The 111,889-nt window shown below is 70.6% G+C and carries 113 protein-coding genes and 1 pseudogene (2 of these 114 only partly in view); 57 read left to right on the forward strand and 57 right to left on the reverse strand.

Annotation, left to right across the window (positions count from 1 at the left end):
* A protein-coding gene (locus tag H4W80_RS46505) for an MFS transporter (protein WP_192790903.1) crosses the window boundary here: on the reverse strand, window positions 1–1,149 show its 5' portion. Its footprint begins 24 nt before the window's first position; 1,149 of the gene's 1,173 nt are visible here — the first part of the coding sequence; it begins with the start codon at window positions 1,147–1,149; its stop codon lies beyond the left edge, outside the window.
* A gap of 73 nt (window positions 1,150–1,222) precedes the next feature.
* Between H4W80_RS46505 and H4W80_RS46510 the strand changes: the two genes are divergently transcribed.
* Window positions 1,223–2,245 (forward strand): ROK family transcriptional regulator, encoded by a 1,023-nt coding sequence (locus tag H4W80_RS46510; protein ID WP_318787373.1) that lies wholly within the window; start codon window positions 1,223–1,225, stop codon window positions 2,243–2,245.
* A gap of 480 nt (window positions 2,246–2,725) precedes the next feature.
* Here the strand turns inward: H4W80_RS46510 and H4W80_RS46515 are convergent, their stop codons facing one another.
* From H4W80_RS46515 to H4W80_RS46535, 5 genes are all read right to left on the reverse strand, one after another.
* Window positions 2,726–3,859, reverse strand: coding sequence for a M20 family metallopeptidase (locus H4W80_RS46515; RefSeq protein WP_318787374.1), 1,134 nt, complete (start codon window positions 3,857–3,859; stop codon window positions 2,726–2,728).
* 10 nt (window positions 3,860–3,869) lie between these two features.
* Window positions 3,870–4,796: an AbgT family transporter gene (locus H4W80_RS46520; protein ID WP_225964039.1), complete on the reverse strand. Its 927-nt coding sequence runs from the start codon at window positions 4,794–4,796 to the stop codon at window positions 3,870–3,872.
* Window positions 4,797–4,810: 14 nt separating this feature from the next.
* Window positions 4,811–5,698 (reverse strand): AbgT family transporter, encoded by an 888-nt coding sequence (locus tag H4W80_RS46525; protein ID WP_225964040.1) that lies wholly within the window; start codon window positions 5,696–5,698, stop codon window positions 4,811–4,813.
* 70 nt (window positions 5,699–5,768) lie between these two features.
* The gene (locus tag H4W80_RS46530) at window positions 5,769–7,199 is read right to left on the reverse strand and encodes an ATP-binding protein (protein WP_192790905.1); all 1,431 of its coding nucleotides are present in this window, start codon (window positions 7,197–7,199) and stop codon (window positions 5,769–5,771) included.
* The gene (locus H4W80_RS46535; protein WP_192790906.1) at window positions 7,196–8,845 is read right to left on the reverse strand and encodes an NAD(P)/FAD-dependent oxidoreductase; all 1,650 of its coding nucleotides are present in this window, start codon (window positions 8,843–8,845) and stop codon (window positions 7,196–7,198) included. Before H4W80_RS46535 ends, H4W80_RS46530 begins: the two co-directional genes overlap by 4 nt.
* A 78-nt stretch (window positions 8,846–8,923) precedes the next feature.
* Here H4W80_RS46535 and H4W80_RS46540 point away from each other — a divergent pair, with 78 nt between their 5' ends.
* Window positions 8,924–9,496: a TetR/AcrR family transcriptional regulator gene (locus H4W80_RS46540; protein WP_192790907.1), complete on the forward strand. Its 573-nt coding sequence runs from the start codon at window positions 8,924–8,926 to the stop codon at window positions 9,494–9,496.
* Between the two features lie 6 nt (window positions 9,497–9,502).
* On the opposite strand, the gene H4W80_RS46545 is transcribed toward H4W80_RS46540, so the two are convergent.
* Together H4W80_RS46545 and H4W80_RS46550 are read right to left on the reverse strand one after the other, a co-directional pair.
* Window positions 9,503–10,264 carry an SDR family oxidoreductase gene (locus H4W80_RS46545; protein WP_192790908.1) on the reverse strand — a complete coding sequence of 254 codons (762 nt, stop codon included), beginning with the start codon at window positions 10,262–10,264 and terminating at the stop codon, window positions 9,503–9,505.
* A gap of 8 nt (window positions 10,265–10,272) precedes the next feature.
* Window positions 10,273–11,160 (reverse strand): RNA polymerase sigma-70 factor, encoded by an 888-nt coding sequence (locus H4W80_RS46550; RefSeq protein ID WP_225964041.1) that lies wholly within the window; start codon window positions 11,158–11,160, stop codon window positions 10,273–10,275.
* Window positions 11,161–11,245: 85 nt separating this feature from the next.
* On the opposite strand from H4W80_RS46550, the gene H4W80_RS46555 reads away from it, so the two are divergent.
* Entirely contained in the window at window positions 11,246–11,920 is a 675-nt protein-coding gene (locus H4W80_RS46555; protein ID WP_192790909.1) for a ThuA domain-containing protein, read from the forward strand.
* Here H4W80_RS46555 and H4W80_RS46560 read toward each other — a convergent pair.
* Window positions 11,910–12,323 carry a TIGR03668 family PPOX class F420-dependent oxidoreductase gene (locus tag H4W80_RS46560; RefSeq protein ID WP_192790910.1) on the reverse strand — a complete coding sequence of 138 codons (414 nt, stop codon included), beginning with the start codon at window positions 12,321–12,323 and terminating at the stop codon, window positions 11,910–11,912. The genes H4W80_RS46555 and H4W80_RS46560 overlap by 11 nt on opposite strands.
* A 77-nt stretch (window positions 12,324–12,400) precedes the next feature.
* Between H4W80_RS46560 and H4W80_RS46565 the strand changes: the two genes are divergently transcribed.
* Window positions 12,401–13,288: a prenyltransferase/squalene oxidase repeat-containing protein gene (locus tag H4W80_RS46565; RefSeq protein ID WP_192790911.1), complete on the forward strand. Its 888-nt coding sequence runs from the start codon at window positions 12,401–12,403 to the stop codon at window positions 13,286–13,288.
* On the opposite strand, the gene H4W80_RS46570 is transcribed toward H4W80_RS46565, so the two are convergent.
* Both H4W80_RS46570 and H4W80_RS46575 read right to left on the reverse strand, forming a co-directional pair.
* Window positions 13,285–13,905: a MerR family transcriptional regulator gene (locus H4W80_RS46570; protein ID WP_192790912.1), complete on the reverse strand. Its 621-nt coding sequence runs from the start codon at window positions 13,903–13,905 to the stop codon at window positions 13,285–13,287. The two genes, H4W80_RS46565 and H4W80_RS46570, sit on opposite strands and share 4 nt — an antisense overlap.
* Before the next feature lie 15 nt (window positions 13,906–13,920).
* The gene (locus H4W80_RS46575; protein WP_192790913.1) at window positions 13,921–14,769 is read right to left on the reverse strand and encodes a LysR family transcriptional regulator; all 849 of its coding nucleotides are present in this window, start codon (window positions 14,767–14,769) and stop codon (window positions 13,921–13,923) included.
* Between the two features lie 204 nt (window positions 14,770–14,973).
* Here H4W80_RS46575 and H4W80_RS46580 point away from each other — a divergent pair, with 204 nt between their 5' ends.
* A complete protein-coding gene (locus H4W80_RS46580) occupies window positions 14,974–16,044 on the forward strand; it encodes a thiolase C-terminal domain-containing protein (protein WP_192790914.1) in 1,071 nt (356 codons plus the stop codon).
* Here H4W80_RS46580 and H4W80_RS46585 read toward each other — a convergent pair.
* Window positions 16,014–17,120, reverse strand: a complete 1,107-nt coding sequence (locus tag H4W80_RS46585) for an N-acetylglucosamine kinase (protein ID WP_192790915.1) — start codon at window positions 17,118–17,120, stop codon at window positions 16,014–16,016. The two genes, H4W80_RS46580 and H4W80_RS46585, sit on opposite strands and share 31 nt — an antisense overlap.
* A gap of 60 nt (window positions 17,121–17,180) precedes the next feature.
* Between H4W80_RS46585 and H4W80_RS46590 the strand changes: the two genes are divergently transcribed.
* From H4W80_RS46590 to H4W80_RS46615, 6 genes are all read left to right on the forward strand, one after another.
* Window positions 17,181–18,050: a MurR/RpiR family transcriptional regulator gene (locus H4W80_RS46590; protein WP_318787375.1), complete on the forward strand. Its 870-nt coding sequence runs from the start codon at window positions 17,181–17,183 to the stop codon at window positions 18,048–18,050.
* Window positions 18,047–18,796 (forward strand): sugar isomerase domain-containing protein, encoded by a 750-nt coding sequence (locus H4W80_RS46595; RefSeq protein WP_192790916.1) that lies wholly within the window; start codon window positions 18,047–18,049, stop codon window positions 18,794–18,796. Before H4W80_RS46590 ends, H4W80_RS46595 begins: the two co-directional genes overlap by 4 nt.
* A 75-nt stretch (window positions 18,797–18,871) precedes the next feature.
* Window positions 18,872–20,227: a cellulose binding domain-containing protein gene (locus H4W80_RS46600; RefSeq protein ID WP_192790917.1), complete on the forward strand. Its 1,356-nt coding sequence runs from the start codon at window positions 18,872–18,874 to the stop codon at window positions 20,225–20,227.
* An 11-nt stretch (window positions 20,228–20,238) separates the two neighbouring features.
* Entirely contained in the window at window positions 20,239–21,486 is a 1,248-nt protein-coding gene (locus H4W80_RS46605) for an extracellular solute-binding protein (protein ID WP_192790918.1), read from the forward strand.
* Window positions 21,487–22,368 carry a carbohydrate ABC transporter permease gene (locus tag H4W80_RS46610; RefSeq protein ID WP_192790919.1) on the forward strand — a complete coding sequence of 294 codons (882 nt, stop codon included), beginning with the start codon at window positions 21,487–21,489 and terminating at the stop codon, window positions 22,366–22,368.
* The gene (locus H4W80_RS46615; protein WP_318787376.1) at window positions 22,365–23,183 is read left to right on the forward strand and encodes a carbohydrate ABC transporter permease; all 819 of its coding nucleotides are present in this window, start codon (window positions 22,365–22,367) and stop codon (window positions 23,181–23,183) included. Before H4W80_RS46610 ends, H4W80_RS46615 begins: the two co-directional genes overlap by 4 nt.
* On the opposite strand, the gene H4W80_RS46620 is transcribed toward H4W80_RS46615, so the two are convergent.
* Window positions 23,173–24,147: an N-acetylglucosamine kinase gene (locus H4W80_RS46620; RefSeq protein WP_192790920.1), complete on the reverse strand. Its 975-nt coding sequence runs from the start codon at window positions 24,145–24,147 to the stop codon at window positions 23,173–23,175. The genes H4W80_RS46615 and H4W80_RS46620 overlap by 11 nt on opposite strands.
* Before the next feature lie 79 nt (window positions 24,148–24,226).
* Here H4W80_RS46620 and H4W80_RS46625 point away from each other — a divergent pair, with 79 nt between their 5' ends.
* From H4W80_RS46625 to H4W80_RS46655, 7 genes are all read left to right on the forward strand, one after another.
* Window positions 24,227–25,096 carry a MurR/RpiR family transcriptional regulator gene (locus H4W80_RS46625; RefSeq protein ID WP_192790921.1) on the forward strand — a complete coding sequence of 290 codons (870 nt, stop codon included), beginning with the start codon at window positions 24,227–24,229 and terminating at the stop codon, window positions 25,094–25,096.
* Complete coding sequence (locus tag H4W80_RS46630; protein WP_192790922.1) at window positions 25,097–25,831, forward strand: sugar isomerase domain-containing protein; 735 nt, start codon at window positions 25,097–25,099, stop codon at window positions 25,829–25,831.
* A 20-nt stretch (window positions 25,832–25,851) separates the two neighbouring features.
* Window positions 25,852–27,264: an N-acetylglucosamine/diacetylchitobiose ABC transporter substrate-binding protein gene (ngcE, locus tag H4W80_RS46635; protein ID WP_192790923.1), complete on the forward strand. Its 1,413-nt coding sequence runs from the start codon at window positions 25,852–25,854 to the stop codon at window positions 27,262–27,264.
* Complete coding sequence (locus tag H4W80_RS46640; RefSeq protein WP_192790924.1) at window positions 27,264–28,175, forward strand: carbohydrate ABC transporter permease; 912 nt, start codon at window positions 27,264–27,266, stop codon at window positions 28,173–28,175. Before ngcE ends, H4W80_RS46640 begins: the two co-directional genes overlap by 1 nt.
* On the forward strand, window positions 28,175–29,092 hold the full coding sequence (locus tag H4W80_RS46645; RefSeq protein WP_192790925.1) for a carbohydrate ABC transporter permease: 918 nt from the start codon (window positions 28,175–28,177) through the stop codon (window positions 29,090–29,092). The genes H4W80_RS46640 and H4W80_RS46645 overlap by 1 nt, the downstream gene beginning before the upstream one ends.
* Before the next feature lie 23 nt (window positions 29,093–29,115).
* Window positions 29,116–29,961, forward strand: coding sequence for a phosphotransferase family protein (locus H4W80_RS46650; RefSeq protein ID WP_192790926.1), 846 nt, complete (start codon window positions 29,116–29,118; stop codon window positions 29,959–29,961).
* Window positions 29,962–31,059: 1,098 nt separating this feature from the next.
* Window positions 31,060–31,596, forward strand: coding sequence for a GNAT family N-acetyltransferase (locus tag H4W80_RS46655; protein ID WP_192790927.1), 537 nt, complete (start codon window positions 31,060–31,062; stop codon window positions 31,594–31,596).
* Between the two features lie 345 nt (window positions 31,597–31,941).
* Here the strand turns inward: H4W80_RS46655 and H4W80_RS46660 are convergent, their stop codons facing one another.
* The 3 genes from H4W80_RS46660 to H4W80_RS46670 form a co-directional block, all read right to left on the reverse strand.
* Window positions 31,942–32,778, reverse strand: a complete 837-nt coding sequence (locus H4W80_RS46660) for an alpha/beta fold hydrolase (RefSeq protein WP_192790928.1) — start codon at window positions 32,776–32,778, stop codon at window positions 31,942–31,944.
* A gap of 53 nt (window positions 32,779–32,831) precedes the next feature.
* Window positions 32,832–33,221 (reverse strand): VOC family protein, encoded by a 390-nt coding sequence (locus H4W80_RS46665; RefSeq protein WP_192790929.1) that lies wholly within the window; start codon window positions 33,219–33,221, stop codon window positions 32,832–32,834.
* Window positions 33,222–33,395: 174 nt separating this feature from the next.
* Window positions 33,396–33,767 (reverse strand): hypothetical protein, encoded by a 372-nt coding sequence (locus tag H4W80_RS46670; RefSeq protein WP_192790930.1) that lies wholly within the window; start codon window positions 33,765–33,767, stop codon window positions 33,396–33,398.
* Between the two features lie 250 nt (window positions 33,768–34,017).
* Here H4W80_RS46670 and H4W80_RS46675 point away from each other — a divergent pair, with 250 nt between their 5' ends.
* A complete protein-coding gene (locus H4W80_RS46675) occupies window positions 34,018–34,572 on the forward strand; it encodes a GNAT family N-acetyltransferase (protein ID WP_225964044.1) in 555 nt (184 codons plus the stop codon).
* Between the two features lie 15 nt (window positions 34,573–34,587).
* Here H4W80_RS46675 and metE read toward each other — a convergent pair whose 3' ends face one another.
* Window positions 34,588–36,738 (reverse strand): 5-methyltetrahydropteroyltriglutamate--homocysteine S-methyltransferase, encoded by a 2,151-nt coding sequence (metE, locus tag H4W80_RS46680; RefSeq protein ID WP_192790931.1) that lies wholly within the window; start codon window positions 36,736–36,738, stop codon window positions 34,588–34,590.
* Window positions 36,739–36,823: 85 nt separating this feature from the next.
* Here metE and H4W80_RS46685 point away from each other — a divergent pair, with 85 nt between their 5' ends.
* Window positions 36,824–37,663 (forward strand): LysR family transcriptional regulator, encoded by an 840-nt coding sequence (locus H4W80_RS46685; protein WP_225966007.1) that lies wholly within the window; start codon window positions 36,824–36,826, stop codon window positions 37,661–37,663.
* Here H4W80_RS46685 and H4W80_RS46690 read toward each other — a convergent pair.
* Together H4W80_RS46690 and H4W80_RS46695 are read right to left on the reverse strand one after the other, a co-directional pair.
* Complete coding sequence (locus H4W80_RS46690; RefSeq protein ID WP_192790933.1) at window positions 37,656–38,336, reverse strand: DNA alkylation repair protein; 681 nt, start codon at window positions 38,334–38,336, stop codon at window positions 37,656–37,658. The genes H4W80_RS46685 and H4W80_RS46690 overlap by 8 nt on opposite strands.
* A complete protein-coding gene (locus H4W80_RS46695; RefSeq protein WP_192790934.1) occupies window positions 38,333–39,001 on the reverse strand; it encodes a TetR/AcrR family transcriptional regulator in 669 nt (222 codons plus the stop codon). Before H4W80_RS46695 ends, H4W80_RS46690 begins: the two co-directional genes overlap by 4 nt.
* 100 nt (window positions 39,002–39,101) lie before the next feature.
* On the opposite strand from H4W80_RS46695, the gene H4W80_RS46700 reads away from it, so the two are divergent.
* The 5 genes from H4W80_RS46700 to H4W80_RS46720 all read left to right on the forward strand — a co-directional run bounded on the left by H4W80_RS46700 (window position 39,102) and on the right by H4W80_RS46720 (window position 43,970).
* Entirely contained in the window at window positions 39,102–40,259 is a 1,158-nt protein-coding gene (locus tag H4W80_RS46700) for an acetyl-CoA C-acetyltransferase (protein WP_192794138.1), read from the forward strand.
* A 65-nt stretch (window positions 40,260–40,324) separates the two neighbouring features.
* Window positions 40,325–41,800, forward strand: coding sequence for a glycoside hydrolase family 3 protein (locus tag H4W80_RS46705; RefSeq protein ID WP_192790935.1), 1,476 nt, complete (start codon window positions 40,325–40,327; stop codon window positions 41,798–41,800).
* A gap of 85 nt (window positions 41,801–41,885) precedes the next feature.
* Window positions 41,886–42,557 carry a pentapeptide repeat-containing protein gene (locus H4W80_RS46710; RefSeq protein WP_192790936.1) on the forward strand — a complete coding sequence of 224 codons (672 nt, stop codon included), beginning with the start codon at window positions 41,886–41,888 and terminating at the stop codon, window positions 42,555–42,557.
* A 67-nt stretch (window positions 42,558–42,624) separates the two neighbouring features.
* Window positions 42,625–42,957 carry a PadR family transcriptional regulator gene (locus H4W80_RS46715; protein WP_225964046.1) on the forward strand — a complete coding sequence of 111 codons (333 nt, stop codon included), beginning with the start codon at window positions 42,625–42,627 and terminating at the stop codon, window positions 42,955–42,957.
* Entirely contained in the window at window positions 42,954–43,970 is a 1,017-nt protein-coding gene (locus H4W80_RS46720) for a hypothetical protein (RefSeq protein ID WP_192790937.1), read from the forward strand. Before H4W80_RS46715 ends, H4W80_RS46720 begins: the two co-directional genes overlap by 4 nt.
* Here H4W80_RS46720 and H4W80_RS46725 read toward each other — a convergent pair.
* From H4W80_RS46725 to H4W80_RS46740, 4 genes are read right to left on the reverse strand one after another with little or no spacing between them, the layout of a single operon-like run.
* The gene (locus tag H4W80_RS46725) at window positions 43,967–45,001 is read right to left on the reverse strand and encodes an NAD(P)H-dependent flavin oxidoreductase (protein WP_192790938.1); all 1,035 of its coding nucleotides are present in this window, start codon (window positions 44,999–45,001) and stop codon (window positions 43,967–43,969) included. The genes H4W80_RS46720 and H4W80_RS46725 overlap by 4 nt on opposite strands.
* Window positions 44,998–45,717, reverse strand: a complete 720-nt coding sequence (locus H4W80_RS46730; protein ID WP_192790939.1) for a CoA-transferase subunit beta — start codon at window positions 45,715–45,717, stop codon at window positions 44,998–45,000. The genes H4W80_RS46725 and H4W80_RS46730 overlap by 4 nt, the downstream gene beginning before the upstream one ends.
* Complete coding sequence (locus H4W80_RS46735; protein ID WP_192794140.1) at window positions 45,701–46,471, reverse strand: CoA transferase subunit A; 771 nt, start codon at window positions 46,469–46,471, stop codon at window positions 45,701–45,703. Before H4W80_RS46735 ends, H4W80_RS46730 begins: the two co-directional genes overlap by 17 nt.
* An 8-nt stretch (window positions 46,472–46,479) precedes the next feature.
* Window positions 46,480–47,208 carry an enoyl-CoA hydratase family protein gene (locus H4W80_RS46740; RefSeq protein ID WP_192790940.1) on the reverse strand — a complete coding sequence of 243 codons (729 nt, stop codon included), beginning with the start codon at window positions 47,206–47,208 and terminating at the stop codon, window positions 46,480–46,482.
* Between the two features lie 46 nt (window positions 47,209–47,254).
* Here H4W80_RS46740 and H4W80_RS46745 point away from each other — a divergent pair, with 46 nt between their 5' ends.
* Together H4W80_RS46745 and H4W80_RS46750 are read left to right on the forward strand one after the other, a co-directional pair.
* Entirely contained in the window at window positions 47,255–47,992 is a 738-nt protein-coding gene (locus tag H4W80_RS46745; RefSeq protein ID WP_192790941.1) for an SDR family oxidoreductase, read from the forward strand.
* Between the two features lie 31 nt (window positions 47,993–48,023).
* A complete protein-coding gene (locus H4W80_RS46750; protein ID WP_192790942.1) occupies window positions 48,024–48,926 on the forward strand; it encodes an SDR family oxidoreductase in 903 nt (300 codons plus the stop codon).
* 10 nt (window positions 48,927–48,936) lie between these two features.
* On the opposite strand, the gene H4W80_RS46755 is transcribed toward H4W80_RS46750, so the two are convergent.
* The gene (locus tag H4W80_RS46755) at window positions 48,937–49,590 is read right to left on the reverse strand and encodes an NIPSNAP family protein (RefSeq protein ID WP_192790943.1); all 654 of its coding nucleotides are present in this window, start codon (window positions 49,588–49,590) and stop codon (window positions 48,937–48,939) included.
* 199 nt (window positions 49,591–49,789) lie between these two features.
* Here H4W80_RS46755 and H4W80_RS46760 point away from each other — a divergent pair, with 199 nt between their 5' ends.
* From H4W80_RS46760 to H4W80_RS46770, 3 genes are all read left to right on the forward strand, one after another.
* Window positions 49,790–50,074, forward strand: coding sequence for a hypothetical protein (locus tag H4W80_RS46760; protein WP_192790944.1), 285 nt, complete (start codon window positions 49,790–49,792; stop codon window positions 50,072–50,074).
* Between the two features lie 44 nt (window positions 50,075–50,118).
* Complete coding sequence (locus tag H4W80_RS46765; RefSeq protein ID WP_192790945.1) at window positions 50,119–50,385, forward strand: hypothetical protein; 267 nt, start codon at window positions 50,119–50,121, stop codon at window positions 50,383–50,385.
* A gap of 62 nt (window positions 50,386–50,447) precedes the next feature.
* The gene (locus H4W80_RS46770) at window positions 50,448–51,263 is read left to right on the forward strand and encodes an ATP-grasp domain-containing protein (protein WP_192790946.1); all 816 of its coding nucleotides are present in this window, start codon (window positions 50,448–50,450) and stop codon (window positions 51,261–51,263) included.
* Here H4W80_RS46770 and H4W80_RS46775 read toward each other — a convergent pair.
* The 5 genes from H4W80_RS46775 to H4W80_RS46795 all read right to left on the reverse strand — a co-directional run bounded on the left by H4W80_RS46775 (window position 51,246) and on the right by H4W80_RS46795 (window position 56,414).
* The gene (locus H4W80_RS46775) at window positions 51,246–52,457 is read right to left on the reverse strand and encodes an ATP-grasp domain-containing protein (RefSeq protein WP_192790947.1); all 1,212 of its coding nucleotides are present in this window, start codon (window positions 52,455–52,457) and stop codon (window positions 51,246–51,248) included. The genes H4W80_RS46770 and H4W80_RS46775 overlap by 18 nt on opposite strands.
* Before the next feature lie 39 nt (window positions 52,458–52,496).
* Entirely contained in the window at window positions 52,497–53,792 is a 1,296-nt protein-coding gene (locus H4W80_RS46780; protein WP_192790948.1) for a DUF2252 domain-containing protein, read from the reverse strand.
* A gap of 87 nt (window positions 53,793–53,879) precedes the next feature.
* Window positions 53,880–54,650 carry an SDR family oxidoreductase gene (locus H4W80_RS46785; RefSeq protein WP_192790949.1) on the reverse strand — a complete coding sequence of 257 codons (771 nt, stop codon included), beginning with the start codon at window positions 54,648–54,650 and terminating at the stop codon, window positions 53,880–53,882.
* Between the two features lie 11 nt (window positions 54,651–54,661).
* Window positions 54,662–55,816 (reverse strand): acyl-CoA dehydrogenase family protein, encoded by a 1,155-nt coding sequence (locus H4W80_RS46790; protein WP_192790950.1) that lies wholly within the window; start codon window positions 55,814–55,816, stop codon window positions 54,662–54,664.
* Entirely contained in the window at window positions 55,803–56,414 is a 612-nt protein-coding gene (locus tag H4W80_RS46795) for a flavin reductase family protein (RefSeq protein ID WP_192790951.1), read from the reverse strand. The genes H4W80_RS46790 and H4W80_RS46795 overlap by 14 nt, the downstream gene beginning before the upstream one ends.
* 158 nt (window positions 56,415–56,572) lie before the next feature.
* Between H4W80_RS46795 and H4W80_RS46800 the strand changes: the two genes are divergently transcribed.
* The 5 genes from H4W80_RS46800 (at window position 56,573) to H4W80_RS46820 (ending at window position 61,821) form a co-directional block, all read left to right on the forward strand.
* On the forward strand, window positions 56,573–57,742 hold the full coding sequence (locus tag H4W80_RS46800) for a thiolase C-terminal domain-containing protein (protein ID WP_318787377.1): 1,170 nt from the start codon (window positions 56,573–56,575) through the stop codon (window positions 57,740–57,742).
* Window positions 57,739–58,185, forward strand: coding sequence for a Zn-ribbon domain-containing OB-fold protein (locus tag H4W80_RS46805; RefSeq protein ID WP_225964047.1), 447 nt, complete (start codon window positions 57,739–57,741; stop codon window positions 58,183–58,185). The genes H4W80_RS46800 and H4W80_RS46805 overlap by 4 nt, the downstream gene beginning before the upstream one ends.
* 1,144 nt (window positions 58,186–59,329) lie before the next feature.
* A complete protein-coding gene (locus H4W80_RS46810; protein ID WP_313044680.1) occupies window positions 59,330–60,067 on the forward strand; it encodes a GntR family transcriptional regulator in 738 nt (245 codons plus the stop codon).
* Between the two features lie 208 nt (window positions 60,068–60,275).
* On the forward strand, window positions 60,276–60,884 hold the full coding sequence (locus tag H4W80_RS46815) for a GNAT family N-acetyltransferase (protein ID WP_192790952.1): 609 nt from the start codon (window positions 60,276–60,278) through the stop codon (window positions 60,882–60,884).
* A gap of 256 nt (window positions 60,885–61,140) precedes the next feature.
* On the forward strand, window positions 61,141–61,821 hold the full coding sequence (locus tag H4W80_RS46820) for a copper homeostasis protein CutC (RefSeq protein ID WP_192790953.1): 681 nt from the start codon (window positions 61,141–61,143) through the stop codon (window positions 61,819–61,821).
* Window positions 61,822–61,826: 5 nt separating this feature from the next.
* Here H4W80_RS46820 and H4W80_RS46825 read toward each other — a convergent pair whose 3' ends face one another.
* The 6 genes from H4W80_RS46825 to H4W80_RS46850 all read right to left on the reverse strand — a co-directional run bounded on the left by H4W80_RS46825 (window position 61,827) and on the right by H4W80_RS46850 (window position 69,237).
* Window positions 61,827–62,972, reverse strand: coding sequence for a DUF6986 family protein (locus H4W80_RS46825; protein WP_192790954.1), 1,146 nt, complete (start codon window positions 62,970–62,972; stop codon window positions 61,827–61,829).
* Window positions 62,956–64,257, reverse strand: a complete 1,302-nt coding sequence (locus H4W80_RS46830) for an FAD-dependent oxidoreductase (RefSeq protein WP_318787378.1) — start codon at window positions 64,255–64,257, stop codon at window positions 62,956–62,958. Before H4W80_RS46830 ends, H4W80_RS46825 begins: the two co-directional genes overlap by 17 nt.
* Before the next feature lie 19 nt (window positions 64,258–64,276).
* A complete protein-coding gene (locus H4W80_RS46835) occupies window positions 64,277–65,422 on the reverse strand; it encodes a class I adenylate-forming enzyme family protein (RefSeq protein ID WP_192790956.1) in 1,146 nt (381 codons plus the stop codon).
* A 120-nt stretch (window positions 65,423–65,542) separates the two neighbouring features.
* Window positions 65,543–67,039, reverse strand: coding sequence for an AMP-binding protein (locus tag H4W80_RS46840; RefSeq protein WP_192794143.1), 1,497 nt, complete (start codon window positions 67,037–67,039; stop codon window positions 65,543–65,545).
* A gap of 43 nt (window positions 67,040–67,082) precedes the next feature.
* Entirely contained in the window at window positions 67,083–68,120 is a 1,038-nt protein-coding gene (locus tag H4W80_RS46845) for a hypothetical protein (RefSeq protein ID WP_192790957.1), read from the reverse strand.
* 49 nt (window positions 68,121–68,169) lie between these two features.
* The gene (locus tag H4W80_RS46850) at window positions 68,170–69,237 is read right to left on the reverse strand and encodes an LLM class flavin-dependent oxidoreductase (protein WP_192790958.1); all 1,068 of its coding nucleotides are present in this window, start codon (window positions 69,235–69,237) and stop codon (window positions 68,170–68,172) included.
* A 91-nt stretch (window positions 69,238–69,328) separates the two neighbouring features.
* On the opposite strand from H4W80_RS46850, the gene H4W80_RS46855 reads away from it, so the two are divergent.
* Entirely contained in the window at window positions 69,329–69,814 is a 486-nt protein-coding gene (locus H4W80_RS46855; protein WP_192790959.1) for a hypothetical protein, read from the forward strand.
* Window positions 69,815–69,865: 51 nt separating this feature from the next.
* On the opposite strand, the gene H4W80_RS46860 is transcribed toward H4W80_RS46855, so the two are convergent.
* A complete protein-coding gene (locus H4W80_RS46860) occupies window positions 69,866–70,801 on the reverse strand; it encodes an acyl-CoA dehydrogenase family protein (RefSeq protein ID WP_192790960.1) in 936 nt (311 codons plus the stop codon).
* Between the two features lie 132 nt (window positions 70,802–70,933).
* Here H4W80_RS46860 and H4W80_RS46865 point away from each other — a divergent pair, with 132 nt between their 5' ends.
* The gene (locus H4W80_RS46865) at window positions 70,934–71,605 is read left to right on the forward strand and encodes a hypothetical protein (protein WP_192790961.1); all 672 of its coding nucleotides are present in this window, start codon (window positions 70,934–70,936) and stop codon (window positions 71,603–71,605) included.
* Window positions 71,606–71,698: 93 nt separating this feature from the next.
* Window positions 71,699–73,441, forward strand: a complete 1,743-nt coding sequence (locus H4W80_RS46870; RefSeq protein ID WP_192790962.1) for a proline--tRNA ligase — start codon at window positions 71,699–71,701, stop codon at window positions 73,439–73,441.
* Window positions 73,442–74,017: 576 nt separating this feature from the next.
* Here H4W80_RS46870 and H4W80_RS46875 read toward each other — a convergent pair.
* Genes H4W80_RS46875 through H4W80_RS46890 form a run of 4 tightly spaced genes read right to left on the reverse strand, consistent with a single transcriptional unit; the run spans window position 74,018 to window position 77,892 of the window.
* Window positions 74,018–75,520 (reverse strand): tripartite tricarboxylate transporter permease, encoded by a 1,503-nt coding sequence (locus H4W80_RS46875; protein WP_192790963.1) that lies wholly within the window; start codon window positions 75,518–75,520, stop codon window positions 74,018–74,020.
* 1 nt (window position 75,521) lies between these two features.
* Window positions 75,522–76,064 (reverse strand): tripartite tricarboxylate transporter TctB family protein, encoded by a 543-nt coding sequence (locus tag H4W80_RS46880; protein WP_192790964.1) that lies wholly within the window; start codon window positions 76,062–76,064, stop codon window positions 75,522–75,524.
* The gene (locus tag H4W80_RS46885) at window positions 76,061–77,047 is read right to left on the reverse strand and encodes a Bug family tripartite tricarboxylate transporter substrate binding protein (RefSeq protein WP_192790965.1); all 987 of its coding nucleotides are present in this window, start codon (window positions 77,045–77,047) and stop codon (window positions 76,061–76,063) included. The genes H4W80_RS46880 and H4W80_RS46885 overlap by 4 nt, the downstream gene beginning before the upstream one ends.
* Window positions 77,044–77,892 (reverse strand): alpha/beta hydrolase family protein, encoded by an 849-nt coding sequence (locus H4W80_RS46890; RefSeq protein WP_192790966.1) that lies wholly within the window; start codon window positions 77,890–77,892, stop codon window positions 77,044–77,046. Before H4W80_RS46890 ends, H4W80_RS46885 begins: the two co-directional genes overlap by 4 nt.
* A gap of 26 nt (window positions 77,893–77,918) precedes the next feature.
* On the opposite strand from H4W80_RS46890, the gene H4W80_RS46895 reads away from it, so the two are divergent.
* On the forward strand, window positions 77,919–79,028 hold the full coding sequence (locus H4W80_RS46895) for an ArsR/SmtB family transcription factor (RefSeq protein ID WP_318787379.1): 1,110 nt from the start codon (window positions 77,919–77,921) through the stop codon (window positions 79,026–79,028).
* Window positions 79,029–79,041: 13 nt separating this feature from the next.
* On the opposite strand, the gene H4W80_RS46900 is transcribed toward H4W80_RS46895, so the two are convergent.
* Both H4W80_RS46900 and H4W80_RS46905 read right to left on the reverse strand, forming a co-directional pair.
* Window positions 79,042–79,515 (reverse strand): ferritin-like domain-containing protein, encoded by a 474-nt coding sequence (locus H4W80_RS46900; protein WP_192790967.1) that lies wholly within the window; start codon window positions 79,513–79,515, stop codon window positions 79,042–79,044.
* Entirely contained in the window at window positions 79,512–79,979 is a 468-nt protein-coding gene (locus H4W80_RS46905; protein WP_192790968.1) for a hypothetical protein, read from the reverse strand. The genes H4W80_RS46900 and H4W80_RS46905 overlap by 4 nt, the downstream gene beginning before the upstream one ends.
* A 298-nt stretch (window positions 79,980–80,277) precedes the next feature.
* On the opposite strand from H4W80_RS46905, the gene rimP reads away from it, so the two are divergent.
* The 8 genes from rimP to truB all read left to right on the forward strand — a co-directional run bounded on the left by rimP (window position 80,278) and on the right by truB (window position 88,148).
* Window positions 80,278–80,763: a ribosome maturation factor RimP gene (gene rimP / locus H4W80_RS46910; RefSeq protein WP_192790969.1), complete on the forward strand. Its 486-nt coding sequence runs from the start codon at window positions 80,278–80,280 to the stop codon at window positions 80,761–80,763.
* A gap of 13 nt (window positions 80,764–80,776) precedes the next feature.
* A complete protein-coding gene (gene nusA, locus H4W80_RS46915) occupies window positions 80,777–81,781 on the forward strand; it encodes a transcription termination factor NusA (RefSeq protein WP_318787380.1) in 1,005 nt (334 codons plus the stop codon).
* Window positions 81,765–82,064, forward strand: coding sequence for a YlxR family protein (locus H4W80_RS46920; protein WP_192790970.1), 300 nt, complete (start codon window positions 81,765–81,767; stop codon window positions 82,062–82,064). The genes nusA and H4W80_RS46920 overlap by 17 nt, the downstream gene beginning before the upstream one ends.
* A 125-nt stretch (window positions 82,065–82,189) precedes the next feature.
* Window positions 82,190–85,330, forward strand: a complete 3,141-nt coding sequence (gene infB / locus H4W80_RS46925) for a translation initiation factor IF-2 (RefSeq protein ID WP_192790971.1) — start codon at window positions 82,190–82,192, stop codon at window positions 85,328–85,330.
* Between the two features lie 120 nt (window positions 85,331–85,450).
* Window positions 85,451–85,747: a DUF503 domain-containing protein gene (locus H4W80_RS46930; protein WP_192790972.1), complete on the forward strand. Its 297-nt coding sequence runs from the start codon at window positions 85,451–85,453 to the stop codon at window positions 85,745–85,747.
* Window positions 85,748–85,786: 39 nt separating this feature from the next.
* Complete coding sequence (gene rbfA / locus H4W80_RS46935) at window positions 85,787–86,242, forward strand: 30S ribosome-binding factor RbfA (RefSeq protein ID WP_192790973.1); 456 nt, start codon at window positions 85,787–85,789, stop codon at window positions 86,240–86,242.
* Entirely contained in the window at window positions 86,239–87,294 is a 1,056-nt protein-coding gene (locus H4W80_RS46940) for a DHH family phosphoesterase (protein WP_192790974.1), read from the forward strand. The genes rbfA and H4W80_RS46940 overlap by 4 nt, the downstream gene beginning before the upstream one ends.
* On the forward strand, window positions 87,276–88,148 hold the full coding sequence (gene truB / locus H4W80_RS46945; RefSeq protein WP_192790975.1) for a tRNA pseudouridine(55) synthase TruB: 873 nt from the start codon (window positions 87,276–87,278) through the stop codon (window positions 88,146–88,148). The genes H4W80_RS46940 and truB overlap by 19 nt, the downstream gene beginning before the upstream one ends.
* A 25-nt stretch (window positions 88,149–88,173) precedes the next feature.
* Here the strand turns inward: truB and H4W80_RS46950 are convergent, their stop codons facing one another.
* Window positions 88,174–89,193, reverse strand: a complete 1,020-nt coding sequence (locus H4W80_RS46950; RefSeq protein WP_192790976.1) for a TRM11 family SAM-dependent methyltransferase — start codon at window positions 89,191–89,193, stop codon at window positions 88,174–88,176.
* Between the two features lie 82 nt (window positions 89,194–89,275).
* Between H4W80_RS46950 and H4W80_RS46955 the strand changes: the two genes are divergently transcribed.
* The 6 genes from H4W80_RS46955 (at window position 89,276) to H4W80_RS46980 (ending at window position 96,141) form a co-directional block, all read left to right on the forward strand.
* Window positions 89,276–90,202: a bifunctional riboflavin kinase/FAD synthetase gene (locus H4W80_RS46955; RefSeq protein ID WP_192790977.1), complete on the forward strand. Its 927-nt coding sequence runs from the start codon at window positions 89,276–89,278 to the stop codon at window positions 90,200–90,202.
* A gap of 200 nt (window positions 90,203–90,402) precedes the next feature.
* The gene (gene rpsO / locus H4W80_RS46960) at window positions 90,403–90,672 is read left to right on the forward strand and encodes a 30S ribosomal protein S15 (RefSeq protein ID WP_185071789.1); all 270 of its coding nucleotides are present in this window, start codon (window positions 90,403–90,405) and stop codon (window positions 90,670–90,672) included.
* A gap of 304 nt (window positions 90,673–90,976) precedes the next feature.
* Window positions 90,977–93,319: a polyribonucleotide nucleotidyltransferase gene (locus H4W80_RS46965; protein ID WP_192790978.1), complete on the forward strand. Its 2,343-nt coding sequence runs from the start codon at window positions 90,977–90,979 to the stop codon at window positions 93,317–93,319.
* A 64-nt stretch (window positions 93,320–93,383) separates the two neighbouring features.
* Window positions 93,384–94,697, forward strand: coding sequence for a M16 family metallopeptidase (locus H4W80_RS46970; protein WP_192790979.1), 1,314 nt, complete (start codon window positions 93,384–93,386; stop codon window positions 94,695–94,697).
* Between the two features lie 70 nt (window positions 94,698–94,767).
* Window positions 94,768–95,505 carry a 4-hydroxy-tetrahydrodipicolinate reductase gene (gene dapB, locus H4W80_RS46975; protein WP_318787381.1) on the forward strand — a complete coding sequence of 246 codons (738 nt, stop codon included), beginning with the start codon at window positions 94,768–94,770 and terminating at the stop codon, window positions 95,503–95,505.
* Between the two features lie 162 nt (window positions 95,506–95,667).
* The gene (locus H4W80_RS46980; RefSeq protein ID WP_192790981.1) at window positions 95,668–96,141 is read left to right on the forward strand and encodes a GNAT family N-acetyltransferase; all 474 of its coding nucleotides are present in this window, start codon (window positions 95,668–95,670) and stop codon (window positions 96,139–96,141) included.
* A gap of 75 nt (window positions 96,142–96,216) precedes the next feature.
* Here H4W80_RS46980 and H4W80_RS46985 read toward each other — a convergent pair whose 3' ends face one another.
* The 5 genes from H4W80_RS46985 to H4W80_RS47005 form a co-directional block, all read right to left on the reverse strand.
* Window positions 96,217–97,008 (reverse strand): AAC(3) family N-acetyltransferase, encoded by a 792-nt coding sequence (locus H4W80_RS46985; protein ID WP_192790982.1) that lies wholly within the window; start codon window positions 97,006–97,008, stop codon window positions 96,217–96,219.
* Window positions 97,009–97,019: 11 nt separating this feature from the next.
* The gene (locus tag H4W80_RS46990) at window positions 97,020–98,027 is read right to left on the reverse strand and encodes an adenosine deaminase (protein ID WP_192790983.1); all 1,008 of its coding nucleotides are present in this window, start codon (window positions 98,025–98,027) and stop codon (window positions 97,020–97,022) included.
* 10 nt (window positions 98,028–98,037) lie between these two features.
* Entirely contained in the window at window positions 98,038–98,913 is an 876-nt protein-coding gene (locus H4W80_RS46995; protein ID WP_192790984.1) for a 1,4-dihydroxy-2-naphthoate polyprenyltransferase, read from the reverse strand.
* Between the two features lie 16 nt (window positions 98,914–98,929).
* Window positions 98,930–99,538 carry a GNAT family N-acetyltransferase gene (locus tag H4W80_RS47000; RefSeq protein ID WP_192790985.1) on the reverse strand — a complete coding sequence of 203 codons (609 nt, stop codon included), beginning with the start codon at window positions 99,536–99,538 and terminating at the stop codon, window positions 98,930–98,932.
* A gap of 118 nt (window positions 99,539–99,656) precedes the next feature.
* Complete coding sequence (locus tag H4W80_RS47005) at window positions 99,657–101,063, reverse strand: aminotransferase-like domain-containing protein (RefSeq protein WP_192790986.1); 1,407 nt, start codon at window positions 101,061–101,063, stop codon at window positions 99,657–99,659.
* Window positions 101,064–101,115: 52 nt separating this feature from the next.
* On the opposite strand from H4W80_RS47005, the gene H4W80_RS47010 reads away from it, so the two are divergent.
* The 3 genes from H4W80_RS47010 to H4W80_RS47020 are packed head-to-tail and all read left to right on the forward strand — an operon-like array spanning window position 101,116 to window position 103,493.
* Window positions 101,116–101,985, forward strand: a complete 870-nt coding sequence (locus H4W80_RS47010; RefSeq protein ID WP_225964048.1) for a DMT family transporter — start codon at window positions 101,116–101,118, stop codon at window positions 101,983–101,985.
* A 46-nt stretch (window positions 101,986–102,031) separates the two neighbouring features.
* Window positions 102,032–103,054 (forward strand): hypothetical protein, encoded by a 1,023-nt coding sequence (locus H4W80_RS47015; RefSeq protein WP_192790988.1) that lies wholly within the window; start codon window positions 102,032–102,034, stop codon window positions 103,052–103,054.
* 10 nt (window positions 103,055–103,064) lie between these two features.
* Window positions 103,065–103,493 carry an ASCH domain-containing protein gene (locus tag H4W80_RS47020; RefSeq protein ID WP_192790989.1) on the forward strand — a complete coding sequence of 143 codons (429 nt, stop codon included), beginning with the start codon at window positions 103,065–103,067 and terminating at the stop codon, window positions 103,491–103,493.
* On the opposite strand, the gene H4W80_RS47025 is transcribed toward H4W80_RS47020, so the two are convergent.
* The 9 genes and pseudogenes from H4W80_RS47025 to H4W80_RS47065 all read right to left on the reverse strand — a co-directional run bounded on the left by H4W80_RS47025 (window position 103,457) and on the right by H4W80_RS47065 (window position 110,283).
* Window positions 103,457–103,927: a GntR family transcriptional regulator gene (locus tag H4W80_RS47025; protein WP_192790990.1), complete on the reverse strand. Its 471-nt coding sequence runs from the start codon at window positions 103,925–103,927 to the stop codon at window positions 103,457–103,459. The two genes, H4W80_RS47020 and H4W80_RS47025, sit on opposite strands and share 37 nt — an antisense overlap.
* 39 nt (window positions 103,928–103,966) lie before the next feature.
* A complete protein-coding gene (locus H4W80_RS64030) occupies window positions 103,967–104,455 on the reverse strand; it encodes a GntR family transcriptional regulator (protein ID WP_318787382.1) in 489 nt (162 codons plus the stop codon).
* 640 nt (window positions 104,456–105,095) lie between these two features.
* Entirely contained in the window at window positions 105,096–105,587 is a 492-nt protein-coding gene (locus H4W80_RS47035) for a GntR family transcriptional regulator (RefSeq protein ID WP_192790991.1), read from the reverse strand.
* A gap of 41 nt (window positions 105,588–105,628) precedes the next feature.
* Window positions 105,629–106,105, reverse strand: coding sequence for a GntR family transcriptional regulator (locus tag H4W80_RS64035; RefSeq protein WP_192790992.1), 477 nt, complete (start codon window positions 106,103–106,105; stop codon window positions 105,629–105,631).
* Window positions 106,106–106,585: 480 nt separating this feature from the next.
* Window positions 106,586–107,065, reverse strand: a complete 480-nt coding sequence (locus H4W80_RS47045; RefSeq protein ID WP_225964049.1) for a site-specific integrase — start codon at window positions 107,063–107,065, stop codon at window positions 106,586–106,588.
* Between the two features lie 40 nt (window positions 107,066–107,105).
* Window positions 107,106–107,303, reverse strand: a pseudogene (locus H4W80_RS64810) (transposase); the annotation flags it as partial.
* Between the two features lie 559 nt (window positions 107,304–107,862).
* Window positions 107,863–108,519, reverse strand: coding sequence for a RadC family protein (gene radC, locus H4W80_RS47055; RefSeq protein WP_192790993.1), 657 nt, complete (start codon window positions 108,517–108,519; stop codon window positions 107,863–107,865).
* A gap of 385 nt (window positions 108,520–108,904) precedes the next feature.
* Window positions 108,905–109,132, reverse strand: coding sequence for a TetR family transcriptional regulator (locus H4W80_RS47060; protein WP_192790994.1), 228 nt, complete (start codon window positions 109,130–109,132; stop codon window positions 108,905–108,907).
* Between the two features lie 434 nt (window positions 109,133–109,566).
* Window positions 109,567–110,283, reverse strand: coding sequence for a GntR family transcriptional regulator (locus tag H4W80_RS47065; protein ID WP_192790995.1), 717 nt, complete (start codon window positions 110,281–110,283; stop codon window positions 109,567–109,569).
* A 1,327-nt stretch (window positions 110,284–111,610) separates the two neighbouring features.
* On the opposite strand from H4W80_RS47065, the gene H4W80_RS47070 reads away from it, so the two are divergent.
* On the forward strand, window positions 111,611–111,889 hold the 5' portion of the coding sequence (locus H4W80_RS47070) for a GNAT family N-acetyltransferase (protein ID WP_192790996.1). 165 nt of this gene lie beyond the right edge of the window; 279 of the gene's 444 nt are visible here — the first part of the coding sequence; it begins with the start codon at window positions 111,611–111,613; the stop codon falls past the right edge of the window.

The following is a 111,889-nucleotide window of genomic DNA, read 5'->3' on the forward strand; positions in this document are numbered from 1 at the left end:
TTGTGAGGGTGAGGTGCGGGAGGGGCGCAGGACCGGGGCGAGCAGCGTCAGCAGCAAGACCACGCACGTGATCAGCGCGAACGCGGCGGGGTAGCTGAGCGCGCCCGCCACCCAGCCCGTCACGGCCGGGGCGATCAGACCTGACAGGTACGTGATCGTCGCGACACCCGCCACGCCCTCGCTCGGAGTCGTGCCCGCGTTGCCCGCCGCCGCGATCACGAGCGGCACGATCACCGCGATCCCCAGTCCGATCAGGGCGAACCCGGCGATGCCGAGCGCGGGCGTGCGGGCCGCGACCACGAGGACGCCGCCGACCGCCGCCACGGCACTGCCCGCCCTGACGGTCGCCGCCGGACCGATCCGGCGGATGACGTGGTCGCCCAGCAGCCGCGTGCTCGCCATGCAGAGCATGAAGACGGTGTATCCGGCGGCGGCCAAGCCGGGGCCGGCGTTGGTGACGGCGGTGAGGTAGACGGCGGACCAGTTCGAGCTGGCGCCCTCCGCGAACGTCGCACAGAACCCGACCAGCCCGATCACCAGGATCCCTCGCGTGGGGAGCGCGAAGCGCCGCGGCGCGGGCGCGTCGCGTACCGAACCCGTCATCCCGCTGTCGGGGAGGAGGCCGCGCCCGGCCGCCGCCCCGAAGCCGAGTAACGCGAGCGACATGGCTCCGAGGTGGATCCGGGCGTCGATGCCCGCGTGGGCGGCCAGGGCGCCGAGTCCGCCGGCGGCCAGGCTGCCGACGGACCACATGCCGTGCAGTCCCGACATGATCGAGCGGCCGAGATGCCGTTCGAGGAGGACGGCGTGCGCGTTCATCGCGACGTCGCACATGCCCGCCGACGCCCCGAACAGCAGGAACGCCCCGAACAGCCACACGGGCGACGGCGAGAGCGCGGGGAGGGCCAGGCCCGCGCACCACAGGGCGAGGAGGACGCGTGTGGCCGCGCGGTTGCCGAAGCGGTAGGCCAGGCGGCCGGCCATCGGCATGCCCACGAAGGCGCCGATCGACGGGCACAGCAGCACGAGGCCGAGGGCGCCGGGGCTGAGGTGCAGGTGCTCCTGGATCCAGGGGATGCGCGTGGACAGGCTGCCGGCGACGGCGCCGTGCGCGACGAAGACGGCCGTGATGGCCCGCTGATGACTCATGGCTTGGAAATTATCAGGCAGGCTTCCTGATGAAAAGAGGTTTTAGGCAGGGTCCCTGATTATTATGAGGACCGTGAAGACCGCCACCCCTGCCCTGGCCCGAGCGATCAACGACCGGCTGGCCCTCGACCTGCTGCTGGAACACGGGCCGCTGACCGCGCCCCAGCTCCGCACGCTGACCGGGTTGTCCAGGCCCACCGTGTCCGACCTGATCGAACGGCTCATGGCGGGCGGCCTCGTCGAGGTCACAGGCGAGAGCGGCGAGGACCGGCGGGGCCCGAACGCGCGCCTGTACGGGCTGGTGGCGAATCGGGCCCACGTGGCCGGGGTGGACGTACGGCGCGACGCCGTCAACGTCACGGTCGCCGACATCACCGGGCGGGTGGTCAGCGAGGCGAGTACGACGATCGGCGCGAGAGCCGACCTGGCGGCCCTCATCGCGAAGGTGGTAGGGGGCGCGGTGGGGCGGCGCGCGCTGGACACGGTCGTGGTCGGGGCGCCGGGGCTGGTCGATCCGCGTGACGGGGAGCTGGTGTCGCCCAACGACGTGCCCGGGTGGCGGCGCGACACGATGGGATCCGTACGCGAGCGCCTGGGCGTGCCCGTGATCCTGGAGAACGAGGTCAACCTGGCCGCCATCGCCGAGCTCCGCACGGGAGCCGCCGCCGGGAGCGAGGACTTCGTGCTCCTCTGGCTGGATGACGGGGTGGGAGCGGCGGTCGTGCTCGAGGGCCGGCTGCGCCGGGGGGCGTCGGGCGGCGCGGGGGAGATCGGGTTCCTGGAGGTCGGGGGTGTGGCGTTCTGCGAGCTGTTGAACGCCGAGATCATACGGAGGTTCGACCGGGACGAGCTCGCCCGGCGGATCGCCCAGGGTGCCTTCGCCTACGCCACCCTCCTTGACCCCGGGCTCGTCGTCCTCGGCGGGACGACGGGGCATGAGGGTGGGGACGAACTGGCCGAGCTGGTGGCCGACCACCTGCGCGCCCTGGCCCCGGCGCCCACGGAGGTCCGGGCCAGCACGGTCACGGGCAACGCGGTGCTGCAGGGCGCCGTGCTGACCGCCCTGGACCTGGCCCGCGACCGCGTCTTCGGCTGACGCCTCTGGCACGTCCTGCCTGGTGGCCGACCGCCGACCCCGGTCTCCCGGTCCCACTCCCGGCTCCGGTCTCCTGGCCCCGGTCTCCCGGCCCTGGTCTCCCGATTCCGACGCTCGACGGTGACCTCCGACGGTGACCTCTGGCGGTGGCCTCTGGCGGTGGCCTCTGGCGGTGGCCTCTGGCGGTGGCCTCTGGCGGTGGCCTCTGGCGGTGGCCTCTGGCGGTGGCCTCTGGCGGTGGCCTCTGGCGGTGGCCTCTGGCGGTGGCCTCTGGCGGTGGCCTCTGGCGGTGGCCTCTGGCGGTGGCCTCTGGCGGTGGCCTCTGGCGGTGGCCTCTGGCGGTGGCCTCTGGCGGTGGCCTCTGGCGGTGGCCTCTGACGGTGAGCTCCGACGGTGAGCTCCGACGGGTTGACGTGCCGCTTGCGACCGCCCGTGCCCACCCTGAGGCCGTCGGACGGGCGGTTGCCTCCCCTGGAGGGATCAGGCGAGCGCGGTGATCAGGCCCATGGTCAATGCCGTGCGCTCCGCGATGTGCTCCACCAGCACGTGCTCGTGCCGCGCGTGCGCCCCGTCCCCCACCGCGCCCATCCCGTCCAGCACCGGCCGGCCCAGCGCGGAGACGAAGTTCCCGTCGCTGGCGCCGCCCACCGACACCTCGTCCAGCAGCCAGCCGAACCCGGCCGCCACCTCCCGCGCCTCCTTGAACAGCCGCTGGGAGGCCGCGTTCGGTGTCATGGGCGGGCGGTTCCACTCGCCGGTGGCCGAGATGGTCACCCGGGGGTCCGACGCCTTCAGGCCGGCGAAGACGTCGTCGATGCGTCCCATCTCCGCCGGGTCCGTGACGCGTACGTCGATTCCGCAGCTCGCGTCCCCGGCCGTCACGTTGCGGCCGGTGCCGCCGCTGATCAGGCCGACGTTCACGGTGGTCCCGCGCTCGCGGGAGCCGGCTCGGGCCAGGGTGGTGACGATCTCGGCCAGGGTGTGGATGGCGCTCGCCCCCGCGTACGGGTCGAGCCCCGCGTGCGCCTCCACCCCTCTCACGTTCACGTTGAACAGCCCCACGCCCTTCCTGGCGGTCTTGAGCGCTCCGTCCTGGGAGGCCTCGAAGACGAGGGTCGCCAGCGTGTCCTCGCTGGCCGCCTCGATGTGCGCGCGGGAGGCGGGGCTGCCGATCTCCTCGTCCCCGTTGAAGAGGTAGCGCACGCTCGGATGCGGCAGCCCCAGCTCGCGCAGCCCGCGCAGGGCCCAGATCGACTGGACGAGGCCCGTCTTCATGTCGTACACGCCAGGACCGGTCGCCTTGCCGTCCACCACCGTGAACGGCCACGCGGCCAGGGTCCCCGTCGGCCAGACGGTGTCGTAGTGGCTGAGCATGAGCACGGTGCCGGGCGCGGTGCCCCGGTAGGTCAGCTCCAGGATGTCGCCGTAGGACCCGCCGTCGTGCAGGACCTCCTCGTCCGGGGTCCCGAGGCGTTCGACGGCCCGGCCGCGGATCTCACGCAGCCCCTTGACCAGCATGGCCTTGTCGTAGCTGTGGGTTTCCAGCTCCACCGCGGCCTTGAGGTCGTCGAGCATGGCCGGGAGGGCCTGCCGGGCCCAGTCGGTGATCAACACGAGGTCCTTTCTAGGGAATCGGAGCTCCGGGGCCGAGCGGGATGCCGACCCACCAGAAAGCGAAGAACAGCAGCGTCCAGACGACGAGCAGGGTGAACGAGAGGGGGATGGTCATCGAGGCCAGCGTGCCGATCCCGGCCGAGCGCCGGTAGCGCTGGAGGAAGCCGAGCGCCATCACGAAGTACGGGCTCATGGGCGTGATCGCGTTGGTGCACGAGTCGGCGATGCGGTAGAGGGCCTGGGTGTATTCGGGCGGGATGTTCAGCAGCATCAGCATCGGCACGAAGACGGGGCCGACGAGCGCCCACTGCGCGGACCCGCTGGTCACCACCAGGTTGATCAGGGTGACCACGACCAGGATGCCCAGGAACACCACGGGCCCGCTCACCCCGGCCGACTTCAGCAGGCCGGCCCCGTTGATCGCGATGATCTCGCCGATGCCGGTCCACTTGAAGTACGCCAGGAACTGCGAGATCGCGAAGAACAGCACCAGGATCGGCGCCATCTCGCGGAACCCGTGGGCCATGAAGCCGGGGATGTCCCGGCTGCCGGTGATCGTCCCGGCGGCCTTCCCGTACGCCCATCCGACGGCCAGGAACGCCAGCGCGAGGAAGATCGCGATGGAGGTGAGCAGCGGCGACTGCACGATGCCGCCGTCCTTGCCGCGCAGCGGCGACCCGGCGGGCAGCACGGCCGCCACCACGGCGGCCACGTACACCACCAGCGCGATCAACGCGGCCCGCAGCCCCTTCCGCTCCGAGGCACTGAGCGCCAGCCCGCCGACCGCCCCCACCCCGCCGGCCGCCCCCACCCCGCCGGCCGGGCCCACCCCGCCGGCCGGGCCCACCCCGCCGGCCGCGCCCATCCCGCCGGCCGCGCCCATCCCGCCGGCCGCGCCCATCCCGCCGGCCGCGCCCATCCCGCCGGCCGCGCCCATCCCGCCGGCCGCGCCTACCCGCCCACCGCGCCCAGGTCGGGGCTGGCGGAGTCGGAGGAGCCGGCGGAGGTGCGGGAGTTGGCAGAGGTAGGGGATGCGAGGGCGCCAGGGGAATCGATGGAGCCGGGGGAGGAGGGGGAGGAGGGCTCCGGGTCGATGGGGAGCGACTCGACGCGGCGGGCCAGCACGCGCTCGGTCACCAAGGTGATCGTCGCGGCCAGCACCAGCGACGAGGCCAGCGAGAAGAAGTAGTTGGCCAGCGGCGTGACCGTGTAGGCGGGATCGACGGTGTGCGCCGCGGCCGTCGTGAGCCCCGACAGGATGGCGTCGGTCGGCGTGATCAGCGGGCTGGCGTCGTAACCCGCCGAGATCGACACGAACGCCACCACGATGCCCAGGATCGGGCTGCGCCCCACCGCGCGGAAGGCCAGCGCGCCGAGCGGGATGAGCACGACGTACGCGGCGTCGGAGGCCACGTGCGCCACCATGCCGGTGAACGCCAGCGCGAACGTCACCCACTTCGGCGACACCCGCGACACCCCGGCGCGCAGCACGGCGGCCAGCAGTCCCGAGCGCTCGGCGACCGCGACGCCGAGCATGACGACCAGGATCGTGCCGAGCGGCGGGAAGGAGGTGTAGTTCTTGACCGCGTCGCCGACCATCATCCGCACGCCGTCGGCGAACAGCAGGTTCTGGGCCACGACGGTCTTGCCCGTCGCCGGGTTGACCGCCGACACCCCGGCCGCCGCCAGGCCCCAGCTGACCAGCGCCAGTAACGCGGCCAGGATGACGAACAGCCAGAACGGATGGGGCAACCGGTTGCCCAGCCGCTCGATCCCGCCCAGCACCCGAAGGAGCGCGTTCAGGGACCGCGAACCTGTCACCGTCTCGGACGCGCTCATTGGCACGCCTCCTTCCCGCATTTCGGTCAACCATTACATGCGGTAAGGAAGTGTCCTGACAAGAGTGAGGTCAAGAGACGGCGGCAACCGGCTCCCGGAGCGGCAGCCGTACCTCGAACCAGGTCTCGCCCGGAACCGAGCGCACCTTGATCTCCCCGCCGTGCCGGCCGGCCACGATCCGGTAGGAGATGTCCAGGCCGAGACCGGTGCCCTGACCCACGCTCTTCGTCGTGAAGAACGGCTCGAAGATCCGGTCCTTGATCGCCTCGGGCACGCCGGGCCCGGTGTCGCCGATCTCGACGATGGCCTCGTCCTCGTCGTGCGCCGTGCGGATCGTGAGCGTGCCCTCCTCGCCCATCGCGTCGAGCGCGTTGTGGATGAGGTTCGTCCAGACCTGGTTGAGCTCGCCCGCGTAGCAGGGGATGTGCGGCAGCGTGCGGTCGTAGTCGGTGACCACGGTGACGCCCGGGGCGATCTTGCCGCGGAAGATCGCGACCGTGCTGTCGAGCAGGTCGTGCACGTCGGCCTGCTGGAACGGCGCCCGGTCCATCTGCGAGTACTGCTTGGCCGAGCCGATCAGCGACGTGATGCGCTCGGTGGCCTCGGTCACCTCGTTGAGCATCTGGGAGATCTCGATGGCCTTGGCCAGCCACTGCACCGCGGCGGGAGCACGGTCCTCGCCCACCTTGCCGCGGATCTTCTCCAGCGACTCGGGCGTGAACCCGACGGTGACCAGCGCGGGGGCCAGGTCCCAGGCGTCCTCGACGCCCAGCTCTTCCAGCGCTTCGCCCAGCTCGTCCTCGGCGTCGGACATCTCCAGCGGGCTGCGCTGGGGCAGCTTGCCCAGGTTGGCCGTGCAGGACTCCTGCCACTCGATCAGCGTGCGCAGCTTCTCCGGCGGGATGCCCTCCTCGGCGAGCTGGGCGAGCTGGAGCCGCGAGGTCTTGATCAGCGAGCGCAGCTCGCTGGCGGCGCGCACCGCCGCCGCGGCCGGGTTGTTCAGCTCGTGCGTGAGCCCGGCCGTGATCGTGCCGAGCGCGGTCAGCCGCTGCCGCCGGTCGATGATCTCCCGCTGCATCCGCCCGCCCGACAGCATGCCGTCGAGCAGGTGCATCGCCATCGGGAACCACTCGGCCACGATGTAGGCGAACTTCTTGGCCGGCAGCATGAACATCCGCGTCGGAGCGGTCGTCCGCAGCGTGTGCTGGTAGGTCTGCGGCGCCCGGTCGCCGAGGTAGGCGCTGGTGGCGCCGCCGTAGACGCCGGGCTGCGACACACGGGGCATCGCCACGGTCCCGGCGCTGACCGTCTCGCTGATCATCTGGATCTCGCCCTCGAGCAGCACCGCGAAGCACTCGGCCGGGTCGCCCTGCTGGAGGATCACCTCGTCCTGACCGAACGTGCGCACCTCGCCGCTGTTGGCCAGCTTGGTGAGCTGCTCGTCGTTCAGCCGCTCGAAGAGGAAGAGCTTGCGCAGTTCATCGATGTCGATGTTGGTCATTGCTTCTCCAAGTAGCGATGCACGAGCGCGACGGCCATCGCGCCCTCGCCGACGGCGGAGGCCACTCTCTTGATCGAGTCGGCGCGTACGTCACCCGCGGCCAGCACCCCGGGCACGTTCGTCTCCAGGAAGTACGGCTCGCGCCGAAGCGGCCAGTTACGCGGCCGCTTCCCGCCCTGCACCAGGTCGGGCCCGGTCAGCACGAACCCCTTCTCGTCACGCTCGACCGTCTCGCCCAGCCACGACGTGTACGGCTCGGCGCCGATGAACACGAACAGCCACTGCGCGTCGACCGTGCGCGGCTCGCCCTTGGTCGAGAGCGTCAGCCGCTCCAGGTGGCCGTCGCCCTCGCCGCCGACGACCTCCGTCTGGAGGTGCACCTCGATGTTGGGGATCGCGGCGATCTGCTCGATGAGGTAGTGCGACATGGACTTCTCCAAACCGTCACCCCTCACCAACAAGTTGACCTTGCTCGCGAATCCCGACAGGTAGACGGCCGCCTGCCCGGCCGAGTTGGCCGCGCCCACGATGTACACGTCGGTGTCCTGGCAGGACGGGGCCTCGGTCAGGGCGGCGCCGTAGAAGACGCCCCGGCCGGTGAACTCGTCGAGCCCCGGCGCGTCCAGCCGGCGGTAGGTGACGCCGGTCGCCAGGATCACCGCGTGCGCGGCGATCTCCCCGCCGTCCTTGAACCCGATCACCCGTGCCTGCCCGCGCGGCTCCAGCGAGACGACCTTGCGCGCGGTCAGCAGCTCCGCCCCGAACTTCAGCGCCTGCCTGCGCGCCCGGTCCGCCAGCTGCTGGCCGGAGACGCCGTCGGGAAAGCCCAGGTAGTTCTCGATCCGGGAGCTCTGCCCCGCCTGGCCCCCTGAGGAGTAGGCCTCGACCAGCACGGTCTTCAGCCCCTCCGAGGCGCCGTAGACGGCCGCGCCGAGCCCGGCGGGCCCGCCGCCCACCACGATCAGGTCGTAGAAGTCGGTGGCCGGAGTGGTCGACAGGCCCACCGTCGCCGCCAGCGTCGCCTGGTCGGGCGACTCCAGGGTGGTGCCCTCGGAGGTCACCACGAGCGGCAGGTGGCAGCCCTCGCCGGCCGCCTTCACCAGCTGCGCGCCCTCAGGGTCCTCCGCCAGCATCCACCGGTAGGGCACGTGGTTGCGGGCCAGGAAGTCACGCACCCTGTACGACTGCGCCGACCACCGGTCGCCCACCACCCGCAGCTCGGACCGCTCGATCCGGTCGGTGCGCATCCAGGCGTCGAGCTGGCCGTCGATCACCGGGTAGAACTTCTCCTCCGGCGGGTCCCACGGCTTGAGCAGGTAATGGTCCAGGTCCACCACGTTGATCGCCTGGATCGCGGCGTCGGTGTCGGCATAGGCCGTCAGCAACACCCTGCGCGCGTACGGATACATGTCCATGGCGGCCTCGAGGAACTCCACGCCGTTCATCTGCGGCATGCGGTAGTCGGCCAGGATGGCCGCCACCTCGTCGCCCCGCAGCCGCATCTCCCGGACGGCCTCGATGCCGTCGCGGGCCGCCTCGGCGCGGACAATCCGGTATTCGTGGCCGTAGCGGCGTCTCAGGTCGCGGGCCACCGCCCGAGAGACGCCAGGATCGTCATCAACAGTAACGATGACGGGCTTGTCCATGTCTTCTCCCCACTCGTCCCTACTGGAAGCATGTCATGTGCGGGGGAGTCAGTAAGCACTCGCTCATATCATGGTCGGATGCGTACACGCGATCGCATCATCGACGCCGCCGAGCAGGCGATTCGGGAGTTCGGCATCGCGGGTGCCACCACCAAGCGTATCGCCCAGCAGGCCGGCTGCTCCGAGGCGCTGCTCTACAAGCACTTCGCCGGCAAGGAGGCGCTGTTCCTCGCGGTCCTGCTGGAGCGGCTGCCCGCGCTCGGCCCCGCGCTGGCGCGGCTGCGGGAGAGCACCGGGCAGGGCGACCTGGCCGGCAACCTCGCCGAGTTCGCGCTGACGGCGCTGGAGTTCTACACCAAGGCCGCGGCCATCGCCTCCGGCCTGCTGGCCGACCCGTCGCTCATGGCGGGGTTCAGGGGCATGCTGGCGGCCAACGACATGGGGCCGCACCTGCCGATCCGGGCGCTGGCCGAGATCCTGCGGGCCGAGCAGCGCGGCGGCCGGCTCGACGAGGGCATCGACGCCGACGCCGCCGCGTCGATGCTGATGGGCGCCTGCTTCCACCGGGCGAACCTGTCGTACTACATCGAGCTCCCGGAGGCGGACGAGCCCTGGGCCGCCGCGATCACGCGCACGCTGGTGCGGAAGTGACGCCCGTCACGCGATGACGCGGCTCTCGCCGCCGTCCACCAGCATCGAGATCCCGTTCACGAACGAGGCCCGCTCGCTGGCCAGGAACGCCACCACGTCACCGACCTCCTCCGGGCTGCCGACGCGCCCGACCGGCACCGCCTCGCCCCGCCGGGCCAGCCCCTCCTCGTCGCCCGCCAGCGTCCGCAGCCGGTCGGTGTCGATCGGGCCCGGCATCACGTTGTTGACCAGCACGCCGTCGCGGGCGACCTCGCGGGCCAGCGTGCGCACGACGCCGGCCACGGCCGAGCGGGTGGCGTTGGACAGCGCCAGGCCGTCCAGCGCCTCGCGGGCCGACCTGCTGGTGATCGTGACGATGCGGCCCCAGCCGCGCGAGCGCATCTCGGGCAGGACCGCGTACATCAGGCGTACGGTGCCGAGCAGGTTGCGCTGGACGGCGACGTCCCAGTCGGCCAGGCTCGTCTCGTCGAAGCGGCCGGACGGCGGCCCGCCGGAGCTGGCCACCAGGATGTCGATCGGGCCGAGCACGTCACGCGTCTCCTCGACCACCCGCCGCGCCGCGTTCGGGTCCTCCACGTCGGCCAGCACGGCGTGCACGACCTTGCCGTACTCCTGCAACTGCACGACCGCCTCCGCCAGCCGCTCCGGGTTGCGGGCGGCGACGCAGACGTCGCAGCCCTCCCGCGCGAGGCTCTTGGCGGCGGCGAGCCCGATGCCCGCGCTGCCTCCGGTGACGAGGGCGACCTTGCCCGAGATGCCGAGATCCATAGGGGCGACTATAGATCGTCCGGGAGGGCCGCGACCTCTGCGCCGGGGGTGACGCGGGTGAGCTTGTCGGGGTTGAGCAGGCCGTAGATCCGCGTGATGACGCCGTCGCGGGCGTCGATCAGCACGACCTGGCGGTGGCCGGCGACCCGCGTCCAGAGGGCCGGCTGGCCGTTGACCTCGATCAGCCGGGAGTCGCCGAAGTCGTAGCGGCTGAGCAGGCCGTTGAGGAAGGCCACCACCTTGCGGCGCCCGAGGATCGGCCGCAGCGCGGCCCTGACCTTGCCGCCGCCGTCGTTGTAGGACACGACGTCCTCGTGCAGCAGCTCGGCGAGCGCCGCGAGATCGCCGCCCGCCGCCGCGTCCATGAACTTCGCCAGCAGCCTGGTGTGGTCCTCGGCCGACGGGTGGAACCGGTCGCGCCCCTCGGCGAGCCGGACGGAGGCCCGGCGGTGCAGCTGCCGGGCGTTGGCCGCGGAGGTGCCGACGATCTCCACGATCTCGTCGTACGGGAGCTCGAACGCCTCCCGCAGCACGAACACCGCCCGCTCCGGCGGCGACAGCCGCTCCATCAGATGCAGGGTCGCGTAGGAGACGGTGTCCCGCAGCTCGGCCGTGTCCAGCGGCCCCGCCTGCGCCGTCATCACCGGCTCGGGCAGCCACGGCCCCGTGTACGCCTCGCGCCTGACCCGCGCCGAGCGCAGCTGGTCGAGCGCCAGCCGCGAGACCACGGTCACCAGGAAGGCGCGCGGCTCCTTGATCTCGCCCCGGTCGGTGCCCTGCCAGCGCAGCCAGGCCTCCTGCACGACGTCCTCGGCGTCCCACATGCTGCCGAGCAGGCGGTAGGCCAGCCCGAGCAGCATGGGGCGGTGCTCCTCGAAGTCCACGGTTGGCATCATGCCCGGTCACCCGTGCGGGGGCCGAAGCGGGGGAGGCGGCAGTCCATGGGTGGAAAAGCCGCGGTAAGCATGATGAGCTTGGTGGGTGGCGAGAAATCTGATCCTGTCAGGAGGCCTGTTCCACGACTTCGCCGCCACGTCGGCCGCGCTCGCGGAAGTGCTCGCCGAGGTGGGGGTCGAGTCGGAGATCACCGAGGACATCGCGGGCGCGCTGAGCGAGCCGTCGGAGGTCCAGCTCATCACCGTCAACGCGCTGCGCTGGCAGATGGGCCAGGACCGCTTCGCCGACCTGCGCGACGAGTGGCGCTTCGCCTTACCGGCGCAGGCCCGCACCACGCTCCTCGACCACCTCGACCGGGGCGGCGGGCTGCTGTGCATGCACTCGGCGTCGATCTGCTTCGACGACTGGCAGGGCTGGCCGCGCGTCCTGGGCGGCTGCTGGACCTGGCCCAAGTCCCACCACCCGCCGCTGGGATGGACGGGCGTGCGGGTGCACGGCGATCACCCGGTGGTCGAGGGCCTGCGGGACTTCGACGTGGTGGACGAGGTCTACAGCGACCTCGACATCCTGCCGGACGTCGAGCCGCTGGCGTCCTCGAACGGCCAGCCGCTGGTCTGGGCGCGGCCGGTGCGGCGCGGCCGGGTGTTCTACGACGCGCTGGGCCACGACACCAGGTCGTACGACAACGAGGTGCACCGCACGATGCTCCAGCGGGCCGCGCTGTGGCTGCTGAAGCGGCCCGTCACCATCAGGGAGTGAACGACCAGCCGCTCCAGCGGGTCACGTCCACGACGATCACGGGGCCGGCGGGCCGGTGCTCGCGATACTGGCCGTACTTGGCCGCCAGCGCGTCGAGCGCCGGCTCGCGCTCCGGCCCCTCCTCCACGACGGCGGCCAGGCCGTCGGCGCGGGCCCACCACAGCCGGGCCCAGTCGTCCTCGTAGTGGTCGGCCAGCAGGCTGACCCGCGGGTTCTCCCGGATGTCGCGCACCCGTCTCAGGTCGGTGGTGGTCTTCGGCTTGTGATCGATCGCGGTCACCACCCGGTCCCCGATGACGGCGAAGGTGACGGGCACCAGGTGGGGCGTCCCGTCGCCGCTCGCCGTGGCCAGCCGCGCCACCCGCTCGCCCCGGAACCTCGCGCGGGCCCGCTCGCCGTCCATGCGCCCCATTCTCACCGCCGGCGGACCGGTCCGGAACTTACAAGACCGCATGTCGCCGACATGGGCACGATGACCTCATGAACGTGAACCTTTCCGCGGTCCCCGGCTTCCTCGCCGGGCACGCGCGTGTTCTGGACCGCCGCCGCTACGACCTGCTCATGGGCGACGGCGACGCCGCCTCCGTGCTGGGCGCGCTGGAGGCCTACCGCAACCCCGACGGCGGGTACGGCTGGGGCCTGGAGCCGGACCTGCGCTCGCCCGAGAGCCAGCCGGGGGCGGCGCTGCACGCCTTCGAGGTGTTCGCGGACGTCGCCCCCGTGACCTCGCCGCGGGCGGCGGCGCTGTGCGACTGGCTGGAGTCGGTCACGCTGCCGGACGGCGGGGTGCCGTTCTCGCTGCCGCTCTCCGTGGGCGAGGCCACCGCGCCCTGGTGGGCGGGTGGCGACGCGGGCACCTCGTCCCTGCAGATCACCTCGATCTCCGCGGCCGCCGCCCACCGCGTCGCGGCCCACGACCCGGCCGTCGCCGCGCATCCGTGGCTGGAGCGGGCCACGCGATACTGCCTCGACGCGATCCAGGAGCTCGACACGATGCCGCACGCGTACGTGCTGGCGTTCGCGGTGCGTTTCCTCGACGCCGTGCACGGCACCCAGCCCAGGGCGGCCGACCTGCTCAAGCGGCTCGCCGCGCACATCCCCGCGGACGGGCGGGTGCCGGTCGAGGGCGGCACCGAGCACGAGACGCTGCGGCCGCTGGACTTCGCGCCCCACCCGGGGCGGCCGGCCCGCGACCTCTTCGAGCCCGACGTGATCGCGGCCGACCTCGTGAGGCTGGCGGGACAGCAGAAGGACGACGGCGGATGGGACGTGGACTACGCGCGCATCTCCCCGGCCGGGGCGCTCGACTGGCGCGGGGCCGTCACCGTGAACAACCTCGCGCTGCTGCGCGAGAACGGCCTCCTCTAGGGGGACAGGCGGCGGGCCGACTCCGACTCCTGGGCCATGCGGCGCAGCGCCTCGAACGCCTTGCCGTACAGGACGGTGCCGAGCACCAGGGCCTCCACGGCGGCCTCGCGCGGGCCGTCGAAGGGGATGGTGTTCATCTCGACCTCGGAGACGAGTTTCTGCGCGATCTCGACGTACGGCTTCAGGTCGACGGGCAGGCCGAGCTGGCGCATCCGGACGATCGTCTGGGCCAGCTCGTCACGGGAGGGGGCGCCCGGAGTGACGTCCCAGCCCTGGTCGGCGATGAGGCGGTCGACCTCGTCGCGGGCGCTCTGCCACTCCTCGCCGGGCTCGGGCTCGACCGCGGCGCTCAAGGCGTAGTGGGCGGTGCCGAGCAGCAGGTGCACGGGCAGCGACTCGTCCTCGACCGCCTCGATGATCTTCTTGATCGAGGCGACGGGGAGCCGGCCCACTTCGAGCAGGGCTCGGATCAGGCGGAGTCTGCGCAGGTGGGACTCGTCGTACTCGGCTCTGGTCGCGGCTGTCTGCTCGCCCGGGTGCAGCAGGCTCTCGCGGAGGTAGTACTTGATCGTCGGGATGGCCACACCGGACTTGGCACTGAGTTCGGAGATGCGCATCGATAGATAATAGCGCTATCCAGAGCGGGCGAGGTGCCGGGCCGCACTGAGGAGCTCGTGGACGTCCGTCTGGCGGTTCCAGAGGAAGACCACCTCCAACGGTGGCACATCCTCTTTTATAGGGACAAAGGTGAGTGTGTCGGGGATGGTGGTGCCCTCGTGGACGCACAGCGCGTAGCCCGCGCCCTCCTCCACCAGGTTGAGGACCAGGTCGTGCGTGGCCGCGGCCGGGCCCAGGCGGGGGTGGAGGCGGTGCCGTACGAAAGCCTCCAGGAAGCGGCGGGCCCCGGCGACCGCGTCGGACTCCGGCATCACCAGCGGCTCGCCCGCCAGGTCCGCCAGCGACAGCGCCTCGTACGACGCCAGGGGGTGATCGCGGTGGAGCAGGGCACGCACCGGGAAACGGTGGACCAGCATGCGGGCCACGCCCCTGGGCAGCGAGCCCGGCGCGTAGCCGAGCCCGGCCTGCAGGGTGCCGTCCGCGATGGAGACGATCTGCTCGGCCGTCCCCATGGGGGCCACGCGCAGGTTGGAGGTCTGGAGCTGGGAGAGCAACCGGGCCACCACGTCCGCCAGCCCGTCGGCCACGCCCAGGCGCGCGGTCGTGGCCGTGTTCCTGGCGGCGGCCACGGCGCGGTCGAAGGCGTCGACCGCCACGGTGGCCTGGGCCAGGAAGGCCTCGCCCGCCGCGGTCAGCTGCACGCCGCTGGACGACCGGCTGAACAGCTCGACGCCGATCTCCTTCTCCAGGGCTCTGAGCTGCTCCGACAGCGTGGGCTGTGCGATGTGCAGCGCGGTGGCGGCGCGGCGGAGACTGCCCGCGCGGGCGATCGCCATCGCGTACCGGACGTAGCGTAGATCCATCCCTCACCTCAGCGTGATGATGGGCTTATCGGTTGATCACTCCTCCGTATTACAAGAGGACCTGCCTCCCGTGAAGATATTCAGTTATCCACTGGTGGCGACATTTCCGGATTGGGAACGGTTGCCGAGCAAGCGCTTGTCTCGACTGCCCGGCGCGGGCTAGCGTGCCTCTACGGAGCGGGCCACGGACGTGGGAGGCGGCGGATGCAGCCGTTTGCGGGGGTGGCGGCGGTGGCCGGGGTCGGGATGACGGCGCTGACCAGGGAGTCCGGGCGGAGCGAGCTGGAGCTGGCGGTCGAGGCGTGCCGGGCGGCGTGCGCGGACGCGGGGATCGGGCCGCGCGAGGTGGACGCGGTGCTCAGCTACCACCTGAACGACTCCGCGCCCGTCGTCCAGGTCGCGCGGGCCCTGGGGATCGAGCGGCTCGGGTGGCACAACGACATCGCCGGGGGAGGCACGCAGGCGGCGTCGATCCTGGGCGACGCGGCGATGCTCATACATGCTGGTTTAGCGCGAAATATCGTGGTCTATCGGGCGCTCAACGGCCGCTCAGGCAAGCGCATGAACACCGTCTCCACCGGCCCCCAGGAGCGTTTCACGTACGGGCTGGCGGGCCCGATCCCGATGTTCGCCCTGGCCGCGACCCGCTACCTGCACGACACGGGCCTCACGGAGGAGCACCTGCACGCGGTCGTCGCCCAGTCCAGGCAGAACGCCAAGGCCAACCCCCGGGCCCTGCGCCGCGAACCCCTGGAACTCGCCGACTACCTCGCCCGGCCGTACGTGAGCACCCCCCTCCGCACGGCCGACTGCTGCCAGGAGACCGACGGGGCCTGCGCCCTCGTGGTCAGCGGCGTGCTCGACGGGCCACGCGTGCGGGCGGTCGTGCGCGGGGGCGGCCCCGGCTGCTCGTCGATGGACCGCGCCCCCGACGTCACCGCGATCTTCTCGGCGTACGTGGCGCCCATGCTCTGGGAGGCGTCCGGCCTGCGGCCGCCAGACGTGGACGTGGCACTGCCGTACGACGCCTACTCCTGGCTCGTGCCCCGGCAATTGGAGGACTTCGGGCTGGTCGAGCGCGGGGACCTGGGGGCGTACCTGCTGGAGCGCCGCCACGCCTGGGTCAACCCGCACGGCGGGCTGCTCTCGGAGGGCTACGTGCACGGCCTGAACAACGTGGCCCAGGCCGTCAGGGAGCTGCGCGGGGGGCGTGAGGTGGCTCTCGTGACGGGGTTCGGCGGCAGCTACGGGAGCGCGGCCCTGCTCGTGCGGTGAGACGGGGGCGCGGCCCTGCTCGTACGGTGAGAAGCCCGATCGGGCCGCTTCGTGAACGCCGCGTGGAGTCCTTGCGCGTCGGCCTCGGGGAGCAGTTCGCGGGCCGCCAGCCAGGCCGCGCCGCCGGCCGCGTCCCCGGCCGTGACCGCGTCCGCCAGGAGGTCTTCGACCGCTCGCCTGACGGGGCCCTCCGACGTGAGCACGCCGCCCGCGAGCACGATCGGGAGGCCGGGCTCGTGTACCCGTGCCGCGGTGCTCGCCAGCCGTGCCGCGGCCTCGGTGACGAGGGCCTGCGCGACCGGGTCGCCCGCCTCGGCGGCCCGGCTGACGAGGGGCGCCAGCTCGGCGAGCGCGAGCGGCGGCCGGGCGTGCACCGCCGCCGCCAGCCGCGCGACCGGATCCTCGCCCGCGCCTTCGGGCAGCAGGTGCCGGACGACGAGCGCCACCAGCCGTCCGTCTCCGCCACTTCTTGTGCTTTCGCACCTTTCGCACCTTTCGCCGCTTCCGCCGCTTCCGCCGCTTCCGGCGCTTCCGGCGCTTCCGGTGCTTTCGGGGCTTCCGGCGGCGAGAGCGGCGAGGGCGGCGAGGGCGTGGACGGTGGCGCGGGCGGCGGCGTGGCCGAGCCAGAAGCCCGACCCCTCGTCCCCGAGCAGCCACCCGTACCCGTCGGAGGTCGCCGTCTGCTCGTGGTCGGTAATTTTTGCCGCGATCGCCCCCGTCCCCGAGATCAGCACGGTGCCCGACGGTGCGGCGGTGCCGGCCGCGAACGCGGTCACGGTGTCACCGACGACCCGTACCGGCGGGCCGTGGGGGAGGAGCGGGCTCAGGACGCGCGCGGCCAGCGCCCGGCACGCCCCCGGATGCCCCGCCAGCCCGAGCACCACCGCGCTGACGTGCGGTAACGAGACCGCCGCCGCCTCCTGGACGGCGGCGGTCAGGTGCGCGCAGGCCTGGTCCATGCCCAGCGTAACCGGGTTGGCGCCGGGCGCGTGGCCCCGCCCGGCCGGCGCTCCGTCCACCGTGAACAGCGCGGCCCGCGACGAGGTGCCGCCGGCATCGACTCCGAGTATCAGCATGTCAAAAATTATTGCCCAAATGCCTTGACGGTGCCAGATCCTGGTCATAATTTTCATCGCGTGGAACTACTCAACCGCATCCAGGCCGAGCAGCCCGACATGCCCGAGGCGCTGCGCAAGGTGGCCGAGGTGATCCTGGCCGGGCCCGCCGAGGCCGCCCGGCTGACCATCGTCGACCTGGCCGAGCGGAGCGGGACGTCCACGGCGACCATCACGCGCTTCTGCCGCGCCCTCGGCTTCACCGGCTACGCGGAGCTGCGCGTGGCCGTCGCCACCGAGACCGGCCGCAAGGCCCAGCAGACCTGGCACACCGACATCGGCCAGGAGATCCTTCCCGACGACAGCCTCGACAAGGTGCTCGGCGTCGTGTCCGGCAACGACATCCGCCTGATCCAGGAGACCGCCGACCAGCTCGACCTGGCCGTGGTGGACAAGGCCGCCCAGGCGGTGGCCAGGGCCGGGCGGGTGCTGCTGTTCGGCGTGTCGAGCAGCGCGGCGGTGGCCAGCGAGATGGAGTACCGGCTGCAGCGCATGCGCGTACCGACCTGGAGCAGGTCCGACGCGCACAGCGCGCTGACGGACGCCGCGCTGCTCGGACAGGGCGACGTGGCGATCGGGATCTCGCACAGCGGCCGCACGCGCGAGGTCATCGAGGTGCTCGCGGAGGCGAGCAGCCACGGCGCCATCACCGTGGCCGTCACCTCGCAGCCGCGCTCCCCGCTGGCCGAGGTGGCCGAGCTGGTGCTCACCACGGCCAGCCGTGCGACGAGCTTCAGGTCGGAGGGGTTCGCCGCGATCCACTCGCAGCTCCTGGTGCTCGACGTCGTGTACGTGTCGGTGGCGCAACGCACCTACGAGCGCACCAGGCAGGCCTTCGACGTGACTGTCCGGGCGGTGGCCGGACATCGACTCCCGGAAGGGGATTTATGACAGTAGATCCAGCAAAGTTCGCTCAGCACATCGCCGACCTCGTCCGGGCGATCCCGGAGGACCCGGAGATCGCCCGGGCCGCCGGCCTCTTCACCAAGGCGGTGCGCGGGGGCGGCGTCATCCAGGCGTTCGGCTCCGGCCACTCGGAGGCCGTCGCGATGGAGATCGCCGGCCGCGCCGGCGGCCTCGTGCCCACCAGCAAGCTCGCGCTCAGGGACCTCGTCCTGTACGGCGACGCCCCCCGCTCCGAGCTGGACCGCTACGACCTCGAACGCGACCCTTCCGTGGCCCGCGCCATCCTCGACCTGGCGCCCGTCCACCCCGGCGACCTGTTCGTCATCATCTCCAACTCCGGCGTCAACGGCGTGGTCGTCGAGCTGGCCACGCTCGTCAAGCAGCGCGGTCACGACCTGATCGCGATCACCTCGCGCGCCCATGGCGAGGCCGTCGCCTCCCGCCACCCCTCCGGGCGCAAGCTCATCGACCTGGCCGACGTCGTCCTGGACAACCGGGCGCCCTACGGCGACGCGGTGCTCGCCCTGCCCGACGGAGGCGCCTCCGTCGGAGCCGTCTCCACCATCACCTCGGCGCTGCTGGCCCAGCTCGTCGTGGCCCAGACCGTACGCGACCTGCTCGAAGCGGGCGAGGTGCCACCGGTCTACCTGTCGGCCAACGTCCCCGAGGGCGACGCCCACAACCTCAAGCTGGAGGCGCTGTACGCCGGTCGCATCCGGCGCGGCGCCTGAGTCCTCCGCAAGCCGCCACGAGCTCTGTTCGGCATGCCCGGAATCCGGGGCCGCACCTCGCAAGGAGAACCCCCCATGTACCGAAATATCGGAAAAGTTGTTCTCTCCTTAGCTCTCCCTCTCGTCCTCGTCGTCGTGGCCCTGGTCGCTCCGGCCAGCGCCCAGCAGTCCGTACGCCTCCAGTACCGCACCAGCGCCCCTGGAGCCACCACCGCCCAGGCCGAGCCCTGGCTCCAGCTCTTCAACGACGGCACCACCACGATCCCGCTCGACCAGGTCAAGATCCGCTACTACCTGACCGGCGCGGAGACCTACCGCTTCGCCTGCTCCTGGGCCGTGGTGGGCTGCTCGACGGTGACCGGGCAGTTCGTCCGCCAGTCGGGCGCCGACCAGTACCTGGAGGTCGGCTTCACCTCTGGCAACCTGGCCCCCGGCGCGAACACCGGCGACCTGCAGCTGCGCTTCTACCGCGCGGACTGGCAGACGTTCACGCAGAGCGACGACTACTCCTACGGCTCCAACACCGCCTACACGAACTGGGACAAGGTCACCGTCCACGTCAACGGCCGGCTCGCGTGGGGGCGGCCGAACGGCACCGAGCCCACCCCCACTCCCACGCCCACGGTTCCCCCGACGGGCTCGGCGGGCGTGCTGTTCGACGACTTCACGTACTCGGGGTCGAGCGACCCGCGCCTCGCCCAGCGTGGCTGGACGGTGCGCTCCAGCTCCGGCGGCCCCGGCGTGCCCGGCGCCACCTGGTCGCCCTCGGCGGTCTCGTTCCCCGGCGGCCTGCTGACGCTCGACTCCACCACGAACGGCACCGCCGCGGGCACCGTGCAGACCGAGCTGTCCACCGCCAACCGCAAGTTCTTCGAGGGCACCTACGGCGCCCGCGTCCGCTTCAGCGACGCCCCGACCGGTGGCCCCGACGGCGAGCACGTGGTGCAGACGTTCTTCACCATCACCCCGCTGCGCTACAACCTGGACCCCGACTACGGCGAGCTCGACTTCGAGTACCTGCCGAACGGCGGCTGGGGCGAGCCGTCCAACATCCTCTACACCACCAGCTGGGAGACCTACCAGGCCGACCCCTGGCAGGCCGTCAACACCCACACCGAGGAGCGCGCGAGCTTCGCCGGCTGGCACGACCTCGTGATCCAGGTCTCCGGCGGCCGGATCAGGTACTACGTGGACGGCCGCCTGTTCGCCGACCACGGTGACGTCTACTATCCCGAGACGCCCATGTGGATCATGTTCAACCAGTGGTTCATCGATCTCCAGAGCGCCACGGGGACGCGTACGTACCGGCAGCAGGTGGACTGGCTCTACTACAGCAAGAACGAGGTCGTCCCGCCCGCCGACGTCACCGCCCGGGTCGCCTCCCTGCGCGCCGCCGGCACCTCCTTCACGGACACCGTCCCCAACCCGTGACAAGGATCGCCATGAAGAACCGCATCCTGGCCCTGGCGGCCGTGTTCGCGGTGGCCGCGTGCGGCGCCGCCGAGAAGCCCGCGGCCTCCGCGGGCCCCGCCAGGCTGACCGTCTGGATCATGGACGGCAGCGTCACGCAGGACCTGCTGAAGAAGTTCGAGACCGAGTACGAGGCGGCGCACCAGGGCGTGGACCTCGACATCCAGATCCAGGCGTGGGACGGCATCGGTGAGCGCGTCACCGCGGCCCTGGCCAGCACCGACGCCCCTGACGTGATCGAGGTGGGCAACACCCAGGTCGCCCAGTACTCGGCCAGCGGCGGCGTCACGGACCTGACCGCCAAGATCGCCGAGCTCAAGGGCGAGGACTGGCTGCCGGGCCTGGCCCAGCCGGGCAAGGTCGACGGCAAGCAGTACGGGATCCCCTGGTACGCCGCCAACCGCGTGGTCGTCTACAACAAGGACCTGTTCGCCGGAGCGGGCATCAAGGAGCCACCGAAAACGCGGGACGAATGGCTAAATATCACCGCAAAGCTAAATAAAAACGGAAATCAGGGCATCTATCTGACCGGGCAGACCTGGTACGCGCTCGCCGGCTTCATCTGGGACGAGGGCGGCGACCTGGCCGTCCAGGAGGGCGGCAAGTGGAAGGGCGCCCTCGACACTCCGCAGGCCCTGGCCGGCATGGACTTCTACAAGCGCCTCCAGGCCCTCGGCAAGGGCCCCAAGGACGCCGACGAGGCCAACCCGCCCCAGCACGAGGTCTTCGCCCAGGGCAAGGTGGCCCAGATCATCGCCGTCCCCGGCATCGCCGCCCGCGTCCTGGAGGTTGACGGCAAGCTGAAGGGCAAGATGGGCTTCTTCCCCATCCCGGGCAAGACGGCCGACAGGCCCGGCACCGTCTTCACGGGCGGCTCCGACCTGATCATCCCGGCCGCGTCCAAGCGCCAGGAGGCGGCGTACGAGCTGGTCAGGGCCCTGGCCGGGGAGCAGTTCCAGACCGAGCTGGCCAAGGCGATGAGCTTCGTGCCCAACCGCACCTCGCTGGCCGGCGTGCTGTCCGGCGACGAGGGCACCGCGGCCATGGCGAAGGGCGCCGCGGGCGGCCGCGCCACCCCGAACACCCCCAACTGGGCCGCCGTCGAGGCCACCTCCGTGATCAAGCAGTACATGACCGCCGTGCTCACCGGCGCCGACCCCGCGACGGAGGCGAAGAAGGTCTCGGAGTCCATCACCACGACCCTGAACAGCGGGTCCTGAATGCGCGGCACCAGGAGCCCGTGGCCCTACCTGCTCATCGCCCCCACGGTGGCGGGTGGGGCCTTCCTCCTGCTCTACCCGATGCTCAAGGCCGCGGTGATCTCCTTCCAGCACTTCCGCATGGGGGAGCTGATCAGGGGCGGCGCGGCCTTCGCCGGCCTGGACAACTACGCCGAGCTGCTGGCCGGCGAGGAGTTCTGGCGGGTGCTGTGGCGCACTCTGGGGTGGACGGCGATCAACGTGGTGCTGATCGTGGTCCTGTCGACGGGCGTGGCGCTGATGCTCACCCGCCTGCGCCGCGGCCTGCGCCTGGCCCTGATGAGCGCCCTCGCCCTGGCCTGGGCCACCCCGATCATCGCGGCCACGACGGTGTTCCAGTGGCTGTTCCAGTCGGAGCTCGGCGTGGTCAACTGGCTGCTGGTCATGCTCGGGTTCGACTCCTTCCGCGGCTACCCGTGGTTCGCCGACGGGACGGCCACGTTCGCCGTGCTCGTGATCCTCGTCGTGTGGCAGTCGGTGCCGTTCGCCGCGCTCACCCTCTACGCCGGGCTGACCACCATTCCGGGGGAGCTGTACGAGTCCGCCCGCATCGACGGTGGCACCGGCCGGCAGGTCTTCTGGAAGATCACCCTGCCGATGCTGCGGCAGCTGTTCGCCCTGGTCGCCTCGCTGGAGGTGATCTGGGTGGCCAAGTGCTTCCCGCAGATCTGGGTGCTCAGCCAGGGCGGCCCGGACGGCGCGACGACCACCCTCCCGGTGTACGCGTTCAAGATCGCCCGGGTGCTGCACCGGTACGACCTGGGCTCGGCGGTCGCCATGCTCACCGTCGTCATCCTGGCCGTCGCCCTGGTCAGCAACCTGCGAAGGATGGTCCGCCAGTGAAGAGGCTGACGCTCAACGCGGCCGCGGTCGTCGTGCTCGTGATGACGATCTTCCCTGTCTACTGGATGTTCCTGACCGCGTTCAAGCCGACCGGGGAGATCCAGGCGGCCACGCCGACGTTCTGGCCGGCGCACCCGACCCTGGAGCACTTCGCGACGGCGGTGAACGCGCCGGGGTTCTGGACCTTCTGGCGCAACAGCCTCGTCGTCACCGTGGTCGCGGTGCTGGTCGCGCTGGTGACGGCGCTGCTGGCGGCGTTCGCCGTGGCCAGGATGCGCTGGCGGGGGAGAGGGGCGTTCGTGGTCGCGGTGTTCGCGGCGCAGATGGCGCCGTGGGAGGCGCTGCTGGTGCCGGTGTTCATCATCGCCAGGGACACCGAGCTGCTGGACTCGCTGGCGATGCTGACCGGCGTCTACTTCATGATCACGCTGCCGTTCACGATCGTGACGCTGCGCGGGTTCCTGGCCGCGATCCCGCCGGAGCTGGAGGAGGCGGCGCAGGTGGACGGGTGCGGTCGCCTGGCCGCCTTCCGGCGGGTGGTCTTCCCGCTGCTGGCGCCCGGGCTGATGGCGACGTCGCTGTTCGGGTTCATCACGGCGTGGAACGAGTTCGCGTTCGTGAACGTGCTGATCATCAAGGACCAGGACAAGCGCACGCTGCCGGTGTGGCTGTCGTCGTTCCGCGACGTGTTCGGCACGGACTGGGGCGCCACGATGGCCGCCGCCAGCCTGTTCGCGCTGCCCGCGCTGCTGCTCTTCCTGTTCCTGCAGCGCAGGGTCGGCACCGGGATGACGGCGGGGGCCGTCAAGGGCTGACGGCGGTGAACGCGGCGTGCAGGGCCTTCGCCTCCCCCTCCGGGAGCAGGTCCCGGGCCGCCAGCCAGGCCGCCGCGCCCGCCGCGTCACCCGCGGTCGTGACGTTCCGGTCCGCCAGCAGCTCCACCACCGCCTGGCGTACCGGACCCTCGCTGGTCAGCACGCTCCCGGCGAGCACCACCGGACCGGACACGTGTACTCGCCTGAGCGTGGCGACCAGATGGTCGGCGGCATCCTGCGTGATCTTCAGCGCTGTCTCGTCGCCTGCTGCGGCGGCCCGGCTGACCAGGGAGGACAGTGCGGCCAGGCGCATGTGGTCGGCCTGTGCCAGCCGCACGATCCGGTCGGCGGCGGCGCGCGGCGATGCGGGCCGGTCGTCGCCGAGGAAGTGCTCCACCACGAGCTCGGCCAGCACGCCGCCATCCTTGATGCGGTCGTCGGGCGGGACCGGCATGCCGCGGTCCAATGCCCCGATCAACGCCATGACGGCCCGGCGGCCGATCCAGAAGCCCGACCCCTCGTCGCCCAGCAGCCAGCCCAGCCCGTCGGCGACGGCGTCGAGCCGGAAGTCCACGATCCTGGCCGCCACCGCGCCCGTGCCCGACAGCAGCAGCGAGCCGGCGGGCTCCGGCGAGCCCGCAGCGTAGGCGATCAGCGTGTCGCCCATGTAGCGCGGCTCCTCCGCGATGCCGTGCCCGGCCCAGACCTTCGCCACCTCGGGCACCATCTCGGCCACTTGCCCCGCCACCCCGGTCAGCGACGCGACGACCCGCCGGCCGTCATGCTCCCCCAGCGCCCCGGCGAGCGCGGCGGCCACGTTGGCCACCGCCTTGTCCAGCCCGTGAGCAGTGGGATTGCCCGCGCCGGCGCGGGCGTAGCCGACCCTGGTGCCGTCGAGCGCGTGTACGGCGACCCGCGTGGACGTGGCTCCGGCGTCGACACCGACCACTAGCGATTCAGTCACGGTCCGAGTCTGGGGGTTGACGCGGACCGGAAGCAAGAATAATTTTCGCCAGAAGACCGGGTATTCGGAAGGAATATTCGTGACTTCAGGAGCGCTCGGGCGCGTCGAAACAGAACTACCCGGTTTGCCGGAGGCATTGCGCAGGGTCGGCGAGGTGATTCTCGGCGATCCGGCCGAGGCCGCGCGCTCGACCATCATCGCGCTCGCCGAGCGGGCCGGCAGTTCACCGGCGACCGTGACGAGGTTCTGCCGGGCGTTCGGCTTCTCGGGGTACGCCGAGCTGCGCGTCGCGCTGGCCACCGAGACCGGCCGGGCCGCGCAGGCGGGCTGGGGGGCGGGCGTCGGCCACGAGATCGGCCCCGACGACCCGCTCGACTCGGCCATCGAGGTGATGGCCGCCGCCGACGCCAGGCTCATCCAGGACACCGCCGCGCAGCTCGACCTCGACGTCGTCGCCAAGGTGGCCGACGCGATCGTGGCCGCGCCGCGCGTGCTCCTCGTCGGCGTCTCCACCAGCGGAAACGTCGCCGCCATGTTCGAGGGCCGGCTGCGCCGCATCGGCGTACCCGGCTGGAGCGCCGGCGACGCGCACGTGGCCCTGTCGGAGGCGGCCCTGCTCAAGGACGGCGACGTGGCCATCGGCATCAGCCACCGGGGCCGCACCCGCGAGGTGATGGAGGCGCTGGCCGAGGCCGGCAGCCACGGCGCGCTGACGGTCGCGGTCACCTCCTTCGCCCGCTCGCCGCTGGCCGAGCTGGCCGATCTGGTGCTGACCACGGCCAGCAGGGAGACCACGTTCCGGCTCGGCGGGCTGGCCGCCGTGCATTCTCAGCTGTTCGTGCTGGACGCCGTGTACGTGGCGGTGGCCCAGCGCACCTACGAACGCACCAACGAGGCGTTCGAGCGCACGATCAGCGCCGTGGAGAGCCATCGGGTGGAGAGAGGCTGAATGACGTACGCAACCGAGGTCCTCGATCTGGCACGCCAGGTCACGGAGAGCCAGGCCGAGCCGGTACGGGAGGCGGCCGCGCTGCTCGTGGCCTCCATCCGGGCGGGCGGCGTGGTCAACGCGTTCGGCTCGGGGCACTCCGAGGCCATCGCCATGGAGATCGCCGGACGGGCCGGCGGCCTCGTCCCCAGCAACCGCCTCTCGCCCAGGGACCTCGTCCTGTACGGGGGCCACCCGCCCGGCGTGCTGACCTCCGAGCTGGAGCGCGACCCGGCCATCGCGCACGAGATCTACGACCTGGCGCCGGTGGCCCCGCAGGACGTGTTCGTGCTGATCTCCAGCTCCGGCGTGAACGGCACGGTCGTCGAGCTGGCCACGCTCGTCAAGGAGCGCGGGCACCCGCTGATCGCGCTCACCTCGGTCAAGCACAGCACGCGGATGACCTCGCGCCACCCGTCGGGCCGCAAGCTGCTCGACCTGGCCGACGTCGTGCTGGACAACGGCGCGCCGTACGGCGACGCCATCCTCGAGTTGCCCGGCGGCGGCACGTACGGAGCCGTGTCCACGGTCACCTCGGCGCTGCTCGCGCAGATGGTGGTCACCCGGGCGGTGGACGAGCTCGTGGCGATGGGCGAGACGCCCCCGATCTACATGTCGGTCAACGTGACCGGCGGCGACGAGCACAACAAGGCCCTGGAGAGCCGCTACGCAGGCCGGATCCGACGCGGATCTTAGACAAGTCAGGAGCAAGTCATATGCCTAACACCCCCCATATCAGCCGGCGTGAGCTCCTTCGCGGCGCCGCACTCGTACCCGTGGCCGGGGCTCTGGCGGCCTGCGCCACGCCGGCCGCCAAGCCCACCGCGTCGTCCTCGGCGGCGCCGGTCGCGACGAGCGCGGCCAACCCGTTCGGCATGGCGGACAACAAGCCGCTGGAGGTGTGGATCTTCGACGGCGGCTTCGGCCAGGACTACGCCAAGAACATCCACCAGCCGCTCTTCAAGGCCAAGCACCCGAACGTCGAGATCAAGCACAACGCGACCAAGGAGGTCACCAAGGTCCTCCAGCCGCGCTTCGCCGGCGGCAACCCGCCGGACGTGATCGACAACTCCGGCGCCAACGCCATGGACTTCGGCGCGCTCGCCCAGGACGGCCAGCTCCAGGACCTCACCCCGCTGCTCGACGCGCCCAGCTGGGACGACCCGAACACCAAGGTCCGCGACACCATCGACCAGGCCGTCATCGACCTCGGCACGTACGACGGCACCTTCAGCGTGCTCGGCTACGTCAACTACATCTTCGGCATCTGGTACTCGCAGAAGGCCTTCCGGGAGAACGGCTGGGAGGCCCCGAAGACCTGGGACGAGTTCCTCAAGCTCTGCGAGACCATCAAGAAGTCCGGCAAGATGGCGCCCTTCACCTATGCCGGGAAGTTCCCGCAGTACCTGTACGAGCCGCTGCTCACCATGGCCGCCAAGATCGGTGGCGCCGAGGTGCTCGTCAACATCGACAACCTCGAGGACGGCGCCTGGAAGAGCGAGGCCATGAAGACCTCGACCACCGCCTGGGCCGAGATCGGCGCCAAGTACCTCATGGAGGGCACCGCCGGCCTCGACCACGTGCAGACCCAGACGGCCCAGAACAAGTACAAGGTCGCCATGCTGCCCTCCGGCTCCTGGCTGGAGAACGAGCAGAAGACGACCACCCCGGCCGACTTCGAGTACGGGATGTTCCCGATCCCCGACTTCGGCAGCTCCGACAAGCTGCCGTACGGCACCCTGCACAGCCAGCCGAGCGAGAACTTCATCGTGCCCTCCAAGTCCCCCAACCCGCAGGGCGGCATGGAGTACCTGCGGGCCATGCTGTCGAAGAAGGCGGCGGGCGACTTCAGCGAGCTGGTCAAGACGGTCTCCGTGGTCAAGGGCGCGGGCGAGGGGCGGCAGCTGTCGCCGGGCGCCGAGAGTGCGACCAAGGCGTTCGCCGCCGCGGGCACGAACGTCGTCTACTACCGCTGGCAGACCTGGTACGCCCAGCTCAAGGACGAGGCCATCGCCGCCACCGGCGAGCTGATGACCGGCGGGCTCAAGCCGGACGCCTACCTCGAGCGCCTGCAGAAGAAGGCCGACGAGATCAAGAACGACTCCTCGATCAAGAAGTACAAGCGTTGATGATCTTCAACAGGTATCGCCGCGGGCTGTTCATCACCTCGTTCCTGGCAGCCCCGGTGATCCTCTACCTGGTCTACGTGATCTCGCCGTACATCCAGGCTTTCTACATCGCGATGACCGACTGGCGCGGCGTGACGGCCACGCCCACGTTCATCGGCCTGGACAACTTCAAGCGGCTCTTCAGCGACGGCACGTTCTGGAAGGCCGTCACGCACAACGGCGCGCTGCTCGTGCTGCTGCCGCTGATCACGATCGTCATCGCCCTGTTCTTCGCCTTCCTCCTCAACGTGGGCGGCGCGCAGGGCACGTCGGGGATCCGCGGGTCGAAGTTCTACCGCGTGGTGTTCTTCTTCCCCCAGGTCCTGGCCGTCGCGGTGGTGGCGGTGCTGTTCCAGCAGGTGTTCCGGCCGGACGGCAGCGGCATGCTCAACGGCCCGCTGATGGCGCTCGGGGTCAGGCCGATCGGCTTCCTGTCCGATCCGGACGTGGCGTTCTGGTCGGTGCTGGGCGTCATGGTGTGGCAGGCGGTCGGCTTCTACGTGGTGCTCTTCTCCGCCGGCCTGGCCTCCATCCCCAGGGACATGTTCGAGGCCGCGCAGATCGACGGGGCCGGCCGGGTGAGCCTGTTCTTCCGCATCACGCTGCCGCTGCTCTGGGACACCGTGCAGGTGGCCTGGGTCTATCTGGGGATCCTGGCGCTGGACGTGTTCGCGATCGTCTGGGTGATGACCGACCAGCACGGCGGCCCCGACTGGTCGACCACGGTCATGGCCGCCGAGATCTACCGCAACGCCTTCCAGTACTTCCGCTTCGGCTATGCCTCGGCGCTGGGCGTGATCATGTTCTTCTTCACCGTCGGCTTCGCGATCCTCTCGCTGCGCCTCTCGCGGCGCGAACGAATCGAGTACTGATGACAACGATGATCTCGTGGACGGTGGCCACCTCCCGGAGGCTCGCCCGCCAGGAGCGCCGGCGCCGGCTCGGCCCGCTGGGCGTGCTGACGCACGTCGCGCTGCTGGTCTGGTCGCTGCTGGTGATCGTGCCGATCCTGTGGACGTTCCTGGCCTCGGTCAAGAGCGAGGACGAGATCTTCGGTGACGCCTGGTCGCTGCCGGCCACGCTGCACTGGGACAACTTCGCCAGGGCCTGGGAGCAGGCGCACATCGGGCAGTACATGCTCAACAGCGTCATCGTCGTGTCGTTCAGTACGTTCGGCACGATGCTCATCGGGTCGATGGCGGCGTACGTGCTGGCGCGTTACCCCTTCCGCGGCAACCGGGCGATCTACCTGCTCTTCGTCTCGGGCCTGGCCTTTCCCGTCTACCTGGCCCTGACCCCGCTCTTCTTCGTCGTCCAGAACATGGGCAACGTGCCGCTCATCGGCCCCTTCATCGGCCTGAACACGCACGCGGGACTGGTCCTGGTCTACATCGCGTACTCGATGCCGTTCACGGTCTTCTTCCTGTCGGCGTTCTTCCGCACGCTGCCCACGGCGGTGGGGGAGGCCGCCATGGTGGACGGCGCGTCGCACACCCGCGTCTTCTTCCAGATCATGCTGCCGATGGCCAAGCCGGGCATCATCAGCATCACGATCTTCAACATCCTGGGCCAGTGGAACCAGTACCAGCTGCCTCTGGTGCTGCTGCAGGAGCGCGACAAATGGGTCCTCACCATGGGAATCGCCGATATTTCCACCGCCGCCGGATACGACCAGGACTGGTCCGCCCTCTTCGCCGCCCTGACCCTGGCGATCCTGCCGATGCTGGTGGTCTACACGGTCTTCCAGCGCCAGATCCAGAGCGGTCTGACATCCGGCGCCCTCAAGTAGCCGCTGGGGCTTAGGCTGCGGGTGTGACTGGAGAAATCCGCGCGCTGCTGGCCCGTCATCTCCCCGACTACCGGGTGCGCTCCGTCGATCGGCTGGGCCAGGGCCTCGACAACAGGGTGTACGAGGTCAACAACGAATTACTGGTACGGCGTAACAAGGCGGCGACCCCCGAGGAGACCCGCCAGGAGGTCGCCCGCCTGGCGGCCGTCAGGGAGTTGTCCCCGCTGCCGGTCCCCGAGGTGGTCTTCGCCGACGAGGAGTCGGGGGTGATCGCCTACAGCAAGCTCCCGGGCGAGCCCCTCAACCGCCACCCCGTGGACGACCCCCGGCTCCTGGCCCGGCCCCTGGCCGAACTCCTCAGCGCCCTGCACGGCGCCTCCCCTGACAGGATGCGCGACCTCGCACCGGTGGACACCTATCCGGCGCTGGACCTCCTCCAGGACGCCGAGCTCGACTACCGCGACGTCGAGGCCCACGTCCCGGAAGAACAGCGCCACCTGGTGGAGCGCTTCCTGCGGGAGCCGCCGCCGGACGAGCCCACCGAGCTCCGCTTCTGCCACAACGACCTGGGCGCAGAGCACCTGCTGGCGGACGCGGCCACCGGCACGATCACCGGCGTCATCGACTGGACCGACGCCGCCATCACCGACCCCGCCCACGACTTCGCCCGGATCTTCCGCGACCTGGGACCGGAGGTCTTCGAGCTGACGGTGTCGCGCTACGCCTTCACCCTGGACGAGGCGGCCCGCGCGCGGGTCCTCTTCTACGCGAGGTGCGCACTCATCGAGGACCTGGCGTACGGCCTGAGCACCGGCCCCCACCACTACGCCGAGGCCGCCCTGACCCACCTGGCCTGGACCTTCGGGTAGGTCGCGCAAGGGCCACCCGCCCGTTGCCCGGTTACCGGGTGGCCCTGCTGGAGCCCGCCCCGAGCGGTCCTCGCTCCGCTCGGGCTGTTCGCCTTGGAGGCGCGGCGCGCACGGTCTTCGCCTGGGGCGCTTCGCGCTCAGGGACCTCAGTCGTCTCCCCCCAGTCGGGCCAAGGCCGTCTCGCTTGCCGAACAGCGGTACGAGATTCGTTTGAAGGGGCGCCGCGCGGAAGAGGAAAGTTCGGACCTCGGCCGCGCCGATGGTGACGCGCACCCGATGCCTACACCGGACATCGTGTCGGCCCCTGTGCCCCTTCGTGGCTCCGCGGCGGCAGTCGCCTATCTGCTGGCGACTGCCCGGGCGACCGGCACGCGTGTGAGCCGCACCAAGCTCTCCCATCTCCTCTAACTGGCCGATCTCCGCGCCGTCGAGCAGGGATTGCCCGCCGGCTCCGGCCTCGAATGGCGTTGGAACCCTGGCGGTCCTCGGAGCTTCCGTCTGGTCGAGGTCGAGCGTGACCTTCGTGAGGCGGGCGTGATCCTCCTTGATGAGAGTGCGGACCCTTTCGCCGGTCGTCGTGAGTGGACCATTCACCTGGTCGATGTTCCTCGGACGGTGGTGAGCGTCGAGTTCGCCGTGATCATGCAGGCCGTTCTGGCCGACCACGGGCGACTCTCAGCGGGCCAGTTGTGTGATCTCACTCCGGGCTGGCTCGCCTCCGCCGGTGGGCCGAGCGTAATCCGCTGCCTGACGACGAGCCTGGCGGCATCGAGGATCTCGAGGAAGAGATCCGTCACCTCGCCGAGCATCGGGCGGAGGCGATCCGTCGCCTCCTGGAGGAGTAGGTGCCCGGGCCCTACATCGTCGGAGGCGTCTATCTCGTCACGTGCAACTTGCCAAAGGCCAGGGTGGAGCTGTCAAGAAATGCTGGATCAGGGTCCCGGCCGTGCAGCCCTTGCCGAAGTCCGCCCTCGAAGGGCGTACCGGCGTGCTGGACGAAGACCTGTTGACACAGGTTCAAGGCCGACTCGCCCCAGGAGCTCGATCCAGCACAAAGTGCCTGATCATGTGGCAGATTGGGATGTTATCGTCCATCGCATGATCGAACTGATCGCTCCCACGGGGCGGCTCCATTCCTCGTGGCTCACCGCGCGTGACGAGTGGCCGCCCGGTGCTCACCAGGACGGGGCCGGCTTGCGGCTGGTCGCTGACGATGACCTCGACAGTCCGGAAGGGTTCGCCTCATGGGTCGAGCGGCTGCGCCGGCAGTCAGACCGGTCGCTGCCCGTCGGGGAAGGACGCGTCCACGCCACCCACTGGTGGATCGTCGACGGCGAGACCTACCTCGGAGCCATCGACCTCCGCCACTATCTGAACGCCTTTCTGCTGGAAGGCGGCGGGCACATCGGCTACAGCATCCGGCCTTCTGCCAGAAGGCGGGGACTGGCCACGTGGGCGCTGGGAGCGGTGCTGCTCAAGGCGCCGGCGCTCGGTCTGGACCGGGTCCTTCTCACCTGTGACGACGGCAACGTCGCTTCGGCGCGCACCATCGAAGGCAACGGCGGTGTCCTGGAAGACGTGCGCAGCACCGAGATCGGGGTCAAGCGCCGCTACTGGATTGTTCTCGGTGACTGACGTTGGGCACAGCCGTTCGTCGATGGCGGCGCCGAGGACGGTCGCCTCGTAGCGGATGGCGAGCTCGTCGTGTCTCGCGGCCACGGCCTCTGGAGGCGGTTGACGCCGCACCCCACCGGGCCGCAACGGGGGCGTCCGTGGCCGTGGTCTGCCGGCTCGATGGGGACGACCCAGGGCGGCTTTCTCCGCGGACTGGCGGCGGCGCTGGTGGGCCAGGCGAATAGCGGAGTCGACGTTCGCGATCGGCCTGGGCCTGCAACGGGTGAAGATGCCGCCGGGACCAAGTCGGCGGACATCCCGCTGGTCTTCGATGACGGACGCGACAACCGTGCCGCCGACCGGACGTCAGATCTGCCGGCGAAGCCACTCCAGACCTCGTTCGGCATGGGTGACGATGGTGAAGTGGCTGTCGCCCTCGCAGAGCCGCAGCTCGGCGGTAGGGCAATGGGCGGCCAGCCACGACCCGTGACCGGCGGGGATGATCCGGTCGCCGGTGCCGTGCAGGAGGAGGACCGGGGCGTCGACAGTGCCGGGATCGCAGCCCCAGGGAAGGGTGTAGGAGACGTCGTCGTCGATCTGGCCGTACGGACCGGCGGCGAGAGCCGGCTTCCCGACCTTCCCCAGCCATCCCCACGGCCCCTCGAACAAGGCCAGATCGGCCTCGGTGAACTCGCAATCGTAGATGAAGTCCGACGCCTGCAGCGCCGCCCTCGCCTCTCGGCCCTCCACTGCTGCCCTCAGCGCGGCCACGCCTGACGGAATCATCCCGGCGAACCAGTCCAGTCCGGCCGCGCCGTACGGGGCGATGGCGGCCAGGCCCAGCACGGCCTGGACGCGACCACCCAGAACCGCCGCGCATCCGAGAGCATAAGACCCGCCGCCGGAGTACCCCGCGACGGCGAACCGATCGATGCCGAGCGCGTCCGCGACCGTTGCCGCGTCAGCGGCGACCGACGCGATCGTGCGCCCTGGCGCGACGCTGGAGCCGCCGTAGCCCGGCCGATCGAATGACACCCAGCGCAACCCCAGCTCGGCGGCCGCGGTGAAGAGCGGCTCCGGAGGCGCCCCCACGTTGGGTGTGCCGTGATGCCACATGACAGGCAACCGCCCGCTCTGCTCCGGGGCGGTGTCGTAGACGTGCAGCGTGCGGCCGCCACCCGCCGGGACGTCGAGCTCGATCATCTCATCACCCTTTCATGGTCGACGTTCACGGCAACCTGACCCCCAAGGCGGTGTCAGCCGTCCCAGCGCTGGGCGTTCTGGTCGTTCAGGGAGCCCGGCGGCTGAGGGATGACGCAGAAGGGCAGCCCGGCGGGGTCCTCCATGACGCACCAATGGTCGTTGACCAGCCGCAGGCGCCGGGCACCGAGGGCCTCCAGGCGCGCGGTCTCCGCCTCCAGGTCGTCGGTGTGGATGTCGAGGTGGACCCGCGCGGGGCCCGTCCCGAGTCGCTGGACGAGCAGGGCGAAGACGTCACCGGGCAAGGAAGCGCCGTGGTACTCCGGGTACCGCTCGAACCGGGTCAGCGTCTGACCGGTCGCCTCCTGCCAGAACGTCACTTCCTTGTCGTGATCGCCCTCCGGGACATCGATCACGACCTTGTAGAGCCTGCTGTAGTGCGTCATGACACCCATCCTCCTGGACGGGTGTCATCCCCGGGACAGGGTCCTGCCGGGGGCGAGGGGCATCCGCACTTCGGCGAGTCCGAACGTGCTCCCAGCCGGGCGGCACGGCCCACCCCCTGCACGGATTCGCCGCGCCCGCACGGCCGGACGGCTGGACGGCTGGATGCTCAGGCGTCAGTGGCCGAAGAGGGTGAGCACTCCGGCGCCCAGCGGGCCGAGCCACTGGGCGATGCGGCCCAGGGCGTCGATCAACGTGGCGCCGGCTCCGGCGCGTTCCAGCCCCGAGGTGAGCTCCTGGAGGTGGTGACCGGCCTGCTCCCTGTCGGGTGTCTCTCCTCCTACCGCGTCCTCGACCGCCGACAGTTCGCGCTCCGCGCTCTGGCGCTCGGCCGCGGACAGTCTCAGCTCGTCCAGTGCGCTCCTGATGGCCTCTAGGTCGGCGTGGAGGCCCTGGCCGGCGAGCTGGTGTCCCGCGACGCCGTGGATGTCCCGCCTGGCGGTCTGGTGATGTCCGCCCACGTACTGGATGCCGCTTCCCGCGTTCACCGGCCCGCGTACGTCCCCGAACTCGTAACCTGCCGACGGGCCCCCGCCGCGGCAGGCTGGACGAATCGCAGCTCCGCGTATCCCATCCGCAGTTGATCCCCGTCACGGAGCACTTGACCACCGACGATCTTATGACCGTTGAGCCAGGCGGCTCCGAAATGAGGTGCCGGGTGGTGATCCGCAGCCGTGACGCGCGCCTGCCGGGAAAACCGTTGGCCGTGGGCTGCGGGGGCGTGGTTTGCTGCCGGGCATGACGTCGGCATGGGTAGGCCGGCTCGTCCGGTTGCGCGCCATCGAGCCCGAGGACTGGGAGACGTTCCACTCCTTCAACGAATACTCCGACGCGGTCAGGAGCGGGGAGCATCTCCACCCGCCGCAGTCGGCGGCGCGGGCCAGGAAGTGGGCCGTCGAGCTGGCCGAGCGGACCCAGGACCTGGACGACGTACGCCTGGTGATCGCCACCCGGGAAGGGAACACCCCGGTCGGCATGCTGAACACGCACAGCGTCGACCGGGTGCACGGCACCTTCGCGTACGGGATCGGCATCGGCACGCCCCACCACCGCAAGGGGTACGCCGGTGACGCCGTCGTCCTGCTCCTGAGATACATGTTCTTCGAGCGCCGCTTCCAGAAGGCCGAGGCGGGGGTCTACGGCACCAACGAGGCGTCGCTGGCGCTGCACCGGCGGCTGGGGTTCGTCGAGGAGGGCCGCCGGCGCAGGAGCCACTACGCCGACGGCCGTTACGACGACGAGGTCCTGTTCGGGATGACGATCGAGGAGTTCACCGAACGCCACGTCTCCTGAAGGACGCCACGCCTCTCAGAGAGCGTGAAGGTCCGCTCGGACCCGGCGGGTGGCCGTGACCACGTTCGCCAGTGACGCCTCCACCTCCTCGTACGTCCGGGTCTTCAGCCCGCAGTCCGGGTTGACCCAGACCCGCTCCACCGGCAGCGCCGCCAGCGTCCGGCGCAGCAGGTCCTCGACCTCCGAGGCGGCGGGCACCCGCGGCGAGTGGATGTCGTAGACGCCGGGCCCGAGCCCCCGCCCGAAGGTCCCGACGGTGCCCAGGATGCGCGCGCCCGAGCGGGCCGACTCGATGGTGGTCACGTCGGCGTCCAGGCCGTCGATGGCGGCCAGGATCTGGTCGGCGTCCGAGTAGCACAGGTGCGTGTGGATCTGCGTGCGGTCGCCGGCCCCCGACGTGGCCCGGCGGTAGGCGGCCACCGCCCACTCCAGGTAGTCGGCCTGCGCGGCCCGCCGCAGCGGGAGCAGCTCGCGGAGGGCGGGTTCGTCCACCTGGATGACCGACACACCGGCCGCCTCCAGGTCGCGGACCTCCTCCCGGACGGCGTCCGCCACCTGGAACACGACGTCGCGCAGCGGCAGGTCGTCGCGGACGAAGGACCAGGCCACGATGGTGACGGGGCCGGTGAGCATGCCCTTGACCGGCTTGTCCGTGAGCGACTGCGCGTACGTGGCCCACCGCACCGTGATCGGCGACGGGCGGCCGACGTCCCCGTGCAGGATCGGCGGGCGGGTGCAGCGGGAGCCGTACGACTGGACCCAGCCGTTCCTGGTGACGGCGAACCCGTCGAGGTGCTCGGCGAAGTACTGCACCATGTCGTTGCGCTCCGGCTCGCCGTGGACGAGGACGTCGAGCCCGAGGCGTTCCTGGAGCCGGATGACGTGCTCGATCTCGGCCTCGACCTGCCGCTCGTAGTCGGCCTGGGAGAGCGTGCCCGAGACGACCGCGGCACGGGCGGCGCGCAGGGAGCCGGTCTGCGGGAACGAGCCGATCGTGGTGATCGGCAGCGCGGGCAGCCGCAGGTGCTCGGCCTGCGCCGCCGCCCGCACCGCGTACGGGCTGCGCTCCTCCGGCACCACGGGCGCCGGCAGCGCCACGGAGGGCGCGGCGTGCGGAGCGTCCCGCAGCGGGGACCGCGCGAGCGCCACCACCTCCGCCACCTTCTGCTCGGCGAACGCCAGCCGCCCCTTCAACGCGGGGTCCAGCTCTGGCTCGGCCTCCACGTCGTAGGGGACGTGCAGCAGCGAGCACGACGTGCTGACCACCACCTCCGAGGCGCGTACGGCGCCCAGGGCGGCCAGGGCGCGACCGGGCGAGGTACGCCACACGTCGCGCCCGGACACCACGCCCGCCACCACGGTCTTGCCGGTCAGGTCGAGCACGGGCACGGCGCCGCGGACGAGGTCGATGCCGATGGCCTCCACCGGGGTCTCGGCCAGGACCGGGAGGGCCTCCCCGAGGTCGCCGAAGTAGGAGGCCACGAAGAGCCCCGGCCGGGTGGTCAGGGAGCCGAGCCGGGAGTAGGCGGCGCGCACGGTGGCCAGCTCTTCGGCGGTCCGGTCGCCGACCAGCGCGGGCTCGTCGAGCTGGACCCACGAGACCCCCTCGGCGGCCAGCGCGGACAGCAGCTCCTCGTAGCAGGCCAGCACGTCGTCCAGCCGGTCCAGCGCCGACCCCAGCAGCAGGAACGTCACCGGCCCCACCACGACGGGCCGCGTCTCGTACCCCAGCGCCCGCGCCTCGCGCACCTCGGAGAGCGGCTTGGCCGCGTCCAGCTTGAACACGGTGTCGGGGCCGATCTCCGGCACGATGTAGTGGTAGTTCGTGTCGAACCACTTCGTCATCCGCAGCGGCGCCAGCCCCTCGGTGCCCCTGGCCATCGCGAAGTAGGGGTCGCCGGCCTCGCGGTAGCGCGCGGGCACCGCGCCCAGCAGCACCGCCGTGTCCAGCACCTGGTCGTACAGCGAGAACGTGTTGGACGGCAGCCCTTCCAGCCCCAGCTCGGCCAGCCTGTGCCAGGTCCGCTCCCTGATCTCGGCCCCCACCCGTTCGAGCTCCGCCCGGCTCGACCGCCCGTCCCAGTACGACTCCAGCGCCCGCTTCAGCTCCCGCCGCGGCCCGATCCTCGGATATCCGAGGACGGTGGACTTGGGGAATGGGGACATGTCTGGCTCCCTTGATCTCGTTCGGCTGGTCGCAGGCATCCTGCCGAGCACTCGGGAGCTCGTGCATCATGGATTGGTGCTGCTTATGCTCAAGGAGATGCACTGCTTCGCCAGGGTCGCGGAGCGGCTCAGCTTCTCCAGGGCCGCCGCCGACCTGGGGATGTCCCAGCCCGCCATGAGCCAGGCCATCACCCGGCTCGAGCGCGCCGCCGGGGTCAGGCTCTTCGAGCGGACTGCCCGCGACGTGCGGCTCACGGCGGAGGGCAAGGCGCTGCTGCCGTACGCGGAGCAGGTGATCGAGTCGGTGGGCGCCTTCGAGGCCGAGTCGGCGCGGCTGGCCAGGCCGACCATTCATCTCGCTTATCCACCGCTCGTCGGAGCGCTGGCGGCGCGGATCGTCAGGCGGCTGGCCGGCCGCACCCCGGCGATCGGCGTGGAGCTGCGGGCGGCGGGCCGGGGCGCGGCGGTGCGGGCGCTGGCGGACGGCGAGGTCTCGGCGGCGATCCTGGCCACTCCGGCGCCGGCGCAGTTCGTGACGGCGGCCAGGTTTCACGTCACGGTCGACCACCTGGCCGTGCCCGCGGGTCACCGGCTGGCCTCCCGGCCCAAGGTCGCGCCCGGCGAGCTGGGCGGGCAGGTGCTGCTCACGCCGGGCAGCCGCCCGTGGCCGGGGCTGCCGGGGCGCTCGCGCCTGGCGGCCGACGACGACTTCGCGGCCGCGCTCGACCTGGTGGCCGCGGGCGCCGGGCTGCTGCCGATCCCGCAGCTCCTGGTCAGGACCATCAGGAGGGACGACGTGCGCTTCGTGCCGCTCGACGCCGGCGACCTGCGCATCACGTACGCGCTGGCCTGGTCGAAGGAGCGGGTGACACCGGAGCTGATGGCCCTGGTGCAGGCCGTCCAGGACGCCCTGTGGACTAGGTGAGGGGGAGGTTCTTCAGGGCCTCGCGGCGGCTCAGGCCGGTGAGGCCCTTGGCGTTGACGTAGCGGAGCACCTCGTCGGGATTGGTCTTGGCGTATTCGCGTAACGCCCAGCCGATCGCCTTGCGCGCGAAGAAGTCGTTGTCCGACAGGCTCGGCTCGATGCACGCGTACAGCAGGGCCGTGTCGGTGCGTTCCTTGAACCGGTTCTGGCTGAGGATCGCGGTGCGCCGCTTCCACAGGTCGCGGTCGTGCGCCCACTCCAGCATGAGCGGCCGCATCGAATCGGGGTAGGTGGTCAGCAGCCCGCCGACGCGGTGGGTGGCCAGCTCGTCGACGAGGTCCCACCAGGCCCCGGTGACGATCATCTCCTCGTACATCGGCACGGTGTAGAGGGTCTGGTAGTCGCGGTAGAGGTGGTAGCCGGACAGCTCGACGGCGGCGTAGCGCTCCTCGCGGTATTCGGCCTCCCGCCACAGCGCCAGCACGGCCCGCCGCCACTCCGGCGCGCTCTCCAGCCGGTGCTCGGCGAACACCCGTCGCAGCGCCGCCCGCCTGCGCACCGCCTGCACGCCCAGGAACGGCATCGTGGACTTCATGTACGTGCGCATCGCCTCGGCCTTGCCGGGCTCCGCGACCCCCTGCAGTGCCAGCCGCACTGCCTTGCCGAGGCTCATCCCTTTTGCGTGGTGCGCTCGCCGGTGGCGAGGCCGTCGAAGAGCACGGTGATGTAGTGCTCGGCCAGGCCGGTGGTGTTGAGCCTGCCGCCGGGGCGGAACCAGCGCACCGCGACCCAGATCGTGTCGCGGATCATGCGGTAGGTCAGCTTCGGATCGACGTCGGCCCGGAACAGCCCGGCCGCCTGGCCCGCCTTGATCTGCGTCACCCAGATCTGCTCGACCTCGTCCTCGGCCTTGACCAGGTAGTTGAACCGCTCGAACTGCCGCAGGTAGTTCCAGTCGTTCTGCATGACGGTGATCGCGGCGCGGTGCGGCTCCAGCGTGCCGAACCCGATGCGGACCATCTCCGACAGCACCGTGCGGGCGTCGGCGCTGGTGTCGACCGCCGCGCGGTAGCGGGCGATGAGGTCGTCGAGGAAGGTGGAGAGCACCTCGTCGACGATCGTCTCCTTGGAGTCGAAGTGGTGGTAGAGACTTCCGGAGAGGATGCCTGCCTCGTCGGCTATCTCACGTACTGTCGTGGCCTGGAAGCCCTTGCGTGCGAAGAGCTCCGCGGCGAGCTTGACGAGGTGGTCGCGGCGCTCGGAGGCGGTCCCCGATGAGCTCGCGCGCTGGCGCTTGGCCGGGGTGGTCGTGGTGCCGGAGTTCTTACGCGTGGTCACGACACCATTATGAGCCCTCGCACAATCGCTTGTTCACCTAACCGGTGCAGCTCATGCGGCATTCCGTGCTCTACCAAGCGCTTGCTACGATGCGATGATGGTGAACGAGGCGTACATCGTCGGAGCCGTCCGCACCCCCGTCACGCGCAGGAACGGCGGCCTGGCCGCGGCGCACCCCGCCGACCTCGGCGCGCACGTGCTCAGGGAGCTGATGCGGCGGACGGACGCCGACCCGGCGGCCGTCGACGACGTGATCTTCGGCTGTGTGGACACGATCGGCCCGCAGGCCGGGGACGTCGCCCGCACCTGCTGGCTCGCGGCCGGGCTCCCCGAGGAGGTGCCCGGCGTCACGGTGGACCGCCAGTGCGGCTCGTCCCAGCAGGCGCTCCACTTCGCCGCCCAGGCGGTGCTGTCCGGCACGAGCGACCTGGTGGTGGCCGGCGGCGTGCAGAACATGAGCATGATCCCCATCTCGGCCGCGATGCTCGCGGGCCGCGCCTTCGGCCACGAGACGCCGTTCGGGGGGTCCAAGGGCTGGGTCGAGCGGTACGGCACGCAGGAGGTCTCCCAGTTCGCGGGGGCCGAGCAGATGGCCGTCACCTGGGACCTGTCGCGCGAGGAGATGGAGCGGTACGCGTACGAGTCGCACCGCCGGGCCCTGCACGCCATCGACGCCGGGCGCTTCGTGCGCGAGATCGCCCCCTACGAGGGCGTGACCACGGACGAGTGCCCGCGCCGGGACACCACGATCGAGCGGATGGCCGGGCTCAAGCCCCTCGTCGAGGGCGGCCGGCTCACCGCGGCCCTGGCGTCCCAGATCTCCGACGGCGCGGCGGCCCTGCTCGTCGCCTCACCCAGGGCCGTACGCGAGCACGGCCTGACCCCGCGCGCTCGCGTGCACCACCTGTCGGCCCGCGGCGCCGACCCGATCGTGATGCTCTCCGCCCCCATCCCGGCCACCGCCCACGCCCTCGGCGTGACGGGCCTGTCCATCGGCGACTTCGACGCGATCGAGATCAACGAGGCGTTTGCGCCGGTCGTCCTGGCCTGGATCAAGGAGACCGGCGCGGAGCCCGCCAAGGTGAACCCGAACGGCGGCGCCATCGCGCTCGGCCACCCGCTCGGCGCGACCGGAGCCGTGCTGGCGGTGAAGCTGCTGCACGAGCTGGAGCGTACGGGCGGACGGTACGGCCTGCAGACCATGTGCGAAGGAGGGGGGCAGGCCAACGTCACCGTCATCGAGCGGCTGCCCGCCTGAAGGAAGGTGCTGACGTCTGAAAATGACTCTAGCAAATAGGAAACTTTCCTATTAGATTTCGGGTCATGCCCTTGAGCGGTGACCTGCTTCGCCTTGCCGACGCCGTCCTCTTTCCCGGTTTCACCGGGCACATGCCTCCCGACTGGCTGCGCCGCCGGCTCGGCGAGGGGCTGGCCGGCGTGGTGCTGTTCTCGCGCAACATCGCCGACCCGGCTCAGGTGGCCCGCCTGACCGCCGCGCTGCGCGCGGAGAACCCCTCGGTGCTCGTCGGCACCGACGAGGAGTCGGGGGAGGTCACGCGGCTGGAGGTGGCCGCGGGGAGCAGCCGTCCCGGAGCGTACGCGCTGGGCGCCGTGGACGACGTGGCCCTGACCGAGGCCCTGGCCAGGGACCTCGGCGCCGAGCTGGCGGCGGCGGGCGTCACGCTCGACTTCGCCCCCTCGGCCGACGTGAACTCCAACCCGGACAACCCCGTCATCGGCCTGCGGGCCTTCGGCGCGGACCCGGCCCTGGTGTCCCGGCACACCGGGGCGTTCGTCCGCGGCCTGCAGTCGGCGGGCGTGGCCGCGTGCGCCAAGCACTTCCCCGGGCACGGGGACACCTCGGTCGACTCGCATCACGGCGTCCCCGTGGTGGCCGACGGGATCGAGGACGCGCTGCTCCCTTTCCGGGAGGCGATCAAGGAGGGCGTCAGGGCCGTCATGACCGGCCATCTCCTCGTGCCCTCGTACGACGCCGAACTGCCCGCCACGCTCAGCCCGAAGGTGCTCACCGGGCTGCTGCGGGAGGAGCTCGGGTTCGAAGGAATGATCATCACTGACGGCATCGAGATGGCCGCGGTGTCGGGGACGTACGGGATCGGGGGCGCCTCCGCCCGTGCCATCGCCGCCGGGGCCGACGCGATCTGCGTCGGCGGCGAACGGGCCGACGAGGCCACCGCCGCCGGCATCCGCGACGCGATCGCCACGGCGGTGACCCAGGGACTGCTGCCCGAGGAGCGGCTGGCCGACGCCGCTCGAAGGGTCCGCGAGCTGGCCTCATGGGCCGCCTCCTCGGGCAGCCAGGCGCCCCGCGACGGCTCCGTGGGCCTGGCCGCCGCGCGCCGGGCGATCCGGATCACCCGCCGCTCCACCGCCCCCGTGCTGCCGCTGACCTCGGCCGCGTCCGTGGTGGAGCTGGCCCCCGAGATGAACCTGGCCATCGACAGGAACACGCCGTGGGGCGTCGGCCGGCCGCTGGCCCGCCTGCTGCCGGGCACCGTGGTGACCCGGCTGGCGGTGGGGGACTCGACGGGTTCGGCGCTGGAGCGCCTGCTCGGGGAGGCCGCCGGGCGGCCGCTGGTGATCGTGGTCCGGGACGTCCACCGGCACGCCTGGCAGGAGCAGGCGCTGCGGCACCTGCTCAGCGCCCGGCCCGACGCCGTGGTGGTGGAGATGGGGCTGCCCGAGCGGTCGGATCTGGGTGCCGTGCACATCGCCACGTACGGCTCCGCCCGGGTCTGCGGGCAGGCGGCGGCGGAGGTGCTCACGGGCAGATCGTGACGCGGGCAGGCGGCGGCGGAGGTGCTCACGGGCAGGTCGTGACGCGGGCAGGCGGCGGAGGTGCTCACCGGTAGGGTGTGATCCCGTGAACTTCGACGGCGAGGATCTTTCCCGCAAGGCGCTGGCCGACCGGCTCCCGGCGGACGAGACGCACGTCTTCCGCGAGTGCGACCTGACGGAGACCGACCTGTGGGGCGCCCCGCTGGCGGGGGCCAGGTTCGAGTCGTGCGTGCTGGACCAGACCGACTTCCGCAAGGCCGATCTCGACGGGGCCTCGTTCACGGGCGGGGGCGGGATGCGGACCCGCTTCAACGACGCCGACCTCATCGACGTGACATTCACGGACGTGGACCTGTCCTCGGCCCAGTTCGGCGGCGCGCTCCTCACGGACGTCTCGTTCACGGGGTGCCGCATGATCGGCGCCGCGCTGACGGGCTCGCGCGGCACCGGCTTCAAGATCGCCCGCTCCAACCTGACCCTGGCCAACCTCGGCGGCTGCTCCCTGCGCGGGGAGGCCGTCGAGGGGGTCCGCTTCGACGACGCCGACCTGTCGGGGTGCGACTTCACGGAGGCCACGTTCAGCGACTGCCGCTTCATCGGGACGCGCCTGCTCCAGACCAAGTTCAACAAGGCCGATCTGCGCGGCGCGGACCTGGGCGAGCCGGACGACGCGAAGCTGCGGGCGTTCGCGGGCGCGATCATCAACCAGGCCCAGGCCAACGCCATCCTGGCCGCCCGCGGCATCACCGTGCTCTAGCCTCGGGCGCCTCTCTCGTCGCCCGTTCGCGCTGTCGATAGTCAGATCATCGATATATATTGATCATATGAAATCGATGCAGGAGCCCACGTTCCTGATCCTGACCGCGCTGGCGGCCGGGCCGCAGCACGGGTACGGCGTGATCACCGACGTGGAGCGCATCTCCGACGGCCAGGTCCGCCTGCGCGCCGGCACCCTGTACGCCGCCTTCGACCGCCTCCAGGCGGAGGGCCTCATCGAGGCGGACCGGGAGGAGATCGTGGACGGGCGGGTGCGTCGCTACTACCGCCTCACCGGCGACGGCGCGGCCAGGCTGGCGGCGGAGGCCGAGCGGATGAGCAGGCACGCCCGGGCGGCCGCCGCGCGCCTGCGCGCCGCGGGGGCGGGAGGCCTGGCGTGAGCCCGCTCGAAGCGCATGGCAGGAGCCCGCTCGAAGCCCGCTACCGCCGCCTCCTGGCCTGCTACCCGCGCGATCACCAGGAGCGGCACGAGGAGGAGATGATCGGCGTGCTGCTGGCCGGAGCGCGGCCCGGCCAGACCCGCCCGCATCCCGCCGACGCGGCCGACCTGCTGTGGGGGGCGCTGCGCGTGCACGCCCGGCGGGCGTTCGGCGCGGGGTCGGCGCCCTCCTGGCGGGACGGGGTCGCGCTCGCCGTGGCGCTGTGGCCGTTGCTGATGCTGACGGCGGCGCTGGCGAAGGCGCTGGTGAACGGCGTCCCAACCCTGGAGACCGCGTGGAATTACGGTGTCGTCGTCCTGACCGGACCCGCCACGACCCGGCACCTGGTCCAGCCGATCGCCATCGCGGCTGTGCTCGCACTGGCCGTGTTGTCCGGCCGCAAGTGGGTCGCCGCGCTCGGCGCGGTCATGCTCGTGGTGGGTATGGCGGACCCCTGGAGCGGGATGATTCCGGGTCTCGACATCCGGTCGGTGCCGAGCGGCCGGGTCCTTCTGGTGGAATTGGCGACACCGAACGTCGGCCCGGTCCTCGTGGCGCACGTGGCGGCGGCCGTCATCGCCTTCATACCCGCAGCGCACCGGGCCCTGCGGGCCATCCCCCGGCGTACCTTGCTGCTCTGGGCGCCGCTCGCGCTGGTGGGGCTGACCGCCAGCAAGGCCCTCGTGCGCTGGGTGGACGTGACCGCCCACCACGATGTCGTGGTCTGGAAACCCGTGCCCTGGCTCGTCGTGGTCTCGCTGGCCGCCGGGGTCGCGTGCCGGTCGGCGCTGGGGCGACGGGCGGCGCTGGTGCTGTTCCTGCCCGCGGCCGCCCTCGGCGACCTCGGCGACCTGCTGTGGATACCCACCTCCACGGCCCTCGCCCAGCTCGGCTGCGCGGCCCTGGCCTTCGCCGCCGGCGCCGCCCTGAGCCGCCGCCGCGGCGGCCTGGCCGCCTTGGCGCCCACCCCCTAGGCAAGCGTGCGGCCCAGGTGGGTCAGGGTGGTCTCGGCGTCGGTCATGATGCGCTCGATCAGCTCGCGGCAGGACGGCAGGTCGTCGATCACGCCCACCACCTGGCCCGACGCCATCACCCCGAGGTCCGCCCGGCCCTCCACCATCGCGGCCCGCAGCAGCACCGGCGTGTTGGCCGCCTGCAGGACCTGGGCCCAGGTCAGGTCGCGCGCCTGCCTCATCCGGCGGCCCTCGCGCAGCAGCTCGCCCCACGACAGCCCCGACAGCCGCCTGAACCTGGCCCCGTTCACCACCGCCCTGACCAGGCGCGAGCGCTCCAGCGAGACCACGAACGGGGTCAGCAGGACCCGGTGGGGCACCCCGTCCACCTTGGTCGTGACGACCGTGTCCCGCGTCGCGAGATAGAGCTTCTTCACCTCGTCGGGCACGGGGGAGTCGCTCGTCAGCAGGAACCTGGTCCCCATGGCGATCCCGCAGGCCCCGTACGCCAGCGCCGCCACCAGCCCCCGCCCGTCGAAGAAGCCCCCGGCCGCGATCACCGGGATGTCCACCGCGTCCACGACCTGGGGCAGCAGCAACGTCGTGGCGACGGAGCCGGTGTGGCCGCCGCCCTCGCCGCCCTGGACGATCACCGCGTCCACGCCCCAGCCCGCCACCTTCTCGGCGTGCCGGCGCGCCCCGACCGACGGGATCGTGACCACGCCCGCGTCCTTGAGCCGGGCGATCAGGTCCCGCTTGGGCGCCATCGCGAACGACGCCACGCGCACGCCCTCCCGGATCAGCACCCCGATCCGCTCGGCGGCGTCGTCGGCGTCGGAGCGCAGGTTCACCCCGAACGGCGCGTCCGTGCGCTCCTTCACCCGCCTGATCGCGGCGGTCATCTCGGCCGCGGACATCGTCGCGGCGCCGATCACGCCGAGCCCGCCGGCCTGGGAGGTGGCCGCCGCCAGCCGGGCGCCCGCGACGTACCCCATGCCGGTCTGCACGATCGGGTGGCGGCACCCGACCAGGGACGTCAGCGCGGTCCTCACGCCGGCTCCCGGTCCCGCAGGCGCTCGGGGTCGAGCCGGTCCAGGACCTCCAGCTCCTCGACGGTCGGCCCGCGCGTCCGGGGCACGTTGTCGGGAATGTCCAGCTCGAAGCCGGTCGCCGCCACCACGTCGTCCACCTCGACCCCCGGGTGCACCGACACCAGGCGCATGGTGCCGCCGGGGGTGCGGAAGTCCAGCACGGCCAGGTTCGTCACGACGCGGCGCAGGTCGAAGGCGCCCCTGTCGGTCCCGACCCCGCTGACCACGTCCACCGAGGGCACGAACACCCGGGGGGAGTGGCGGGGGATCCAGTAGCTGGTGGGGTCGCAGCGGGTGTTCCCCGGCGCGCCCCGCACGCCCAGCAGTTGCGCCTTGGGGCGGGCCCAGTCGCCGATGCAGGAGATGTTCGTGTTGCCGTACCGGTCGATCTGGCTCGCCCCGAGCATGACGTGGCGGCGCCCGTTCAGCACCAGCCACAGGTGCTCGCGGAACGGCAGCCACCCCTCCACCACCCCGGGCGCCTCGCCCAGCGCGGGCACGTCGCCGGTGAGCAGGCAGGTGCCGTCGTGCGTGAGCAGCTCCGGCTCGAATGTCAGCCGCGCCAGCCGCGCCGCCAGCACCGTGACCGGCCCGCCGATGCCCGCCGCCAGGATCTCGCCGTCGCCACGGAACGCCTCCGCGCACGCCACCACGCACACGTCAGCCCTGCTGCTCATCGAACTCCTCCCAAGGCGTCTCCACGTAGCGCCGCTGCAGCGCCTCGTCGCGCCCGTAGTCGGGCTCGCACGAGGTGAACCCCGCCCCGCCCGGCGCCTCCACCACCCCCGCCACCATCGACCGGCTGATCAGCAGCGACTGCACGGGCCCCTCCTTCAGCAGGTTCTCCACGACCCGCTCGCACGAGACGTAGCACCGCCGCGCCGCCTTGGCGTAGAGGTCGTCGAAGTACGGGTCGGGCCCCAGGTACTGGGCGTTGCCCCGCGCGTCGGCCCGGTTCAGGTGGACGAGGGCCACGTCCATGGTCAGCGCGGGCACCGCGACCAGCTCCTCCCCGTCCGCGTACGGCGAGCGCACCGTCCGCAGCCCGGGGTTGACGCGCAGCACGTCCGACCCCAGCCCCGCCCGCGTCGGCAGGAACGGCAGCCGGTGCGCCCCCGCGAGCAGCCCGAACATGAACATCCCCTCGTCGTACTCCGCGAACTCGATCTCCCCGGCCTGCCTGGCCCTCCGGAAATGGGGCTCCAGGGGAATGGAGTCGAGCGTCACGAACGGGGCCACGACCTTGCGCACCTTCTTCGCCGCGCACAGCATGCCCACGTCCGGGCCGCCGTACGAGACGATCGTGAGGTCGGTGGCGGGGGAGCGCAGGAGGGCGCGGACGAGGGCCATCGGCTTGCGCCGCGAGCCCCAGCCGCCGATCCCGATCGTCATCCCGCTCTCGACCGTGCCCGCGACCTCCTCGGCCGACATCAGCTTGGTCACGTGAATCGCTCCCTGTGCCGGTCTCCGGCGCCCATCAGGTTCAGCTCGAAGGTGAAGCCCTGCTCGAAGCGGTAGCTGCGCTTGACGTCCACGGGGTCGATGCCGTTGAGGGACTCCTTGGCGCGGCGGATCACGTACGGGTCCTTGGCGGCGATCTGCCCCGCCACCTCCAGCGCCGCGTCACGCAGCTTGTCGCGCGGCGCGACCTCCAGCACCGACCCGAACGCGTGCAGCTCGGCCGCCGTCACGTTCCTGCACGTGTAGACCATGGCCCGCATCAGGTGCTGCGGCACCAGCCTGGCCAGGTGCGTGGCCGCGCCCAGCGCGCCCCTGTCCACCTCGGGCAGCCCGAAGTAGGCGTCCTCGCCGGCCACCACGATGTCGGCGTTGCCCGCCAGGCCGACGCCGCCGCCCAGGCAGTGGCCGTGCACCACCGCGATCACCGGCACCGCGCACTCGTAGACCGCCGCGAACGCCGCGTAACACGCCCGGTTGACCCCGACCAGCGCCTCGTGGCCCTCGGCGTCCCGCAGCTCCTTGATGTCGACCCCGGCGTTGAACCCGCGCCCCTCGGCCCGCAGCACCACCACCCTGGTCTCCGGATCGTCCCCGGCCCGCCGGACGGCCCCGGCCAGCTCCTCCCAGCCGCGCACGGTCAACGCGTTCACCGGCGGCACGTCCACGACCACCTCGGCGATCGGCCCGGCCCGCAGAGTGATCCCCATGAGACTCCCTGGTTGCACCTAACGCTTGCTTGGTACGGTAGCACCCGTGACCGTGACTTACGACTACACGGGCAGGGCCGTCCTGGTGACCGGCGGCACCCAGGGCATCGGGGCGGGGATCGCCCGCGCCTTCCGGGAGGCGGGCGCCGACGTGACGGTCTGCGCCCGGCGCGAGCCGGCCGCCCCGGCGCCGGGGATCCGGTTCGCGCGGGCCGACGTGCGGGTGGCCGAGGACGTCGAGCGGCTGATGTCCGGGTTCGACCGGCTGGACGTGGTGGTCAACAACGCCGGCGGCTCGCCGTACGCGCCGCTCGACGGGACCTCGCCGCGCCTGCACGCCCGCGTCGTCGAGCTCAACCTGACGGCCCCGCTGCTGGTCTCGCAGTTCGCCTACCCGCTGCTCGCCGCCGGCGGTGGGGCGATCGTGATGATCGGCAGCGCCAGCGGCGCCCGCCCCTCGCCCGGCACCTCGGCGTACGGCGCCGCCAAGGCCGGGCTGCACCACCTGGCCCGCTGCCTGGCCGCCGAGTGGGCCCCGGAGGTGCGCGTCAACACGGTCGTCGTCGGCCTCGCCGACACCGAGAACGCCGCCTCCCATTACGGAGGGCAGGAGGACGGGATGGGGGCGGCCATCCCGGCGGGCCGGATGGCGACGCCCGCCGACGTGGCCGCGGCCTGCCTGTGGCTGGCCGCGCCCGGCTACGTCACGGGCGCGGAGGTCCGGGTGGACGGCGGCGGCGAGATCCCCGCCTGGCGGCACCTGGCTTCCGGTGACATTTCCTGATATCTCTGCATGATCCTTCTGGGAGGTCTGTGTGGGAATCTGTGCTGGCCGCGTGGTGATCGTGACGGGCGCCGGACGGGGGATCGGGAGGGATCACGCGCTGGAGTTCGCCCGGCAGGGCGCCCGCGTGGTGGTGAACGACCTCGGCACGGGCCCCGGCGGCGAGGGCGCCTCGGGAGGCCCCGCGCTGGAGGTGGTCGCGGAGATCGAGGCGCTCGGCGGCCAGGCGGTGGCCAACTGCGACGACGTGTCCGACTGGGGCGGCGCGGCCCGGCTGGTCAAGACCGCCGTCAGCGCGTACGGCCGCCTCGACGTCCTGGTGAACAACGCGGGCTTCGTCAGGGACCGGATGCTCGTCTCCATGACCGAGCAGGAGTGGGACGACGTCGTCCGCGTCCATCTCAAGGGCCACTTCCTGCCGCTGCGGCACGCGGCGGCGTACTGGCGGGAGAGCGCCAAGGCGGGCGAGCGCGTCACGGGCCGGGTGATCAACACCTCGTCCGGCGCGGGCCTGCTGGGCAGCGTCGGCCAGGCCAACTACTCGGCCGCCAAGGCGGGCATCGCCGCGCTGACCCAGGTGGCCGCGGCCGAGCTGGGCAGGTACGGCGTGACGGTGAACGCCATCGCCCCCGCCGCTCGCACCCGCATGACCGAGGAGGTGTTCGCCGCGACCATGGCCAGGCCGGAGTCCGGCTTCGACCCCATGGACCCGGCCAACATCGCCCCGCTCGTCGTCTGGCTCGGCTCCGAGGGGGCGGGCCACGTGACGGGGCGGGTGTTCGAGGTGGAGGGCGGCTCGATCGCCCTGGCCACGGGCTGGCGCCACGGCGAGCGGGCCGAGCGCGGCGCCCGCTGGGACCCCGCGGCCGTCGGCGAGGCGGTCGCCGGGCTCCTGGCCGCCGCCCCGTCCCCGGAGCCCGTGTACGGGACGTGAGCCGGACGGGTCAGCGCATGGCCGAACGGGCGGTCGGGTGGAGCAGGATGCGCTCGGGGGCGGCCGTCAGGCGGGGCTTCAGCATGGGCAGGTCCACCTCCCGCTCCTCCTCGGCCGGGTCGAAGCGGGCGAACCACACGAACACGTTCTCCCCGGTCCGGATCGGAAGCCGGGGGAAGTCGTTCTCCGAGTGCTCGGTCTCCAGGCACGCGACGGGCGGCACCCCGGCCTCGGCCAGCACGGGCGCGACCTCCCGGGCGAAGAAGGCGGAGAAGCCGTCCTCGACGTGGTAGATCGTGGCGGCGTACAGGGACTTCGGCGGCTCGGTCGCGCCCGCGGGCGGCCGCTCCCAGGCGGGCGGCTCGGCCCCCACGGAGTGCAGGAGGAGCACGTCGTCGCTGTCGATCATGGTGGCGTTGGCGGCGTCCCGGTGGGCCCGCCATACGGGCCCGCCGTAGAAGGCCTCCAGCGCGTCCTTGCGTGCCGCCATGGACGGGAATGCGCGTAGCCAGGCGAACCGGTCGGGCGCGCCCTGGACGCGGAAGGTGCCGGTGACCCCCATGCCCGCCGCCTCCTGGGTCTCCACGAATTCACGCTCGAACAGCTCGATCAACGTGTCCCGCCGCCCGGGCAGCAGGGTGTACTGGCGCAGTTCGTAGATCATGCGGCGGACGTTAGGCCCAGGTCACTGACATCTTCTGTCAGCCTATTGGGCGAACAATATTCTGGTAACAGAGTGCTACCGATCGGCAACCCACGGTTATATGCTCGCTGTGACCTTGATCTCCTGCGGTCAAGGAAGGTCAAAGGGGCGGCGCGCCCGTGCCCGCCGGCCCTGAACCCTACCGGCGAAGGAGCAGAAGTTGATCAAAAGAGTGTGCGCCGCCGCAGCCGTGCTGGGCGCGGCCGTCGGCGGCGCACTCCTGGCTGCCCCGGCTCACGCTGACGACTGGTGGGGGCCGCTGAGCGGCGACACCCGCGCCGGCAACTGGAGCGGCAACAGCGACTCGTCCCAGTCCGGAAACAACTTCGGGGACGTCACCGCCGTCAACCGCGGCAGAGACTTCTCGACCAACGTCAACAACGTCAACGGCATCGCACCGACCGCCACCAACGGCGGCATCACGGTGACCTACATCTTCTACTGACCGGCTGACGTCCAAAGCCAACACGATCTGAAAGGACCACGACCATGGTGAAGAAGCTCTGCGTGACCGGTCTCGTCGTCGCCGCCGCTGCTGGGGTGACCCTGCTGTCGGCCCCCGCGTACGCGGACGTCAACGCGGGTAACTCCAGCTCCAACCGCGGCTCCTCGCAGTCGGGCAACAACTTCGGCAACGTCGTCAGCAGCAACGTGAGCGGCCGCGGCGCGACCAGCGTCAACAACGTCAACGGCAACGCCGCGACCGCCACCAACCGCAGCATCGTGGGCATCGACGACATGGTCGAGTTCGACTAGCCGGGAGGGGTGCGGGCCAGGTCCCGAGATGGCCTGGCTCGCCCCCGTACTAGCATCCGTGGGTGGTTCTTTGTGCCTATGTAACGTTTGAAGATCCCCACGGCGTCGACGACGAGCGCGACCCGGTCCTTTCCGCCTGGCGCGAGGCGGGCATCGAGGGCCGGGTCGAGCGCTGGGACGACCCCGCCGCCGACTGGAGCGCGTACGACGCCGTCGTCGTCCGCTCGGTCTGGGACTACGACCTCAGGCGGGCGGAGTTCCTGGAGTGGGCGCGTGGCGTGGAGTCCGTCACCAGGCTGCTCAACCCGGGCTCCGTGCTGGAGTCCAACACCGACAAGACCTACCTGCGGGACCTGGGCGTGCCGATCGTGCCGACGCACTGGTCGTCGCAGGACCTGCCGCACTGGCCCGAATACGTCGTCAAGCCGGCCATCTCCGCCGGCGCCCGCGACACCACCAGGACCACCGATCGCGACGAGGCCCGGGCGCTGGCCGCCGCGATCGAGGCCGGCGGGCGCACGCCGATGGTGCAGCCGTATCTCGACATGGTCGAGGCGGAGGGGGAGACCTCGCTGCTGTACTTCAACGGCCGCCTCAGCCACGCCGTCCGCCGCATGCCCATGCTCGTCCCAGGGGCGAGCGAGCAGGACAACGCGCGGTCCGAGCGGCGCACCCCAGCCCCGGACCAGGTCGATCTCGCGAAGAAGGTGCTCGCCGCCGTACCTCAGCCCCTTCTCTACGCCAGGATCGACCTGGTCCGGCTACCCGGGGGCGAGCCCGCGGTCATCGAGGTGGAGCTGACGGAGCCGTACCTCTACCTGCGGTGGGAGCCGCAGGCGCCGGCGAACTTCGCCAAGGCGCTACGCGAGCTGCTCTGAGTCCTTCACCCACAGGCGCAGCAGCCCCCTGAAGTGCTCGACGAAGCGGTCACGCTCGTGGGCCGGATACGTGGCGGTCACGGTGTCCACCAGTAACCGGTCGAACTCGGCCCCGGCCACCCACTCCAGCACCACCTCGTCGAGGCGGGCCAGGCGGTCCTGGCAGAACTCGTGGTAGCGCTCGGTCTCGAAGTACGCGTCGGCCAGCCGGCGATATTCGGCCAGCCGCTCCTCGTACGTCCCCGTCACGGAGAAGTAGTCGTGCGTCTCCAGGTCGATGCGCGGCCTGCGCCGGGTGGCCACGCAGAACACGCTCCACTTCACCAGCGTCTTGATCGCCCAGGGGAAGTAGTAGTGCAGGCTGGTCAGCGCCACGTCGGGGCAGGCGTTGGCGTAGTCGATCGGGTGCACGTCAGAGCCCTTGACCAGGGTCTCGCAGGAGTTGAACTCCCACCGGAAGAACGCGTTCACCAGCTTCCCGATCGTCACCACCTCCTCGCCCACGGACGGCGACAGGAAGGAGTGGTCGACGACGTAGCGGGCGTGCATCGGCTCCTCGGGCCTGAAGCGCATGACCATGGTCTCCGCGCCGATCGACAGCGACCTGGCGAACGCGTCATAACCGTCGATGGCCTGCTGGAGGTGCATGAGCATCTCGCCGCTCTGGTCGTAGGCCCGGTGCAGCTCGTCCCGGTCGCGCACGAGTGACACGCCGCGCCAGGCCCCGCCGTCGTAGGGCTTCATGAACAGCGGGTAGCCGATCCGCTCCGCGACCTCGTCCAGGTCGAAGGACTGGTTGTAGCGGGCCGCCGTGTAGGCGTACCGCGCGTTGTCGACCGGGTTCTTGAACGGCACCAGCACCGTCTCCGGCACCTTGAGCCCGAGCCGCATCATCGCGCAGTACGCCGTGTGCTTCTCCATCGACTGGAACGTGAACGGGCTGTTCAGGAGGTAGACGTCGTCCATCATGGCGACCTTCTTGAGCCACTCGCGCGGGTGGTAGTACCAGTACGCGAGCCGGTCGATCACCAGCTCGTGACGCGGCTTCGCGCGCAGGTCGAACGGCTCGATCGTGAGCCGCTCCACGTCGAACTCGCCCACCCCCTTGATGGGCCCGAGCCGCCGCAGCACCGTCTCGAACGCCGACGGCCAGTCCTCCTCGGTCCCGAGCAGCAGCCCGATCAGATGTCGCACGACGCCCCTCCTGCCTGACCGCCCGCTCGGCGGCCGGAGTCAGACGCCAGGGAGCCGGCCGTTGCGGAACAGGTCGACGAACCGTTGATGGTCTTCCCGGGCCTGTGCCCCGTACCGGTGGGCGAAATCCACCAGCATCCCGATAAATCCGGTTTTGTCGTTGCCGATGACCGCCACGATCGCCTCCTCCGTCGAGAAGTCGACCAGGTCGTGGCTGGACTCGTCGTCGGCCACCGCGTGCATGCGCGCCACCGCCCGCCCCAGGTCCTGCACGATCGAGCGCAGCTCGGCCGGCTCGTTCACGTCGTCCCAGTCCAGGTCCGCCGAGTATGGCGACACTTCGGCCACGAGCTGCCCCACCCCGTTGAGCGTGGTGTATCCCAGCCAGGGATCGGCGTACGCCTGCAGCGCCCGCTGCGACTCCGCCGTGCGATGCCCCTGGTGCAGGAAGTACGAGGCCACCTTCTCGTCGGTGACGTGGCGGGCCACCGCGGGCACGGCCGCCTGCTTCATGTAGAGGATGACGTCGTTCTCCAGCGCCTGCGAGCGCCCTTCGAGCAGCAGGTTGTACGAGGGCAGCCCCGCCGACCCGATGCCCACCCCCTTGCGCAGCGCCACGTCCTTGATCACGTGCTCGACCGGGCCGGCCTGCACGGGCAGCGTGGTCAGGTAATCCTCGAACGCGCCCAGCACCGCCTGCCTGGTCGCCGCGTCCACCGGCTCCCGCCCCTCCATGAGCGCGAACCGCCGGTCGTAGTCGTCGATCACGGTCTCGACGTCCAGCAGCGCCACCCGCGTGCTGAGCCGCGCCGTCTGGAGCACCCGGTGCAGCACGCCGCTGGTGGTCCCCAGGGTGAGCGAGCCGATCGCGTCGTCCCCGCCCGCGGCGAGGGCGCCCAGCTCGACCAGGTACGCGGCGGCGAAGTCGGTGACGAGCACGCTGATCGAGTCGTCGGACAGCGCCTTGGCGTAGCCGATGAGCGCCACGCTGGCGGCGAAGCGCTTGAGGTCCCAGACGTACGGGCCCACGTACGCCTCGTCGAAGTCGTTGACGTTGAAGACGAGGACGCCGGAGGCGTTCATGTACGTGCCGAAGTTCTCGGCGTGCAGGTCGCCGTGGATCCACACCCGGCTGGTGGGTTCGTCCAGGTAGGAACGGTCCGCGTAGGACTCGGCCATGTCCGCGTAGAACAGGCAGGCACTGCCCCGGTAGAACGCGAACGGAGAGGCCGCCATCTTCCGAAATTTCCGCCTAAACGCCGCGGGGTCTCGCTTGATCGACTCGCCGAACTCTGCCATGAGGACATCGAGCAGGAAGGAGGAGCGTGCGCCCATGCCTCGGACACTAGATCCCCGGGACCCTGCCGACCACCCTGATCTTTCCCTGACGCGCCGGGGTCAGGGTGGCCGCGGCGCCCCCCGTCAGGGGTGCTGCGAGGAGACCGAGACCACCTCACCCGTCATGTACGACGAGTAGTCGCTGGCCAGGAAGACGATCACGTTCGCCACCTCCCACGGCTCCGCCGACCGCCCGAACGCCTCCTTGGCCGCCAGCTCCGCCAGCAGCTCCTCGCTGGTCACCTTCGCCAGGAACGGGTGCACCGCCAGCGAGGGCGCCACCGCGTTCACCCGCACGCCGTGCTCGGCGGCCTCCAGCGCGACGCACCTGGTCAGCGCCATCACCCCGGCCTTGGCGGCGGCGTAGTGCGACTGCCCGCGCTGGGCCCGCCAGCCGATCACCGAGGCGTTGTTCACGATCACGCCGGAGCCCTGGGCGATCATCTGCCTGAGCGCGGCCCTGGTGCAGCGCATGGTGCCGTTGAGGGTGACGTCGATGACCGTGTGCCACTGCTCGTCGGACATCTCGGCCAGCGGCGCCGTACCGCCGAGACCGGCGTTGTTGACCACCACGTCGAGCCTGCCGTGCGCCTCCACCACCGCGTCGAACAGCGCCAGCACCTGCGCCTCCGACGTGACGTCGCACGGCACGGCCAGCGGTTTGACGCCGGTGAGCTCGGTCAGCGCGTCGGCGGCGGCGGCCAGGCGGCGCTCGTGCCGGTCCGAGACGACGATCGTGGCGCCCTCCTCGGCACAGCGCCTCGCGGTCGCGTAGCCGATGCCCGCCCCTGCGGCGGCCGTCACGAGCGTCACCTTGCCGTCGAGCAGTCCGTGCGCCTTGGGGTACGGGGGCATCCTTGCTCCAATCAGCGGGGGAGTCCCAGAGTGCGCTCGGCGATGATGTTCCGCTGGATCTCGCTGGATCCGGCATAGATCGTGTCGGCGCGGCTGAACAGGTAGAGCCGCTGCAGGTCGTTGAACTCGCCCTCCACGGGCTCGGCCACCAGCCCGGCCTTCCCTTGCACCGCCTGCGCCAGCTCGCCCAGCCTCCGGTGCCACTCCGACCAGTAGAGCTTGGCGATCGACACCTCGGGCCCCGGGTCAGGACGCAGCATCCGGAGCGCGTTCAGCCGCATGATCTCCAGCTCCAGCCACGCCTGGACGAGCCTGTCACGCAGCACCGGATCGTCGATCGCGCCCGTCCGCCCGGCGGTCTCAATGACCTTGGCCAGCTCCCGCCTGAACCCGATCTGCTGCCCGAGCGTCGAGGCGCCGCGCTCGTAACCGAGCGTGGCCATCGCCACGCGCCAGCCGTCGCCCGGCGCACCGAGGATGTTCCCCGCCGCCGTGCGCGCGCCGTCGAAGAACACCTCGTTGAACTCCGACGTCCCGGTGAGCTGCACGATCGGCCGCACGTCCACCCCTGGCCGGTCCATGGGGACGAGCAGGTACGACAGCCCCTTGTGCCGCTGCGAGCCGGGCTCGGTACGGCACAGCACGAAGCACCAGTCGGCCACGTGCGCCAGCGACGTCCACACCTTCTGCCCGGTGACGACCCACTCGCCGCCTTCCAGGTGCGCCTTCGTCTGCACGTTGGCCAGGTCGGAGCCCGCCTCGGGCTCGGAGTAGCCCTGGCACCAGAGCTCGTCGCCGCGCTGGATCGGCGGCAGGAAACGGTCCTTCTGCTCGTCGGTGCCGAATTCGAGGATGGTCGGGCCGATCAGCCCCTCGCCGATGTGGCCCACCCTGGCGGGGGCGTCGGCCCTGGCGTACTCCTCGTAGAAGGCGACCTGGTCCTCCAGGGACGCGGCGCGGCCGCCGTATCGCTCGGGCCAGCCCAGGCAGGTCCACCCGGCCTTGCCGAGGTGGCGCTCCCACGCCTGCCGCAGTTCGTGGCCCTCGTGCTCGCGCCCGGGCCCGCCGAGCCCTCTGACGTGCGCGAACTCTCCGCTCAGCGCGTCCTCCAGCCAGGCCCGCGCCTCTTCCCGCAGCCCCGCCGCGCCTCTGTCAGAGACGCTCAACGAAGCCTCCGTAGCCCCCGCGGAAGAACAGCAGCGGGCCGCCTTCGGAGTGCGTGTCGAGCTGGAGCACCCGGGCCACCACGATCATGTGGTCACCCGCCGGGTGCTCGGCCTCGATCGCGCAGTCGATCCAGGCCAGCGCGCCTTCGAGCACCGGGTTGCCGCCGGGGGAGCCGGTCCACTCCAGGCCCGCGAACTTGTCGCCGCCCTTGGTCGCCATCTGGGAGCACACCGCCTGCTGGTGCTCGGCCAGCACGTTCACGGTGATGACCTTCGCGCCGCGCACCTTGGGCCAGCTGGTGCTGGTGTAGGCCACGCAGAACGCCACCAGGGGCGGGTCGAGCGAGACCGAGGTGAAGGAGTTGGCCGCCAGGCCACACGGCAGGCCGTTCACCGGGTCGACCGCCGTGATCGCCACCACACCGGTCGCGAACCTCCCGAGCACCTGCCGGAAGCGCCGGCTGTCGAGGTGACCGTTCGCGCTGTGAGGTGAAGGGCCGGTCGGCATGGCGGCTCCGTTGCGAATCCTGCGCTGAGGGGGCGTCGGAAGGCCGCGACAGCCGTCCGGCGCGACGAGCCGGGCAGCGTGTGTGCTCATGGTCCGCCTCCTAGTCCACCGTCTGCGCTCACTATACCAAGCGCTTGCTTGGACGCTAGGGCGAACGGGGAAACCATGTCAAGTTCGCATGCCGTGCGGGGGGTGCGGGGGGTGAGGCGCGTTGACATGGGGGAAATTACCGGCCTAACGTGACGTTTGTGCACAAGCGCTTGCTTGACATCCGGGACCGCACCGCGATAACCGGGGTCGGCTACACCCCCTTCACCAAGGACTCGGGCGTCAGCACCCTCACGCTGGCCTGCCGCGCCGTGCTGGCCGCGCTGGAGGACGCGGGGCTGGCGGTGGACGATGTGGACGGTCTGGCCACGCACCGCGTGGGCGACTCCGCGGCCCCCACGCTGGTGGCCCCCGCGCTGGGCCTGACCGACCTCGCCTGGCACCTCGACCAGTTCGGCGGCGGCAGCGTCTCGCACGCGGTCGTCGGTCAGGCGGCGCTGGCGGTGGCGGCCGGGGTGGCCGAGACGGTGGTCTGCTACCGGGCCATCAACGCCCGTTCGGAGTTCCGCATGGGCGGCACCGGCCGGGGCGTGCCGGTGAGCCCGGAGGTGCAGTATCAGGCGCCGTACGGGTATGTGGCGCCGCCGCAGCAGTACGCCATGTTCGCCCGAGCCCACATGTTGAAATATGGCACTCAAGCCGAGCATTTCGGGCAACTGGCCGTCACTCAGCGCGCCAACGCGGCCAAGAACCCCCGCGCCCTGATGCGCACCCCCATCACGCTGGACGACTACCTGGCGAGCCGGTGGATCGCGGAGCCGTTCCGGCTGCTGGACTGCTGCCTGGAGACGGACGGAGCCTGCGCCGTGGTCGTCACCACGGCCGAACGCGCCCGCGCGCTGCGCCGCCCCCCGGTGCTGATCTCGGCCGCGGCCTGGGGCGGCGGCACGTCGCACCTCTCGGGCCCGTCCGCCGACCCCACGGTGACCGCGGCCGCCGCCCTGGCCCCGCGCCTCTACGCGCAGGCCGGTCTGGGGCCGGCGGACATCGACGTGGCCGAGCTGTACGACTGCTTCACGTACTCGGTGATCGTCCAGCTCGAGGACTACGGGTTCTGCGAGAAGGGCGAGGGCGGCCCGTACGTGGCCTCGGGTGCGACGGCGCCGGACGGCCCGCTCCCGGTCAACACCCACGGCGGCTTCCTGTCCGAGGGCTACGTCCACGGCATCAACCACATCGCCGAGGCGGTCTCCCAGCTCAGAGGCGACGCGGGCGACCGCCAGGTGCCCGGGGCCGAGGTCGCGCTGTCCACGGCCCAGCCCGGCTACATCCTGCCGGCCACCTCCGCCCTGATCCTGAGGAGATCATGATGACGGCCTACCGGCCCGAACCCGACCGGGACTCCAGGCAGTGGTGGGAGCGGGTCGGCCGGCAGGAGTTCGCCGTCCAGGAGTGCGACGGGTGCGGGGCGGTGCGCTTCCCCGCGCGGGCGTTGTGCCCCGAGTGCCGCACGGAGGCGTGGCACTGGCGGGAGGTGGAGCCCGAGGGGGTGGTCGAGAGCTGGATCGTCAACCATCAGCCGTTCATGCCGGGGTTCGGGGTGCCGTACGTGGTGGTGATGGTCCGGCTGGCGGCGGTGCCGGGGTGCTTCGTGTACGGGAACTGGCGCGGCGACGGGGCTCCGGAGCGTGGCCGGCGGGTTCGGGCCGCCTACCGCCGGGTCGACGAGCGGTTGACCCTGGTGGACTGGGCGCCGGTGGAGGATGACGGAAATCTGGATGATCTTCCGGTGCGGCGCGAGTCCTCCCCCTAGTTGACCTTGCTCCGGAAATTGGATTGGTACCGGGAATCCCACCAGTCCCACCATCACGAAGGGGCCCACGAGTTCGGCTCCGAAGGTTGATGATGATGGCAGAAGGCGTCGACGCGGACGGCTCGGACTGGCGGCGAACGATGACTGACGGGATCTCGATGACACGCGTGACCTGCGGGTCACGAGGAGCGATCCTGCCTGCCCGCCGGTCCTCGACGGAACAACCCCGCCGGTCGTGCCGTGCCGTGACGGCGCCCGGTCCCGCACACCGGAGAAGCGTCTCCCTGGACGGGGCCCGGCCATGGTCGGCGGGTGGGGTCGCCCGTGGTGACCGTACGAGATGGGGTGGGCCGTTCCGGGCGGCGGCGAGTGCTTCGGGGTCGGCGAGGAACCTTGGTGGCGTGCGCATCCGGAGGGCGGCGTTCACCTGGGGATCGGCGAGGACCCGAAGGACGGCGGGCGCCCCGGAAGCGGCGCGGCCGGCGGTCGCTCACGCGCCTGGGGCGCGGGATCCGCCTGGAAGGGCCCGGCCCCCGCCCGCGGCGGGAAGGCGCGATGCCCTGCGTTGGTCCCTTGGAGGAAAACGCGCCCTGGCGGGCGTGGGGGACCCGCCAGGACGCGCTTCCTGTCCCGTGCGCGACGGCGCCAGGACTCCGGCGAGGGATGGAGTCCTAGACCGTTGGTTCGCGCACGGAGTCGATGGGGGAGTGTGAAAGCTCCCGCTGCCGGTAACGTGCGGCGATGCGTTGAGCTGCACCAACCGGGTCATCAATGGGGTGCGTGACGGGGGCGCCACCCTCCTCATTCCAGACAAAGGATCCGTCATTGCACCACACGGTCAGCTCAGTCAACACCGATAGCTCGCGCACACCGATGCCCATGCTCTGGTAGGTGTGGGTGAACCCCTGGCGACGCAACCCGTAACGCAGTAAACGTGTTGCTTCGCAAGGGGCATGCCAGGGCAGGTACGGCGTACCCGTGCGGACCGGCAACACTGGCCTTCACCCCCTCACCGGCCTTTAGATGGATTTGTACCAACGAATGGATGATGGGCCGGTGGAGGCGGTTCGGTCAAGGGGTTGTGGCCTGCTAGAACCAGATCGTCTAAATTGTTGGAACAAAAGGGGTGAAAGTGGCAAGGTCGGTGCTGTATCAGCAGGTGGCTGCGGAGTTGCGTCGAGCCATCTACTCGGGTGTCCTCGGCCCGGGATCACAGCTGCCGACCGAGGCGCAGCTCATGGAAGACCATGGGGTGAGCAGGAACACCGTAAGGCTGGCCCTGGGAGAGCTCGTCAATGAGGGGCTCGTGACGCGCACGCCGCGGCGCGGAACCGTGGTCAGAGACCGCAGACCGCTGCTGATCTATCCGCAGCGGGAGCTGGAGCCACAACCTTCTGGGGAACTGCGGGAAGCCTTCGCCTATGCCGTGGCGCAGGAAGGCCGCGAGCCTAGCCAGTACATCGAGGTGCTGACGGTCTCTCCTGTAGAGGAGATCGCCAGCAGGCTGGAGCTGGCGGACGGGGAATTGGCGGTGGTGAGGCGCCGGCTGCGTTTCGTGGACGGTCAGCCGTACAACACCAACGATTCCTACTTCCCCCGTGATCTGGTTGCCGACTCTGAGATCGCCAGGCCCGGAGACATCGCGAGAGGGGCGAACCGGGTGCTGGAGGAGCTGGGGCATGCGCAGGTGCGCGTCACCGACGACATCTGGGCCCGCATGCCCAACCAGGAGGAGGCCGAGCGCCTCCAGCTCGAGCTCGGCACGCCGGTCATGGTGTATGTCCGAGTTGGATTCGACGGGGCCGACATGCCAGTGCGTGTCGCGGTGTCGGTGCTGCCCGCCGACAAACATTTGATCAGATACGAGCTCGATGGCCGCTAACGAGCTCGGTTGAAGGGGTGATCCCGCCGGCTGGGGCCGGGCGCAGCGAGAAATTAGCCGCCTCGCTGGCCTAGGGGAGTCGTGCATACTCCCCTAAATCGCCATTTATCCATATTTATCGGGTTGAGGCCCCATTTTCGGCTACGCGCACCATTGCTTCATCACGCTTTGTGTATGCGCGCAAACCCTACGCAACGGGAGTTTTATTATGCACACCAACACCAACACGCTGCTCCACCCGCTCGCGCTCCGCAGAGCGGAGCCCGAGGACCTTCCCGGCGTACTCACGCTGCTCGCGGACGCCGCCGAGTGGCTCTACTCGCGAGGAGTGCGGCAGTGGCCGCGCGGGGGGTTCGGCCCCGAGCGCATCGTGCCGCTCATTGAGGAGCGGGTGCTCTTCCTGCTCGACGACGAGCTCAGATACCTCGACCCCGACGAATCGGCCCCGCCGGTAGCCACGATAGCCGTCGACGACCACGCGGACCCCGAGTTCTGGACACTCGACGACGACCCCGGGGCTGCCCTTTATGTCCACAAGCTCGCCGTGGCGCGTCCCTGGTCCGGCAGCGGCCTCGGGGACGCCCTCCTGGACTGGGCCTGCACCTACGCCCACGCGGCCGGCCTGCCGTACCTGCGCCTGGACTGCGCCAAGGACAACTGGCGGCTGCAGGAGTACTACCGCAGGCGCGGGTTCCGCCACGTCCGCACGGTGGACCTTCCCCACCGCGCGTCCGGCGCCCTCTTCGAGCGCCCGTCGCTGGACCTGGCCACCACGGCCTTCCGTGACCTGACCATGGCCGAACTCATCTCCGCCTGACACCCGCACTCACGGCCCCGGTCCCCTCGGGATCGGGGCCAAGCGCCCTCGCGTCCGATGCCCCCCGCCCCACAGGGCGCGTGGCGGGCTGTGGGCTCGTCCGGCGGGCTCGGGCAGGGGGTACCGGTCGCGCGGACGCTGTGGGAGCGTCAGGGCGCCTGGAGCGGGCCTCTGGGGCGGCGGGGAGGCCGTTGGCCGGGACTTTTTGGGGTGATCGGCGGCGGAACGGTGCAGAGCACCATATAACCTCTCCTCCATGACCGGATCCCTGCTCGAGGTGATCGCCCTCAACGTGCGTGACGCAGTGGCCGCCGAACAGGGTGGAGCCGACCGGCTGGAGGTCGTCGCCGACATGGCGGCCGACGGGCTGACCCCCTCCCCGGAGACGGTTGCCGCGATCGCCGCGGAGTGCCCCCTCCCTCAGATGGTGATGCTCCGCTGTGACGCCGGCTTCACCGCCGACCCCGACGTGCTCGACCGCCTGAGCCGCGACGCCAAGGCGTTGGCGCAGGCGGGGGCGGCGGGGTTCGTGTTCGGGTTCCTCGACGGCTCGGGGAAGGTCGATCTCACGGCGACCGAGGCGCTCATCCACGGCGTCTCGCCGCTCCCGTGGACGTTCCACCGGGCGGTCGATCACGCCGCCGACGTCCAGGCGTCCTGGCGGGCCGTGCGGCTGCTGCCCAACCTGGCCACCGTGCTCACCTCGGGCTCGCCCAACGGGGTGGGGGAGGGGCTGCCGGTGCTGAGGGCGCGGGCCGACGCCGGTGACGGCTCGATCATCCTGGCCGGGGGCGGGCTGAAGCCGGCGCACGTGCCGGCCCTGCTCGACTACGGCATCCGCGCCTTCCACGTGGGCTCCGCCGTGCGGGCGAGCTGGTCCGACCCGGTGGACTGGCGCCTGGTACGCCAGTGGCGCTCCCTGGTCGAACGCGACTGAGACCGCTAGGGCAGGGCCGCGTCCGCGCGCCTGAGAGCGGCCGCCAGCGTGCGGATCGTGGCGGGCTCGTCCATGAGGCCGCCTCCGGCCTCCCGCTGCTCCTCCCACGCTCTCACCCGCTCCTGGTACGCGTCATAGCGCTCCAGATGGAAGGCGTAAACGGTGGCGAAGCGGCTCACCAGGTGGGAAGGGTGCATGTCCCACCCCTGGTAGAAGCCGTGCCCCAGCGAATGCCTGACCAGCTCGGCGTGCCGCCGCCACAGCGCGTGCACGTCACGGGTGAGCCCGGAGGCGGGCGAGGCGGCCAGAGATCCGTCCGACAGCTCCACCCTCGTGCCCGCGAACGCCGTCTGCATCACGTGCCGGGCGTGATCGCACGCCGGATGGTCCAGCCGCTGCTCGTGCGGCGGCAGCCCGATCGCCGCGGTGTAGTCGAAGACCCCGAAATGCGCCGCCGCGAGCCGCCCGCCCAGCGACTCCGCCAGGTCCCCGCGCAGGAAGTGCAGCGTCTGCGGCGCCTCCACCTGCATCTCGAACCGCAGCCGCACCTCCAGCTCGTCCTCCAGCCGGGCCAGCACCTCCGTGAACTGACCGAGGTAGGCCTCCATGAGGACCTTGGGAAAGGTCACCGTGAAGCCCGGCGGCAGCTCGCCGGCCCGCTCCATCAGCCCCGAGAGGAACAGGTCGAGCGTGCGCACCGACCGCGCGGGATCCCCGTCGGCGAACGACTTCACCCGGGGGCCCCACCGCCGCGGCAGCGTGCCCGCCGTGTGCATCGTGGCGACCGCCTCGACGGCCTGCGCCACGTGGTCGTCCTCCACCAGGTCGGGACGTACGCCGTACCCGTCCTCGAAGTCGATGCGCAGGTCCTCGATCGGCTCCGAGGTGAGCTTCTGGATCACCTTGGGATGCACGGCGGCGGCCAGCCCGCCGGACACCCCGAAGACCTCCGCCAGCGCGGCGGGATCGGGCAGATGTGCCTTGACCAGGGACAACGCGTGATCGCGCCACTCGGAGAGGGTGCGGATCGAGAACCGGTCGGCCGGGACGTAGACGGTGTGGACCGGCTGCCGCTCCTCGCCGGTCGAGGAGGGGTAGCGGGCCTGCTGGATCCGGTAGGCCTCGTCGAACCCCTCAGGAACGGAACGCACGGAGCATTGCCTCCAGGCCGACCAGCTTGACGCGTTCGCCCCGGCCCAGCGACCTGGCCAGCTCGGCCTCGGCCGCCTCGATCGCCAGCCAGTCCTCGTACGTCACGGGCCGCACCCCGCGCGCGGCCAGCAGCGCGTCGATGGCCCCGCCGCTCACCCGCGGGCGATCCGAGAGGTCGGCGAGGAGCGTGCGGACCGTTTCGGCCGCGTCGGACTTGTTGGTGCCGATCACCCCGGTGGGACCGCGTTTGAGCCAGCCTGCCACGTATTCGCGGTCGCGCACCCGCCCGGCCTCGTTCGGCACGGTCATGGTCTGCTCAGAGAACGGCACCCCGGGCAGCGGCACGCTCTGGTAGCCCACCGAACGCAGCACCATGCCGACCGGCAGCGTCTCGAACTCGCCCGTGCCGACCACGCGCCCCTCCTCCGACAGGCGGGTGCGTTCGAGCTTGAGGCCCTCCACCCGCTCGGTGCCGAGGATCTCCACGGGCCGCAGCCAGAAGCGCACGTCGAGGCGGCGGGGGCGGCCCACCGGGTTGCGGGCGGCCCACGACTGCAGGACCTTGATGTTGCCCTGGACCTGGCGCGGGAAGTCGACGCCCAGGACGACGGCCTCGTCCGGGCGGACGCAGACGTCGGCGTTGGCCAGCTCGCCCAGCTCGCGCAGCTCCTTCAGGGTGAACTTGGCGTGCTCGGGGCCGCGGCGGCCGATCATGTGGATGGCCTTGACCTGGCTCGCCTCGAGGCGTTCGAGCACGTCGTGCGGCACGTCGGTGGAGCGCAGCTCCTCGTGGGTCTTGGCCAGGACGCGTACGACGTCGACCGCCACGTTGCCGACGCCGATCACCGCGACCTCGGAGCTGTCGAGCGTGAACCGCCCCGGATCGACGTCGGGGTGCCCGCAGTACCAGTTGACGAAGTCGGTGGCCGCCACGCTGCCGGGCAGGTCCTCGCCGGGGATCCCGAGCTTCCTGTCGACCATCGCGCCCGTGCAGTAGACGACCGCGTCGTAGGCGCCCAGCAGGTCCTCCACGGAGACGTGCTCGCCCAGCGTGACGCCGCCGAGGAAGCGGACCTCGGGCAGTTCGAGGACTTTCCGCAGGTAGTTCGCGATCGACTTGATCGACGTGTGGTCGGGCGCGACGCCGTACCTGACCAGCCCGTACGGGGTCGGCAGGCGTTCGAGGACATCGACCTCGACGGGCTCGGCCGACTGCTTCACCAGCGCCTCGGCCGTGTAGATCCCGGCGGGGCCCGACCCGATGACCGCCACGCGCAACGCCACGCTGCCTCCTAAGACTCGGTTACACGCGTCCCACCAGATGTAACCGGCCGGTGTGATCCAGGTATCCCCGATCGCCGGTCCGGATGAACCCGTCTCTCGCGAACACCGCATGATCGGTGTTCTTGCCAACGTAGCCGCTCATCACCGCCTCGGAGCGGAGGAGCACCTCGCCTTCGTCCTCATCTGACAGTACGCGTCCGTCGGCGCTCCTGATCGACACGTCCACACCGTCGCGTGGCCTGCCGACGCAGACCTCGGCGTCCTCGGGCGGGTCGTCGGGCCGGGTGCCGAGCCCCAGCCCGGCTTCGGGGCAGATGTAGCGGTTGCACACGGGCACGCGGTATCTGTCCCGCAACGCCCTGATCAGCTTGGGCGGGGCGGGCGCGCCTGCGGACAGGATGAGGGCCAGGTCCGGCAGGTCCGCGCCGCAGGTCAGGATGCGCGAGAGCTGGTAAGGGGTGCCGTTGAGCACGCCGATCCCGTGCTCGCGGATCACCTTGACGGCGGCGTCCGGGCTCCATTCGGGCAGGACGTGACAGGTCCGCCCGGTCTGCAGGAACATCGGCAGCCGCGTGGCGAACCCGAGCCGGCCCAGCGGATGCGGCACCAGCCGCGCGTCGCCCGTCCCCCAGCGCGTCCCCGCCCCGTGGGCCCTGATCGCCTCCAGCTGCTTGTTGCCGAACACGACCCCCTTGGGGGGTCCCGTCCTGCCCGAGGTGAACGTGATCACGACCGGTCGCGCGGGATCCGGCGGGAACGGCGGCGGTGGCGGCTCCCGCCTGCACAGGCTCCCGAGCCGGACGGGGCCGCCGCGAACGATGGGCAGCGTCACCACGTCGAGCCCGGGCAGCGGCGGGAGCACCCCGGGGGCGGTGATGACGATGGCAGGGTCCAGCCGGGCCAGCAGTTCCGGCCGCTCGGTCCCGATGCCGGCCGTCACCGCGTCGATCTTCGCGGCCGCCACGTAACAGATCACGAACTCGGGCCCGTCGGGCAGCGCCAGCGCCACGACGTCGCCGACGCGCGTCCCCCGATGGGCGAGCCCGGCGGCCACCTGGTCGGAGAGCCGGTCCAGATCGGCGAAGGTCAGCACGGTGGAGCCGGTGACGACAGCGGCGCGCCCCCCGAATCTCCGTGCGGCCTCCCCGGCCAACAGGCGCAACATGGCAGCTCCTGGGGCAGATTGCGCTAATTTGACCCTACCCGCCCCGAAGCCTCGCCAGACGGCCTCGCGCCCCCGTTCTCACTTTTTCGCGCCCCAGCAGCCTCACCCTTCTGCGGGAGCTCAGCTCGGAAGGCCGTCAGCCGACGTACGGAGCGCCCGCTTGTCCACCTTGCCGTTCACGTTCACCGGCAGCGAGTCCACCACCACGACCCGCCTGGGCACCTTGTAGTTGGACATGTTGCCCCTGGCCCAGCCGATCAGCCCCTCGGGATCGACGGCGGCCCCGGGCCGCGGGACGACGTACGCCACCCCCGCCTCCCCGCTGACCGGGTCAGGCACGCCCACGACCGCCACCTGCGCCAGCGACCCCTCCCGCATCAGCAGCGACTCCACCTCGGCCGGCGAGACGTTGAACCCGTTGACGATGTAGAGCTCCTTCTTGCGGTCCACGATGGCGAGGTTGCCCGCCGGGTCCAGCACCCCCACGTCCCCCGTGTGCAGCCACCCGTCGCCGTCGACGACCTCCGCCGTCCGCGCGGGCTCGCCCCAGTACCCCCGCATCACCCCGTAGCCCCGCTGCAGGATCTCCCCGCGCTCCCCGGCGGCGACCTCCTTGCCGTCGTCGTCCACGATCCGCACCTCGATCCCGGGCACGGTCCGGCCGGTGGTGTTGGCGATGACGTCGATGGGGTCCCCGGCGCGGGTCATGGAGACGACCGTGCCCTCCATCAGCCCGTACGCGTTGATCATCCGCTCCAGCCCGACCCGCTCCACCAGCCGCGTGATCAGACTGGCGGGGACGGCGGCGGCGCCGCAGATGGCCACGCGCAGCGAGGACACGTCCCAGGACCCGCGGTCCAGCTCGTCCAGGATCCGGTGGAAGAGCGTGGGCGGCCCGGCCAGCACCGTGATCCGCTCGGAGGAGATCAGCGACATCACGGCGTCGGGCGTGAAGACGGGGATCGGCATCATCGTGGCCCGGCGCAGGACGCAGGCGATGAGCCCCGCGTTCAGCCCGAACCCGTGGCTGAACGGGGCGACGATCGGATAGCGGTCGCGCTCGTCGAGGGTGACGATCTCGGACCAGTCCCAGTAGCCGCGCAGGACCTGGGAGTGGTCGATCATGACGCCCTTGGGCACGCCCGTGGTGCCCGACGTGGACATGATCTCGCACAGGTCGTCAGTGCGTACGGCGAGCGCCCGTTCCTCGGCCTCCCGAGCGGGGACCCGCGCGCCCAGGGCGCGTAAGTCGTCGGGGCGGCGCAGGCCGGGAAGGGGCGGCAGCAGGTCGGCGAGGGGAGTGGGCGACGGGCCCGCTCCGGTGACGAGCACCTTGGCGCCGGTCTTCTCGATCAGCTGGGCGGCCTCGATGCCCTTGAAACGGGGCGAGAGCGGCACGATGATCGCTCCCGCGTCCCAGATCCCGAACGCGTGCCGCACCCAGAACGCCGAGTTCACCCCCCACATCGCCACCCGGTCACCCGGCTCGACGCCGAGGGCGATGAGGCCGCGGGCGATCTCGGCCGCCGAGGCCCGCAGCTCGGACAATGTCATCCGCGTGCCGCCCTCGGCGACCACGACGGCGCCGGGGTGGTCGTCCGCCTGGTCGCGAAGCATGCGGGGGAGCGTTCCCCAGTCCGGCATCGGTGCCATGTCACCCCTAGGTGATGAGAGCGCGGTCCCTTCCGAGGTGGTGGCCGCGCAGGTCGTTCACCGTGCCCGGCGCGGGGGTCTCGGAGACGTCCTGGGCGATCTCCACGTTGATCGATATGGGCGTCAGCGCCTGGACGGCCTGCTGGATCCTCGACTTCCACATGGGGTTGCGGACCAGGCTCGCCCGGCTGAACGTGACCGTGAGCACGGCCGCGTCCAGCGTCCCCTGGCGGCTGATCGACAAATCCCAGCCGGACACGCCGTCGACCTTGGACAGCGCCTTCTCGATGCGCGGCAGCGCCAGCCACACGCCTCTGACCAGCACGTGGTCGCCCACCGTGTGGGCCGGTGCGGGGATGCCCGCGCCGCCGAGCGCGGCGACCTGGCCGGTCCTGAGCACGGTGTCGCCGGCCGCGGAGGTGACGACCAGCTCGGCGAGCCCGGCCGCGGGGTCGGGGGAGTCGTCCTTGGTCAGCGCCGCCAGGCCCAGCACGTCATCGGCGAGCGGGGTGAGCGGCTCGTCCTCCGACGCCCGCCACGCCAGCGCGCCGCCGGTGAACGGGCTCGCGAACACCTCCGTCACCTGGGCCTCGAACTCTCCCGCCAGGTGGGCGATCGTCCGTTTGGAGGCGATCTCGCCGGTGAGGACGATGTTCCTGAGCCCGAGGTCCAGCGGGTCCAGCAGGAACTCCAGGTGCAGGCGGGCCAGGAAGTCCATCGCGCCCGTCGGGGTGGTGACCAGGGTGGAGGCTTTGAGTGCGGTCAGCGCGTGGTGCAGGCGCATCCGCCCGCGCGGGCCCACGTCGGCGGCGGCCTCGGCCACGTCGGCCGCGGCGGCCGTCCAGAGCGCCCCGGCGGGTTCGGCGAGCGCCACGACGACGCGCTCGCGCTCGCCGACCCCGCACTCGCGTAGCGCCTTCGCCGTCAGCACGTGGTCGCGGGGGTCCAGCGGGACGGCGCTCGACAGGTCGGGGGAGACGAGCAGGAGCCCGGTGGCCGAGCGCGCGGCGGCGCCGAGGTCGTCACGGGTGAGCCAGCGGACCATCAAAGCACCATCTCCGTACGGTCGGGCGTCCGGGGCGTAGGGCGGGCCGTCAACGGGCCACCTCGGTCATGAACAGCGCCATCGAGTCGCACACCCGGTCATGCGCCAGCCCGCCCACCTGCGCCTGGATGATGAGGTCCGTCGCGCCCGCCTCGGCGATCCTGGCCAGGGCCTTGCGCGAGCCCTCCACGTCGTCGACCACCACCATCAGGTGCTCGCGCAGCGTGGCCATGGACTCGTCTGGCGGCATCCCGGCCGCGAGCTGCCCCAGCACCCGATGAGTGGCGTGGCGGGCGTCGTAGTAGTCGGGCGGGGTGACGAGGTTGACCTGGCGGCGGATGTACCACAGGACGGCGTCGGCGGCCGCGGCGGTCGCCTCGTCGCGGGTGGGGGCGACGTACCAGGGGATCATCAGGGCGACGCGGCGGCTTGCCGGGTCGAAGCCGTGCTCCGCCAGACATTCCCGATATTTCGCGATGTCGGAGGCCACGTCGTCGATGCCCTTGAGCATCGTCATGCCGAGCAGGTTGTACCCGTGCCTGGCCGCCGCCAGATAGCCCTCCAGCGAGGTCGAGGCCACCCACACCGGCGGGTGCGGCCGCTGGGCCGGGCGCGGGTAGACGGCCACGTCGGGGATCTCGAAGAACTCGTTCGACCGGCTGACCGGCTCGCCGTCGGCCTGCCAGATGGCCAGCGTCGCCTCCAGCGAGTCCTCCCAGATCTGCCGCGACTTCTCGAACGGCCGCTGGAACGCCTGGTACTCCAGGGGCGAGGCCCCCCGTCCCGTGCCGAACTCCACCCGGCCGCCGCTCAGCACGTCCAGCGTGGCGACGCGCTCCGCCGTGCGGATCGGGGACTGGAACGGCAGCAGCACCACGCCGAGCCCCAGATGGATGCGCTCGGTGCGCTGTGAAATGGCGGCCAGGACCAGGTCGGGCGCGGAGGAGTGGGAGAAGCCCCTGGTGAAGTGGTGCTCCACGAACCAGGCCGTGTCGAATCCCAGCCGGTCGCCCAGCACGACCTGGTCGACCACGTTCTGGAACGCCTGCTGCTCCACTTCGCGGGTGCGACCGCGAACCTCGAGCTCATACCCCAGGCTGATCCGTACGGACGTCATCGCGCCTCCGAAGTAGTGAACCAAGCGCTCGCTTGGTAGAGCGTATCAGCAGCGAACACTTGCGGGAAGGGCGCGGACCCGATCAGAGTGGATGCCTGTGAAGCGAAAGCACGCGCTGCGGCGGCCTAAGGACGGCCCGTTCCCCGATTCCGCCGACGACGACCTCTCGCTCACCAGCGCCCGCAGGTATGAGGCGTTCGGCCGGGTGATGGCCGCGCTGGCGACCGAGGCCGACTTCATCGAGTCGTGCCGCGACCTGACGTGGTGGCGAGGCGCCGATCACAGCTGGCACGTCGAGTGGCGCGACGGGCCGTACGCGTCCGAGGTGGCGTTACTGCTGGCCCAGCAGGTGCGCGACCCCGACTACGACGGCCCGCTCGTCACCGAGGCCGGGCCGGGGAGCAGCGGTTCGGCCGTGCTCGACGTGATGGGCGTGCGGTTCGAGCTGCGCGCCATCGACCCGATCGGGCGGGCCACCGTACGGGAGCGGCCCGGCTTCTGGCGCCTGGCCGAAGCCCTCGACACCACCCGCCGCACCAACACCCGCCACCCGTGGGAAGAACTGCTCGGCGGCTGACCCGCTCGGCACCACCGCCCGGCTCCTCCAGAGGGAAGTGGGCCGGGAGCGCTAACCGAGGGCATGGGCCGCCAGACGGGCGCGATGGGCCTGCGGCGGTCCGAAGAGCTGCGCGTCCGAGGTGGCCCGCTTGAGGTAGCGGTGCGCAGGATGCTCCCAGGTGATCCCGATCCCACCGTGGACCTGGATGTTCTCACCCGCCGCCGCCAGATAGGCCTCCGTGCAGTACGACCCCGCGATCGCCGCGGACACCTCGTCGACCGCCGCCGCCCCCGCGGCCGACCGGGCCGACTCCACCACCAGCAGCAGATCGGCGAGCTTGTGCTTGATCGCCTGGAACGACCCGATCGGCCGCCCGAACTGCCGCCGCCGCTTCGCGTGCTCCACGGCCATCTCCAGGCACCGCTGCGCGCCGCCCACCTGCTCGGCGGCCAGCGCCGCGATCCCGAGGTCGCGCACGCGGGGCCATGACGAGCCGTCGCCGAGCCGCCGTACCGGGGTGTCGTGGAAGGAGAGCTCCTGCAGCGGCCGGCTCTCGTCCATGGTCCGGTACGTCCTGCGCCGGGCGGGCACGGCCGCCACCAGCAGCCCGTCGACGTAGACCAGCGCCAGCTCGCCCGCCAACGCGTACGGGACCACACCCGTGAGCAGGCCCGACTCCAGCCGGAGGGCGCCCTCGCCCGGCGGCACCACGGTCGCGGTCGTGGCGCCGTCGGCCAGCGCCGGGAGCAGGTCGTACGCCCCGCTCGCCAGCAGCGCCTCGACGGCCATCACCGCTGTCTGCAGGAAGGGGTGCGGCGACAGCGCCCGGCCCAGCTCCTCGCTCACGGCGGCCATTTCGGCCGGACCGCATCCTGCCCCGCCGTGTTCCTCGGGGACGAGCAGCCCCGCGATCCCCACGTCGCGCGCGAAAGCCTGCCACGGTGCGTCCGGCCGGTCGGCGAGGTAGTCGCGGACGACGGCGCGCAGCTCATCGGGGAGTGCCACGACCCAATGCTAACCAAGCGATTGCTCGTTTGGCATTCGGGTGACCCAAATTTGCCTTTTTTGTACAGTCACATAATCTGGCACTGGTCATCCCAAGGGTTACCCGGGGAAGGGTTGACCAGGGAAATGGATATGAACGACACCAGCATCGACTACGCCGACCTCGCCGAGTACGACCGGCGGCAGCGCGGCATCGAACGCCACCTTCTGTCGGCTTTCTTCGGAGGACTCGCCGTCGGGCTCGTCGGCATGCTCCTCGCCGGCAAGGGGCCCGCCTGGGTCGGTCAGATCTACGATCCGTACGTCTACCTCGGCCTGTCGCTGGCCGTGGGCGCGACGGCGTCGGGGTTCGGGTGGGCGTTGCTGACGACGTTCCTGGCCGTGGCCTCCACGCTGGTCGCGGCCATGGGGGCGGGCGCGCTTAAGGGCGACATGGCCTTCGAGGTCGTCGGAGGCAGCGCCGCCGGGCTCAACTGGACGCTCGCCCTGCTCGTCGCCCTGGGCCTGCTGGCCTTCGCCACCCGCAGGGAGGACGTCTGGGGCGACCTCGCGGCGGGCGCGGTCGGCGCGGCGCTGCTCGCCGACGTGGTGGACCGGGCGACGCCGGGGTTCATCGACAGTGAGCGGTCGTTCTGGCCGGTTCCGGCGCTGTTGATCGGGTCGCTGTCCGTCGGGCTGGTGCTCATGCTGCGCAGGAACGCCTGGGGACGGGTACGCGCGCTGACGCTGTCGGCGGTGTTCTCCGGTGTGTTCACGGTGTTCCTGGCCGCCTTCGTGTCCGGCTGGATCCCGTTGACGGTCTGAGTCCTGCGGGACCTGTGGATAAGCTCGCGCGCGGCGCCACCCGGAGTCGATAGCCTGTAATCCTTCACGTCCAGGTTCGAGCAAGGAGTAGCCGTGTTGCTGCGCATGTCGTCGTTGTTTCTTCGCACCCTGCGGGACGACCCGGCAGACGCGGAAGTGCCGAGCCACAAGCTCCTGGTCCGCGCCGGCTACGTTCGTCGCGTGGCGCCCGGCATCTACTCCTGGCTGCCCCTCGGCAAGATGGTGCTGGAGAACGTCACCAGGATCGTCCGCGAGGAGATGAACCGGATGGGCGGCCAGGAGGTGCTCTTCCCCGCCCTGCTGCCCCGCGAATACTACGAGGCCACCGGCCGCTGGACCGAATACGGTGACACGCTCTTCCGGCTCCAGGACCGCAAGGGCGCCGACTACCTCCTCGGTCCCACGCACGAGGAGCTCTTCACCGACATGGTCAAGGGCGAATACTCCTCATACAAGGACTATCCGGTCACCCTCTACCAGATCCAGACGAAATACCGCGACGAGGCTCGGCCCAGGGCGGGCATCCTGCGCGGGCGCGAGTTCCTGATGAAGGACTCGTACTCATTCGACCTCGACGACGACGGGCTCAAGCACTCCTACGAGCAGCACCGCGACACCTACATCCGCACCTTCGACCGGCTCGGCATCGACTACAAGATCGTGTTCGCGCAGTCGGGGGCGATGGGCGGGTCGGCGTCGGAGGAGTTCCTGGCGCCCACGCCCACGGGCGAGGACACGTTCGTGGCCTGCCACTCGTGCGGCTACGCGGCCAACGCCGAGGCCGTCGTCACGCCCGCGCCCGCCGCCCGTCCGATCGAGGACGCGGCGCCGCTGCAGGTCATGGACACGCCCGACACCCCGACCATCGAGTCGCTGGTGTCGTACGTCAACGAGCACCACGGCCTGTCCGTCACCGCCGCCGACACGCTCAAGAACGTCGTCGTCAAGGTCACCACGCCGGGCTCCGACAAGGTCGAGACCTTGATCATCGGCGTGCCCGGCGACCGCGAGGTCGACTTCAAGCGCCTGGAGGCGGCGCTGGCGCCCGGCGAGCCCGCCATCTTCGAGGCCGCCGACTTCGCCAAGCACCCCGGGCTCGTACGCGGCTACATCGGGCCGCAGGTCCTGAGCTCGCTCGGCATCCGCTACCTCGTCGACCCCAGGGTCGTCACCGGCACCTCCTGGGTGACCGGCGCCAACGAGCCGGGCAAGCACGCCGCCAACGTGGTGGCCGGGCGCGACTTCACCCCCGACGGCACGATCGAGGCCGCCGAGGTGCGCGCCGGCGACCCCTGCCCCCGGTGCGGCTCCGGCCTGTCCATCGACCGCGGCATCGAGATCGGCCACATCTTCCAGCTCGGCCGCAAGTACGCCGACGCCGCCGGCCTCGACGCCCTCGGCCCCGACGGCAAGCCGATCCGCATCACGATGGGCTCCTACGGCATCGGCGTCTCCCGGGCCGTGGCGGTCATCGCCGAGCAGGCCCACGACGCGCTCGGGCTCGTGTGGCCCCGCGAGGTCGCTCCCGCGGACGTGCACATCGTCGGGACCGGCAAGGAAAACCAGGTGGAGGCGGCCCTGGAGCTGGGGGCCGAGCTGGAGTCGCGCGGGGTGCGGGTGCTCGTGGACGACCGGCCTTCGGTCTCGCCTGGGGTGAAGTTCAAGGACGCCGAGCTGCTGGGGCTGCCGACCATCGTGGTGGTCGGGCGTGGGCTGTCGCAGGGGGTCGTGGAGCTTCGGGACCGGGTCTCCGGGGAGAAGTCGGAGATCCCCCTGTCCGAGGCCGCCGACCGCATCATCGCCGCCCTCGCCTGACCTCGGCCTTCGCGCCGGGCCCGTACGGGGCTCGGCGCGCAGTCCCTTCGACCCGCCTCCGGGGGTGACACACCCCTGGAGGTGAGGCACTCCTTGAGGCGATACGCCCAGAGGCGAGGCACCTCGAACGCTGGGCACCTTGGGCGGCGATGCGCTCCTTGGGGGCGACGCCGCACCCACCTCCCGCCACCACGACGTGCCGGGTGCTTCAAGGCGGCGTTTCGTTGAGCGCGCTCCCGTGGTCGGCCGCCGTGCATGTGCGCCGGACTCCGCCGTACATCGCCCCGCCGACGCGGCGCTTTTGGGACGGCTGCCACAAGGTTGCCGCGATCGGGGGCGCCTCCCACGAGGTCGCCGCGATCGGGGCGGCTCCCACAGCGATGCACGGCCTGCCGCGCGGGTGCATGCCGCTGCCGTTACGCCCCGCTGCGGGCCCTTGCAGTCGTGCCCCGTTGCGCCGTCGCGCGCCGTTGTCCCGGAACGTCGCTGCCGTCGAACGCCGTTGAGCGCCGTCGCGTGCCGTCCCGACGGGGTGGCAGAGGCGCGGGAGGGCACGCGGGTGACGGACCGAGGGCGTCAGGTGGTGGTGGGGACGGGGGTTTTGGTGCGACGGCGGAGCAGGGGAGGGCCGATCAGGCAGGCGGCTGCGATGAGCAGGATGGCCAGGGAGACCGGGCGGGTGACGAAGACCGAGGGGTCGCCCTCGCTGAAGGCCAGGGCGCGGCGGAACTGGACCTCCATCAGCGGCCCCAGCACCGCTCCCAGGATCAGCGGCGCCACCGGGTACCGGGCCCGGTGCAGGATCCAGCCCAGCAGCCCGAACCCGTACGCCACCAGCACCTCGAAGACGCTCTGGGAGATCGAGTAGACCCCCAGCGTGGCGAAGGTCAGGATGGCGGCCGTGAGGAGGGCGGCGGGGACGGTGAGGAGCTTCACCCAGACCCGGATCAGCGGCAGGTTGAGCACCAGCAGCATCACGTTCCCGATGTAGAGGCTGGCGATCAGCGTCCACACCAGCACCGGTTGCTGGTCGAAGAGCTGCGGCCCGGGTTGCACGTTGTAGATCTGGAACGCGATCAGCAGCATGCTCGCCGTGGCCGACGTCGGGATGCCCAGCGTCAGCAGCGGCACCAGGACCCCGGAGAACGCCGCGTTGTTGGCCGCCTCGGGACCGGCCACGCCCTCGATCGCGCCCCGGCCGAACTCCTCCTTGTGCTTGGACAGCCGCTTCTCGACGTTGTAGCTCAGGAACGTGGGAAGCTCGGCGCCTCCGGCGGGCAGCGATCCGATGGGCAGGCCGAACAGGGTCCCGCGCAGCCAGGGCTTCCACGACCTGCGCCAGTCCTCGCGGGTCATCCCCACTTTCCCGGCGACCGCGACCGGAGGTTGCGCCGGCTGGTGCCGGGAGGCGGCCGTGGAGATCGCCTCCGCCACCGCGAACAGCCCCACCGCGACCGCCACCACCGACAGCCCCTCGTAGAGGTCCGGCACGCCGAACGCGAACCGCGGCTGACCGGTCATCTGGTCGATCCCCACCATCCCGATCGTCAGGCCGAGGAACAGGCTCGACAGCCCCCGTACGATCGAGTCCCCCATGAGCGAGGTCACCGTCACGAACGCGAGCACCATGATCGAGAAGTACTCGGCAGGCTGGATCAGCTTGGCGATGTTCGACATGCCGGGGGCCAGGAACGTGATGACGACCGTGGAGATCGTGCCCGCCACGAACGACCCGATCGCCGCCGTGGCCAGGGCCGCCCCGGCCCGGCCGCGTCTGGCCATCGGATAACCCTCGAGCGTCGTGGGGATCGAGGCCGTCTCGCCCGGGATGTTGAGCAGGATCGCGGTCGTCGAGCCGCCGTACATGCCGCCGTAGTAGATCCCGGCGAACATCACGAACGCCCCCACCGGATCGAACACGAACGTCAGCGGCAGCAGCAACGCGATCGTCGTGGCGGGCCCGAGCCCGGGAAGCACGCCGACCAGCGTGCCGACGGTGACGCCGAGCATGGCGAGCAGCAGGTTCTGCAGGCTCAGCGCGTGGCCGAAGCCGTCCAGCAGGTTGCCGAGCACGTCCATCTCAGATCGCCAATCTGACCAGGCCCGGCGGCAGCGAGATGCCGAGGAGCCGGTCGAACAGGAAGTACGTGGCCAGCGCCAGCGCCAGCCCCACGAGCACGTCGCGCACCAGCCTCCTGCTGCCCAGCACCCGGGCGACGGCGACGAAGAAGGCGGTCGTCGCCTGCCAGTAGCCGGCCGGGACCAGGAGGAGCGCGTAGGCGGCCAGGCTGCCGATCAGGAGGAGGACGGAGGGCCAGTGCGGCTTCTCCGACGCCTCACCGCCGCCGCCGTCCGCGGAGACGCCGACGCCGACACCGACGCCGACGTCCACGGTGCCGGCGGCGGCGGGGGCCGGGGGTGTCGCGGCCGGCTCCCGCGTACCCGGTCTGAAGGCCTGGACGACCCCGACGATCGACACCACCGCCAGCCCGACCCCCACCAGCAGCGGGAACGCGCGCGGCCCCACCGCCTGGTAGCCCTCGCCCTGCGGGATCGCGAACGCCTGGGCCAGCACCACCACGGCCGCCGCCAGGAAGCCGAGCGAGACGATCCGCTGGGTCACTTGCCGAGCCCCAGTTCGCCCAGGATGGTGGTGACCTGGGTCCGCTGCTGGGCCAGCACCTGGCCGAACCGGTCACCCGGCTGCCAGTCCTCGACCCAGTTGTTGCGCTCGAGCACCTTCTTCCAGCAGGGGGTCTGGCGCACCTTGTCCAGCAGGCCGATGGCGTCCTGCTGCTGCTCCTTGGTCAGGCCCGCGGGCGCGAGCACGCCGGCCAGCGTGGAGATCGCCGCGTTGGCCAGGCCGAGCTCCTTCATCGTGGGCGCGTCGATGCCCGCGACCCGCTGCTCCGAGTCCACCGACAGCACCCGCAGCTCACCCGCGGAGATCTGCGCGCGCAGCTCGGCGACGGTGTCGATGCCGGCCGTGGCGGCGCCGCTGAGCAGCAGGTTCAGGGACTCGCCGCCGCCCGCCGTGGGCACGAAGTTGACGTCCTTGGCGGCGACGTTCCGCTCCTTGGCCAGTCCCGCCACCGTCATCTGGCCGGGCCCGCCGAGCGAGCCGCCCGTCCACTTGACGCTGTGGGGCTTGGCCTCCATGGCGTCCAGCAACGACTTCAGATCCTTGTACGGCGACTTCGCCGCCACCACGATCGCGGTCGGCCCCCGGCTCAGCCCGGCCACGGGGGTGAGGGTGGCCAGGTCGACCGGCGACTTGTTGTTCACGATGCCGCCCAGCATGGTCACGCTGTCCATGACCATGAGCTGGTACGGGTCGCCCTTCTTCTTGGCGAACTGGGCCAGCCCGATGGTGCCGCCCGCGCCGGGCACGTTCGTGACCGTGGTGTCCACGTCGGCCACCTTGCACTCGCTGAGCGAGCTGGCGATGCCGCGCGCCCGCGTGTCCCAGCCGCCGCCGGGGCTGCCCGGCGCCATGATCGACAGGGGCTTGCTGGGATAGCCGCCACCCGAGTCGGTGGCCTCGCCCACGGCGCAGCCGCCGAGCGTCACGGCCAGCGCGGCGGCGGCCAGCAGTTTGATCTTCATGATGACTCCCGGGGGGTGAGGATCGATGCGAAGAAGTCCTTGACCGGCTCGAGCACCGACATCGGGTCGTGACCCACGTCCGGCACGACGTCGAACCGCACGTCGATGCCATGGGCCTGGAAGTTGTCGCGCAGCGCCCTGAGCCGTTCGACGCGGGTGACCCCGTGGGCGTCGGCGCCGTCCATCCAGTTGGAGTCGCCCTGGTTGTTGATCTCCCAGGTCTCCACGTCCGCACTGCCCACGACCATCTGCACCGGCACGTCACGAAGCTCCTCGAATCTGGGAGCGCTGCCGAACTCCTCCTCGAACCCCTTCAGCCCGATCCACCACGGGCTGCTGTGATCGATGTACGTTATCCGCCCTGGTGCACCGATTGACAATCCGGTGAGCCGGTCGGGGTGCAGGTAGGCGAAGCGGTGCACGAACTGGCCGCCGCCGGAGAACCCGTGCAGCAGGAACCGCTCGGTCCGTACGTTGAAGCGCTCTCCGACCTCCTCGACCATGGCCAGCAGCGCGTGGTCGAAGCGAATGTCGCCGTACTTGAGGAACTTGAAGCTGTGCAGGTCGTACGGGTCGCCGCCGATGCCGGCGGGGAAGAGGGGGGCCAGGACGAGGCAGCCGTGCTTCTCGGCCCACTCGGCGAAGTTGTCCCGGTACTGCGGGCCGCGCCGTCCCGTGCCGTGCTGCAGAACCGCCAGTGGCAGGGGAGCGCCGTCCCGGTCGTGCGCCGACGGCACGTACAAGCAGTAGGAGAACCTCTGGTCGTACCTCGACGCGAATACGGTCGTCGCACCCGCCGAATAGAAGCCGGTCGGGTGCCTGACCACGTGCAGTTCCTCAGCCATGACGCCACAGCCTGGGCAAACGCCGGGTGACTCTCAAGCAGATTGACGTCAACGCGGTAATGTTCAGGGTGGCCGTCACGCTCCTCCTCGACTCCCCCGGCACCGGATCCGTCGCCGTCCAGCGCTCGCCGCTGGCCGAGCTGTGCGCCTGCCTCCACGCCCTCGACGAGCCCGGCCACCACCCCGGCAGCGCGAGCTGGGTGGCCAGGGCGCACGCCGGGCTGGACAGCGAGCTGCTGGCCACGGCCGCCGCCTGGGCGCCGCTCTGGGGCGCCTTCCGCGCCCGCTACCTGCTGCCGCTGTCGGCGGGGCCGGCGCGCACGCTGGCCGGTGAGCTGCGGGAGGTGGCCGGGCTGCCCATCGGCGACTTCGTGGCGATGACCGTGCAGGCCCTCATCGGCACGAACGACACCGAGCTTGCGCCCAGGCTCAGCGACGAGGTGCTGCACCGGCTGCGGCTGATCTCCACCAGCCGCATGGAGATCGGCGCCCGGCTGCGCGCCGACCCCGAGGCGTTCCGCGGCGAGCTGCTCGGCTTCCTCGCCGACTTCGCCGCCGCGGCCTTCGACGCCGAATGGCCGTCGCTGCGCCCGGCTCTCGACCGCGACCGCGCGGAACGCGTACGCGACCTGCGCCGGCGTGGCGCCCTCGTCCTGGCCGACCTGCCGACCGCGTTCACGTCGTCCGGCGCGCGAAAGCCGCTGCGCATCGTGTTCGACAAGCTCTACAACGCCACCGCCCGGGTGGACGAGGGGCGGCCCTGCCTGCTCGTCCCGACCGTGCACGGCCGGCCGCACTTCGTGATCAAGCACTATCCCGGCTACCCGGTCGTCATCCAGTACAGCGCCGACGGCGCCGCCACGCCGACGCTGGAGACGGCCAGGCGCCGGCTCGCCGCGCTTCAGGACCCGACCAGGCTGCGGCTGGCGTACGCGATCCTGCGCAACCCCGTCGCCACCTCCGAGCTGGCCATCCAGCTCGGCATGACCGCGCCCCAGGTCTCCCGGCACCTGCGCAGGCTCAGGGAGGCCCAGCTCGTGCACACCCACCGGCGCGGCTCGGTCGTCTACTACCAGCTCGACGCCGACGCCGTCGAACGCCTCGGCCCCGACCTGCTCTCCGTCCTGTACCGGTGAGAGGTCCCGCCGGTCAGCCGCCCCGCTGCGACGCCGAGGGTGACGCGGGCGGGGACGGGGGCGGCGCCGCCGCGGGCATGCCGGGGAAGGCCGGCGGCTGGGCGGGGCGGAAGGCGTACGAGCGGGCCGTCGCCTCCTGCATGGCCTGCGCGGCGTAGCGGCGCAGCGAGACGTCCTGCGCGGCGGCCAGCTCCAGGTAGGCGGCCGTGACGCCGGTCTCCAGGTGCACCGCCAGCTTGACCGCCAGCTCCGGCCCGGAGGGGAAGAACGGCAGCGCGTAGGACGCCTCGGGCTCGGCCGGTCGCCCGCCCCGCGCCGTGATCAACGTGCGGAGCTGGTCGCGGCAGTCCCGGTGGGCGTCGAAGGCCGCGCTCATCCTGGCCCGCAGCGGCCCCGACGTCCGCGCCCCCAGCAGCCCGTACGCGAACAGCGCGGCGTGCTCGGCGGCCAGCGCCTTGCGGAGCTTCTCGACGTCGTCGGGGTTCACAGCGACCTCGGCAGGGCGAGTGCGTGGGCCGCCTCGCAGGCCCCGATGCTGGCGATGAGCTGGGCCACGCCCGGTGAGACGCGGTCGAGCTGGCGGATGCGCAGGGCCGCCGCCTTGCGCTCCAGCTCGCGCAGGCGCGACAGGGACGGCTTGGGGGCGGGGGCCGGGGTGGAGGTGGCGGTGACGGGCGGCGCCGAGGCCACGGTGACGTATTTGCGCAGCTCGTTCACGTGGGCCTGGTGTCGGTCACGGAACGGCACCAGTTTCTGGGCCCCGCCCGAGATCATCGACGAATAGAGCGCGATCGTCCGCTCCTTCTCCGCGATCAGGTCCTTCAGCAGCAAGGTCTCGGGGGAGTCGGAGGCCCGGACGGACGGCTGTGGCGGGCCGGTGGAGCTGCAGGCGGTGAGAGCGGCCGCTCCGCCCGCCAGCAAGGCTCGCCGGGAGAGGTGACGCGGGCGCACGGGCTAGGACCTCCAGTGACGGTGGAGCCGACCGACGGAAAGCCGCCCATGGGCGGGCGCGCCCGATCGACGCCGCGGCGGCGGGCCCTTCGGGGGCTTTCTCGTCGGTAGCATCGTACGGGCTGGTGCCCGCGATCGCTGTCAGGCGACGCTCCGCCATTCGACCATGACGAGTGGCGCTCTTTCCGTGCCCCCGTACAGATAGGGTGTCAACTGTCGTCGCTGGCTGAGCGGCCAGACGGCGGGGAGCCAGAGGCGAGGTCCGCCCGGCTGAGACATGACAATAGGGGAGGTCGATATGGGCAGCGCATCACCCCGCGACCACCTGATGAAGCTCCTTGAGCCTGTGGTCAGCGCGGAGGGCCTCGATCTTGAGGACATCACGGTCACCCAGGCCGGCAAGAGACGGCTGCTGCGCGTGATCGTCGATCGCGACGGCGGCGTGAGCCTCGACGACGTGGCCGACGTGAGCCAGGCGGTCTCCGCGGCCCTCGACGACGACGACTCGATGGGCCAGGCGGCCTACACGCTGGAAGTCTCCTCGCCGGGCGTCGATCGCCCGCTCACCGAGCCACGCCACTGGCGCCGCGCCGCGAAACGCCTGGTGAAGGCCGAGATGAGAGACGGCACCGTGGTGGAGGGCCGCATCCTGGCCGCGGACGAGGCCGGTGTCGACCTCGACGTCGAGGGCGCCGCACGCAGGCTTGATTACGAGGACCTGACCCGGGGACGGGTACAGGTGGAGTTCCGCCGGATCGACGACGTCGACGGCGACGAAGGCTAAGGGGGGAGCCGTCGTGGACATCGACATGAGCGTCCTGCGCAGCCTCGAGCGAGAAAAGGACATCTCCTTCGACCTGGTCGTCAAGGCGATCGAGGACGCGCTGCTGATCGCCTACTTCCGCACCGACGGCGCCGCCTCCAAGGCGCGCGCCGAGCTCGACCGCAGCAGCGGTCACGTCACGATCTGGGCCGCCGAGCTGGACGAGGACGGCGAGGTCGTCAGGGAGTTCGACGACACTCCCAACAACTTCAGCCGGATCGCCGCCACCACCGCCAAGCAGGTCATCCTGCAGCAGCTGCGCGACGCCGAGGACGAGATCAACTTCGGCGAGTTCGCCAGCCGCGAGGGCGAGCTGGTCTCCGGCGTCATCCAGCAGGGCAAGGACCCGCGGGTGGTGCTGGTCGACCTCGGCAAGATCGAGGCCGTGCTGCCGCACGCCGAGCAGGTCCCCGGCGAGGACTACGTGCACGGAGAGCGCATCCGCGCCTACGTCGTGCAGGTGAAGAAGGGCCACAAGGGCCCCTCGGTCACCTTGTCGCGCACGCATCCCGGGCTGGTGAAGAAGCTGTTCGCGCTGGAGGTGCCCGAGATCGCCGACGGCACCGTGGAGATCGCCGCGGTGGCGCGCGAGGCGGGCCACCGCACGAAGATCGCGGTCCGCTCCCGCAAGCCCGGCGTCAACGCCAAGGGCGCCTGCATCGGGCCGATGGGCTCGCGGGTGCGCAACGTGATGACCGAGCTGCACGGCGAGAAGATCGACATCATCGACTGGTCGGAGGACCCGGCCGAGTTCGTGGGGAATGCCCTGTCACCGGCGCGTGTTTCCCATGTCGAGGTGCTCGATCTCGAGGGGCGCGTCGCGCGGGTGACCGTGCCCGACTACCAGCTTTCGCTGGCCATCGGGAAAGAGGGCCAGAACGCCCGGCTCGCCGCGAGACTCACCGGATGGCGGATCGACATCCGGCCGGATACACAGGCCGAAGATGCCGCCGGTTCCGTAGATGCGTCGACACGGTAAGCTGGAATATGGTGGCCAAGCGACCCCACAGCGCACCTGTGTGGGCTGCAGGGTTCGTACGGCTAAGTCCGAGCTGCTCCGTCTGGTGCGGGTCGAGGACCATGTGGTCCCTGACCTGCGAGGACGGCTTCCTGGCCGCGGTGCATCGCTGCATCCGTCCTTGAGCTGTCTGGAGCTTGCCGAGCGTCGCCGAGCGTTTCCGCGCGCTTTTCGCGTGGCGGGACCGCTTGACGTCTCGCGCGTGCGGGCGCAACTGGAGGGAGACCACGCAAATGTCATGTAGGACGCCGAGTTGATGGGCGGAGTCAGATTGCTATGAGCGCCTGATGAGCACGCGGCGATGAAGACGTCAAGTTAGCGACGGTCCGGACGGCATAGCCAGCCTCCCGGGCCGAGTAAGGGAGTGCAGTGGCGAAGGTCCGGGTATACGAGCTCGCTAAGGAGTTCGGCGTAGAGAGCAAGGTCGTCATGGCCAAGCTCCAGGAGATGGGAGAGTTCGTCCGTTCGGCGTCCTCGACCATCGAGGCGCCGGTGGTCCGCAGGCTCACCGAAGCTCTGGGCGCATCGAAGGGTGGGCCCTCCAGAGGCGGCGGACAGCCGTCCAACAGGCCGCAGCCGCCCAAGGCTGCCCCCCGGCCGGCAGAAGGCCAGGCCGGTAACGGCGCCGCGCAGGCGCCGACCCCATCAGCCCCGCGTCCGGGGCCGGGCCCCAGGCCCGGTCCGGGTCCGCGTCCGGGCCCCGCGGGCGGCGGTCAGCCGCGCCCGCCGGTGCCCATGCCTCACCAGCCGCAGCAGCAGCCTGAGGCCGCTCGCGGTGAGACGTCCGGGGCTCCTCAAGCACGGTTCGAGAGCGGCGCGCCCGCGCGCCCGACCCCGGGTCCGCGTCCCGGCCCCAGTGGTGGTGGCGGCGGTGGCGGCGGCGGTCGTCCCGGCCCCAAGCCGGGTCCCGCGCCCCGTCCGGGTCCCAGGGACAGGGACGGTGGCGCCCCGCAGGCGCCGCGTCCCGGCGCGCCCGCCGGCGGCGGTCCCCGCCCCGGTCCGGGTCCCAAGCCGGGCCCGCGTGGTCCGCGCCCCGGTAACAACCCGTTCTCCTCGACCGCCAGCGGCATGGGCCAGTCCCGTCCGCCGCGTCCCGGCGGCGGCCAGCGCGACGGCGGCGGTCCCGACCGCCGCGAGCGCCGCGACGGCCCGCCGCGCGACGGCGCGATGCCGCGCCCGCCGCAGGGCCGCGGTGGCACCGGTGACGCCGGTCCCCGTCCCGGGCCGCGTCCGGGTCCGCCCGGTGCGGGCGGTCCGCGTCCGGGTCCCGGCGCGGGTGGTCCCCGTCCCGGCGGTCCGCGTCCCAACCCGATGATGATGCCGCAGGGTCGTCCTGCCGGTCCCGGCGGTGGCGGCGGTGGCCGTCCCGGTGGCGGTGGCGGCGGCGGTCGTCCCGGCGGTGGCGGCGGTGGCCGTCCCGGTGGTGGCGGCGGCGGCGGTCGTCCCGGTGGTGGCGGCGGCTTCGCCGGTCGTCCCGGCGGCGGTGGCGGCACCGGCCAGCGCACCGGCACCGGTGGTCCCGGTGGCGGCGGTGGCGGCTTCGCCGGTCGTCCCGGTGGCGGCGGTCGTGGTCGCGGTGGCGGCACGGCGGGTGCCTTCGGGCGTCCCGGCGGCCGTCCGGCCCGCGGGCGCAAGTCGAAGCGGCAGAGGCGCCAGGAGTTCGACAACATGTCGGCGCCGGCGATCGGCGGTGTGCAGGTCGCTCGCGGCAACGGCGCGACGATCCGCCTTCCGCGCGGCGCGTCGCTGTCCGACTTCGCCGACCGCATCGGCGCGAACCCCGCCTCGCTCGTGCAGATCATGCTGCACCTCGGCGAGATGGTGACCGCGACGCAGTCGGTGAGCGAGGACACGCTGCAGATCCTCGGCACCGAGCTCGACTACAACATCCAGGTCGTCAGCCCGGAGGAGGAGGACCGCGAGCTTCTCGAGGCCTTCGACATCGAGTTCGGCGAGGACGAGGGCGACGAGGCCGACCTGGCCGCGCGTCCGCCGGTCGTGACCGTCATGGGTCACGTCGACCACGGTAAGACCAAGCTGCTCGACGCCATCCGCAAGACCAACGTGGTGGCGCGCGAGGCGGGTGGCATCACCCAGCACATCGGTGCTTACCAGGTCGCCGCCGAGCACGAGGGCCAGGACCGGAAGATCACCTTCATCGACACCCCGGGTCACGAGGCGTTCACCGCCATGCGTGCCCGAGGCGCCAAGTCCACCGACATCGCGGTGCTGGTGGTCGCGGCCGACGACGGTGTGAAGCCGCAGACGATCGAGGCTCTCAACCACGCCCAGGCGGCCGACGTGCCGATCGTGGTCGCGGTCAACAAGATCGACAAGGAGGGCGCCGACCCCAACAAGGTCCGGGCCCAGCTCACCGAGTACGGTCTGGTGGCGGAGGAGTACGGCGGTTCCACGCTGTTCGTCGACATCTCGGCGAAGAACGGCACGGGCATCGACGACCTCCTCGAGGCCATCCTGCTGACCGCGGACGCCGAGCTCGACCTGCGGGCCAACCCGACGATGGACGCCCAGGGCATCGCGATCGAGGCTCACCTCGACCGTGGCCGCGGCCCCGTCGCGACCGTCCTGGTCCAGCGCGGCACGCTGCGCGTCGGCGACTCGATCGTCTGTGGCGAGGCCTTCGGCCGCGTCCGGGCGCTGCTCGACGACAACGGCGAGCCGGTCGACGAGGCCACGCCGTCCCGTCCCGTCCTGGTGATGGGTCTGACGGCCGTGCCGAGCGCCGGTGACAACTTCATCGTCGTCACCGACGACCGGATGGCCCGCCAGATCGCCCAGCAGCGCGCGGCGCGCAAGCGCAGCGCCGACATGGCGAAGTCGAGCCGTCGCCGCAGCCTCGAGGACATCTTCAAGGACCTCGAGAAGGGCAGCGTCGACGAGCTCAAGCTCATCATCAAGGGTGACGTGTCCGGTTCGGTCGAGGCCCTGGAAGACGCCCTGCTCAAGATCGACGTCGGCGACGAGGTCAGGCTCCGTGTCCTGCACCGCGCGGTCGGCGCGATCACCGAGTACGACGTCAACCTGGCCGTGGCCGACGACAACGCGGTCATCATCGGCTTCAACGTCCGCCCCGAGCCCCGGGCGCGCGACCTGGCCGAGCGCGAGGGCGTCGACATCCGCTACTACTCGGTCATCTACCAGGCGATCGAGGAGATCGAAGCGGCGCTCAAGGGCATGCTCAAGCCCGAGTTCGAAGAGGTCCAGCTGGGCACGGCGGAGATCCGCGCGATCTTCAAGGTGCCGAAGATCGGCAACATCGCCGGTTCGCTGGTCCGCTCGGGCAGGATCGTGCGCAACAGCAAGGCGCGCCTCATCCGCGACGGTGTCGTCGTGACCGACAACCTCACCGTCTCCTCGCTGCGGCGGGAGAAGGACGACGTCACCGAGGTCCGTGAGGGCTTCGAGTGCGGTATCGGCATCGGCTACAACGATCTCAAGGAAGGCGACGTCATCGAAACCTTCGAGATGCGGGAGAAGCCGCGAGACTGACGCGCGGCTCGGCGCCCGGCGGGAGATCCGCCGGGCGCCTCTCGCACGCCCCGGCCTGGTCCCCACCGCAGCAGGCCGGGCGTGCGTTCACCACACGAGGACAAGCGGTGGTGACCAACGATGTATGTGGGTGCTCTGACCCTGGACATCCTGCTGGGCGACGTCAGGTCGCTGAAGCAGAAGCGCTCTGTCGTGCGGCCGCTGATCGCCGAGCTGCAGCGCCGTTATCCCAGCATCGCGGTGGCCGAGACCGGCCATCTCGACCTGCACCGCAGGGCCGAGGTCGGCGTCGCGGTAGTTTCCTCCTCTGCGGGTAACTGCAACGAGATCATGGACGCCTGCGAGCGGATGGTGGCCTTCCGCCCGGAGATCGAGCTGCTGTCGGCCAGGCACCGGCTCTACAACGACGAAGATTGAACGACTGCACGGCCAGGTCGTGCGTGAGGGGGAGCGAACATGGTGGATGCCGCACGAGCGCGGAAGCTCGCCGACCGCATCCAGCAGATCGTCGCCGAGATGCTGGAGCGCCGGATCAAGGATCCGCGCCTGGGCTTCGTCACCGTGACCGACACGCGCGTCACCGCCGACCTGCGCGAGGCGACCGTGTTCTACACGGTGTACGGCTCCGAGGCCGAGCGGTCCGACAGCGCGGCCGCCCTCGAGAGCGCCAAGGGGATCATCCGCTCCGAGGTGGGCCGCCAGACCGGCGTGCGCTTCGCCCCGACGCTGACGTTCAAGCACGACCCGCTGCCCGACTCCGCGCGTCACCTCGACGACCTGATCACCGCCGCCCGGTCCCGGGACGCGGAGGTGGCGCGCCGGGCCGAGACCGCCTCCTACGCCGGCGAGGCCGACCCTTACCGCAAGCCCGAGGAGGGCGAAGCGGACCTGGGCGAGGACGACCAGGCGTGACCCCCGACGTGCGCGACAGAGCGGATCGCCCGTTCCGTGCGGACCCCCGTACGGTCGCCGGCGGGGCGATCCCCGAGGCCGCATGGGACCGGGCCCTGCGGCTGATCGGCCGGGCCGACGAGATCGCGCTGGCCTGTCACGTGACGCCCGACGGCGACGCCCTCGGGTCGATGCTGGCCGTGGGGTTCGTGCTGCGGGCGATGGGCAAGCGGGTCGTCGCGTCGTTCGGCGACCACCACTTCGTGGTGCCGCGGCTGCTGCGCTTCCTGCCCGGCCAGGACATGCTGGTGCCGCCGCAGGACTATCCCGCGGCGCCGGAGCTGATGATCACCTTCGACGTCTCGACGTTCGAACGCCTCGGGCTCCTGCGCGAGAACACCGCCAGGGCCCGCGAGGTCATCGTCGTCGACCATCACCCGTCCAACGAGGGGTTCGGCACGCTCAGCCTCATCGACTCCACGGCCGCCGCGACGGCCGTGCTGGCCGAGCAGCTGATGTACCGGCTCGGCGGGCGGCTCGACCGCGACATCGCCGTCTGCCTCTACACCGGCCTGGTGACCGACACGGGGTCGTTCCGGCACTCCTCGACCACGCCCGCCGTGCACCAGATGGCGGCCAGGCTCGTGGCGACCGGGCTGCGCACCGACGAGATCGCCCGCGAGCTGTGGGACCGTTCCCCGTTCGGCTACCTCAAGGTGCTGGCCGCCGCCCTCGACCGGGCGGCGCTGGAGGACGGGCTGGTCTGGACGTACGTGACGCGGGTCGACCGGGCCGCGCACGGGCTCCCGTACGCGGAGCTCGAAGGCATCATCGACATCGTCCGGCGCACGGACGAGGCCGAGGTCGCGGTCGTGCTCAAGGAGGACGACCAGGGCGACTGGCAGGTGTCCACCCGTTCCAAGGGCAACGCCGACGTCGGGGCCGCGTGTGCGGCCCTGGGCGGTGGCGGGCACCACAACGCGGCCGGTTACACCTCGCACGAGACCGTGGAGGCGACCATGGACGCCTTCCGGCGCGAACTTGGGAAGGTTGGATGGCGGAGAGCGGGCTGATCATCGTCGACAAGCCGGGCGAGTGGACGTCCCACGACGTGGTGGCCAAGATGCGGCGCATCGCGGGCACCCGCCGCGTGGGGCACGCGGGCACGCTCGACCCGATGGCGACGGGCGTGCTGGTGGTCGGCGTGGAGAAGGCCACCAGGCTGCTCGGCCACCTGACGCTGACCGAGAAGGTGTACGAGGCCACGATCAGGCTCGGCGTGAGCACCAACACCGACGACGCCGAGGGCGAGGTCACCGCCACGGCCCCGGCGTCCGGCGTCACGGCGGCCGAGATCCACAAGGGCGTCGCGGCGCTCACCGGGGAGATCATGCAGGTCCCGCCGCAGGTGAGCGCCATCAAGGTCAACGGGCAGCGCGCCTACAAGATGGCCCGCGCCGGCGAAGAGGTCGAGCTGCGGGCCCGGCCCGTCACCGTGCGCTCGTTCGAGGTGCTCGACATCCGGGCGCACGACGACGTCGTGGATGTGGACGCGGTCGTGACCTGCTCCAGCGGCACCTACATCCGGGCGCTGGCCCGCGACCTGGGCGCGGCGCTCGGGGTCGGAGGGCATCTGACGGCGCTGCGGCGCACCCGCGTGGGCCCCTACGGCCTGTCGCTGGCCAGGACCATGGACCAGCTCACCGAGGAGTGCGTGATCCTGCCCATCGGCGAGGCGGTGGCGGCGGCGTTCCCGCGCCGCGACGTGACGGCCGAGGAGGCGCGCGTCATCGGGCACGGGGGGCGGCTGGCGGCCGCCGGGCTGGGCGAGGGGCCGATCGGCGTGTTCGGGCCTGAGGGCGAGCTGCTGGCCCTGGTGGAGGAGCACGGCCGAGTGGCCAAACCCCTCGCCGTCTTCGTCTCCTAGCCCCCTCTGAGGGCCTCGTAAGGGGCTACGCGGGCTTGCGGGCGACGATGATGTCGCGGACGATCGCCTGGTCGACCCAGTGCTCGAAGTCCGGGTAGTCCATCACCTGCAGCCCCGCCCCGTCGAGGATCTGGGCCAGCTCCGCGCTCTTGCCGCCGTAGGTGTTCCACGAGATGCCCATGGCTCCGCCGGGGCGCAGCAGCTCGGCCCAGACGGGCACGGCCTGCCGCAGCAGCTCCATCGGGCTGCGGGACAGGCCGCCGCCGCCCTTGCTGCCGTGCTGGACGCCGTACGGGGTGTCGGTCACCAGGGCGTCGAACGACCGCGGCTTGAAGAAGTCCCTGCTCTTGAGGGTGTCGGCGTTGACGACGGCCAGGTGCTGCACGTCGCCGGCCTTGACCGCCTCCTTCGACAGCCCGAACGTGACGTTGAGCCGCCGCCCGGCCAGGGCCCGCTCGCGCCGCACCGGCACGGTCTCCGCGGTGTGCTTGAGCCGCTTGTTGCGCAGCCAGGTCTTGATGAACCCGGCGTACGCCTCGAAGTCCTTGCCGTCGACGTCGAGCCCGTAGGCGTCGTAGCCGTACATGAGGGCCTGGTTGAGCGTCGTGCCGCGCCCGCACAGCGGGTCGAAGACCGACAGCCGCTCGCCCAGCCCCTTGGCCCCGGCCAGCAGGGTGACGTTGAGCAGCAGCTTGGTGAAGTGCTCGTTGGTCTTGCCGGCGTATTTCTGGATGGTGATCAGGTCGCTGCTCAGCCGATCCAGCGACGACATGGAGAGCGGCCGGAGCAGCTCCCCTTCAACCCCGAAAATCGCATAAACCGAGGAAAGATTCGACAAAAGAGAAATGTCCGGCTGCGTCAGCGGCTCGGAGGTCTCGAACGTCACGTACGGCACGCCGCCGATGGTGGTCTCCTCGCTGGCCAGGATCTTCCCGTCCAGGCCGTACGTGCTGAAGACCGCCAGCTCACTCCTGGTCAGCCGGATGGAGCTCTCTCCGTAGACCCGGTTGAAGGCAGGCAGGATCAGAAGCGCGTAACGAGGCATGATGCCCGATCCTATCGCCCTCGATTGGAGCGAACGGTGACGCGCGTGGCAGGCTTGTGGGGGATTGATCCGCCACGAGCGAATGGGGCCTAGCGTGCAGGGTTCGGGAAGGTCTGTCGTCACCATCGGCGTGTACGACGGGGTCCACCGCGGGCACCGGCGGGTGGTCGAGCGCGCTGTCGCCATCGCCCGCGAGCGGGGGCTGCGCGGCGTGGCCGTCACGTTCGAGCCGCACCCCGACGAGGTCGTGCGGCCCGGGACGCATCCGCTGCGGCTCACCAGCCCCCGGCGCAGGGCCGAGCTGCTGGCCGGGCTGGGGGTGGACGAGATCGACGTGGTGGAGTTCACGCTCGACCTGTCGCGGACGAGCCCGGACGACTTCGTCCAGGCCGTGCTGGCCGAGCGGCTGGCGGCGGGCGTCGTCGTGGTGGGCGAGGACTTCCGGTTCGGCCACGAGGCCGGCGGCGACGTCGAGACTTTGCGGACGCTGGGCGACAAGTACGACTTCGAGGTGGAGGCCGTGCCCCTGCTCGACGCCGTCTCCTCGGCCTCGATCCGCGAGCGGATCGTCGCGGGCGACGTCGAGGGCGCCGGTGAGCAGCTCGGGCGGCCGCACCGGGTGGAGGGCGTGGTCGTACGCGGCTACCAGCGCGGACGCCAGCTCGGCTTCCCGACGGCGAACGTCGAGACCCCCCAGCACACCGCCATCCCGGCCGACGGGGTCTACGCGGGATGGCTGGAGTGCGTGCCGATGGCCAACCTGCCCGCGCTCTACCAGGGGGAGCGGTGGCCGGCGGCGATCTCGGTCGGCACGAATCCGACCTTCGAGGGAGTGCCGCGGACGGTCGAGGCATATGCGCTGGACCGGGATGATCTCGAGCTTTACGGGGTGCACGTCGCGGTCGAATTCCGCGCCCGGCTGCGCGGCAACACGCGATTCGACTCGATCGAGGCGCTGATCGAGCAGATTCACGCCGATGTCGACGCCGCCCGCCGGCTCACGAGCTGAAACCCGCGAAATCGCGACGCGGATGAAGCCCGGAAAGGAGCGTCCGAGCACAGCGCGTGAAGTGGTAACCTTGCATGTCGGCTCAGTAGCGGCGCCGCTGCGCGCTGCCCATGACGGCCTTCACGCGGCGACTGTAGGCACGCACGGTCGTTCGCATCTTTTATCACCGTTCGCGCGTGCCCGTAGCTCAAAGGAGAGCCGTGTCCCTCGACACCGCTGCCAAGAAGTCCATCATCGGAGAATACGCGACGGCCGAAGGCGACACCGGGTCGCCCGAGGTGCAGATCGCACTGCTGAGCAAGCGCATCAGCGAGCTCACCGAGCACCTGAAGACGCACAAGCACGACCACCACAGCCGTCGTGGCCTGCTTCTGCTCGTCGGTCGCCGGCGTCGCCTGCTGAAGTACCTGCAGAAGGTCGACATCCAGCGCTACCGCTCGCTCATCGAGCGGCTCGGCCTGCGCCGATAGCATGAAAGGGAGCGGCGAACGCGCCGCTCCCTTCTCATATGGGTAGAGCCATATGGTCGGATATGTGGCGATGTGGATACGTTGTCACACCTGACCAACAACTGAAGATCCGAGACACACAGCCCCCGCGTCCGTTCAGCACCATGCGACCCGCGACGCCTGCGGGCCGGTCCTCGGTAGTGGCTTCCGGTAGGAATTTGTCAGTGAAATGAGACCGGGCGCTTCGATCGAAGACCGGCGCTGCACCTAACGAGGGTGCCGGTGAGAAAAAGGGCGCGGGAGACCGACCACAAGGAGGTCCCCCGTGGAGGGTGTCCACACCGCTGAAGCCGTCATAGACAACGGCTCTTTCGGCACGCGTACGATCCGGTTCGAAACCGGCCGTCTCGCGCGCCAGGCGGCTGGCTCCGCCGTCGCCTACCTCGACAACGACACGATGGTGCTCTCAGCCACCACCGCGTCGAAGTCCCCGAAGGAGAACTTCGACTTCTTCCCGCTCACCGTCGACGTCGAAGAGCGCATGTACGCCGCGGGCCGCATCCCCGGCTCGTTCTTCCGGCGTGAGGGCCGTCCCTCCGAGGACGCGATCCTCACCTGCCGCCTGATCGACCGGCCGCTGCGCCCGTCGTTCGTCAAGGGCCTGCGCAACGAGATCCAGGTCGTCGCCACGGTGATGGCGCTCAACCCCGACCACCTCTACGACGTGGTGGCGATCAACGCCGCGTCGCTGTCCACCCAGCTCGCCGGGCTGCCGTTCTCCGGCCCGATCGGCGGCGTGCGCGTCGCGCTGATCGACGGCCAGTGGGTGGCGTTCCCGACGCACCACGAGCTGGAGCGGGCCACGTTCGACATGGTCGTCGCGGGCCGCGTGCTCCAGGACGGCGACGTCGCGATCATGATGGTCGAGGCCGAGTCCACCAGGGACACGCTGAAGCTGGTCGCCGAGGGGGCCGTCGCGCCCACCGAGGAGACCGTCGCGCAGGGCCTGGACGCCGCCAAGCCGTTCATCAAGGTGCTGTGCGAGGCCCAGTCGCGCATCGCGCAGGTCGCGGCCAAGGAGACGGCCGAATACCCGGTCTTCCTCGACTACCAGGAGGACGTCTACGCCGCGGTCGAGGCCGCGGTGAAGACGGAGCTGGCCGCCGCGCTGACCATCGCGGGCAAGCAGGAGCGCGAGAACGAGCTGGACAAGGTCAAGGCGCTGGCCGCCGAGAAGCTCCTGCCCGAGTTCGAGGGGCGCGAGAAGGAGATCTCCGCCGCGTTCCGCTCGGTGATGAAGAAGCTCATGCGCGAGCGGGTCGTCAACGAGGGCATTCGCATCGACGGCCGCGGCACCAAGGACATCCGCGCCCTGTCGGCCGAGGTCCACGTGGTGCCCCGCGTGCACGGCTCGGCGCTGTTCGAGCGCGGCGAGACCCAGATCCTGGGCATCACCACGCTCAACATGCTGCGCATGGAGCAGGTCATCGACACGCTCAACCCTGAGCGGACCAAGCGCTACATGCACAACTACAACTTCCCGCCCTACTCCACCGGTGAGACCGGTCGGGTGGGCTCGCCCAAGCGCCGCGAGATCGGTCACGGCGCGCTGGCCGAGCGGGCGCTGATCCCGGTGCTCCCGACCCGCGAGGAGTTCCCGTACGCCATCCGCCAGGTCTCCGAGGCGCTCGGCTCCAACGGCTCCACCTCGATGGGCTCGGTCTGCGCCTCCACGATGGCGCTGCTGGACGCGGGCGTGCCGCTCAAGGAGATGGTCGCGGGCATCGCGATGGGCCTGATCGGCGAGGGCGACACGTACGTCACCCTGACCGACATCCTCGGCGCCGAGGACGCCATGGGCGACATGGACTTCAAGGTCGCCGGCACCAAGGACGTCATCACCGCCCTGCAGCTCGACACCAAGCTCGACGGCATCCCCGCGAGCGTGCTCGCGGGCGCGCTCAAGCAGGCCAAGGGCGCGCGCCTGGCGATCCTCGACGTGATGCAGGAGGCGATCAACTCTCCGGCGGAGATGAACCCGACCGCGCCGCGCATCATCACCATCAAGGTCCCGGTCGACAAGATCGGCGAGGTCATCGGCCCGAAGGGCAAGATGATCAACCAGATCCAGGACGACACGGGCGCCGAGATCACCATCGAGGACGACGGCACGATCTACATCGGCGCCACCGACGGCCCGTCGGCCGAGGCGGCCCGTTCGGCGATCAACGCCATCGCCAACCCGCACATGCCGGAGGTCGGTGAGCGCTACATCGGCACGGTCGTCAAGATCGCGGCCTTCGGCGCGTTCGTCTCGCTCCTGCCCGGCAAGGACGGCCTGCTGCACGTCTCCCAGATCCGCAAGCTGCACGGCGGCAAGCGCATCGAGAACGTCGAGGACGTCATGAGCGTCGGCGAGAAGATCCAGGTCGAGATCGCCGAGATCGACGCCCGGGGCAAGCTCTCGCTGGTGCCCGTCGAGGTCATCGAGAAGGAGGCCGCGGAGAAGGAGGCGAAGGCAGCCGCCGCGCCCGCCGAGGGTGGCGACGACACCGAGGCCCCGCAGGCCGAGGAGGCCGCCGAGGAGAAGTCGGAGCGCCCCCGCCGCACCCGCACCCGCGTCCGCACCCGCGGCAGCAACGCCGACGGGGACGACCGGAACTCGTGAGCGAGCGAAGCGAGGGAACCATCAAACGCAGCACGCTGCTCACGGGGCCGACGAAGGAGGCCCCGTGAGCACCACCACGTTGCATCCCGGCCGGGACGGGGCCGGGGTGGTGAGGCGCACCGTCCTCCCAGGTGGGCTGCGCGTGGTGACCGAGACCATGCCGACCGTGCGTAGCGTCGCGGTCGGCATGTGGGTCGGCATCGGCTCGCGTGACGAGGCCCCCGAGCACATGGGGGCCACCCACTTCCTCGAACACCTGCTGTTCAAGGGCACCCCCACGCGCGACGCCATGGAGATCTCCGCCTCCATCGAGGGCATCGGCGGTGAGATCAACGCCTTCACCGCCAAGGAGTACACGTGCTACTACGCGCGCGTGCTCGACGAGGACCTGCAGATCGCGGTCGACGTGCTGGCCGACGTGGTGACCAGCTCGCTGGTCACCGAGGAGGACGTCGAGTCCGAGCGCGGCGTGATCCTCGAAGAGATCGCCATGCACGACGACGACCCTTCTGACGTGGTGCACGAGCAGTTCGCCGCCGCGCTCTACGGCGACTCGGCCATCGGCCGGCCCATCCTGGGCACGGTCGAGTCGATCAACGCCCTCGGGCGCGAGCGGATCGCCGAGTACTACCACCGCTACTACCGGCCCCGCCGCACGGTCGTGTCCGTCGCGGGCAACATCCGGCACGAAGAGGTCGTCGAGCTGGTCACCAGGGCGTACGAGCGGGCGGGCGCGCTGGGCGGCCCGGCCGAGTTCGCGCCGCCGCGCACCAGCGGTCCCGGGGCCGAGCTGCGCTCCGGCGTGCGGGTGCTCGACCGGCCGACCGAGCAGGCCAACCTGGTGCTCGGCACGACCGGCCTGTCCCGTACGGACGACCGCAGGTTCGCGCTGGGCGTGCTCAACGCGGCCCTGGGCGGCGGCATGTCGTCCCGCCTCTTCCAGGAGATCAGGGAGAAGCGCGGCCTGGCCTACTCCGCCTACAGCTACACCTCCGCCTACGCCGACACCGGCCAGTTCGGGATCTACGTGGGCTGCCTGCCGTCGAAGATCGACGACGTGCTCAAGATCTGCCGGGACGAGGTGTCCAGGGTGGTGGCCGACGGCCTGAGCGCCGACGAGATCATGCGCGGCAAGGGGCAGATGCGCGGCGGGCTCGTGCTCGGCCTGGAGGACACCGGCTCGCGCATGTCGCGCATCGGCAAGAACGAGCTCGTCTACGACGAGCTGATGTCGGTGGACGAGGTGCTGGCACGCATCGAGGCGGTCACTCCCGACGAGATCGACGAGGTGGCGCGGGACGTGCTCAAGCGGCCGCTCACGCTCGCCGTGATCGGCCCGTACGGTGACAAGGACTTCACCGAGGCCGTCCGCCCGTGAGGACGAACCCGCCACATGGGTCCCCTGCGGTCCCATGGGCGGGTTTTCCCGCTGGTATAGGGTTGGCCCTGTGATCAGGGTTGGTGTACTGGGCGCCCGTGGGCGCGTCGGCGTCGAGGTGTGCAAGGCGGTCGAGGCGGCCTCCGACATGGAGCTGGTGGCCGCGATCGACAAGGACGACCCCATCGAAGGGCTCGAAGGCGCCGAGGTGGTGGTCGACTTCACCCATCCCGATGTCGTCATGGGCAACCTCGAATGGGCGATCCGGCACGGCATCCACCCGGTGGTGGGCACGACCGGGTTCGACGAGGGGCGGCTGGAGACCGTGCGCGGCTGGCTGGCCGAGTCGCCGGGCGCCCACTGCCTTATCGCGCCCAACTTCGGCATCGCGGCCGTGCTCATGATGCACTTCGCGCAGCAGGCGGCCCGCTACTTCGAGTCGGTCGAGATCGTCGAGCTGCACCACCCCAACAAGGCCGACGCGCCGTCCGGCACGGCCCGCCGCACGGCGGAGCTGGTCTCCGAGGCGCGCGCCAAGGCGGGGGTCGGCCCGATGCCCGACGCCACGAGCACCGCGCTCGACGGCGCCCGCGGGGCCGACGTCGGGGGCGTCCACGTGCACGCCGTGCGGCTGTCCGGCCTCATCGCGCACCAGGAGGTGCTGCTGGGCGGTGAGGGCGAGATCCTCACCATCCGGCACGACACGATGACCAGGGCGTCGTTCACGCCGGGCGTGCTGCTCGGGGTGCGCCGCGTACGCGAGCTCCCCGGCCTCACCGTGGGCCTCGAACCGCTCCTCGACCTCTGACCTTCCCGGCCTCGGCAGGGGCCGCACACGACGTGCCCACAACCGTACGGTCGTGGGCACGTCGTGAGGAGAGGGGCCCCGGCTCCGCACAGCCGGGCCTTACGATCATCAACATTAAAATATGAGCGGCGGGATCCGGCTCCACCATGAGATCGTGTCGGCATGGTGCGATGGGCCGAGGCAGGTGAGCTCCCCGGGCTGACCGCGATCGAGCTGGCGGCGGACAAGCTCTTCGAGCAGGTGGACATCGTTTTCCCGCCCGGCACCACCATGATCGAAGAGGTCGGCGACCCCCTCAGGGTGCTGGTCGAGGGCACGCCGCCGACGGGGTTCGCGCTGATCGGATGGGTGGACGGCAACCTGCATCTGGAGCAGCTCGCCGTGCATCCCGGCCACATGCGCCAGGGCATCGGCGGGCGGCTGGTCGCGGCGGTGCTCGACCACGCGCGGGCCGCCGGGGCGCCGGCCGTGACGCTGACGACCTACCGCGACGTGCCCTGGAACGCGCCGTGGTACACACGGCACGGCTTCTCGGTGCTGGCCGAGGAGGACTGGGGCCCGGAGCTGCGCGCGCTGGTGGAGCACGAGCGGGAGCTGGGGATCGAGATCGCGCCCCGCGTGGTGATGCGCCACTAGCCGGGAGCCGTGATCAGGGATGCCGTCGTCAGGGGCCGCCGTGCTCGGGAGTGTGGCGCTTCCCTGCCGCTCTGGTCAGGGGCGTGGCGCGCGGTTGGCGGCGAACCAGGCGGCGGCGTAGTCGACGGCGGCGACCAGCGGGAACAACCGGCCCCGCGCCGCGCCGACCGGGCCACACCGTACGTCACCGGCCCGCTCGAAGTCGGCCCCCAGCCGCGCGAAGTCGCTGTCGTCCACCTGCACGTCCTCGAACTCGCACCACGCCCGCCCCTCCCCGTCGTCCACCACCGCGCGGTAGCCGCGGCGCGGCGGATCCGGGCGGTAGCGGTATTCGGCCAGGTGAAACGCGGTGCACTTGTCGTAGCCGACACCGAGCAGCAGGACGAGGGCGCCGGCCTCGTAGAGCCTGGCCAGCGGGGACCGCTCGCCCAGGAGACAGTCGCGGGCGTGGTCGCCGGTGATGCGCGCCGCCTGCGGGCCCACCGCGGCGAAGGACGTCTGCGGGTGGGCGCTGCGACGGGCGTCCGGCGAGGTGCGTACGCACTCGGGGATCCGGCCCATCCGTACGGACGGGGTGGAGCCGGGGTCGTAGGCGGGCATCCTCGACCGGAAGGCCTCGGCCTCCTCGGCCGTCATCCCGGCCACGGCGGCCCGGTAGGCGGGGGAGGTGTCGGAGTTGGCCGAGGTGCCGGTGGGCACCGTGAGCGTGCCGTCCGGCCCCAGCGACTCCCTGAGCGCGGCGACCACGGTGTGCTCCCCGCCCTCGACCCGGCCGATGCTGCTGAGCGAGGAGTGCAGCAGCACCACCTGCCCCGGCTCGACGCCCAGAGCGGCGAAATCCCGCCTCAGACGGGCATGATTCACCATGGGGAACGGCGTCAGCCGGCGGCGGCGAGGTAGGCGTCCACCTCGGCCAGGTAGGCGTCCTTGAGGTGCCGGGGGAGCCAGGTGATCTCGAAGGCGTTGCGTTCGAGCCGGGCCAGCTCCTCGCGGTTCAGCTGGAGCGCGCCCTGCAGCGCCTCGAGGTTTTCCCCCACGTAACCCGCGAAATAGGCGGGGTCGTCGGAGTTGATCGTCACGCGCACGCCCAGGTCCATCAGCCTGCGGATGCCCTCGGCCTTCATCGAGTCGGTGACGTAGCCGTTGGAGATCGGGCAGCAGGTCAGCCCCATGCCTCGCTCCAGGACGACCTCCACGAGCCGCTGGTCCTCCAGGATGTTGACGCCGTGGTCGATGCGGTTGACGCCGATGTCCTCGACGGCCTGGCGAATGTGCTCGATCGAGTTTTCCTGGTCGACGTCGCAGTGCATGGTCAGGAGATAGCCCTCCTGCCTGGCACGCTCGTACACCGCCGCGAACTTGACCGGCGGGTTGCCCTTCTCGTCGGAGTCGAGCCCGACGCCCACGATCCACTCCTTGTACGGCAGCGACTCCAGCAGCGTCGCCATCGCGTATTCGGCCTGGAAGTCACGCAGGAAGCACATGATGAGCTGCGCCCGCACCCCGAGCCGCGCCTCCGCGTCCATCAGCGCCCGCCGCAGCCCGCGGATCACCACGTCGAACGGCACGCCGCGCGAGGTGTGGGCCTGCGGGTCGAAGAAGATCTCGGCGTAGCGGACGTTCTGCTCGGCGGCCTTGCTCAGGTAGGCCATGGCCAGGTCGTAGAAGTCGGGCTCGGTGCGCAGGACCTGCATGCCCTCGTAGTAGACCGTGAGGAACGACGGCAGGCTGTCGAAGGCGTAGGCCGCACGCATCTCCTCGACGGACGAGTACGGCAGCTCCAGGCCGTTGCGCCCGGCCAGCTCGAACTTGAGCTCGGGCTCCAGCGTGCCCTCGATGTGCAGATGCAGCTCGCACTTGGGCAGCCCCGCGATGAAGTCCTTCACAGGCCCAAGCTTAGAAGACGATCGCCAGCCCCACGGCGAACAGGAGCCCGTACGCCATCTGCAGCTTGCCCGTCTGCTGCAGCACCGCGATCAGCGCGGGGCCCACGGCCTTGCCCAGCACGGTCCTGATCGGGCTGACCGCCAGCGGCGCGGCCAGCAGCACGAGCGCGGCCCACGGCGTCACCGCGACCATCGCCAGCGCCACCACGAACGGCACCACCTGGCAGGCCACATAGAGCGCGCGGGTGCGCTCGGCCCCCAGCACCACGGCCAGCGTGCGCTTGCCGGCCTGGCCGTCCGTGCCGACGTCGCGCAGGTTGTTGACCACGAGCATCGAGCACGAGAGCAGCCCCACCGGGATCGAGGCGAAGAACGCCGGCCAGCTCAGCGACTCGGTCTGCACATATGCCGTGCCCACCACGGGGACGACCCCGAAGAAGACGAACACGGCGATCTCGCCCAGCCCGCGGTAGCCGTACGGGCGCTTGCCGCCGGTGTAGAACCAGGCGGCGGCGATGCACGCCGCTCCCACCAGCAGGATCCACCACGCCCGCGTGACGACGACCAGGATCAGCCCCAGCACCGCCGCGACCGCGAAGCAGCCCAGCGCGGCCACCAGCACGTCACGCGGGCTCGCCGCGCGCGAGCCCACCAGCCGCATCGGGCCGACCCGCTGGTCGTCGGTGCCGCGGACGCCGTCGCTGTAGTCGTTGGCGTAGTTGACGCCGATCTGCAGCGACAGCGCCACCAGCAGCGCCAGCACCGCCCGCCACCACACGAAGCCGCCCTCGCCGATCGCCACGCCCGTGCCCACCATGACGGGCACGACGGCGTTGGGGAGAGTGCGCGGGCGGGCGCCCGCGATCCACTGGGCAGGGGTTGCCATGTCTGTCGTTCGTCCTCTAGCTGATGTCCGTCGTGAGCCTGATCATCCGGATCGGACGGCCCATGTCGAGCACGCGTTCGGCCATGTCCTCGCCCCAGCCGGCCGACTCCAGGAAGCCCAGCACCGCGTAGTTGTCGGCGAACACCCAGGTGACGATCTGCCGGAAGCCGTCCTCACGCAGGTAGTCGACGGTCGCGTTGAGCAGCCGGCTGCCGTGGCCCCGGCGTACGAAATCGGGGTCGACCAGCAGCGTCAGCATCTCGGCCACCACGGTGGGATCCAGGTCGGGATCCTCGGCGGGAGCGTGGGAGGCCAGCCCCACCACGCGTTCGCCACCCCGGGGGGTGGTCAGGGCGGCGCTGCCGCCCGCGCCGAGGGCGGGAAAGCCCTCGGTGTCGAGGATGGTCTCCACCGCCACCAGGACCCGGTGCCTGGGGGTGGGCGGGGCCACGATCGCCTCGTCCCACTGGCGCAGCCACATCTTCTCGGCCGCCGCGCCTGTCATCTGCTCGAGTGGCCCCTCGGGGAGGAAATCCCGATAGCCGTAACGCCAGGCGCGGATCTGACAATTCGCAACCTGGAGCACATCCTCGCGCCGGGCCGCCCGGACGCCTACGTCTGCCATCTCGGCCCGCTCCTTCGCCTGCCGTCCATGCCACAAGGCACGAGTTACACCGTATCGGTGTTTGACCCTTGGAGACGACGCGAACCCCTCTTCGCCGCCGATCTCGCCCAGAGCTTCATCAGCCGGTCCGGGTCACCTCGGCCGCCGCCCGGGCGAGTCGCCGTACCCCTTCGTGCAACTCGGCCAGATGGGCGGCGGCGATGTGCGTCACCCGGATCCTCGGCCCCGGCGGCTCCGACGGGTAGTACAGCCTGCCGGGACTCACCAGCGCGCCGTTCCGCCTGGCCGCCTCGACCAGCGCGTTCTCGTCGACCTCGGCGGGCAGGCGCACCCACAGGTGCATCCCGCCGATGGGCAGCAGGTGCACCTCCGCCTGCGGCAGGTGGGTGGCCAGCGCGGCCGCGAGGGCGTCGCGCCTGGTCCTGATCTCGCTGTGCACCGCCGCCAGATGTCGCTGCCAGGCCGGCGACCCCACGAACTCCAGCGCCGTCTCCTGCAGCGGCCGCGCCACGAAGAACGACTCCACGAGCTGGCTCGCCCGCAGCCGGTGCCCGGCGGGCCCTCTGGCGATCACGGCCGCGACCCGCATGCTCGGCGACAGGATCTTCGTCAGCGATCTCACGTGGACGACGGTGCCGTGCTGGTCCATGGAGGCCAGGGACGCCGGCGCCTGCTCGGTCAGGTAGCGCGCGAAGTCGTCCTCGACCACGAACGCCCCCGCCGCCCTGGCCACCTGCAGCACCTGCTCCCTGCGCTCCACCGGCAGGGTGGCCCCCGTCGGGTTCTGCAGGGTGGGCTGGCAGAAGAAGACCCTTGCCCCCGTGACGGCGAACGCCTCGGCCAGCAGCTCAGGGCGTACGCCGTCCCGGTCGACGGGCACGGCCGTGGGCCGCAGCCCCGCCGCCCTGGCCGCCGCGAGCGCGCCCGGGTAGGTGGGCGTCTCGACCAGCACCGGCGTGCCCGGAGCCGCCAGCGCCCGGAACGCATGAGTGAGCGCCGCCTGCCCGCCGCTCACGATCAGCGCGTCGGCGGCGGTCACGTCGCCCCCGGTCTGCCTCGCGAACCACCTGCGCAGCTCCTGAAGCCCCGCCAGGGGCGGCATGGCCCACGCGTCCGGCCTGCGCACCGCCCGCGCCGCCGCGGCCCCCAGCTGCTTGTCAGGCCGCAGGCCCGCCGGCAGATACCCGCCGGTGAGGGGCACGACCCCGTCGGCCGCCGCCCCCAGCAAAGTCGCCACGGGCTCCTCGTCGACCACCCGGTCCCCGAGCGCCACGGTCTGCCACGAGAGATCGACCGCCTCCTGCGCGGCGGCCACCTGAGGGGTCACGAACACCCCGCTGCCGGGCCGCGCGACCACCCTGCCCTCGGCGGCCAGCTGCCCGATGGCCCTGGACACGGTGACGGGGGAGACGTTGTGCCGCCGCATGATCTCCCGGCTGGACGGCAGCCGAGCCCCGGGGCCCAACCGGCCGGCCTCTTCGCGCAGTATCGCGGCGATCTGGGCGATACTGCTATCGTTGTCCATGAAGAGACAGAATAGCGCTACTGCTCCTGACGGAGTAGCACTCCCTCCCGTCATGGATCGCGCCGCGCAGGGCACCTCCCTGGCTTTCCTGGGCGTTCTGGCCTTCTCCGGCTCCCTCCCCGCCACCGTCTTCGCGATGGAAGGCTTCCACCCATGGCTCGTGGCAATCGGACGCGCCGCCATAGCCGGATTTATTGCCCTGACCTGCCTTAAAGCCGCAAAAATCGCCATAATTCCGGAAAGGCGCGACTGGCCGGCGTACGGTCTCATCTCCCTGGGCGTGGTCTTCGGGTTTCCCGTCTTCAGCGGCCTGGCCCTGGCCCTGGGCGCCAGCACGTCGCACGCCGCCGTCGTGGTCGCCCTCCTCCCGGCCGCCACCGCCGCCTGCGCCGTCCTCAGGGCGGGAGAACGTCCCCGTCTCCTGTTCTGGGTGGCCTGCGCGGCGGGCGCCCTGGCCATCACGGCCTTCACCCTCACCCAGAACCAGGGCACACCCACCTGGCCCGACCTGCTCATGGTGGGCGCCCTGCTGTCGGCCGCGATCGGCTACACGGAGGGCGGTCGGCTGTCCAGGCGGACCCCGGGCTGGCAGGTCATCTCCCACACCCTCGTCCTCTCGCTGCCCCTCACCGTCCCCGTGACCGTCGCGCTGGCCCTGCTCACGCCCATCACCCCGACCCCCCACGCGCTGGCGGGCTTCGCGTACGTGTCGCTGATCTCGATGTTCCTCGGTTTCATCCCCTGGTACGCGGGCCTGGCGCGCGGCGGCATCGCCAGGGCCGGGCAGACGCAGCTCACCCAGCCGCTCCTCACCCTGCTCTGGGCCTGGTTCCTGCTGGGGGAGCGGTTCGGTCCGGCCACGGTGGCCGCCGCGCTGGCCGTGCTCGTGTGCGTGGCCGTCACTCAGCGTGCCCGTACTTGAAAGGCGTGACGCCTGCACGCAGGATGGGGGAGGAGGTGTCACAACAATGGCGGACCTCACGATCCCAGAGGGCGGCTTCTGGCCCGCGCCGGAGATCCCGCAGCCCAACATCTATCCCATGGAGTGGCGGGTAGAGACCGAGAAGCTCGCCGCGATCTACGAAAAGTCCAAGCGCGTGGTCTGGAACCCGGCCGACCTGCCCTGGGACGGCCTGGACCCGGACGACTTCACCCGGGAGCAGCGGCTGGGAATCATGTACTGGTTCGCGGTCCTGGCGAACTTCGACGCCTCGGGCCCGGCGGTGTTCGCCCGCGCCACGATCCAGGCCTTCGAAAAGCACGAGGAGGACCCGGTCAGGAAGTGCTTCTTCTCGATCACCCGTGACGAGATGAACCACGAGGAATGCTGCCAGCGCACCATCGCCAAACTGTGGCCCGGCGGCCCGCTCGACTGGACCCCGTCTGACGATCTCGAAAGGGCCGCCCACAACAACATCGGCTGGCTCTACCACAATGGCGGTCGCTACTGGACCGGCTACAACTCCGCCGTCGGCAAATATTCGCTGCCGGTCCTCTTCACCAGCTTCATGATGGGGGAAATGGCGGCCTCGACGCTGTTCAGAGGAATGTCGTCGGGCACTCATCATCCGGTCTTCAGCGAGATGTTCCAGCGAATAGGCAGGGACGAGTCCCGTCATCTGCAAATCTGCATGACCATTCTGGAGAACGAATGGCCGGGGCTCACCGACGAGACCCGCACCCTCATCACCCGCCAGCTCAGAGCGGGCTTCGTGTTCCTCAGCATGATTCTGTGGGAGCCGCCCGGGGGTTTCTGGGACTTGCCGCCGTACTTCCTGCCCAACCATCGCGTTCTCATGGACCACGCCAGGCAGGCGGGGCTGGGCGTGCTGTCGTACGAGGAGCAGGCGGAGAACTGGCGCGTGGCCATGGCCCGGATCCGCGCGATCGTGGAACGCTGGGGCATCGCCTTCCCCGCCATTCCCGAGCTGGACCTGGAAGGCGTGGAGGTGGACTTCATCGATCCGGAGGACATCATCCCGGTCTTCTAATATGCGTCCTATGTGGCCACGCATCGACGGACTCAGGGTTCTGGAGTTGGGCACGCCCGGCGAGTTCCGTACCGAGTTGACCGACCTTGCTCTGGCGGGCGAGAAAACGGCCACGGCCGGTCTGCTGCCCCTCGACTACCACGCCGAGGGCGAGGAGGTGGAGCACGTCGGCGAGCGCCTGGTCCTCGTGGACGACACGGGTGCGCGGGTGGCCGAGATAGAGATGACGCGGGTGGAGCTGACCCCGTTCGCGGCGGTCACCTGGGAGTTCGCCCAGGCCGAAGGCGAGGGTTTCCGCTCGGTGGAGCACTGGCGCGAGGGCCACCGCCGCTACTGGAAAAGCCAGGGCTACGAGGTGGACGACTCGACCACGGTGGTGTGCCTGTGGTTTCGCGTCGTGGATCAGGAAGGCGGCCGGCGCTCCTCGGGCGCGACGTAACTGCCGCGGTGCGGGATGGTGAACACCCATCCCTGCTCCCGCAGCAGCGCTATGGCCCGCCGTACGGTCTCACGGGCGGCGCCGTACTGGCGCACCAGCGTCACCTCGCGCGGCAGCGGCCGGTGCGCGGGCAGCTCGCCGGCCTGGATGCTTGCCCTGAGCTCGTCGGCGATCTGCCGGTAGAGCGGAATCTGCTCGGCCCCTTCGCCGGGGGAGCTGACGAACGTGCCCTCGCCCTGGCGAGTGTGGACCAGCCCTTGGTTGCGCAGCACCCGAATCGCCCGGCGCGCGGTGGTCCGGGCCACCCGGAACTCCCGCTGGATCCCCGCCTCGCTGATCACGAGATCCCCCGGGGAGAGTCCGCCGGTTATGCGTGACTTGAGGACTTCGCTGATCTGAAGATAGAGGTACGTGTCACCCGAGCGATCCAACACGTCTCGATGATATACAAGCAGCCTGACATAAGAGGGTGATTAAGAATCCCTATTCCTGGGCCACTTTTCCGGCTCATTCACAAAAGTGCCCCTATAAGGGACGGTGAACACCCATCCCTGCTCCCTGAGATGCGCCACCGCCTGCCGCACCGTCACCTTGGCGACGCCGTATTGCCGCATCATCACTTTCTCGCCGGGAATGGCCCGGTTCGGCGAGATCTCGCCCTGGACGATTCGCGCGGAGACCTCCGTGGAGATCTGCTGATACAGCGGCACCTTCCTGGGCGAGCGCGGCGTCCCCGGCCGGCCGACGAACGTCCCCTCACCCTGAATGGTGTGCGCCAGTCCCTGCTCGCGCAGTTCCCGAGCCACCCGCCGGGCCGTGGTGCGCGCGATGTCGTAATCCTTCTCGAGCGTCGCCTCACTGGGCACAGGATCGCCGGCTTTGAGTTCACCCCGCTCGATCTGATCGCGCACGAGGTCGGCGACCTGCTTGTAGATAGGCACGGGCCCTTCGCGATCTAACACGGTACGGATCGTAGACGAAACCGTACAGACCTGCACAAGGAAAACGTCTAGTGGAAGGGTGGATACGTGCTCTAAACATACGGACCCGGTATGAAGCGAGAACCGACAGCTATCCGAGGGTTACGTCCCGTCGACGGGCCGGCTGCCGTGTCCTCCCGAGTCGCCACGCATCGCCTTACCCGCCCATCAACAGAAAACCGACGACTCGGGATCGCACTCCCATGGAATCGAAGGAACTCAACTGAGCCACGGCGACTCACTGTCAGCGCGCACTCACCGGTAGCGGCACTTACCAGTAGTGGAGATTCAGCGGTAGTGGGAACTCGCCGGTAAGGGGGCTTACCGACAGTAGGCGCTCGCTGGCGCAGGGCTTACGGTCAGCCACTGCGACTCGGGCGGGCAGCCGGGGGAGAAGATCCCTTCCCCTGGCCGCCCTCGTAGGAGCGAAGATCGATTCCCTCGGTCGCCGTCACATCGGCCCGCCCCCCGCCCCGACATCACTCACTGGGTCCACACAGGCTCCGGCGACCTCCCCCGCCCAGTGAGACGCCGCACTTACCCAAGCGCGCAGCGGAGGAGCACGCAGAGCCACCACAATAGGCATCCGGTCGACATTGCCGAAGAGGGGCGGTGGGATCGGCTATCGGGCGCTCTCGCGCACGGGCCACTTCTCAGGCTCATTCACATAAGTCCCTCTATAAGGGACGGTGAACACCCAGCCCTGCTCCCTGAGATGAGCAATGGCCTTCCGGACCGTGACCTTGGCAACCCCATGCCGCAGCATCAAGGTCGCATCGCTCGCTATCAAACAGTTCGGCCGGAGCTTACCGCGCCTGATTTTCCCGGCAATATCATGAGCGATGTCCAGATAGAGAGCCCTCTTCGGCTTTATCCGAGGAATGCCGGTAGGCCCGACAAAAGTGCCTTCACCTTGAACGGTGTGGACAAGACGACGCTGGCGCAGCTCCCGGACAACGTTACGTGCGGTTGATCGCGCGACACCGAACCTCGCCTCCAGCGCCGCCTCGCTCGGCACGGCCTCGCCGGCTCTCAGCCGCCCGCCGTCGATCTGCTCCTGGATCGCGTCGGCAATCTGGACGTAGATCGGGACCGGCCCGTCGCGGTCGAGCATGCCCACAGCGTAGACGTCTGGATACAAGCAGGCGAGCACAGTCAGGCCTGGGGCCACGACTCCTTCGGCGACACGTAACTGCCTCGCTGCGCGACCGTGTAGATCCACCCTTGCTCCCGCAGGAGCGCCATGGCGCGTCGCACGGTCTCCCGGGCCACGTCGTACTGCTCCACCAACGCCGACTCACCCGGTATGGAGCGCCGCGGCAAGAAACGTCCCTCCTTGATCTGCTCGGCGATGTCCGTTGCGATCTGTTGGTACAGAGGGACTTTCCGCTGCTTACGAGGCGCTTCGTCTGGCCCGCCGACAAAGGTCCCTTCGCCCTGAACGGTGTAGATGAGCCCTTCCTCGCGAAGTACGTGCACCGCCCGCCGGGCAGTGGTCCTTGCGACGCCGAACTCCTGCTGAATGTCCGCCTCGCTCGGCACCGGGTGCCCGGATGCGAGACCGGAGACTCGTTGCCGAAGGATCTCGGCGATCTGGAGGTAGATGTGGGTGTCCCCGTCATAGTCGAGCACGCCTGCAACTTAGACCAACAGGCGCAAGACCTCCCATATCGTTCTGTCTTTATAGACAGATCACCCCTACCTACTAGACGAGAGGAGACAACCAGACGTTATGCTGAAGCCATGTCCAAGCCCCTCGACTGGCCCTGCTGTGAGATTTCCGTCCATGTCCCGGACCCACTGCCCGGTCACGTGGTCATCAGCTGGAATCCCGCGTCGCCCCACGCCGCACGTGTGCGAGTCCGGGACTACACGTGCGCTTGTATGCCGACGTTCTACGAGCTGTGCCAGAGCGGCGGCCAGTTCTTCATCCGCCGGACTCGTCGCCTTCGCCAGAAGACGGTGATCCACGAAAGCCCCTGGACCACTCACGCAAGGGCGCTGGCTACCTGGACCAGCCTGCTGGACGGGGCTGTAGGAACAACGGCTCGGTCTGTCTTAGGCGATGACGGAGAGTTAGGCCAAGAGGATGCGGTGGCGGATTCTCTGAACCTATTGTCGATCTTGGAGGGTTCTGATCCAAGGAGTCAGTGCTCGCGACGGATGGTGGGGCTTGGAAGGTCCACCACGGCTTGCGCCGCTCGAAGTGGCCGAGGAACTCCTCCCATTCCTCGGCGGTCGGAAGCCGATATTCCTCGCTGGGCGCAGGCTGCGGGGCCGGGCAAGGAATGCCAGGTGTGCCTGGATCGATTCCTCGGGATAGATCGCCTTGTAGCCCATCGTGACGTTGATGTCGCGGTGCCCGGCGATCACTTGGGCGATATGCGGTGGCAGGCCATTGAGGATGGCATCGGTGATGAACAGTCTGCGGAAGTCGTGGGGCGTGTAGTTCAGTGGCCTGCCATCGATCGGATCGATCAGGCCGGTGTCGGCCAGGGCTGCCTGGATCATCTTGCGGATCGTCCCGTGACTGATCGCCCGGCTCTCGGCGCCGAACCTGCGCTGGAACAGCACCGGGCGGGCGGCCGCCATATGCACTCGTGTGATCTGCGCACGCTTGCCGTCCTGCAGGGGGTCCGGCCTTGGCCCAGCAGGCGCTATGCCCTGCCACCTCTTTCAGGACGGCCTCACCGAAGTTGTGCCACAGGTGCCACCGGGCAGCGACCTGGATGGCATCCGGCAGCGCGCGGCGGATCGCTTCGGCGTAGGCCCCTGAGCCGTCCCGGCATACCACCTGCACGTCGGGATGGGCACGCAGCCTGGCCTCCAAGGACGTCGGTGATCAGGCATCCAGGACGTCGGCGGTGCGGCGGATGGATTCCACGGCGAACGCGGCGGTGTCGTGGTGCAGTGCCGACGTTGACCTGGCCGCTATCGGCGCTCAGGTCGAAAATGCCGTGCGGGATGGCCTCGTCCGTCGCTCCACGCCCTACGGATGGGGCTCCGGTCGCCTGCCACAGGCATCGGGAGAGTGGACAGGTGTCCGGTTCGCGCTTTGGCCGCCGAGCGCGCGAACCGGACACCCTAGGTGATGGCACACGCAGGAGCCATCGGGGGCGCACCTTGCGACCCCAGGCGACGCGCCTGCCCGAACGCCCGCCGAAGGGCGCCGGGCTTCGCCTGGGATCGGTGCGAGTGACGGGCATGGCCCCGAGCCCTCCGGAGGCAAGGGACCATGCCGCTGCGAGTAATGGCCGGCTGACGTCCGTAACGGCCTACCCGCGGTATTAGATTCTCATGGCCGTCACTTGGAAAACTGCAGTTCGGCGCTATACACAGGATGATTCCCTTTGGTGTTCGGTGGGTTTATGGTCCCTAGAGGAATCGATTTATGTAGGGATTCGCCGCCAGGCGGCGTCCGTGATGATCAGGTGGTCGAGCAGTCGTAGCCCCACCGTCTCGGCAGCCCGGACGAGCTGGGCCGTGGCCTCGAGGTCGGATCGGCTCGGTTCGAGGGAGCCGGCCGGGTGGTTGTGGGCGAGGCCGAACAGGGCCCCGCTCGCGGTGAGCACCTCCGTGATCACCTCCCGGATCGGCACCACTGTGTGGTCGGACGCGCCTTCGGTCAGGATCGAATGCTTCAGCACCCTGCCACGGGTGTCGCACACCACCAGGACGAGCCGCTCCTGTTTGCGGCCCCGGAGCAGCGGGGCGCAGTGATTGGCGAGGTCGGAGGTGCTGGTGATCCGCTCGCGCTCCGGCCACGCGTCCGCACGGCGTACGAGATGAAAGGCCGCGGCGACTCGCGCGGCCTTGGCGGGGCCTATCCCGGGCACGGCGAGTAACCGATGCGGGTCCGAACGGCGGAGGCCATCGAGATCTCCGCAGTGCTTGATCACCTGGCTGGCCAGATCCAGGGCACTCGACCCGCGAAATCCCGAGCCGAGCAGCACGGCCAGCAGCTCGCGGTCCGCCAGCGCGGCGGCGCCGCTGGACATGAGCCGTTCGCGTGGCCGGTCGCTCTTGGGCAGATCTTTGACTCGCATCGGCAACCTCCGCGACCGTTGTATCAGCGCGCACCGACAATCTCTGACCTGCGCTTTTACCGGAATCCGGCGTTTGCCGCCGGATGGGGGAAAGGTGTCAGTCCGGCGCGCGGTCGGCCTCGGTGATCAAGGCCGGGGCGACCGCCTCGTCCCGTCTGGGTGGCGATTTCGTACGGTGACATCGGCCGCCCGTTCTCCAGCCCCACGTGATCGCCTGTGCGAACATCCCGCCACCAGGCCACTCGACGAGGGAGCGGGTCCAGGTGCTGGGCGACCATGTTCGAGCGCGAAGACGGCATCCTCGCCGCGAACCACGGGCTACCCTTCTCGCCGAGCAATGCACCGTACAAACGCTGATGTTCGGCGACATGCTGGCAGGACGCGCTCAGCGTTCGACCGGGGATGGTTCGTCGTCATCCCCCATACTGCCCAGTAGTGCCTCTATGGCCTCGTTGAGGATTTTCTCCATGAGGTGATATTTATCGCGATAATTCCGATAAAAAGCGGCGCGGCTCATCACCGCTCGCTCGGTGATCTCGCCCACGGTGGCGCCGGCGACGGTGTGGGCAGTCGCGTGCTTCAACTCGGCCAGGCCAGGGAGCATCAAGGTCACCGCCGGCGCCGTGAACGCGTAGTGCGGCCCGAGATCTCGCCTCCGCCTACCTGAGCGACCATGCGGCTCACGATAGACCGGACTTCGATGCGATCCTCAACGCCTGCGCCGGTTCACTGAGCGCCTACCATCACCTGCTCCGTCGCGGAGGTCGGATGATGTCCACGCCCGTGGGGGCGGGATGCCGTTCGCACTGCAGACGAGCCCGGCGTGTGCACCTGCTGGCGGTCCACTCCCACCGCGGGCACAGAATTCGTAGGTCAGGGCAAATACGCCTGACCGCGGACCGAATGACCCGCTGGAGCGCCTTGCGGAGGCTCACCGCGCCATCGATACCGGCCCCGCGCTCGCTGAGGAGGCGATCGCCGCCATACTCGGCTGAGGGGGCTCCGGGCGAGAAGGGGCTTCGCCCGGAGACGTCCGCGTCCGAGAGATCAGACGGGCATGCTGTACGTGACTCTGAACCGGTCGCCTGGAACGACGATGTCGCTCGTCTCGACGGGACGGTCACCTGCCCAGTGGGTGCGCTCGATGTGCAGCACGTGGACGCCCGCCGCAAGATCGAGCGCGTCGCTCTCCGCGGGGCGCGGAACCCGGCTGTGCACGCTCTCGACGACTTCGGTGATCTTTATGCCGTGCGCGTACATCCTGGCCACCAGGCTCCGCCGCTCCTCCTCGGAGTGGGGAGTGAACTCCAGCGGCTCGTACGACGTGGCGAGCTGCAGCGGCCGGCCCTCGCCGCGAAAGATGTAGTGCGTTCTGGTCAGCGTGGTTGATTCGCTGAGGCGCAGGCGTCTGGCGATGTCGGGCCCTGCTTCGGTTGGTTCGCTGTGCCAGTCCCATGTCACGCGTCTGCCCTGTGACTGCAGGTCGGCCGCGAACGGGGCAGGGTGATCGAGAAAGCGCCATCGGTAGAGCGGGGTCAGGTCGGGGCGTTCCCTGACGTAATGGCCTGAGCCCACGCGGCCGATGATGAGGCCTTCGCCCGCGAGCACGCGTAGCGCGTGCCGGGCGGCGGTCTCCCCGACCTGATATTTACGGGTCAGCTGCGCTCGTGATGGGATCGGCGCGCCTGGGGGAAGGGTGCCGTCGGTGATCTGCCGCCGAATGTCTTCGACGACACGCAGGTAGACCGGATCTGAGGTGGCCACTAGTCCATCCCTGGGGGTTCGTGTGAGGCGTTGCCCCATGTTGCCGTATTCGGCAGGTAACCGACCGTCATCGATGGGCGTTGGAGCCCCAACTTTGCGATGGCAGAAAATTATCGGAGAAACCCTGTAACGCCGGTGTAAGACGGTCCGATTCTCCGGTAGAGGTCGTCGATGTGTGTACCCCCGAGCACATATCGGCGGCCTCTTCCATTTCGCGCACTTGGGGCTGCGGCAGCGCCCTGACCTGGCCCTTTGGCCGCATCCGTACCATCTGGCCGGCACGTCGTCGGTCGAGACCTGCGATGCGCGTAGACCTCGGAAGCATGCACTGGCCGTGCTGCTTCCTGGGTGATCTTGACCGGTGAGATGCCTGTCCGCACGTTACCTCGAGAGGCGCGCGATGGGCAGAACTTCCAAGCGAGCCCGCGGGTGCGCTCTCGTGCGGGCATGCACAGCCGTTGGAGTCCGGTGGTGGGTATGGCCTGGAACGTGGCGGCTGCGCAGCTCCGCGTGAGGCGGCCTGGCTGGGATGACGCCGGCGTACGGGACGGGATGCACTACTCCGTCGGCTACAGCGGCCACGGGGTCCAGATGGCCACCCACATGGGGTCATGGCCAGCTGCCTTGTGAGCCATGCGATAGGCGGCCAGTCCAGGCCCATGGCGGCCGCGATGCCCGATCAGGGCGCCTTGCTGGTGAGTTGTTGGCTGGTGAGGTGCCTGGGTGAGGCTGCCATGCGGTGCTTGCGGAGCTGTGGGTCAGGGAAGCGCGATGGCTGCGTGGCCTGGTTGAGGAGGCCTGGCTGGTGAGGCGCCTTGGCGACCACGCTGCCTTGAGAAGGCCGGGATGGCGGCGTGGCCTTGGAATGTGGGTGGATGCGTGGCCGTTCGGGAGCCGCATAGACGCTTGACCTTCCGGTTGCGCAATAGGTGCCTCGCCGTTCGAGTCGTGTGGTGGGCTTCAGCGATTCGCGGCGGGGGCGGGCGCGCGAGGCGACGCCGCGCGCCGCGATGGATGCGTTGCCGTTCGAGGTCTGCGGCGGTGCCTGCTGTTCCGGACGTGCGTGGGGCGAACTGCTGTTCAATATGCCTCCCACATGCCTCCCACGCACCGCAGCCCACGTCAGCTCGCCTGGCGGTCAACCGCCAGGCACAAGTGGTCTTCTTATATCGCCACGGAGTGGCCGTACCTCACTGGACCACTTTTCCCTACGTTGGCGGCACTGACTCCGACATCAATCACTCAACAGGACATGTCCCGCGTTGCCGCGCCCAGCCACAGCTGCTGACCTGCGCTCCTCGAAGATGTCCAAGCAAGAGGAAACTTCATGATCGACATAGGCAAGCTCCTTCCATCCGATCGGGATGTCTGGGAGGACTTGTTCCGCGCGTACATCGACTTCTATCAGCGTGTCGAACCGGACAAGATGTACGACCGCGCGTGGCAGGAGTTCCGGGCGGACACCCGCCTGCACGCCTTCGGCGCGAGGTTGGACGGCAGGCTCGTCGGCATCACACACTTCTTCACCCACGCGAACACCTCAGCGCCCGACACCGACGTCTGTTACCTCCAGGACCTGTTCACCGCTCCAGACGCCCGAGGCAGA

The organism is Nonomuraea angiospora, from assembly GCF_014873145.1.
In the GTDB taxonomy this organism is placed as follows: Bacteria; Actinomycetota; Actinomycetes; order Streptosporangiales; family Streptosporangiaceae; genus Nonomuraea; species Nonomuraea angiospora.

Bases quoted from the DNA above. Each gene is read 5' to 3' on its own strand.
- H4W80_RS47005 (WP_192790986.1), bottom strand. From the start codon at position 101,063: ATGGACAACGATAGCAGTATCGCCCAGATCGCCGCGATACTGCGCGAA.
- H4W80_RS46595 (WP_192790916.1), top strand. From the start codon at position 18,047: ATGACAGTAGATCCAGCAAAGTTCGCTCAGCACATCGCCGACCTCGTC.
- H4W80_RS46890 (WP_192790966.1), bottom strand. From the start codon at position 77,892: ATGGCTGAGGAACTGCACGTGGTCAGGCACCCGACCGGCTTCTATTCG.
- H4W80_RS46525 (WP_225964040.1), bottom strand. From the start codon at position 5,698: ATGAGCGCGTCCGAGACGGTGACAGGTTCGCGGTCCCTGAACGCGCTC.
- H4W80_RS46565 (WP_192790911.1), top strand. From the start codon at position 12,401: ATGAACGTGAACCTTTCCGCGGTCCCCGGCTTCCTCGCCGGGCACGCG.
- H4W80_RS46885 (WP_192790965.1), bottom strand. From the start codon at position 77,047: ATGAAGATCAAACTGCTGGCCGCCGCCGCGCTGGCCGTGACGCTCGGC.
- H4W80_RS46735 (WP_192794140.1), bottom strand. From the start codon at position 46,471: ATGTCGGCCGAGGAGGTCGCGGGCACGGTCGAGAGCGGGATGACGATC.
- H4W80_RS46850 (WP_192790958.1), bottom strand. From the start codon at position 69,237: ATGACGTCCGTACGGATCAGCCTGGGGTATGAGCTCGAGGTTCGCGGT.
- H4W80_RS46640 (WP_192790924.1), top strand. From the start codon at position 27,264: ATGATCTTCAACAGGTATCGCCGCGGGCTGTTCATCACCTCGTTCCTG.
- H4W80_RS46545 (WP_192790908.1), bottom strand. From the start codon at position 10,264: ATGGATCTCGGCATCTCGGGCAAGGTCGCCCTCGTCACCGGAGGCAGC.
- H4W80_RS46535 (WP_192790906.1), bottom strand. From the start codon at position 8,845: ATGGACAAGCCCGTCATCGTTACTGTTGATGACGATCCTGGCGTCTCT.
- ngcE (WP_192790923.1), top strand. From the start codon at position 25,852: ATGCCTAACACCCCCCATATCAGCCGGCGTGAGCTCCTTCGCGGCGCC.
- H4W80_RS46655 (WP_192790927.1), top strand. From the start codon at position 31,060: ATGATCGAACTGATCGCTCCCACGGGGCGGCTCCATTCCTCGTGGCTC.
- H4W80_RS46980 (WP_192790981.1), top strand. From the start codon at position 95,668: ATGGTGCGATGGGCCGAGGCAGGTGAGCTCCCCGGGCTGACCGCGATC.
- H4W80_RS46795 (WP_192790951.1), bottom strand. From the start codon at position 56,414: ATGAGCACACACGCTGCCCGGCTCGTCGCGCCGGACGGCTGTCGCGGC.
- rimP (WP_192790969.1), top strand. From the start codon at position 80,278: ATGGGCAGCGCATCACCCCGCGACCACCTGATGAAGCTCCTTGAGCCT.
- H4W80_RS46875 (WP_192790963.1), bottom strand. From the start codon at position 75,520: ATGGACGTGCTCGGCAACCTGCTGGACGGCTTCGGCCACGCGCTGAGC.
- H4W80_RS46755 (WP_192790943.1), bottom strand. From the start codon at position 49,590: ATGATCTACGAACTGCGCCAGTACACCCTGCTGCCCGGGCGGCGGGAC.
- H4W80_RS46540 (WP_192790907.1), top strand. From the start codon at position 8,924: ATGCGTACACGCGATCGCATCATCGACGCCGCCGAGCAGGCGATTCGG.
- H4W80_RS46645 (WP_192790925.1), top strand. From the start codon at position 28,175: ATGACAACGATGATCTCGTGGACGGTGGCCACCTCCCGGAGGCTCGCC.
- H4W80_RS46780 (WP_192790948.1), bottom strand. From the start codon at position 53,792: ATGGGCGCACGCTCCTCCTTCCTGCTCGATGTCCTCATGGCAGAGTTC.
- H4W80_RS47045 (WP_225964049.1), bottom strand. From the start codon at position 107,065: ATGGCGGCCGCCCGCCCGGTGCTGTTCCAGCGCAGGTTCGGCGCCGAG.
- H4W80_RS46950 (WP_192790976.1), bottom strand. From the start codon at position 89,193: ATGCCTCGTTACGCGCTTCTGATCCTGCCTGCCTTCAACCGGGTCTAC.
- H4W80_RS46715 (WP_225964046.1), top strand. From the start codon at position 42,625: ATGAAATCGATGCAGGAGCCCACGTTCCTGATCCTGACCGCGCTGGCG.
- H4W80_RS46660 (WP_192790928.1), bottom strand. From the start codon at position 32,778: ATGATCGAGCTCGACGTCCCGGCGGGTGGCGGCCGCACGCTGCACGTC.
- H4W80_RS47000 (WP_192790985.1), bottom strand. From the start codon at position 99,538: ATGGCAGACGTAGGCGTCCGGGCGGCCCGGCGCGAGGATGTGCTCCAG.
- radC (WP_192790993.1), bottom strand. From the start codon at position 108,519: ATGCGAGTCAAAGATCTGCCCAAGAGCGACCGGCCACGCGAACGGCTC.
- H4W80_RS46600 (WP_192790917.1), top strand. From the start codon at position 18,872: ATGTACCGAAATATCGGAAAAGTTGTTCTCTCCTTAGCTCTCCCTCTC.
- H4W80_RS46930 (WP_192790972.1), top strand. From the start codon at position 85,451: ATGTATGTGGGTGCTCTGACCCTGGACATCCTGCTGGGCGACGTCAGG.
- H4W80_RS46550 (WP_225964041.1), bottom strand. From the start codon at position 11,160: ATGATGCCAACCGTGGACTTCGAGGAGCACCGCCCCATGCTGCTCGGG.
- H4W80_RS46665 (WP_192790929.1), bottom strand. From the start codon at position 33,221: ATGACGCACTACAGCAGGCTCTACAAGGTCGTGATCGATGTCCCGGAG.
- H4W80_RS46605 (WP_192790918.1), top strand. From the start codon at position 20,239: ATGAAGAACCGCATCCTGGCCCTGGCGGCCGTGTTCGCGGTGGCCGCG.
- H4W80_RS46580 (WP_192790914.1), top strand. From the start codon at position 14,974: ATGCAGCCGTTTGCGGGGGTGGCGGCGGTGGCCGGGGTCGGGATGACG.
- H4W80_RS47020 (WP_192790989.1), top strand. From the start codon at position 103,065: ATGTGGCCACGCATCGACGGACTCAGGGTTCTGGAGTTGGGCACGCCC.
- H4W80_RS47035 (WP_192790991.1), bottom strand. From the start codon at position 105,587: ATGCTCGACCGCGACGGGCCGGTCCCGATCTACGTCCAGATTGCCGAC.
- H4W80_RS46690 (WP_192790933.1), bottom strand. From the start codon at position 38,336: ATGAGCCTCGGCAAGGCAGTGCGGCTGGCACTGCAGGGGGTCGCGGAG.
- H4W80_RS46560 (WP_192790910.1), bottom strand. From the start codon at position 12,323: ATGGACGGCGAGCGGGCCCGCGCGAGGTTCCGGGGCGAGCGGGTGGCG.
- H4W80_RS46845 (WP_192790957.1), bottom strand. From the start codon at position 68,120: ATGGTCCGCTGGCTCACCCGTGACGACCTCGGCGCCGCCGCGCGCTCG.
- H4W80_RS47015 (WP_192790988.1), top strand. From the start codon at position 102,032: ATGGCGGACCTCACGATCCCAGAGGGCGGCTTCTGGCCCGCGCCGGAG.
- H4W80_RS46705 (WP_192790935.1), top strand. From the start codon at position 40,325: ATGCCCTTGAGCGGTGACCTGCTTCGCCTTGCCGACGCCGTCCTCTTT.
- H4W80_RS46610 (WP_192790919.1), top strand. From the start codon at position 21,487: ATGCGCGGCACCAGGAGCCCGTGGCCCTACCTGCTCATCGCCCCCACG.
- H4W80_RS46730 (WP_192790939.1), bottom strand. From the start codon at position 45,717: ATGAGCAGCAGGGCTGACGTGTGCGTGGTGGCGTGCGCGGAGGCGTTC.
- H4W80_RS46575 (WP_192790913.1), bottom strand. From the start codon at position 14,769: ATGGATCTACGCTACGTCCGGTACGCGATGGCGATCGCCCGCGCGGGC.
- rbfA (WP_192790973.1), top strand. From the start codon at position 85,787: ATGGTGGATGCCGCACGAGCGCGGAAGCTCGCCGACCGCATCCAGCAG.
- H4W80_RS46685 (WP_225966007.1), top strand. From the start codon at position 36,824: ATGCTCAAGGAGATGCACTGCTTCGCCAGGGTCGCGGAGCGGCTCAGC.
- metE (WP_192790931.1), bottom strand. From the start codon at position 36,738: ATGTCCCCATTCCCCAAGTCCACCGTCCTCGGATATCCGAGGATCGGG.
- H4W80_RS46570 (WP_192790912.1), bottom strand. From the start codon at position 13,905: ATGCGCATCTCCGAACTCAGTGCCAAGTCCGGTGTGGCCATCCCGACG.
- H4W80_RS46785 (WP_192790949.1), bottom strand. From the start codon at position 54,650: ATGCCCCCGTACCCCAAGGCGCACGGACTGCTCGACGGCAAGGTGACG.
- H4W80_RS46815 (WP_192790952.1), top strand. From the start codon at position 60,276: ATGCACACCAACACCAACACGCTGCTCCACCCGCTCGCGCTCCGCAGA.
- H4W80_RS46585 (WP_192790915.1), bottom strand. From the start codon at position 17,120: ATGCTGATACTCGGAGTCGATGCCGGCGGCACCTCGTCGCGGGCCGCG.
- H4W80_RS46855 (WP_192790959.1), top strand. From the start codon at position 69,329: ATGCCTGTGAAGCGAAAGCACGCGCTGCGGCGGCCTAAGGACGGCCCG.
- H4W80_RS46675 (WP_225964044.1), top strand. From the start codon at position 34,018: ATGACGTCGGCATGGGTAGGCCGGCTCGTCCGGTTGCGCGCCATCGAG.
- H4W80_RS46805 (WP_225964047.1), top strand. From the start codon at position 57,739: ATGATGACGGCCTACCGGCCCGAACCCGACCGGGACTCCAGGCAGTGG.
- H4W80_RS46865 (WP_192790961.1), top strand. From the start codon at position 70,934: ATGAACGACACCAGCATCGACTACGCCGACCTCGCCGAGTACGACCGG.
- H4W80_RS47010 (WP_225964048.1), top strand. From the start codon at position 101,116: ATGGATCGCGCCGCGCAGGGCACCTCCCTGGCTTTCCTGGGCGTTCTG.
- H4W80_RS46520 (WP_225964039.1), bottom strand. From the start codon at position 4,796: ATGGGCGCGGCCGGCGGGATGGGCGCGGCCGGCGGGATGGGCGCGGCC.
- H4W80_RS46820 (WP_192790953.1), top strand. From the start codon at position 61,141: ATGACCGGATCCCTGCTCGAGGTGATCGCCCTCAACGTGCGTGACGCA.
- H4W80_RS46630 (WP_192790922.1), top strand. From the start codon at position 25,097: ATGACGTACGCAACCGAGGTCCTCGATCTGGCACGCCAGGTCACGGAG.
- truB (WP_192790975.1), top strand. From the start codon at position 87,276: ATGGCGGAGAGCGGGCTGATCATCGTCGACAAGCCGGGCGAGTGGACG.
- H4W80_RS46920 (WP_192790970.1), top strand. From the start codon at position 81,765: ATGCGTCGACACGGTAAGCTGGAATATGGTGGCCAAGCGACCCCACAG.
- H4W80_RS46840 (WP_192794143.1), bottom strand. From the start codon at position 67,039: ATGCTTCGCGACCAGGCGGACGACCACCCCGGCGCCGTCGTGGTCGCC.
- H4W80_RS46995 (WP_192790984.1), bottom strand. From the start codon at position 98,913: ATGGCAACCCCTGCCCAGTGGATCGCGGGCGCCCGCCCGCGCACTCTC.
- H4W80_RS46765 (WP_192790945.1), top strand. From the start codon at position 50,119: ATGGTGAAGAAGCTCTGCGTGACCGGTCTCGTCGTCGCCGCCGCTGCT.
- H4W80_RS46530 (WP_192790905.1), bottom strand. From the start codon at position 7,199: ATGACCAACATCGACATCGATGAACTGCGCAAGCTCTTCCTCTTCGAG.
- H4W80_RS46740 (WP_192790940.1), bottom strand. From the start codon at position 47,208: ATGGGGATCACTCTGCGGGCCGGGCCGATCGCCGAGGTGGTCGTGGAC.
- H4W80_RS46985 (WP_192790982.1), bottom strand. From the start codon at position 97,008: ATGGTGAATCATGCCCGTCTGAGGCGGGATTTCGCCGCTCTGGGCGTC.
- H4W80_RS46955 (WP_192790977.1), top strand. From the start codon at position 89,276: ATGGGGCCTAGCGTGCAGGGTTCGGGAAGGTCTGTCGTCACCATCGGC.
- H4W80_RS46835 (WP_192790956.1), bottom strand. From the start codon at position 65,422: ATGTTGCGCCTGTTGGCCGGGGAGGCCGCACGGAGATTCGGGGGGCGC.